General features: G+C 73.1%; 110 protein-coding genes, 8 tRNA genes and 1 other RNA gene (2 of these 119 cut by a window edge). 73 read left to right on the forward strand and 46 right to left on the reverse strand.

The genetic code is table 11. The features are described 5' to 3' along the window. The 3 genes in view from purL to purS are tightly spaced (each overlapping or abutting the next) and all read right to left on the reverse strand, a layout consistent with a single transcriptional unit that may run on beyond the window. Positions 1-1858 carry the 5' portion of a phosphoribosylformylglycinamidine synthase subunit PurL gene (gene purL / locus ACF1ED_RS28835; protein WP_391765338.1) on the reverse strand. 392 nt of this gene lie to the left of the window's left edge, so the window shows 1858 of its 2250 coding nt (coding positions 1-1858); the start codon lies at positions 1856-1858; its stop codon lies beyond the left edge, outside the window. Next, the gene (gene purQ / locus ACF1ED_RS28840) at positions 1858-2538 is read right to left on the reverse strand and encodes a phosphoribosylformylglycinamidine synthase subunit PurQ (protein WP_391765340.1); all 681 of its coding nucleotides are present in this window, start codon (positions 2536-2538) and stop codon (positions 1858-1860) included. The genes purL and purQ overlap by 1 nt, the downstream gene beginning before the upstream one ends. Further along, positions 2535-2780: a phosphoribosylformylglycinamidine synthase subunit PurS gene (purS, locus tag ACF1ED_RS28845; RefSeq protein WP_015035032.1), complete on the reverse strand. Its 246-nt coding sequence runs from the start codon at positions 2778-2780 to the stop codon at positions 2535-2537. The genes purQ and purS overlap by 4 nt, the downstream gene beginning before the upstream one ends. Positions 2781-3145: 365 nt before the next feature. Here purS and ACF1ED_RS28850 point away from each other — a divergent pair, with 365 nt between their 5' ends. From ACF1ED_RS28850 to ACF1ED_RS28885, 8 genes are all read left to right on the forward strand, one after another. Next, positions 3146-3487: an Lsr2 family protein gene (locus tag ACF1ED_RS28850; RefSeq protein WP_391765342.1), complete on the forward strand. Its 342-nt coding sequence runs from the start codon at positions 3146-3148 to the stop codon at positions 3485-3487. A gap of 156 nt (positions 3488-3643) precedes the next feature. Further along, positions 3644-3715: transfer RNA gene (locus ACF1ED_RS28855), tRNA-Gly, on the forward strand. Between the two features lie 81 nt (positions 3716-3796). Continuing rightward, a tRNA-Gly gene (locus ACF1ED_RS28860) sits at positions 3797-3869 on the forward strand. A gap of 153 nt (positions 3870-4022) precedes the next feature. Further along, on the forward strand, positions 4023-4973 hold the full coding sequence (locus ACF1ED_RS28865) for an ABC transporter ATP-binding protein (RefSeq protein ID WP_391765344.1): 951 nt from the start codon (positions 4023-4025) through the stop codon (positions 4971-4973). Then, positions 4970-5767, forward strand: coding sequence for an ABC transporter permease (locus ACF1ED_RS28870; RefSeq protein WP_391765346.1), 798 nt, complete (start codon positions 4970-4972; stop codon positions 5765-5767). Before ACF1ED_RS28865 ends, ACF1ED_RS28870 begins: the two co-directional genes overlap by 4 nt. 28 nt (positions 5768-5795) lie before the next feature. Further along, positions 5796-7064, forward strand: a complete 1269-nt coding sequence (locus tag ACF1ED_RS28875) for a sensor histidine kinase (RefSeq protein WP_391765348.1) — start codon at positions 5796-5798, stop codon at positions 7062-7064. Beyond that, the gene (locus ACF1ED_RS28880; protein ID WP_351106095.1) at positions 7061-7675 is read left to right on the forward strand and encodes a response regulator transcription factor; all 615 of its coding nucleotides are present in this window, start codon (positions 7061-7063) and stop codon (positions 7673-7675) included. Before ACF1ED_RS28875 ends, ACF1ED_RS28880 begins: the two co-directional genes overlap by 4 nt. Before the next feature lie 22 nt (positions 7676-7697). Then, a tRNA-Gly gene (locus tag ACF1ED_RS28885) sits at positions 7698-7770 on the forward strand. 106 nt (positions 7771-7876) lie between these two features. Here the strand turns inward: ACF1ED_RS28885 and ACF1ED_RS28890 are convergent. From ACF1ED_RS28890 to ffs, 6 genes are all read right to left on the reverse strand, one after another. Then, positions 7877-8785 (reverse strand): phosphoribosylaminoimidazolesuccinocarboxamide synthase, encoded by a 909-nt coding sequence (locus ACF1ED_RS28890; protein ID WP_391765350.1) that lies wholly within the window; start codon positions 8783-8785, stop codon positions 7877-7879. Positions 8786-8869: 84 nt separating this feature from the next. Then, entirely contained in the window at positions 8870-10330 is a 1461-nt protein-coding gene (locus ACF1ED_RS28895) for a N,N-dimethylformamidase beta subunit family domain-containing protein (RefSeq protein ID WP_391765352.1), read from the reverse strand. Positions 10331-10564: 234 nt separating this feature from the next. Continuing rightward, the gene (locus ACF1ED_RS28900; protein WP_391765354.1) at positions 10565-12415 is read right to left on the reverse strand and encodes a hypothetical protein; all 1851 of its coding nucleotides are present in this window, start codon (positions 12413-12415) and stop codon (positions 10565-10567) included. A gap of 251 nt (positions 12416-12666) precedes the next feature. Continuing rightward, positions 12667-13917, reverse strand: coding sequence for a phosphoribosylamine--glycine ligase (gene purD / locus ACF1ED_RS28905; protein WP_391765356.1), 1251 nt, complete (start codon positions 13915-13917; stop codon positions 12667-12669). A 61-nt stretch (positions 13918-13978) separates the two neighbouring features. Further along, a complete protein-coding gene (locus ACF1ED_RS28910) occupies positions 13979-16081 on the reverse strand; it encodes a DNA polymerase III subunit gamma and tau (RefSeq protein WP_391765358.1) in 2103 nt (700 codons plus the stop codon). 68 nt (positions 16082-16149) lie between these two features. Further along, an RNA gene (gene ffs / locus ACF1ED_RS28915) (signal recognition particle sRNA small type) lies at positions 16150-16248 on the reverse strand. Between the two features lie 108 nt (positions 16249-16356). On the opposite strand from ffs, the gene ACF1ED_RS28920 reads away from it, so the two are divergent. From ACF1ED_RS28920 to ACF1ED_RS28940, 5 genes are all read left to right on the forward strand, one after another. Then, positions 16357-16441 (forward strand) — tRNA-Ser (locus tag ACF1ED_RS28920). A gap of 900 nt (positions 16442-17341) precedes the next feature. Further along, positions 17342-17758, forward strand: a complete 417-nt coding sequence (locus tag ACF1ED_RS28925; RefSeq protein WP_391765360.1) for a hypothetical protein — start codon at positions 17342-17344, stop codon at positions 17756-17758. A gap of 64 nt (positions 17759-17822) precedes the next feature. Continuing rightward, entirely contained in the window at positions 17823-18497 is a 675-nt protein-coding gene (locus tag ACF1ED_RS28930) for an ABC transporter ATP-binding protein (protein ID WP_391765361.1), read from the forward strand. Beyond that, positions 18494-20746: an FtsX-like permease family protein gene (locus ACF1ED_RS28935; RefSeq protein WP_391765363.1), complete on the forward strand. Its 2253-nt coding sequence runs from the start codon at positions 18494-18496 to the stop codon at positions 20744-20746. Before ACF1ED_RS28930 ends, ACF1ED_RS28935 begins: the two co-directional genes overlap by 4 nt. 87 nt (positions 20747-20833) lie before the next feature. Then, the gene (locus ACF1ED_RS28940; RefSeq protein ID WP_391765365.1) at positions 20834-21043 is read left to right on the forward strand and encodes a DUF4287 domain-containing protein; all 210 of its coding nucleotides are present in this window, start codon (positions 20834-20836) and stop codon (positions 21041-21043) included. Between the two features lie 20 nt (positions 21044-21063). On the opposite strand, the gene ACF1ED_RS28945 is transcribed toward ACF1ED_RS28940, so the two are convergent. After that, positions 21064-21537, reverse strand: a complete 474-nt coding sequence (locus tag ACF1ED_RS28945) for a carboxymuconolactone decarboxylase family protein (protein ID WP_391765367.1) — start codon at positions 21535-21537, stop codon at positions 21064-21066. Positions 21538-21663: 126 nt separating this feature from the next. Between ACF1ED_RS28945 and ACF1ED_RS28950 the strand changes: the two genes are divergently transcribed. From ACF1ED_RS28950 to ACF1ED_RS28960, 3 genes are all read left to right on the forward strand, one after another. Next, on the forward strand, positions 21664-22575 hold the full coding sequence (locus ACF1ED_RS28950) for an alpha/beta fold hydrolase (RefSeq protein WP_391765369.1): 912 nt from the start codon (positions 21664-21666) through the stop codon (positions 22573-22575). A gap of 10 nt (positions 22576-22585) precedes the next feature. Further along, positions 22586-23650 (forward strand): aldo/keto reductase, encoded by a 1065-nt coding sequence (locus tag ACF1ED_RS28955; RefSeq protein ID WP_391765371.1) that lies wholly within the window; start codon positions 22586-22588, stop codon positions 23648-23650. Positions 23651-23822: 172 nt separating this feature from the next. Next, positions 23823-24032: a hypothetical protein gene (locus ACF1ED_RS28960; RefSeq protein WP_391765373.1), complete on the forward strand. Its 210-nt coding sequence runs from the start codon at positions 23823-23825 to the stop codon at positions 24030-24032. A 16-nt stretch (positions 24033-24048) separates the two neighbouring features. On the opposite strand, the gene ACF1ED_RS28965 is transcribed toward ACF1ED_RS28960, so the two are convergent. Beyond that, positions 24049-24675, reverse strand: coding sequence for a MarC family protein (locus tag ACF1ED_RS28965; protein WP_391765375.1), 627 nt, complete (start codon positions 24673-24675; stop codon positions 24049-24051). A gap of 141 nt (positions 24676-24816) precedes the next feature. Here ACF1ED_RS28965 and ACF1ED_RS28970 point away from each other — a divergent pair, with 141 nt between their 5' ends. Together ACF1ED_RS28970 and ACF1ED_RS28975 are read left to right on the forward strand one after the other, a co-directional pair. Beyond that, a complete protein-coding gene (locus tag ACF1ED_RS28970; protein WP_391765377.1) occupies positions 24817-25233 on the forward strand; it encodes a YciI family protein in 417 nt (138 codons plus the stop codon). A gap of 206 nt (positions 25234-25439) precedes the next feature. Continuing rightward, positions 25440-25727 (forward strand): metal-sensitive transcriptional regulator, encoded by a 288-nt coding sequence (locus ACF1ED_RS28975; protein WP_391765379.1) that lies wholly within the window; start codon positions 25440-25442, stop codon positions 25725-25727. A 76-nt stretch (positions 25728-25803) separates the two neighbouring features. On the opposite strand, the gene wrbA is transcribed toward ACF1ED_RS28975, so the two are convergent. Then, positions 25804-26412: an NAD(P)H:quinone oxidoreductase gene (gene wrbA / locus ACF1ED_RS28980; protein ID WP_043224792.1), complete on the reverse strand. Its 609-nt coding sequence runs from the start codon at positions 26410-26412 to the stop codon at positions 25804-25806. Between the two features lie 157 nt (positions 26413-26569). Between wrbA and ACF1ED_RS28985 the strand changes: the two genes are divergently transcribed. The 6 genes from ACF1ED_RS28985 (at position 26570) to ACF1ED_RS29010 (ending at position 32224) form a co-directional block, all read left to right on the forward strand. Beyond that, positions 26570-27235, forward strand: coding sequence for a TetR/AcrR family transcriptional regulator (locus ACF1ED_RS28985; RefSeq protein ID WP_391765381.1), 666 nt, complete (start codon positions 26570-26572; stop codon positions 27233-27235). Positions 27236-27538: 303 nt separating this feature from the next. Further along, entirely contained in the window at positions 27539-28114 is a 576-nt protein-coding gene (locus ACF1ED_RS28990) for an RBBP9/YdeN family alpha/beta hydrolase (RefSeq protein WP_391765383.1), read from the forward strand. A gap of 10 nt (positions 28115-28124) precedes the next feature. Continuing rightward, a complete protein-coding gene (gene pip, locus ACF1ED_RS28995; protein WP_391765385.1) occupies positions 28125-29060 on the forward strand; it encodes a prolyl aminopeptidase in 936 nt (311 codons plus the stop codon). A gap of 299 nt (positions 29061-29359) precedes the next feature. Continuing rightward, positions 29360-30913 carry a M28 family metallopeptidase gene (locus tag ACF1ED_RS29000; RefSeq protein WP_391765387.1) on the forward strand — a complete coding sequence of 518 codons (1554 nt, stop codon included), beginning with the start codon at positions 29360-29362 and terminating at the stop codon, positions 30911-30913. A gap of 269 nt (positions 30914-31182) precedes the next feature. Then, a complete protein-coding gene (locus ACF1ED_RS29005) occupies positions 31183-31479 on the forward strand; it encodes a type II toxin-antitoxin system VapB family antitoxin (protein WP_003999914.1) in 297 nt (98 codons plus the stop codon). A 115-nt stretch (positions 31480-31594) separates the two neighbouring features. Continuing rightward, positions 31595-32224, forward strand: a complete 630-nt coding sequence (locus ACF1ED_RS29010) for a LytR C-terminal domain-containing protein (protein WP_391765389.1) — start codon at positions 31595-31597, stop codon at positions 32222-32224. 103 nt (positions 32225-32327) lie between these two features. On the opposite strand, the gene upp is transcribed toward ACF1ED_RS29010, so the two are convergent. Next, positions 32328-32963, reverse strand: coding sequence for a uracil phosphoribosyltransferase (gene upp, locus ACF1ED_RS29015; protein ID WP_388875008.1), 636 nt, complete (start codon positions 32961-32963; stop codon positions 32328-32330). Between the two features lie 132 nt (positions 32964-33095). Here upp and ACF1ED_RS29020 point away from each other — a divergent pair, with 132 nt between their 5' ends. From ACF1ED_RS29020 to ACF1ED_RS29060, 9 genes are all read left to right on the forward strand, one after another. Then, positions 33096-33314, forward strand: coding sequence for a hypothetical protein (locus ACF1ED_RS29020; protein WP_391765391.1), 219 nt, complete (start codon positions 33096-33098; stop codon positions 33312-33314). A gap of 198 nt (positions 33315-33512) precedes the next feature. Beyond that, the gene (locus tag ACF1ED_RS29025; protein ID WP_391765393.1) at positions 33513-34067 is read left to right on the forward strand and encodes a hypothetical protein; all 555 of its coding nucleotides are present in this window, start codon (positions 33513-33515) and stop codon (positions 34065-34067) included. A 23-nt stretch (positions 34068-34090) separates the two neighbouring features. Then, entirely contained in the window at positions 34091-34543 is a 453-nt protein-coding gene (gene tadA, locus ACF1ED_RS29030) for a tRNA adenosine(34) deaminase TadA (protein WP_391765395.1), read from the forward strand. A gap of 66 nt (positions 34544-34609) precedes the next feature. Beyond that, positions 34610-34697, forward strand: a tRNA-Ser gene (locus ACF1ED_RS29035). Positions 34698-35143: 446 nt separating this feature from the next. Continuing rightward, positions 35144-35308: a hypothetical protein gene (locus ACF1ED_RS29040; RefSeq protein WP_189949201.1), complete on the forward strand. Its 165-nt coding sequence runs from the start codon at positions 35144-35146 to the stop codon at positions 35306-35308. Between the two features lie 9 nt (positions 35309-35317). After that, positions 35318-35611, forward strand: coding sequence for a Dabb family protein (locus ACF1ED_RS29045; RefSeq protein ID WP_351842658.1), 294 nt, complete (start codon positions 35318-35320; stop codon positions 35609-35611). 243 nt (positions 35612-35854) lie between these two features. After that, a complete protein-coding gene (locus tag ACF1ED_RS29050) occupies positions 35855-36697 on the forward strand; it encodes an RNA polymerase sigma factor SigF (protein WP_391765397.1) in 843 nt (280 codons plus the stop codon). A 236-nt stretch (positions 36698-36933) separates the two neighbouring features. Next, positions 36934-37860, forward strand: coding sequence for an RNA polymerase sigma factor SigF (locus ACF1ED_RS29055; RefSeq protein ID WP_391765399.1), 927 nt, complete (start codon positions 36934-36936; stop codon positions 37858-37860). A gap of 83 nt (positions 37861-37943) precedes the next feature. Next, positions 37944-38816: a hypothetical protein gene (locus ACF1ED_RS29060; protein ID WP_391765401.1), complete on the forward strand. Its 873-nt coding sequence runs from the start codon at positions 37944-37946 to the stop codon at positions 38814-38816. Here ACF1ED_RS29060 and ACF1ED_RS29065 read toward each other — a convergent pair. Then, the gene (locus ACF1ED_RS29065; protein WP_391765403.1) at positions 38803-39750 is read right to left on the reverse strand and encodes an oxidoreductase; all 948 of its coding nucleotides are present in this window, start codon (positions 39748-39750) and stop codon (positions 38803-38805) included. The genes ACF1ED_RS29060 and ACF1ED_RS29065 overlap by 14 nt on opposite strands. 189 nt (positions 39751-39939) lie before the next feature. On the opposite strand from ACF1ED_RS29065, the gene ACF1ED_RS29070 reads away from it, so the two are divergent. Then, positions 39940-40545 carry a TetR family transcriptional regulator gene (locus ACF1ED_RS29070; RefSeq protein WP_391765610.1) on the forward strand — a complete coding sequence of 202 codons (606 nt, stop codon included), beginning with the start codon at positions 39940-39942 and terminating at the stop codon, positions 40543-40545. A gap of 114 nt (positions 40546-40659) precedes the next feature. Here the strand turns inward: ACF1ED_RS29070 and ACF1ED_RS29075 are convergent, their stop codons facing one another. Then, a complete protein-coding gene (locus ACF1ED_RS29075; protein WP_391765405.1) occupies positions 40660-40887 on the reverse strand; it encodes a hypothetical protein in 228 nt (75 codons plus the stop codon). Positions 40888-41029: 142 nt separating this feature from the next. Here ACF1ED_RS29075 and ACF1ED_RS29080 point away from each other — a divergent pair, with 142 nt between their 5' ends. Together ACF1ED_RS29080 and ACF1ED_RS29085 are read left to right on the forward strand one after the other, a co-directional pair. Further along, on the forward strand, positions 41030-41509 hold the full coding sequence (locus ACF1ED_RS29080; RefSeq protein ID WP_391765407.1) for a MarR family winged helix-turn-helix transcriptional regulator: 480 nt from the start codon (positions 41030-41032) through the stop codon (positions 41507-41509). Between the two features lie 30 nt (positions 41510-41539). Then, positions 41540-43129, forward strand: a complete 1590-nt coding sequence (locus ACF1ED_RS29085; protein WP_391765409.1) for an MDR family MFS transporter — start codon at positions 41540-41542, stop codon at positions 43127-43129. Between the two features lie 81 nt (positions 43130-43210). On the opposite strand, the gene ACF1ED_RS29090 is transcribed toward ACF1ED_RS29085, so the two are convergent. The 14 genes from ACF1ED_RS29090 to ACF1ED_RS29155 form a co-directional block, all read right to left on the reverse strand. Next, entirely contained in the window at positions 43211-44002 is a 792-nt protein-coding gene (locus ACF1ED_RS29090) for a TetR/AcrR family transcriptional regulator (protein WP_391765411.1), read from the reverse strand. Between the two features lie 34 nt (positions 44003-44036). Beyond that, a complete protein-coding gene (locus ACF1ED_RS29095) occupies positions 44037-45560 on the reverse strand; it encodes an MFS transporter (protein WP_391765413.1) in 1524 nt (507 codons plus the stop codon). 86 nt (positions 45561-45646) lie between these two features. Then, positions 45647-47842 (reverse strand): ArnT family glycosyltransferase, encoded by a 2196-nt coding sequence (locus ACF1ED_RS29100; protein WP_391765415.1) that lies wholly within the window; start codon positions 47840-47842, stop codon positions 45647-45649. Beyond that, positions 47839-49122 carry a glycosyltransferase gene (locus tag ACF1ED_RS29105; protein ID WP_391765417.1) on the reverse strand — a complete coding sequence of 428 codons (1284 nt, stop codon included), beginning with the start codon at positions 49120-49122 and terminating at the stop codon, positions 47839-47841. Before ACF1ED_RS29105 ends, ACF1ED_RS29100 begins: the two co-directional genes overlap by 4 nt. Before the next feature lie 26 nt (positions 49123-49148). Further along, complete coding sequence (locus tag ACF1ED_RS29110) at positions 49149-50735, reverse strand: sensor histidine kinase (protein ID WP_391765419.1); 1587 nt, start codon at positions 50733-50735, stop codon at positions 49149-49151. 6 nt (positions 50736-50741) lie between these two features. Continuing rightward, a complete protein-coding gene (locus ACF1ED_RS29115; protein ID WP_043224826.1) occupies positions 50742-51497 on the reverse strand; it encodes a response regulator transcription factor in 756 nt (251 codons plus the stop codon). Positions 51498-51578: 81 nt separating this feature from the next. Beyond that, positions 51579-52529, reverse strand: a complete 951-nt coding sequence (locus ACF1ED_RS29120; protein ID WP_391765421.1) for an amidohydrolase family protein — start codon at positions 52527-52529, stop codon at positions 51579-51581. Beyond that, the gene (locus ACF1ED_RS29125; RefSeq protein ID WP_391765423.1) at positions 52516-52851 is read right to left on the reverse strand and encodes an antibiotic biosynthesis monooxygenase family protein; all 336 of its coding nucleotides are present in this window, start codon (positions 52849-52851) and stop codon (positions 52516-52518) included. The genes ACF1ED_RS29120 and ACF1ED_RS29125 overlap by 14 nt, the downstream gene beginning before the upstream one ends. A gap of 70 nt (positions 52852-52921) precedes the next feature. After that, positions 52922-53743 (reverse strand): DUF2797 domain-containing protein, encoded by an 822-nt coding sequence (locus ACF1ED_RS29130; protein WP_391765425.1) that lies wholly within the window; start codon positions 53741-53743, stop codon positions 52922-52924. An 89-nt stretch (positions 53744-53832) separates the two neighbouring features. Then, positions 53833-54654, reverse strand: coding sequence for a BRO family protein (locus ACF1ED_RS29135; protein ID WP_391765427.1), 822 nt, complete (start codon positions 54652-54654; stop codon positions 53833-53835). Positions 54655-54780: 126 nt separating this feature from the next. Continuing rightward, positions 54781-55146: a PH domain-containing protein gene (locus ACF1ED_RS29140; RefSeq protein ID WP_043224835.1), complete on the reverse strand. Its 366-nt coding sequence runs from the start codon at positions 55144-55146 to the stop codon at positions 54781-54783. Positions 55147-55236: 90 nt separating this feature from the next. After that, a complete protein-coding gene (locus ACF1ED_RS29145; RefSeq protein WP_391765429.1) occupies positions 55237-57369 on the reverse strand; it encodes a hypothetical protein in 2133 nt (710 codons plus the stop codon). Positions 57370-57505: 136 nt separating this feature from the next. Continuing rightward, positions 57506-57578 (reverse strand) — tRNA-Arg (locus ACF1ED_RS29150). A gap of 316 nt (positions 57579-57894) precedes the next feature. Beyond that, positions 57895-57985 (reverse strand) — tRNA-Ser (locus ACF1ED_RS29155). A gap of 369 nt (positions 57986-58354) precedes the next feature. On the opposite strand from ACF1ED_RS29155, the gene ACF1ED_RS29160 reads away from it, so the two are divergent. Together ACF1ED_RS29160 and ACF1ED_RS29165 are read left to right on the forward strand one after the other, a co-directional pair. Continuing rightward, positions 58355-58798, forward strand: coding sequence for an SSI family serine proteinase inhibitor (locus ACF1ED_RS29160; protein WP_391765431.1), 444 nt, complete (start codon positions 58355-58357; stop codon positions 58796-58798). Positions 58799-58948: 150 nt separating this feature from the next. After that, positions 58949-62980 (forward strand): PAS domain-containing protein, encoded by a 4032-nt coding sequence (locus tag ACF1ED_RS29165; protein WP_391765433.1) that lies wholly within the window; start codon positions 58949-58951, stop codon positions 62978-62980. A gap of 120 nt (positions 62981-63100) precedes the next feature. Here the strand turns inward: ACF1ED_RS29165 and ACF1ED_RS29170 are convergent, their stop codons facing one another. The 9 genes from ACF1ED_RS29170 to ACF1ED_RS29210 all read right to left on the reverse strand — a co-directional run bounded on the left by ACF1ED_RS29170 (position 63101) and on the right by ACF1ED_RS29210 (position 72744). After that, positions 63101-64753 (reverse strand): long-chain fatty acid--CoA ligase, encoded by a 1653-nt coding sequence (locus ACF1ED_RS29170; protein WP_391765434.1) that lies wholly within the window; start codon positions 64751-64753, stop codon positions 63101-63103. Positions 64754-65062: 309 nt separating this feature from the next. After that, on the reverse strand, positions 65063-65674 hold the full coding sequence (locus ACF1ED_RS29175) for a SigE family RNA polymerase sigma factor (RefSeq protein ID WP_391765436.1): 612 nt from the start codon (positions 65672-65674) through the stop codon (positions 65063-65065). Positions 65675-65929: 255 nt separating this feature from the next. Beyond that, positions 65930-67096 carry a lipid-transfer protein gene (locus tag ACF1ED_RS29180; protein WP_391765438.1) on the reverse strand — a complete coding sequence of 389 codons (1167 nt, stop codon included), beginning with the start codon at positions 67094-67096 and terminating at the stop codon, positions 65930-65932. Then, complete coding sequence (locus tag ACF1ED_RS29185) at positions 67093-67509, reverse strand: MaoC/PaaZ C-terminal domain-containing protein (protein ID WP_391765612.1); 417 nt, start codon at positions 67507-67509, stop codon at positions 67093-67095. Before ACF1ED_RS29185 ends, ACF1ED_RS29180 begins: the two co-directional genes overlap by 4 nt. 5 nt (positions 67510-67514) lie before the next feature. Further along, positions 67515-68621 (reverse strand): acyl-CoA dehydrogenase family protein, encoded by a 1107-nt coding sequence (locus ACF1ED_RS29190; RefSeq protein WP_391765440.1) that lies wholly within the window; start codon positions 68619-68621, stop codon positions 67515-67517. A 1-nt stretch (position 68622) separates the two neighbouring features. Further along, positions 68623-69954 (reverse strand): OB-fold domain-containing protein, encoded by a 1332-nt coding sequence (locus tag ACF1ED_RS29195; RefSeq protein WP_391765442.1) that lies wholly within the window; start codon positions 69952-69954, stop codon positions 68623-68625. Next, entirely contained in the window at positions 69951-71117 is a 1167-nt protein-coding gene (locus ACF1ED_RS29200) for an acyl-CoA dehydrogenase family protein (RefSeq protein WP_391765444.1), read from the reverse strand. The genes ACF1ED_RS29195 and ACF1ED_RS29200 overlap by 4 nt, the downstream gene beginning before the upstream one ends. 315 nt (positions 71118-71432) lie before the next feature. Then, the gene (locus tag ACF1ED_RS29205; protein ID WP_189949252.1) at positions 71433-71738 is read right to left on the reverse strand and encodes a hypothetical protein; all 306 of its coding nucleotides are present in this window, start codon (positions 71736-71738) and stop codon (positions 71433-71435) included. A gap of 481 nt (positions 71739-72219) precedes the next feature. After that, on the reverse strand, positions 72220-72744 hold the full coding sequence (locus ACF1ED_RS29210; protein WP_391765446.1) for an O-acetyl-ADP-ribose deacetylase: 525 nt from the start codon (positions 72742-72744) through the stop codon (positions 72220-72222). A gap of 434 nt (positions 72745-73178) precedes the next feature. Here ACF1ED_RS29210 and ACF1ED_RS29215 point away from each other — a divergent pair, with 434 nt between their 5' ends. After that, on the forward strand, positions 73179-74753 hold the full coding sequence (locus tag ACF1ED_RS29215) for a hypothetical protein (protein ID WP_391765448.1): 1575 nt from the start codon (positions 73179-73181) through the stop codon (positions 74751-74753). Between the two features lie 265 nt (positions 74754-75018). Here ACF1ED_RS29215 and ACF1ED_RS29220 read toward each other — a convergent pair whose 3' ends face one another. Next, positions 75019-75300, reverse strand: coding sequence for a hypothetical protein (locus ACF1ED_RS29220; RefSeq protein WP_391765450.1), 282 nt, complete (start codon positions 75298-75300; stop codon positions 75019-75021). 135 nt (positions 75301-75435) lie between these two features. Here ACF1ED_RS29220 and ACF1ED_RS29225 point away from each other — a divergent pair, with 135 nt between their 5' ends. After that, positions 75436-76212, forward strand: a complete 777-nt coding sequence (locus ACF1ED_RS29225) for an NUDIX domain-containing protein (protein ID WP_391765452.1) — start codon at positions 75436-75438, stop codon at positions 76210-76212. Here ACF1ED_RS29225 and ACF1ED_RS29230 read toward each other — a convergent pair. Further along, complete coding sequence (locus tag ACF1ED_RS29230; protein ID WP_391765454.1) at positions 76196-77266, reverse strand: XRE family transcriptional regulator; 1071 nt, start codon at positions 77264-77266, stop codon at positions 76196-76198. The two genes, ACF1ED_RS29225 and ACF1ED_RS29230, sit on opposite strands and share 17 nt — an antisense overlap. 695 nt (positions 77267-77961) lie before the next feature. On the opposite strand from ACF1ED_RS29230, the gene ACF1ED_RS29235 reads away from it, so the two are divergent. The 16 genes from ACF1ED_RS29235 (at position 77962) to ACF1ED_RS29310 (ending at position 87760) form a co-directional block, all read left to right on the forward strand. Further along, positions 77962-78228: a DUF6284 family protein gene (locus tag ACF1ED_RS29235; protein WP_391765456.1), complete on the forward strand. Its 267-nt coding sequence runs from the start codon at positions 77962-77964 to the stop codon at positions 78226-78228. Next, positions 78225-78827: a hypothetical protein gene (locus tag ACF1ED_RS29240; RefSeq protein ID WP_391765457.1), complete on the forward strand. Its 603-nt coding sequence runs from the start codon at positions 78225-78227 to the stop codon at positions 78825-78827. The genes ACF1ED_RS29235 and ACF1ED_RS29240 overlap by 4 nt, the downstream gene beginning before the upstream one ends. Beyond that, entirely contained in the window at positions 78824-79108 is a 285-nt protein-coding gene (locus ACF1ED_RS29245; RefSeq protein ID WP_391765459.1) for a hypothetical protein, read from the forward strand. The genes ACF1ED_RS29240 and ACF1ED_RS29245 overlap by 4 nt, the downstream gene beginning before the upstream one ends. Then, the gene (locus ACF1ED_RS29250) at positions 79105-80244 is read left to right on the forward strand and encodes a conjugal transfer protein (RefSeq protein ID WP_391765461.1); all 1140 of its coding nucleotides are present in this window, start codon (positions 79105-79107) and stop codon (positions 80242-80244) included. Before ACF1ED_RS29245 ends, ACF1ED_RS29250 begins: the two co-directional genes overlap by 4 nt. Further along, on the forward strand, positions 80241-80576 hold the full coding sequence (locus ACF1ED_RS29255) for an RRQRL motif-containing zinc-binding protein (RefSeq protein ID WP_391765463.1): 336 nt from the start codon (positions 80241-80243) through the stop codon (positions 80574-80576). Before ACF1ED_RS29250 ends, ACF1ED_RS29255 begins: the two co-directional genes overlap by 4 nt. Next, on the forward strand, positions 80573-80866 hold the full coding sequence (locus tag ACF1ED_RS29260) for a hypothetical protein (protein WP_391765465.1): 294 nt from the start codon (positions 80573-80575) through the stop codon (positions 80864-80866). Before ACF1ED_RS29255 ends, ACF1ED_RS29260 begins: the two co-directional genes overlap by 4 nt. A 14-nt stretch (positions 80867-80880) precedes the next feature. Further along, a complete protein-coding gene (locus tag ACF1ED_RS29265; protein WP_391765467.1) occupies positions 80881-81273 on the forward strand; it encodes a DUF3307 domain-containing protein in 393 nt (130 codons plus the stop codon). A gap of 19 nt (positions 81274-81292) precedes the next feature. After that, positions 81293-81511, forward strand: a complete 219-nt coding sequence (locus ACF1ED_RS29270; protein ID WP_391765468.1) for a hypothetical protein — start codon at positions 81293-81295, stop codon at positions 81509-81511. Between the two features lie 14 nt (positions 81512-81525). Further along, a complete protein-coding gene (locus ACF1ED_RS29275) occupies positions 81526-81909 on the forward strand; it encodes a DUF6251 family protein (protein ID WP_391765470.1) in 384 nt (127 codons plus the stop codon). Then, positions 81906-82103: a hypothetical protein gene (locus ACF1ED_RS29280; protein WP_391765472.1), complete on the forward strand. Its 198-nt coding sequence runs from the start codon at positions 81906-81908 to the stop codon at positions 82101-82103. The genes ACF1ED_RS29275 and ACF1ED_RS29280 overlap by 4 nt, the downstream gene beginning before the upstream one ends. Positions 82104-82185: 82 nt before the next feature. Continuing rightward, entirely contained in the window at positions 82186-82392 is a 207-nt protein-coding gene (locus ACF1ED_RS29285; protein WP_391765474.1) for a DUF6257 family protein, read from the forward strand. Positions 82393-82487: 95 nt separating this feature from the next. Beyond that, complete coding sequence (locus ACF1ED_RS29290; protein WP_391765476.1) at positions 82488-84566, forward strand: cell division protein FtsK; 2079 nt, start codon at positions 82488-82490, stop codon at positions 84564-84566. 150 nt (positions 84567-84716) lie between these two features. Further along, the gene (locus tag ACF1ED_RS29295) at positions 84717-84962 is read left to right on the forward strand and encodes a hypothetical protein (protein WP_391765478.1); all 246 of its coding nucleotides are present in this window, start codon (positions 84717-84719) and stop codon (positions 84960-84962) included. Positions 84963-85116: 154 nt separating this feature from the next. Then, positions 85117-85305 carry a hypothetical protein gene (locus ACF1ED_RS29300; RefSeq protein ID WP_391765479.1) on the forward strand — a complete coding sequence of 63 codons (189 nt, stop codon included), beginning with the start codon at positions 85117-85119 and terminating at the stop codon, positions 85303-85305. Between the two features lie 161 nt (positions 85306-85466). Then, positions 85467-86282 (forward strand): DNA primase, encoded by an 816-nt coding sequence (locus tag ACF1ED_RS29305; RefSeq protein WP_391765614.1) that lies wholly within the window; start codon positions 85467-85469, stop codon positions 86280-86282. 2 nt (positions 86283-86284) lie between these two features. After that, positions 86285-87760 carry an ATP-binding protein gene (locus ACF1ED_RS29310; RefSeq protein ID WP_391765481.1) on the forward strand — a complete coding sequence of 492 codons (1476 nt, stop codon included), beginning with the start codon at positions 86285-86287 and terminating at the stop codon, positions 87758-87760. Between the two features lie 19 nt (positions 87761-87779). On the opposite strand, the gene ACF1ED_RS29315 is transcribed toward ACF1ED_RS29310, so the two are convergent. Further along, the gene (locus tag ACF1ED_RS29315; protein ID WP_391765483.1) at positions 87780-88043 is read right to left on the reverse strand and encodes a hypothetical protein; all 264 of its coding nucleotides are present in this window, start codon (positions 88041-88043) and stop codon (positions 87780-87782) included. A 578-nt stretch (positions 88044-88621) separates the two neighbouring features. Here ACF1ED_RS29315 and ACF1ED_RS29320 point away from each other — a divergent pair. Beyond that, positions 88622-88810: a helix-turn-helix transcriptional regulator gene (locus ACF1ED_RS29320; RefSeq protein ID WP_391765485.1), complete on the forward strand. Its 189-nt coding sequence runs from the start codon at positions 88622-88624 to the stop codon at positions 88808-88810. Between the two features lie 58 nt (positions 88811-88868). Beyond that, positions 88869-90251 (forward strand): tyrosine-type recombinase/integrase, encoded by a 1383-nt coding sequence (locus tag ACF1ED_RS29325; protein WP_391765487.1) that lies wholly within the window; start codon positions 88869-88871, stop codon positions 90249-90251. Positions 90252-90396: 145 nt separating this feature from the next. On the opposite strand, the gene ACF1ED_RS29330 is transcribed toward ACF1ED_RS29325, so the two are convergent. Continuing rightward, a tRNA-Ser gene (locus ACF1ED_RS29330) sits at positions 90397-90481 on the reverse strand. A gap of 160 nt (positions 90482-90641) precedes the next feature. Here ACF1ED_RS29330 and ACF1ED_RS29335 point away from each other — a divergent pair. Beyond that, complete coding sequence (locus ACF1ED_RS29335; protein ID WP_391765489.1) at positions 90642-91490, forward strand: MHYT domain-containing protein; 849 nt, start codon at positions 90642-90644, stop codon at positions 91488-91490. A 168-nt stretch (positions 91491-91658) separates the two neighbouring features. On the opposite strand, the gene ACF1ED_RS29340 is transcribed toward ACF1ED_RS29335, so the two are convergent. Then, the gene (locus tag ACF1ED_RS29340; RefSeq protein ID WP_391765491.1) at positions 91659-93143 is read right to left on the reverse strand and encodes a S1C family serine protease; all 1485 of its coding nucleotides are present in this window, start codon (positions 93141-93143) and stop codon (positions 91659-91661) included. Between the two features lie 187 nt (positions 93144-93330). Here ACF1ED_RS29340 and ACF1ED_RS29345 point away from each other — a divergent pair, with 187 nt between their 5' ends. The 3 genes from ACF1ED_RS29345 to ACF1ED_RS29355 all read left to right on the forward strand — a co-directional run bounded on the left by ACF1ED_RS29345 (position 93331) and on the right by ACF1ED_RS29355 (position 96195). Further along, on the forward strand, positions 93331-94170 hold the full coding sequence (locus ACF1ED_RS29345) for a glycerophosphodiester phosphodiesterase (protein ID WP_391765492.1): 840 nt from the start codon (positions 93331-93333) through the stop codon (positions 94168-94170). Positions 94171-94248: 78 nt separating this feature from the next. Beyond that, entirely contained in the window at positions 94249-94851 is a 603-nt protein-coding gene (locus ACF1ED_RS29350; RefSeq protein WP_391765494.1) for an ATP-binding protein, read from the forward strand. Positions 94852-95217: 366 nt separating this feature from the next. Beyond that, on the forward strand, positions 95218-96195 hold the full coding sequence (locus ACF1ED_RS29355) for a DUF5926 family protein (protein WP_391765495.1): 978 nt from the start codon (positions 95218-95220) through the stop codon (positions 96193-96195). Between the two features lie 218 nt (positions 96196-96413). Here the strand turns inward: ACF1ED_RS29355 and ACF1ED_RS29360 are convergent, their stop codons facing one another. Together ACF1ED_RS29360 and ACF1ED_RS29365 are read right to left on the reverse strand one after the other, a co-directional pair. Continuing rightward, complete coding sequence (locus ACF1ED_RS29360) at positions 96414-97142, reverse strand: hypothetical protein (protein ID WP_391765497.1); 729 nt, start codon at positions 97140-97142, stop codon at positions 96414-96416. Positions 97143-97334: 192 nt separating this feature from the next. Further along, positions 97335-98150: a bifunctional DNA primase/polymerase gene (locus ACF1ED_RS29365; protein ID WP_391765499.1), complete on the reverse strand. Its 816-nt coding sequence runs from the start codon at positions 98148-98150 to the stop codon at positions 97335-97337. A 492-nt stretch (positions 98151-98642) separates the two neighbouring features. Between ACF1ED_RS29365 and ACF1ED_RS29370 the strand changes: the two genes are divergently transcribed. Both ACF1ED_RS29370 and ACF1ED_RS29375 read left to right on the forward strand, forming a co-directional pair. Next, positions 98643-100133, forward strand: coding sequence for a PP2C family protein-serine/threonine phosphatase (locus ACF1ED_RS29370; protein ID WP_391765501.1), 1491 nt, complete (start codon positions 98643-98645; stop codon positions 100131-100133). 104 nt (positions 100134-100237) lie between these two features. After that, on the forward strand, positions 100238-101695 hold the full coding sequence (locus tag ACF1ED_RS29375) for an aminopeptidase P family protein (RefSeq protein WP_391765503.1): 1458 nt from the start codon (positions 100238-100240) through the stop codon (positions 101693-101695). Between the two features lie 46 nt (positions 101696-101741). On the opposite strand, the gene ACF1ED_RS29380 is transcribed toward ACF1ED_RS29375, so the two are convergent. Then, the gene (locus ACF1ED_RS29380) at positions 101742-102191 is read right to left on the reverse strand and encodes an ATP-binding protein (RefSeq protein WP_391765505.1); all 450 of its coding nucleotides are present in this window, start codon (positions 102189-102191) and stop codon (positions 101742-101744) included. Between the two features lie 204 nt (positions 102192-102395). Here ACF1ED_RS29380 and ACF1ED_RS29385 point away from each other — a divergent pair, with 204 nt between their 5' ends. The 9 genes from ACF1ED_RS29385 to ACF1ED_RS29425 form a co-directional block, all read left to right on the forward strand. Continuing rightward, positions 102396-103178, forward strand: coding sequence for a hypothetical protein (locus tag ACF1ED_RS29385; RefSeq protein WP_391765507.1), 783 nt, complete (start codon positions 102396-102398; stop codon positions 103176-103178). Between the two features lie 145 nt (positions 103179-103323). Further along, a complete protein-coding gene (locus ACF1ED_RS29390) occupies positions 103324-104079 on the forward strand; it encodes a YcnI family protein (RefSeq protein ID WP_391765509.1) in 756 nt (251 codons plus the stop codon). 92 nt (positions 104080-104171) lie between these two features. Further along, positions 104172-104903: an SCO family protein gene (locus ACF1ED_RS29395; protein WP_391765511.1), complete on the forward strand. Its 732-nt coding sequence runs from the start codon at positions 104172-104174 to the stop codon at positions 104901-104903. After that, positions 104900-105352: a copper chaperone PCu(A)C gene (locus ACF1ED_RS29400; RefSeq protein WP_391765513.1), complete on the forward strand. Its 453-nt coding sequence runs from the start codon at positions 104900-104902 to the stop codon at positions 105350-105352. The genes ACF1ED_RS29395 and ACF1ED_RS29400 overlap by 4 nt, the downstream gene beginning before the upstream one ends. 21 nt (positions 105353-105373) lie before the next feature. After that, positions 105374-107368: a copper resistance protein CopC gene (locus ACF1ED_RS29405; protein WP_391765515.1), complete on the forward strand. Its 1995-nt coding sequence runs from the start codon at positions 105374-105376 to the stop codon at positions 107366-107368. Continuing rightward, on the forward strand, positions 107369-108703 hold the full coding sequence (efeB, locus tag ACF1ED_RS29410) for an iron uptake transporter deferrochelatase/peroxidase subunit (protein ID WP_391765517.1): 1335 nt from the start codon (positions 107369-107371) through the stop codon (positions 108701-108703). A gap of 90 nt (positions 108704-108793) precedes the next feature. After that, positions 108794-109729, forward strand: a complete 936-nt coding sequence (gene pheA, locus ACF1ED_RS29415) for a prephenate dehydratase (protein WP_391765519.1) — start codon at positions 108794-108796, stop codon at positions 109727-109729. 466 nt (positions 109730-110195) lie between these two features. Next, positions 110196-111485 (forward strand): serine--tRNA ligase, encoded by a 1290-nt coding sequence (gene serS, locus ACF1ED_RS29420; protein ID WP_391765521.1) that lies wholly within the window; start codon positions 110196-110198, stop codon positions 111483-111485. Next, a protein-coding gene (locus ACF1ED_RS29425; RefSeq protein WP_391765523.1) for an HAD family hydrolase crosses the window boundary here: on the forward strand, positions 111482-112097 show its 5' portion. The gene runs 191 nt beyond the window's last position; only the first 616 of its 807 coding nucleotides appear in the window; the start codon lies at positions 111482-111484; the stop codon falls past the right edge of the window. Before serS ends, ACF1ED_RS29425 begins: the two co-directional genes overlap by 4 nt.

Here is a 112097-nt window from a genome sequence, read left to right on the forward strand (position 1 = left end):
CGGCCGGCGGCATGCCGCCGAGGTGCTGGTGGATCACCTCGGACCAGGCCGAGCCGCCGAACTCCTCCTTGGTGTCGCCGAGCAGGTAGAGGAGCTGGCCCTCTTCCGCGAAGGCGATCGGGGTGCGGCGGTTGACGTCGTCGATCACACCGAGGACGGCCACGACGGGCGTCGGGTGGATGGCGACCTCACCGGTCTGGTTGTAGAGCGAGACGTTGCCGCCGGTGACCGGGGTGCCCAGCTGGAAGCAGCCGTCGGCGAGGCCGCGGGTGGCCTCGGCGAACTGCCACATGACGGCCGGGTCCTCGGGCGAACCGAAGTTCAGGCAGTCCGAGATGGCGAGCGGCTTGGCGCCGGAGGCGGCGACGTTGCGGTACGCCTCCGCGAGCGCGAGCTGCGCGCCGGTGTACGGGTCGAGCTTGGCGTACCGGCCGTTGCCGTCGGTCGCCATGGCCACGCCGAGGTTGGTCTCCTCGTCGATGCGGACCATGCCGGCGTCCTCGGGCTGCGCCAGGACCGTGTTGCCCTGCACGAAGCGGTCGTACTGGTCCGTGATCCAGGACTTCGAGGCCTGGTTCGGGGACGAGACGAGCTTCAGGACCTGGTCCTTCAGCTCGGCGCCGTTCCGCGGCCGGGGCAGCTTGCCGGCGTCGTCGGCCTGGAGCGCGTCCTGCCACTCCGGGCGGGCGTACGGCCGGTGGTAGGTCGGGCCCTCGTGGGCGACGGAGCGCGGCGGCACGTCGACGATCTGCTCGCCGTGCCAGAAGATCTCCAGGCGCTCGCCCTCGGTGACCTCACCGATGACGACCGCGATGACGTCCCACTTCTCGCAGATCTCCAGGAAGCGGTCGACGTGCTGCGGCTCGACGATCGCGCACATGCGCTCCTGCGACTCGCTCATGAGGATCTCCTCGGGAGAGAGCGTGGCGTCGCGCAGGTGGACCTTCTCCAGGTCGACCCGCATGCCGCCGGAGCCGGCCGAGGCCAGCTCGGAGGTGGCGCAGGAGAGCCCGGCGCCGCCGAGGTCCTGGATGCCCGCGACGAGCTTCTCCTGGAAGATCTCCAGGGTGCACTCGATGAGGAGCTTCTCCTGGAACGGGTCGCCGACCTGGACCGCGGGGCGCTTGGTCGGCTTGGTGTCGTCGAAGGTCTCGGACGCGAGGACCGAGACGCCGCCGATGCCGTCGCCGCCGGTGCGGGCGCCGTACAGGATGACCTTGTTGCCGGGGCCGGAGGCCTTGGCGAGGTGGATGTCCTCGTGCTTCATCACGCCGATGCAGCCGGCGTTGACCAGGGGGTTGCCCTGGTAGCAGGAGTCGAAGACGACCTCGCCGCCGATGTTCGGCAGGCCCAGGCAGTTGCCGTAGCCGCCGATGCCGGCGACGACACCGGGCAGCACGCGCTTGGTGTCGGGGTGGTCGGCCGCGCCGAAGCGCAGCGGGTCGACGACCGCGACCGGGCGGGCGCCCATGGCGAGGATGTCGCGGACGATGCCGCCCACGCCGGTGGCCGCGCCCTGGTAGGGCTCGATGTACGAGGGGTGGTTGTGCGACTCGACCTTGAAGGTGACCGCGTACCCCTGGCCCACGTCGACGACGCCGGCGTTCTCGCCGATGCCGACGAGCATGGCGTCGTTCTCCGGGGTCTTCTCGCCGAACTGCTTCAGGTGGACCTTGCTGCTCTTGTAGGAGCAGTGCTCGGACCACATGACGGAGTACATGGCGAGCTCGGCGCCGGTGGGACGGCGGCCGAGGATCTCGCGGATGCGCGCGTACTCGTCCTCCTTGAGGCCGAGCTCCTTCCAGGGCTGCTCGCTGTCCGGCGTCTCGCTCGCGTGCTTGACGGTGTCGAGGCTCATCAGGCGTTGACCAGCTTCTTGAGGATCGAGGTGAAGAAACCGAGGCCGTCCGTCTTGCCGGTGCCGACCAGCGGCTCGACGGCGTGCTCGGGGTGCGGCATGAGGCCGACCACGTTGCCTGCGGCGTTGGTGATGCCCGCGATGTCGCGGAGCGAGCCGTTGGGGTTCACGTCCAGGTAGCGGAAGGCCACCCGCCCCTCGGCCTCCAGCTCGTCGAGCACGCGCTCGTCGGCGACGTACCGGCCGTCCATGTTCTTGAGCGGGACCTCGATCTCCTGGCCCCGGACGTAGTCCGAGGTCCAGGCGGTCTCCGCGTTCTCCACCCGCAGCTTCTGGTCGCGGCAGATGAAGTGGAGGTGGTTGTTGCGGAGCATCGCGCCCGGCAGCAGATGGGCCTCGGTGAGGATCTGGAAGCCGTTGCAGATGCCGAGGACCGGCATGCCGGCCTTCGCCTGCTCGATGATGGTCTCCATCACCGGCGAGAAGCGCGAGATGGCGCCCGCCCGCAGGTAGTCGCCGTAGGAGAAGCCGCCGGCGAGGACCACGGCGTCGACCTGCTTGAGGTCCTTGTCGCGGTGCCACAGCGAGACCGGCTCGGCGCCCGCGAGGCGGGCGGCGCGCAGCGCGTCCTGGTCGTCGAGCGTGCCGGGGAAGGTGACGACGCCGATGCGAGCGGTCACGACTCGACCTTCACGACGAAGTCTTCGATCACGGTGTTGGCAAGGAAGGTTTCGGCCATCTCATGGATGCGGGCGAGGGCGGCGTCGTCGACCGGCCCCTCCACCTCCAGCTCGAAGCGCTTCCCCTGACGGACGTCGGCGATCCCGGCGAACCCGAGGCGGGGCAGTGCACGCTGCACCGCCTGTCCCTGGGGGTCGAGGATCTCCGGCTTGAGCATGACGTCGACTACGACGCGTGCCACTGGCACTCCCGGTGGTGTGTTGCGTGGGCGGTTCCCTCAGCGTACCTGCCTCCAAATTCTACGCGGGTAGAGATCTGAAGGATCCTACAAATACCCAGGCCGGAAGGCACCCCCGGCGATGATCCACCCCAAACCCCCTACACCCCGCCGCACATGAAATGCGAGTGAAATATTGCGCCGCCGATTGCCCCGGGACACGCTGAGACAATTGACAGGGCTTCACAATGCGACGCCCATCGCTGTACAAAGGAATCCAGAGGAAAACAGCATTGTCCCTGGGCAGCCAGAGGCCTGGTGTCACCGCACGTCAGAGGCGTACCCATAGCCCTTGACAGGTGGCGGGCCACAGGAAAGGACCGATATCCGTGGCGCAGCGAGTGGTGGTCACCCTCTCCGACGACATCGACGGCGGAGAAGCGGCGGAAACGGTCGCGTTCGGTCTCGACGGGAAGATGTACGAGATCGACCTGAATGCTGCCAATGCAAAGAAACTCCGCAAGGCCCTCGCGCCCTACCTGGCGGCCGGGCGGAAGCAGACCGGCAAGGCGGCGGCCGGTGTGACCGGAGCCACCGTCGCGTACAAGCACACCGCCCTCGCCCCCGACCCGGCGGCGGTCCGCGCCTGGGCCCAGTCCAACAAGATGGACGTGCCCGCCCGGGGGCGCATCCCCAAGCGGGTCTACGAGGCCTTCCGCGAGGCGAGCTGACGGCGGGCCGGCCACGGGCGGACCGGCGGGACGGCCGGCCGGAGGAGGGCGGGCGGAAGAGGTCCGCGGAGCGGATTTGCGTTCCACCCCCCTTGATCGGCTAGAGTCTGGATCACGCCGAAGGGCAAGGCCGAAAAGCCGGGCCCCACGCAGCGTGCGGGTGTAGTTCAGTAGTAGAACATCCCCCTTCCAGGGGGAAGGCGCAGTGTGCGATCCCTGTCACCCGCTCTGCATCACGGTTACCGACCACTCCGGTGGATCAGGTAGAGTGGTGCTCGCACCGCCCGGTGAAAGCCGGTCGGGAGCAATGCGGACGTGGCTCAGTTGGTAGAGCATCACCTTGCCAAGGTGAGGGTCGCGAGTTCGAATCTCGTCGTCCGCTCAGGGAGAAGGCCCCGGTTCATCGAACCGGGGCCTTCGTCGTTTCCCCCTTCGCTTCCCTCCCCGCCCCTCCCGCCACCGTCATGACATTTGTCAGTACGGGTGATGACACCGCGCACTGCCCGCCCCTCCCCGCGGACGGCAGGCTGGGGCCATGACAGCAGAAGCCCTGACACCGGCCATCGAGGCCACCGACCTGAGCCGCAGCTACGACGGCGGCTTCGAGGCGGTGCGCGGCATCTCCCTCTCCGTGCCCCGGGGCGAGATCTTCGCCCTCCTCGGCACCAACGGCGCCGGCAAGACCTCCACCGTCGAACTCCTGGAGGGCCTCGCCGCCCCGACCGGCGGCACCGCCCGCGTCCTCGGCCACGACCCGTACCGGGAGCGCTCGGCCGTCCGCCCGCGCATCGGCGTGATGCTCCAGGAGGGCGGCTTCCCCTCCGACCTGACGGTGGCCGAGACCGTACGCATGTGGGCCGGCGTCACCAGCGGCGCCCGGCCCGCCGGCGAGGCGCTCGGCGCGGTCGGCCTCACCGGCCGCGAGAAGGTGCGGATCAAGCAGCTGTCCGGCGGCGAGCGCCGCCGCCTCGACCTCGCCTGCGCCCTCCTCGGCCGCCCCGAGGTCCTCTTCCTCGACGAGCCCACCACCGGACTGGACGCCGAGGGCCGCCGCGACACCTGGGAGCTCGTCCGCTCCCTCCGCGAGCAGGGCACCACCGTCCTCCTCACCACGCACTACCTGGAGGAGGCCGAGTCGCTCGCCGACCGGCTCGCGATCATGCACAAGGGCCGGATCGTGCTCTCCGGCACCCCCGCCGAGGTCACCGCCGCCCAGCCCGCCCGGATCCGCTTCGCGCTCCCCGCCGGGGTGCCCGCCGCCCGGCTGCCGCTCGGGCTGAAGGCCGCCGAGGACGGCGACCGGATCGAGATCCGCACCCACGCCCTCCAGGAGGACCTCACCGAACTCCTCGGCTGGGCCCGCGACCAGGGCGTCCGCCTCGACGGGCTCGACGCCCGCTCCGCCTCCCTCGAAGAGGCCTTCCTCGACATCGCCTCCCGCACGGAGTCCACCCCGGCCGGCCCGAAGGAGACCGCGACCCGATGAGTACGCCCGCCACGACCGGCACCGGCCGGCCCTCCACCACCCTCACCCGGCTCGCCGCCCTCGGCCGGGCCGAGCTGACCCTCCTCGGCCGCAACCGCAACAACCTCTTCATCGCGGCCGCCATGCCGCTGCTGATGATCGTCCTGCTGCGGTCCTCGCTCAAGGGCGTCGACGAGGCCACCCTCGGCATCTCCCTCGGCGCCGCCACCCTCATCGGCGGCACCGGCATGGTCCTGCTGCTCGTCGTCTACATGAGCCTCACCTCCAGCCTCGTCGCCCGCCGCGAGGAGCTCGTCCTCAAGCGGCTGCGCACCGGCGAGGCCACCGACACCGAGATCCTCGCCGGCGCCGCGCTGCCCGCCACCGCCATCGCCCTCACCCAGGCCGCGATCCTCACCGTCGGCGGCTTCACCCTCCTCGGCGCCGACGCCCCCGCCCGCCCCGACCTGCTCGTCCTCGGCCTCGCCGCCGCGATCGCGCTGCTCGCCGGGCTCGCCGCCGTCACCACCTCGATCACCCGCACCGTCGAGAGCGCCGGCCTCACCACCCTGCCGCTCTTCCTCGTCTCCTCCTTCGGCTCCGGCCTCTTCGTCCCCCGCGACGCCCTGCCCGGCCTCGCCGCCGACCTCGCCCAGCTCCTCCCGCTCAGCGGCGTCATGGAGTTCGTCCGGGCCGGCTGGCTCGGCACCGCCCACGCGGGCAGCCTGCTCACCGCCGCGCTCAATACAGTGGCCTGGGGCGTCCTGACGGGGTGGGCGGTCCGCCGCTGGTTCCGCTGGGAGCCCCGGCGCTAGGGCGGGACCGGAGGGGAGACGGGACGGGATGTCCGCGATGACGGGATGGTGGTCACGGCGCAGCGCCGCCGGGAAGGTCGAGCTGTACACCCGCTGGACCTTCCACCTCATGGCCCCGGTCGAACTGGCCGCGCTCGCCGGCCCCCCGCTGGGCGCCGACGGGGGGCGGAGCGGGATCGGCACGGGTCTGGCGATCGGCCTGATCCTGTGGGTCCTGGCCCACTCCGCGCTCTGCTGGACGGTCTCCTCCCGCGCCCTCGACCACACCGCCGGCCGGCGGGCGCGCCCCGTCCGGCTCGCCGTCGTCCTCGCCGCCGCCACCGTCCTCGGCGACCTCGCCGTCGTAGGGCTGTGGGCGGGCGGTGCCCTGTCCGACGACTCGGTCACCGCGAGCATGCTCATCGTCACCTCGGTCTTCACCGCCGGCGCGCTCGTCCTCTGCCTGGACCGGGTGCGGCACATGGCGTACGCGGTCACCGGCACCGCCCTCGCCGCCGCACTGCCCGTGACCGCCTCCGGCCACGTGCCGGAAGGGCTGATCACCCTGGCCGGCGTCCTCGTCGGCGGCGGTGGCTACGCCGCCGCCTGCGGCTTCTCCTCCTGGCTGCTCGGGGTCGTCCAGGAGCTGGAGCGCTCCCGCGACCTCAAGGCCCGGCTGGCCGTCGCCGAGGAGCGGCTCCGCTTCGGCCGCGACCTGCACGACGTCATGGGCCGCAACCTCTCGGTGATCGCCCTCAAGAGCGAGCTGGCCGTCCAGCTCACCCGGCGCGGCCGCCCCGAGGGCGTGGACCAGATGGTCGAGGTGCAGCGGATCGCCCAGGAGTCCCAGCGGGAGGTCCGGGAGGTCGTCCGCGGCTACCGGGAGGCCGATCTCCGGGTCGAGCTGGAGGGCGCCCGCGGGGTCCTCGACGCCGCCGGCATCGACTGCGCCGTCGACGCCCCGGTCCTCGACCTGCCCGCCGGGGTGCAGTCCGCGCTCGGCTGGGTGGTCCGCGAGACCACCACCAACGTGCTGCGGCACGGCGACGCCCGGCGCTGCGCGATCACCCTGCGCGCCGAGGGCGGGGAGGCCGTGCTGACCGTGGAGAACGACGGGGCGGTGGTACGGGACGGGGCCGGCGCCCCCGGCCGGACCGGCTCCGGCCTCGCCGGGCTGCGGGAACGGCTCGGCGCGGTGCACGGCACCCTGGAGGCGGGCCCGGCGGACCCGCGCTCCTTCCTCGTCACCGCCCGGGTACCGCTGCCCGGACCGGCCGCCCCGCACCCCGCACACCAGGAGAAGGAGACGGTCGCGTGACCGAGCCCGTACGCGTCCTGCTCGCCGACGACGAGCATCTGATCCGGGGCGCGCTGGCCGCCCTGCTCGCCCTGGAGGACGACCTGGTCGTCGTCGCGGAGGCCGCGACCGGGCCCGAGGCGCTCGCCATGGCCCGCGCCCACCGGCCCGACGTCGCCGTCCTCGACCTCCAGATGCCAGGGGCAGACGGTGTGACGGTTGCCACATCGATCCGGGACGAACTCCCGGACTGCCGCACGATGATCGTGACCAGCCACGGCCGCCCCGGCCACCTCAAGCGGGCCCTCGCGGCGGGCGTCCGGGGCTTCGCGCCGAAGACCGTCAGCGCCCAGCGGCTGGCCGAGCTGATCCGTACCGTCCACGCCGGAAACCGTTACGTGGACCCGGAGTTGGCGGCCGACGCGATCGCCGCCGGGGACTCGCCGCTGACCGCCCGCGAGGCCGAGGTGCTCGAACTCGCCGCCGACGGGGCCCCCGTCGCGGAGATCGCCCGGCGGGCCGCGCTCTCCCCCGGCACGGTCCGCAACTACCTCTCCTCGGCCGCCGCGAAGGTCGGGGCGGAGAACCGTCACGCGGCGGTGCGTCTCGCGCGCTCCAAAGGTTGGGTATAGTTAGCAGCGCGCTACGGCGCATGCGGACGTGGCTCAGTTGGTAGAGCATCACCTTGCCAAGGTGAGGGTCGCGAGTTCGAATCTCGTCGTCCGCTCAGCGTGAAGGCCCCGGTTCATCGAACCGGGGCCTTCGTCGTGTGCGCGGGCACGACGGCGGAAGCGCCGTACGGGCCCCGGGAAGGGACCCGTACGGCCGCTCCGTCAGAAGCTGTCGGACCAGGACTTGCCGGTCAGCAGCTCGTACGCCTCCAGGTACTTGGCGCGGGTGGCGTCCACGATCTCTCCCGGGAGGGCCGGCGGCGGCTGCTCGCCCTTCCGGTCCCAGCCGGAGGCCGGGGAGGTCAGCCAGTCCCGGACGAACTGCTTGTCGTACGAGGGCTGGGCGCGGCCCGGCTGCCACTGGTCGGCCGGCCAGAAGCGGGAGGAGTCCGGGGTCAGCACCTCGTCGGCGAGGACCAGGGTCCCGCCCTCGAAGCCGAACTCGAACTTGGTGTCGGCGAGGATGATGCCCCGCTCGCGGGCGATGTCCCGGGCCCGGCCGTAGACGGCGAGGGTGGTCTGGCGCAGCAGGGCGGCGGTCTCGGCGCCGACCTGGCGGGCGACCTCCTCGTACGACACGTTCTCGTCGTGGTCGCCGACGGCGGCCTTGGTCGCCGGGGTGAAGATCGGCGCGGGCAGCTCGGAGCCGTCGGACAGCCCCTCGGGGAGCGCGAGGCCGCAGACCGTGCGGGACTCGTCGTACTCGACCAGGCCGGAGCCGGTGAGGTAGCCGCGGGCGACGCACTCGACCGGGACCATGTCCAGGGACTTGCAGATCAGGGTGCGGCCCGCCCAGTCGGCGGGGGCGCCCTCCGGCAGCTCGGTGGAGAGCACGTGGTGCGGGACCAGGTCGGCGAGCTGGTCGAACCACCACAGGGAGAGCTGGGTGAGGACGCGGCCCTTGTCCGGGATCTCGGTGGGCAGCACCCAGTCGTACGCGGACATGCGGTCGCTCGCCACCATGACGAGCTCGCCGGCCCCGTTCCGGTACAGGTCGCGCACCTTGCCCGTGTGCAGGTGGGTCAGGCCCGGAACCTCGACGGGCTCGGGCTTTTCTACGAATCCGGACACGGTTCCTCCGCGTAGGTTGATCCAGGAACGGTCCGATTCTCTCGTACGCGCGACCGGGCCCGCCGACCGGGGCGGCTCGCCCGGTCAGTCCCTCTTACAGATCCGGTCGAGGAGGTTGGCGGTGGCGCGCTGGACGCGGGCGTCGACATGGCCCGGCCGGTCCAGCGCCGGCGACCAGGCGAAGGTGCCGGCGGCGAAGACCCAGGCCCCGGAGGGCGCCCGGTAGAGGCTGGTCTCCTGGTGCCGCAGCACCCCGTCGCCGTCCCGGTAGGGCGAGTGGGCGAGCAGGATGCGGCTGTCGTGGTCGGGGAGCGGGGTGCGCGGGAAGTAGCGGTCCGCCTCTCCGGCGACCAGGCCGGGGAGCTCGTCGCCGTCGCCCGCGCCGGTCGCCTCCCAGAGCCAGTGCCCGGCGTTCCGCACGACGAGCGGGTGCGGTTCGGGCACCCGGCCCGCGTACTGGATGCCGAGGAGCTGCTGCTCGGGGCGGTCGACCTCGCGCCAGAGGGCGGGGCGGCCCGGGCCGCGGCGCTTGCGGCAGGTGAGCAGCCGGTCCGGCACGCCGGACGGCGAGGGACCCAACTCCACCTGCCAGTACATGGTGTTGGCGGAGAGGAAGACCAGCGAGGTGCCCTGGTCGCGGGCGCGCTCGGCGGCCTTGCGCATGGGGGCCGACCAGTACTCGTCGTGGCCGGGGAAGACCAGGCCCCGGTAGCGGGTGGGGTCGACCCGGCCCGCGTGCAGGTCGCGGGTCTCCGCGTAGGCGAGGTCGTAGCCGTACCGCTCCGCCCAGCGGATGAAGTCGTAGGCGTGGCCGACGTGCAGGGGCAGGCCCGCGCCCGCGTACGGCCGGTCGAAGGAGACGGTGGTCGCCGCCTCCTCCTCGCCGAGCAGCCGGCCCTCCTCGTCCCACGCGTGGTAGAGGCTGGCGCCGGTGCGCCCGTCCTCCGGGTAGAGGTTGTACGCCTGCCAGGTCACGTCCGGGAGGACCAGGAGGAGGTCCGCCGGGTGGGCGTCGCGGACCGTGAAGGGGATGTGGGAGCGGTAGCCGTCGGCGGTCGTGAGGACGGCCACGTACGCGCCGAGCGACCAGTAGCCGGGCACCTGGAGCCGCCAGGACTGCCACCAGTGGTGGCAGGAGACCGTGCGGTCGGCGGTCAGCGGGGCGGGCTGGACGATCCCGGAGAGCCGCGGGCTCGTGGTGATCTTCGCGGCGCCGGCCCCGCCGTAGTGACCGATCCGGTAGACGTCGACCGAGAACGGCTGCGGCGGGTCCACCGTGACGTGGAAGTCGATCGACTCGCCGGGCGCCACGGCCCCGCCGGAGGCGAAGCCCTTGATCTGGCGGCGCACGTCGTCGGCGGTGCGGGGGCCGCCGGCGCGGCCGGCGGCCAGGGTCTCGTCCGCGTACCAGGGGACCATCTGCCCCGTGTCGTCGAAGTAGTTCTCCGATCCGCGCAGCCAGGGCAGCGGGCCCTGGCCGAAGGGATCGGAGACCGCGTGCGCGAGCGCACCCGACTCCCAGCGCCTGATCTGCTCCGCCCCCATGGCCGCGCCCCTCCTTCGACTCCCCCGGTCAGTGCCGCCGGCTCCTGCCCGCGGATGGTGCCCTTGTCAGTGCCGGTCTCCAGCACATCACATAACGCACGCGGTCCGTCACCGTTCGTCGTGAATCGACGAAGATGGAACACGACCCTCCGGTACGGCCGTTCGCCGGGCCCGCCGGAGACCCGCCGGACCGGACCCCGGCCGGACCGGGCCGGGCCGGGCCCCGGTGCGGCGTCAGAGCAGGCGGACGGGCTTCTCGGGGCGCACGCCGGTGGTGCCGAGCCAGGCGCGCAGCGGGGCCGGGTCGCCCTCCTCGACCAGGGCGAGCACGCGCGGCCCGAGGTCGGCGGCCCGCTCGCCGTCGACGAGCAGCGCGGGGCCGTCGAGCCAGTCCAGGCCGGGCGCGGCGCCGGTGGTGTCGACGGCGGCGCAGCAGACCAGCGCGGTCACGTGGTCGGCGAGCAGGTCCCGGCCGGTACGGGGCGGGAGCAGCGGGGCGAGCGGCCAGGGGCCGTCGGGGCCCGTGAACCCGGCGGCACCGGTCGCGGCGCCGGACGCGGCCCGCGCCTCGCGCTCGGCGTCCTCGCGGACCACCTGGGCGCTGAGGGCGGCGGCGAGGACGTCCGCGGCGGGGTTGCGGACCTCGTCGTCGTTCTCGTCCTCGTCCTCGAACCCGGCTCCGGCCTCCGCTTCGGGCCCCGCGCCGGCTCCCTCACCGTCCCCTTCACGCCCTCCTCCACCGTCCCTCTCCTCGGCTCCGGGCGGTACGACGGGGAGGTCGTCGTCCTCCGCCCGCGCGGGGGCCGCGGCCGCGCCGTCCCGGGGGACCGTCAGGTGGGCGAGGAGGCGGGCGAGGGTCGGGGCCCCGGGGCCGCCGGCCGCCGGCAGGCGGTCGAGGACGTCGTGGAGGCGGGCCGCGTCGGCGCGCCACTTCCGGTCGACGACCTCCTCCGGGTAGCGGCTCCACTCGACCGGCGCCCAGTCCGGGCCGGCCTCGGCGGGTCCGCCGTGGAAGAGCCGGGCGGCGAGCAGGGAGGCCGCCTCGTCCACGGCCCCCGGCTCCTCCAGGAGGTCGCAGGCCGGGCGCTCGCCGAGGCGGGAGGCGAAGCCCTCCGCGAGCCGGTCGCGGCGGGACAGTTCGGTCAGGGCGGAGACGACGCCCGCGTCGAGCCGGGACGGCCAGCGGCCCATCCGCCAGGCGGGCAGCGCGACCCGGGTGAGGAGCCGGTCCCAGCCCGCGTAGGCGAGGCCGACCTGCTCCTGGGCGACGGTCCGGGTCCCCTGGTCGACGGCCTGGGCCCGCTCGGACCCGGCGGCGGCGACCCCGCGCTCCATCTCGGCGGCGTGCGTGCCGCAGGCCCGCAGCAGCAGCCGGGCCACCCGCCCGACGCCCCGGGCGCCGAGCCGGCGCAGCGGGCCGAGACCGGGCTCGTCCGGGACGGCGACGGCCGCGTCGAGCCCGCGCACGAAGCGGCGGGCGGCGGCTATGTCGGGGTCGGCGGCCGGGCCGGTGCCGGCGACGACCGGGGCGAGGACCGCCCGCAGCTCGGCGACCCTCATCCACCACAGGAACGGGGAGCCTATGACGAGGACGGGACCGCCGGCGGCGGGGACGGCCGCCCGCCCGTGCGCCGGGTGGGAGCGGTCCTCCAGCCAGCTGTCGCAGTCCGGGGTCAGGGCTATCGCGGAGGGCGCGGGCACGTCGAGCCGGTCGGCCAGGTCCCGCACCAGGCGGTGGAGGTCGGGGGCGGCGGTCTCGGTGAGCTCCACCGTCGGCGTCACGGCCGGGCGGGCCCGGGCGACGACGAGGGCGACGGCCGCGGAGGCGAGCAGGACGAGGACCGCGAGGACGGTCGTGATCCAGCGGGCGGTGGCCCATCCCGTACCCGTGAAGTGGCCGGTGACCTCGCCCGCGTACAGCACGACGGCGACGGCGGCGGGGAGGATGGCGGCGCCGAGCGCCCGTCCGCGGACGCGCAGGACGGCCAGGGCGCGGGAGCGCGCGGCCCGCACGCCCCACTGCTCGCCGAGGCCGCTGTCGCTGCCGCCGTTTCCGAAGCCGCTGCCGGACACGCCGTACCTCACCCCCTCTCCCCGTCCTGGACGGGACTACCCGTGGTGGTGTTGCTCACTCCCCCACTGTGGCACCCGTCACCGACATCGCAATGCCGGTGGGCCAAGTGCCGGAACGCCTGCGCCGCACCCTAGTTGGGGCTCCGGCGGCAGTCATCCAGATGGCCGAGCCGTCACTCGATCGAATGGCTTTGGGTAAAGGTGGTGCCGGTGGCGCGGCCGTGCGCTTGACTGCGCGGCCGCGCCCGTGCTGCCGTTCCGGGTCAGGCCCCGGCGGCCTTGAGCGCGATGTCCGTACGGTGCTGGGAACCGTCAAGGCGGATGCGGCCGACTGCCGCGTAGGCGCGGTCGCGGGCCTGGGTCAGGTCCGAACCGGTGGCGGTGACGGAGAGGACCCGTCCGCCGGCGCTCACGATCGCCCCGCCGTCCCGCTTCGTGCCCGCGTGCAGCACGTACGCGTGCGGCGCGTCCTGCTCCGCGACCTCGGCGAGGCCCTCGATGGGGTCACCGGTGCGCGGGGTGTCCGGGTAGTTGTGGGAGGCGACGACCACGGTGACGGCGGCCTCGTCGCGCCAGGCCAGCGGGGCCTGGTCGGCGAGGGTGCCGTTGGCGGAGTGCAGCAGCACGCCCGCGAGCGGGGTCTTCAGGCGGGCGAGGACGACCTGCGTCTCGGGGTCGCCGAAGCGGGCGTTGAACTCGATGACCCGCACGCCGCGGCTGGTGAGCGCGAGACCGGCGTAGAGGAGGCCGGAGAAGGGGGTGCCGCGGCGGCGCAGCTCGTCGACGGTCGGCTGGAGGACGGTCTCCAGGACCTCGTCGACCAGCTTCGGGTCGGCCCACGGCAGCGGCGAGTAGGCGCCCATGCCGCCGGTGTTGGGGCCCTCGTCGCCGTCGAGCGCGCGCTTGAAGTCCTGCGCGGGCTGGAGCGGGAGGACGGTGTCGCCGTCGCAGATCGCGAAGAGGGAGACCTCGGGGCCGTCCAGGTACTCCTCGATGACCACGCGGTCGCAGGCGAGGGCGTGGGCGCGGGCCGCCTCGATGTCGCCGGTGACGACGACGCCCTTGCCGGCCGCGAGGCCGTCGTCCTTGACGACGTACGGCGCGCCGAAGGCGTCGAGGGCCTCGTCGATCTCGGCGGGGGTGGTGCAGACGTAGCTGCGGGCGGTCGGCACGCCGGCGCCGGCCATGACGTCCTTGGCGAACGCCTTGGAGCCCTCCAGCCGCGCGGCCTCCGCGGAGGGGCCGAAGACCGGGATCCCGACGGCGCGGACGGCGTCGGCGACACCGGCGACGAGCGGCGCCTCCGGGCCGACGACGACCAGGTCGGCGCCGAGCTCGGTGGCGAGCGCGGCGACCGCGCCGCCGTCCAGCTGGTCGACGGGGTGCAGCTCGGCGACCTCGGCGATTCCGGCGTTGCCGGGCGCGCAGTGCAGAGCGGTGACGTCGGGATCGAGGGAGAGAGAGCGGCACAGGGCGTGTTCGCGGGCGCCGCCGCCGATGACGAGGACCTTCACGCCAGCCAGGGTAGCCCGCCGGACGGGAGGGTCCTTGTGCGGGCCACCGAGCGAGACGGTCCTAGTCGTTCGTGTATTCCTCCACAACGGTGGCGCCGAGCTCGCGCACGATCAGCTCGTGCCCGGAGAGCGCCGACTCCACGAGGTCCGGATCGTCCTCCTCCGGGATGTCGTCCTCGGGCGCCACGGGCTGCGGCTGGACCTGCCGCGGCGGCTGCTGCGACTCCTGTCGCGGCTGCTGCGCGGGGGCGGGCGCCGGAGCGGACGCCTGGGCGGCGGACGGGGCCTGTACGGAGGCGGGCGCGGGCGCGGACATGGGCGCGGGCGCCGGGGCGGGAGCGGGCGCGACGGGGGGCCGGCCGCCGCCCCCGAAGCCGCCGCCCCCGGAGAAGTTCCCGGCAGCGGGCGGGGGCGCGGAGCCGCCCGACGGGTCGACGATCGCCTCGACCTTCCAGTGCACGTTGAACTGCTCGGCGAGCGCGGCCTTGAGGACGTCCTCGCTGCCGCTGCTCGCGAAGTTGTCCCGCGCGCCGGCGTTGAGGAAGCCGAGCTGGAGGGTGGTGCCGTCGAAGCCGGCCACCTGCGCGTTCTGACTCAGCAGGATCCAGGTGAAGCGGCGCCGGTTCTTGACCGCCTCCAGGATCGACGGCCACATGTTCCGCACCTGGGCGGCGCCGGCCGCCATGTCCCCGGCCGGAGCCTGCGCGGCGGGCTGCGCCGGGGCCGGAGCCGGCGCCTGCGGCTGTACGGGAGCGGGCGCGGGCGCGGCGGTCGGCCAGCCGCCGGGGCGGGCGGCCCCGGGCCAGGCACCGGGCCGCGCGGCGTCCTGCTGGGGCTGCTGCGGCTGGACCGGTGGCTGGGGCTGGGGCTGCACGGGGGCGGACGCGGGCGGGGGCGGCGGGGCCAGCGGCGTATGGGCCTCGGGCCCGGGGACGTACCCCATCGGCGGCCCGGCGGGCGGCGCCGGCGTGAAGACGGCGGCAGCGGCGGCCGGCGGCGCGGCGGCGGCCCCGCGCTCCAGGCGGTCGAGGCGCGCGAGCAGCGAGCGCTCGTCGTCGAAGGCGGCGGGCAGCAGCACGCGCGCGCAGATCAGCTCCAGCTGGAGGCGCGGCGAGGTCGCGCCGCGCATCTCGGTCAGCCCCTCGTTGACGAGGTCGGCGGCGCGGCTCAGCTCGGCGGCGCCGAACACGGACGCCTGCGCCTGCATGCGCTCCACCACGTCGGCGGGCGCGTCGATGAGCCCCTTCTCCGCGGCGTCGGGCACGGCGGCCAGGATCACGAGGTCGCGCAGCCGCTCCAGCAGGTCGGCGACGAACCGCCGGGGGTCGTTCCCTCCCTCGATGATCCGGTCGACGACCTCGAAGGCGGCGGCGCCGTCGCCCGAGGCGAAGGCGTCCACGACGGAGTCGAGCAGCGAGCTGTCCGTATAACCGAGGAGCGAGGTCGCCATGGCGTACGTCACACCCGCCTCGCCGGCGCCGGCGAGGAGCTGGTCCATCACGGACATCGAGTCACGCACGGACCCGGCACCCGCGCGCACGACGAGCGGCAGCACGCCCTCGTCGACGGGGATCCCCTCCCGCCCGCACACGTCGCCGAGGTAGTCCCGCAGCGTCCCCGGCGGCACCAGCCGGAAGGGATAGTGGTGGGTCCGCGAGCGGATGGTCCCGATGACCTTCTCGGGCTCGGTCGTGGCGAAGATGAACTTGAGGTGCTCGGGCGGCTCCTCGACCACCTTCAGCAGGGCGTTGAAGCCCGCCGGGGTGACCATGTGGGCCTCGTCGATGATGTAGATCTTGTACCGGCTGGACGCGGGCCCGAAGAACGCCTTCTCCCGCAGGTCACGGGCGTCGTCCACACCACCGTGCGAGGCGGCGTCGATCTCGATGACGTCGATCGAACCCGGCCCGTTGCGAGCCAGGTCCCGGCAGGACTGGCACTCGCCGCAGGGCGTCGGCGTCGGCCCCTGCTCACAGTTCAGACACCGCGCCAGGATCCGCGCGCTGGTCGTCTTGCCACAGCCGCGCGGTCCGCTGAACAGGTACGCGTGATTGACCCGGTTGTTCCGCAGGGCCTGCTGCAACGGGTCGGTGACATGCTCCTGCCCGATGACCTCGGCGAAGGACTCGGGGCGGTAGCGGCGGTACAGCGCGAGAGACGACACGCATACGAGGTTATAGGCGCTCACCGACAACCCGGGAAAACCCGCGCACCCCGCGGCCCGCCCCCGGAAACGCAAGCGCCCCCCACGCACCCGCCAGAGCCGACCTACCCTTGCTGCCTTCCGGCCCTGGGGGAGTTCAGTCAGATAGCGCCGCGTGAGGGGCTCCGCCCAGCCTACCCGATCCGAACCCCACCTCCGCACCCCCTCCGCTCCCCGTCCCCCACCTCGTGGATCACGTTCGCGAGCACCCTCCGCGGTCATGTAATGTTCTCCACGGAGGATTCGCCTAGAGGCCTAGGGCGCACGCTTGGAAAGCGTGTTGGGGGCAACCCCTCACGAGTTCGAATCTCGTATCCTCCGCAGCCGCCCGTACAGGCGGAACGAAGGCCCCGGACGCGAAAGCGACCGGGGCCTTCGTCGTGCTCCGGTCGCGGTCCTGGGCCGGGTCGCGGTCCGGGCCCGGTCTCGGCCCCCTTCACCTCCGGTATCCGTGACACCCGGGGAGCTCGCCTCCAGGTGGCGAACCTTTCCGCGCACCGCCTGCGGCCCCGGGGGCGCGCCGTCCCTGGGCTGCGCACGGGTCCGGCCTCGGCGTTTGTCGTTCGACGGTGCTCGCCTTGCCGCAGCTCCCGCCTTGCCGTGCCTCCAAGTGGCCGAGTTCCTGGCCTCCTCGGGGCGCTCGTGACGCGTGATGCCCTGGCAGCGACCTTGGGAGCGACCGCGTCCGCCGACGCTCAGGACCTCGACACCGCGCCGGAAGCCCTGGTCCATCACACGCCGGTCCGGCCCCGGAGTGACCTCCGAGTTCATCTCGCTCGGGGCTCCCCAGGCCGATTCCCGGGCGGTCGAGTGATGGGCACTGGCCCGAGGCCCGCCGTTCCAGACCCGGCACGGATACGGGCCGGCCAGCGCGCCCGCCGAAGCGGCGGCCGGTTCGGCGAAGTGAATACCACGGGCCGGTCGGTCCCAGCCGTCCCGCCGGTCGCCGCCGCACCCCCGGTCACTTCCCCCGGGCATATCACCCCTACGGGTCCCGCCCCGCTCCCCGCTCACGCCCGGCACCTCTGAACTGGGCTTTCGCCTCGCCAGGCGACTGGGCGACCGGATCCAGCGGGGCATCGAAGAGATTCTTTTTCGACGTTCCGTTCACCGGATCGGGGGGTGATCGGACGGGAGTTACGTTCCTGCTGCAACCAATCCGTAGCCGTGTCGATACGTTCTGTGACGGCCGGTCGGCTCTTAAACGAACAGGAGCAATTCATGCGGAAGTTGCGGAAGTCGATGACTGCGGCGGTCGTCGCGGGGCTGTTCTTCGGTGGGGCGGGGGTCGCGGTCGCGGACTCCTGGCACGAATTGGAGATGCGCTCGACCGGCGTGCTCTTCAAGGGCAAGCACAAGTGGGAGCCCAAGTTCGTGCACCGTGGGGGATTCCACATCAAGGGCAAGCTGCAGGACATCAGCTCGAACGACGGTCACAACGTCTACCTGCGTGGACGTGTCGAGGCGTACGACTGGACCCGAGTCAAGGGGGTCCAGAAGCGGTCCGTCGCCGTCGACCACGTCTTCTTCGATGGCGCGGTCCTCGAAACCGGCAAGGCGTGGGTCCAGGCGTGCCGGGACCGCGGCTCACTGAGGCCGGACAACTGCTCTCCGGTGCGATCGTTCAAGCGCCGCTGACCTTCGTCCACCAAGGGGAGCCGCAACCCAGCGGCTCCCCTTCCCTTTGAGGAGTGCCCGCATCATGGACGTAATCCTCCGCGCCGACGGCGTGGACTTCTTCTACGGCGAGCAACATGCGGTTCGCAAAGCGGACTTCAGTCTGGCGCGAGGCGAAGTGGCCGCCATCATGGGGGCCAGCGGCTCCGGAAAGTCCTCCCTGCTGTACTGCCTTGCCGGTGTCCTCCCACCCGCCAACGGCACGGTGACCTTCGACGGAGTACAGCTGTCGTCCTTGCCCGATGCCGAGTTGAGCGCGTTACGGCGGGAGCGGATCGGCTTCGTCTTCCAGTACGGAGAGCTGCTTCCCGAGCTGACCGTCGAAGAGAATGCGGCCCTCCCCCTGCGTCTGGCGGGCGTCGCCAAGGATCGCGCGAACGCTGCGGCCGGCCGTGTTCTCGGCAGGCTGGGGATGGGCGATCTGCTGCGTCGCAGGGCTTCGAACCTCTCCGGCGGCCAGAGCCAGCGGGTCGCCGTCGCACGGGCCCTCGCCCACCAACCGGACGTGGTGTTCGCCGACGAACCGACCGGCGCTCTCGACAGCGCCAATGCCTCCGCCGTCCTCGACCAGTTCCTGCACCTCGCACGAGACCAGGACACCGCAGTGGTCATCGTGACGCACGACCCTGACGTGGCCGCCCGGGCGGACGCCCAGTACACGATGGCGGACGGCGTCCTCACGCAGCGGGTGCCGGTGTGAACCCCTTTCTGTTCGGACTGCGCCTGCTGTGGCGCACCGGGCCCCGGGGCCGTATGCGCTTCCTCCTGATGTCTGCTGGAGCGGGGCTCGGGGTGGCCTGTCTCGCGGCCGTGCTGACGGTTCCCACGATCCTCGCCGCGCATGACGCCCGGACCGCAGCTCGCGATCCCCGGCCCGCCAAGCACGGCAGCGTCGTCTACCAGGAATTCCTCGACCCATACGGATCACGACCGCTCCAGCGGGTGTTTCTGGCCCGCACGGGGCCGGGCCCGGCCCCGCGTCCTCCGGGTCTCACAGCGCTGCCCGGTCCAGGAGAGGCCGTCGTCTCACCGGCGCTGAACAAGATCCTGAAGGACCATCCCGAGACCGCCGGCCTCGTGCCGGGCCGCGTGACCGGCCTCGTCACGCCGGAGGGCCTCAGCGGACCGGACGACCTCTACGGCTATGTCGGCACCACACCAGACCAGCTCTCCGAGCCCCTGCCACTCGGCAGTTTCGGCTCCAGGTACGCCAACGGGGTCATCGACCCCGAGACATTGGGCATTCTCCAGTTCACCCTCGGTTGCATCGTGTTGCTGCCCCTCGCGGTCTTCCTCTCCGTCTGCGCGCGCCTCTCCGGAGAATCGCGGGCTCGGCGGCTGGCGGCACTGCGGTTGGTAGGTCTCAGCGTCAAAGACACCCTGCGGGTCAATGGCGCGGAGAGCGTCGCGGCGGCGTTCCTCGGGGCGGTGTTCGGGCTCATCGCGTACCTCGGGGTCAACGAGGTCATGGCGCGGGTCGGACTTCCCGGGCTGCGGTGGTATCCGGCGGACGGGCGGCCCGAGTGGTCGACCGTGGCGGTGTGCCTGGTCGGGTGCCCCGCACTCGCGTGGGCCGTCGGGCTGTTCAGTGCCCGGCGGGCCGCGCTCTCGCCGATCTCGGTGCGCCGGACCGCGGAGCACAAGCCGCCGCGAGGGCTGGGGGCGCTGCTGTTGGTTCCGGGACTGGGGGTGATCTGCGGCTACTGCGTGATGAGTGTGATGGGACGGGATCCGTCCGGTGGTTCCGCCAGTTCCACCCTGATCCCGTCCGCCGTGCTGCTGACCGGTGCGGGACTCGTCCTCGGTTTGCCGCCCGTCACGGCTTGGCTGGCCCGCCGGCTCGCCGGAGTCGCCAGGTCCTTGCCCGTGGTCCTGGCCATGCGGCGTACGGAGGTGGACCCCGGATCCTCGCTCCGGGTCGTCACCGGGCTCGTGCTGTTGGTGTTCGGCGCCTCGCTCACGCAGGGCGTGCTGATCGAACTGGACCAGGTGAGTCGACGCACGGCCCCGCTGCAGGAATACGCCATCGGCCTGAACGACCTCACTTCCGCACAGCAGAAAGAGCTGGAACAGCTGCCCGACGTGCGCGCCCACTTCGTCTCGTACGACTCCTGGAGCCCACCGGGGGAGGCTTACACGGACTCTCTCGAACTGGTCGTGGGCACCTGTGAACAGCTCGCCGCGACCGTCGTCTCGATGCGCGGCTGCGTAGACGGCAAGATCATGCGACTGCGCGACGAGAACACCCCGTACGAGGACGATGCGCAGCCGGGAGAACGCTTCCCGTTCGCCCTGCAGGACGGGCGGAAGACCAGCCTCACCGTCCCCGAAGCGCACATCGTCATGCAGGCTCACCAGCCTTCCGTACTCGGGTCGGGGGCCCTGTTCGCCCCTCCCTCCCTCGTGCCCGCCGGACTGGCCTCCCGTGCCGGAACTCTGACCTTGGTGTCCGGATCCGATGCCGCGACCGTTCGGACCATGCTCGACGGGGTGGGAGCGGTGGCGCCGACTGCGGTAGTCGATCCCGTCGGGATCGTCGTACAGGCATTGGCGCAGCTGACCGTCATTCGGAGTCTGCTGGTCGTGGGGATGGTGCTCGGGCTGGTCGTGGGGGTGGCGGCGTTTGTTGTTTCTGTGGCGGATCGGGCTTTGGAGCGGCGGGGGCAGGTGGCCGCGCTGGGGTTGTTGGGGGCTCGGGCGGGGACGTTGCGGGGGGTGCAGGTGGTGCAGGTGGTGGTGCCGTTGGGGGTGGGGCTGGGTGGGGCCGTGGTGGCGGGGTGGCTGGCCGAGGCCAGTTATCTGATCACCGGGGGCGGGGCCGTGCACTGGGACTGGGAGGGGTTGCCGGTGCTGGTGGGGAGTGCGGTGGGGGTGCTGGTGGTGGCGGGGATCGCTTCCGTGCCGATGGTGCGGCGGCACGTGGATCCGGAGCACATTCGGCGGGATTGAGAGGGGGCGGGGCGGCGGCGATGAGTTTCGGGGCGGCCGGGGGTCTTCTACCGTGCGTACCGTTGCCGCGTCGTCCTGGAGGTCATCGTGTCCACCGTTCCCAAGGGTCCCGCCAGTTACTTTCCGGCGATCGAGAAGAAGTACGGGCGGCCCGTGTCCGAGTGGTTCGACCTCGTCCGTTCTTCGCCGCTCGACAAGCACATGGAGCTCGTCGGCTGGCTGAAGGGCGAGTACGGGCTCGGGCACGGGCACGCGAACGCGCTCGTGGCGGCCGTCCGGGCCGAGGACGGCCGGTAGGCGGTCAGGCGGTCAGGCGGTCAGGCGAACTGGCCCGGGACGTAGTCGCCGGCCGGCTGCTGGGTCATGACGTTGAGGCGGTTGAAGGCGTTGATGAGCGCGATGAGGGAGACCAGCGCGGCGAGCTGCTCCTCGTCGTAGTGCTTGGCGGCGTTCGCCCAGGCCTCGTCGGTGACGCCGGTGTGGTGGTCGGCGAGGCGGGTGCCCTGCTCGGCGAGTTCGAGGGCGGCGCGCTCCGCCTCCGTGTAGACCTTGGCCTCGCGCCAGGCGGACACCAGGTGGAGGCGGAGGGCGGTCTCGCCGGCCGCGGCGGCGTCCTTGGTGTGCATGTCGAGGCAGAAACCGCAGCCGTTGATCTGGCTCGCGCGGATCTTCACCAGTTCCTGGGTGCTGTGCGGGAGGACCGCGTCCGGGATGCCGAAGCCGGCCGAGGCGAGGTGCTTGATGACCTTGGCGGCGACGGGGCTGGCGAAGAGGCTGAGACGGGCGTCCATGGGGGTTCCTCCGTGGGTGGGGTGCGGGCCCGGAGCGTTTCCGGGGGTCCCGGGGTTCTCCGTGCGCTTTCAATGGGTTGACGGAGGGCGGCGGGCGGTTGTGACAGGGAGGGGGCGGGAGTGAGTGTGAGCTACGTCACTCGGGAGTTCGTGCGGGCGGGAGTGGTCCTGTCGCTGCGCGACTGGGGCGGGGGAAGGGGAGGGGGAGGGGGAGGGGGAGGGGGAGGGGACGGGTGGGGGTTCGGGGTGCTGTTGCTGCACGGGCTCGCCGGGCACTGTGGGGAGTGGGACGGGCTCGCCCGGGCGCTGCGGGGGGACGGGTACCGGGTGCTCGCCCTCGACCAGCGCGGGCACGGGGGGAGCGAGCGGGTGCCGGGGGACGTCTCCCGGGCCGCGTACGTGGACGACGTGCTGGGGGTCGTGGAGGAGTTCGGGAGCTCCGGGCGGCGGCCCTTCGTGCTCGTCGGGCAGTCCTACGGCGGGCACGCCGCGCTGCTCGCCGCCGCGCGGCGGGATCCCCGGGTCGCCGGGGCCGTCCTGGTCGAGGCCGGGCCCGCCGGGTCCACGCCCGAGGACGTGGCGGGGGTCGCCGGGTGGCTGAGGGGGTGGCCGGTGCCCTTCGCGAGCCGGGAGGCGGCCGTCTCGTACTTCGGGGGCGGGGGCGTCGGCGAGGGGTGGGCCGACGGGCTCGACGAGCGGGACGGCGGGTGGTGGCCGCGGTTCGACGCCGAGGTCCTCGCCGCCTCCCTCGCCGAGAACGCCGTCCGCTCCTGGTGGGAGGAGTGGGACGCCGTCGACGTGCCGCTCCTCGCGGTCCTCGGGCAGCACGGCATCATCGACGCGGAGCAGTGGGACGGGATGGCGCGGCGGCAGCCGGGGCTGCGCGGCGTCTGCCTGCCGGGGGCCGGGCACGACGTGCACCTGGAGCGGCCGGCGGAGGTGTACGGGGCCGTGGCGGCGTTCCTGCGGGAGGTCGGCGGCGGGCTGCCGGACCCGGCCGGTGCGGGGGCTTGCCTTGGAGTCCGCTCCAGGCCCTAGGGTGCGGCGCATGCGCTATCGGATACTCGGCGGGACCGGGATCGAAGTCAGCACCTACTGCCTCGGCACCATGATGTTCGGCGCGGTCGGCAACCCCGACCACCAGGACGCCGTACGGATCATCCACTCCGCCCTCGACCGGGGCGTCAACTTCGTCGACACCGCCGACATGTACTCGGCGGGCGAGTCCGAGGAGATCGTCGGGAAGGCGCTGCGCGATCCGCGCCGCCGGGACGAGACCGTGCTCGCGAGCAAGGTGTACTTCCCCGTCGGCGGGGACGGGCCCGCGCGGGGCGGGCTGTCCCGGCGGTGGATCGTCCGGGCCGTCGAGGCCAGTCTGGCGCGGCTCGGGACCGACTGGATCGACCTCTACCAGGTCCACCGGCCCGACCACCGGACCGACATCGAGGAGACCCTGGACGCGCTGGGGGACCTCGTCTCCCAGGGGAAGATCCGGGCCTTCGGGTGCTCCACCTTCCCCGCCGAGCGGATCGTCGAGGCGCACGCGGTCGCCGAGCGGCGCGGGCTGCGCCGCTTCCGTACCGAGCAGCCGCCGTACTCGCTGCTCGCGCGCGGGGTGGAGACCGCCGTGCTGCCGGTGGCGCAGCGGTACGGGATGGGCGTGCTGACGTGGGCGCCGCTCGCCTCCGGCTATCTGTCGGGGGCGTACCGGAAGGGGCGCGGGGTCGACCTGACGCGCGGGCGGGCGGCGATCACCCCGCACCGCTTCGACCCGGCCCTCCCCGAGAACGCGGCGAAGCTCGACGCCGTCGAGGAACTCGCCCTGCTCGCCGAGGAGATCGGCTGCTCGCTGCCCGAACTCGCCGTCGCCTTCGCCGCCGCGCACCTCGCGGTCACCTCGGTGATCCTCGGACCGCGGACGGGCGAGCAGCTGGACGGGCTGCTGAAGGGCGCCTCGCTCGTCCTGGACGACGACGTGCTCGACCGCATCGACGCGATCGTGCCGCCGGGTACGGACCTCTACCGGGCCGACGGCGTCTGGCGGCCGCCGTCGCTCACCGAACCGGCGCTGCGGAGGCGGCCGTTGGGGGAGCGGGCCGCCGCCGGATCCTGAGGGACGGGGGTGAGGGCGGGGGCGGGACCGGGCGGGGGCGGGACGGGGCGGGGCTGGGCGGGGCTGGGCTGGGCGGAACGGATAGGTGGGCTGCCGTCCGGGCCGGCCGGATCAAGCACGGGCCGGGTCGGATCGGGCCGGGCCGCGCCGGGTCGGCTCAGGCGGGGGCGGAATGCTCCGTGGCCACCGCCGCGAGGAGGGCCAGGCGGTCGGCCGTGTCCGTGCCGGCGGCGGGGTCGGCGAACCAGTGGTGGGGAACAGCCGGGAGCCGGCGGCGGCGATCGGCGGCAGCTCGTACGCGGAGACCGACGCGGGGCGCGTGGTGTTCTTCGAGGAGGAGGACGGGTTCGTGCGGACGGTGCCGGACTTCACGGACGCGTGAGGCGTCCGCGACCCGGCTAGTACCGGCCCACGCCCGGTACGCCCAGGTCCGAGAGGCCGTCGAGGACGAGGTCCACGCCGACCGCGGCGAGCAGCAGGCCGAGGAGCCGGCCGAGGAGTTCGATGGTGGCGTGGTGGGTGCGGCGCAGGATCCGGGCGAGCAGCAGGACGCAGAGGAGGTCGAGCGCGATGACCGCCATGTAGGCGCCGACGACGGTGGAGCGCCATCCGAGCGAGGTGCGGGCGGCGCCCTCGATGAGCAGGGCGGTCATGGCGAGGGGGCTGACGACGTACGGCATGAGGAGTTCGCGGACGCCGCTGACGGTGTCGGGCGAGTCGTCGTGCGGGCCGTCGGAGCCCAGGTGCATGCCGAGGACGAGGCCGACGGCGTAGATGAAGAAGATGACGCCGCCCGCGAGCTGGAGGGCGGGGGTGCTGATGTGGAAGAGGTCGAGCAGCCAGGGGGCGGTGCCGCCGGTGACGATGCCGACGACGACCGCCGCGCCGGAGGAGAGCAGGGCGATGGTGCGGAGCTGCCGGGCCGGGTGGGCCTGGGCGAGGCCGGCGAAGGAGAGGAGCACCTTCGGCGGTCCGATGACGGAGAAGAACGTGATGAACGCGGCGGAGAAGGTGAAGGACTGCACAGCGGACATCATGGGGCGGTCGGGTGATTCCGGACGGATTTCGGGATTCCGTCCGCGCGGTGTCGAGATCCGGGGGCCGGTTCCGACCCACCTTCGAGAGAGGTTCACACGACACGCACGGACGGACGTACGGAGGACACCATGAAGTACCTCGTGATGGTCCAGGGCTCGCACGCCGACTACGAGGCGATGTCCGGGCGCGGCTCGGCGCAGAGCCCGGCCTGGGACAAGGAGTCCCTGACGGCGATGTTCGACTTCATGAGCACGCTCAACAAGGAGCTGCTGGAGAGCGGCGAGATGCTCGACGGGCAGGGCCTGGCCGACCCGGGCGAGACCCGGCACGTCTCGCTGGACGCCGCGGGCAGCCCGGTCGTGACGGACGGCCCGTACGCCGAGACAAAGGAGGTCCTGGCCGGCTACTGGGTCCTGGAGTGCGAGAGCCTCGACCGGGTGACGGAGATCGCCGCCCGCGTGGCCCGCTGCCCCCAGCCCGCGGGCGCCCCGGAGTACCCGGTCGTCATCCGCCGCATCGACGAGCAGGGGCCGGCGCAGGACTGAGACGGCCGCTCCGCCGGGCCCCGGGCCGCCGCTCCGCCGGGCTCCGGCCGCCCCTCCGCCGGGTCCCGGGTCGGGGGGCGCCGGGTCGGCGGGTCGGCGGGTCGGCGGGTCGGCGGGAATGGTTTCGGTGGGTGTCATCCTTGGGATGGACGGATCCCCGTGGTGGGGGTCGGGCTGCCCCCTGGGGTATCTGCTGAGGAGTGGTTGTGGAACTCGATCTCGCGGGCGCGGAGCTCAAGGCCGTGCTGAACCGGCTGCGCCGGGCGCAGGGCCAGATCTCCGGCGTGATCCGGATGATCGAGGAGGGGCGCGACTGCGAGGAGGTCGTGACCCAGCTGGCCGCCGCCTCGCGGGCGCTGGACCGGGCCGGGTTCGCGATCATCGCGACGGGGCTCCAGCAGTGCCTGACGGAGATGGAGAGCGGCGAGCGGGGCGGCGAGGATCCGGACAAGATGCGGGCCCGGCTGGAGAAGCTGTTCCTGTCGCTGGCCTGATCCAGGGCGGCGGAACGTGGGCGCGCCCCGGCGGAGGACCTCCGCCGGGGCGCGCCCTTCGTCCGTCCGTACCGGGTCAGTCGACCGGGAGGCCCTTCAGGCGCTTGGCGATCGTCGTGAGGCGGGTGCCCTGGTAGCGGGCGGCGGCCAGGACGTTCTCGGCGGGGGCGCCGTTGGCGGCGGGGTGGGCGGTGCCGTACGGGTTGCCGCCGGCCGCGTAGACGGCGGGGTCCGTGAAGCCGGGCGAGACGATGACCGAGCCCCAGTGGTGGAAGGTGTTGTAGAGCGCGAGCAGCGTGGACTCGTTGCCGCCGTGGAGGTTGTGGGCGCTGGTGAAGGCGGTGGCGGGCTTGTCCGCCATGACGCCGCGCTGCCACAGGCCGCCGGTGGTGTCGACGTACTGCTTGAGCTGGGCCGCCACGTTGCCGAAGCGGGTCGGCGAGCCGAGCGCGTACGCGTCCGCCCACTCCAGGTCGTCGAGGGTGGCGAGCTCGACCCCGGCGGTGGCGTCGACGTGGGCGCGCCAGGCCGGGTTGGCGTCGATCGCGGCGTCCGGGGCCAGCTCGGGCACCCGGCGCAGGCGCACCTCGGCGCCGGCCTTCTCGGCGCCCTCGGCGACGGCCTGGGCGAGCTGGTGCACGGCACCGGTGGACGAGTAGTAGACGACGGCGACCTTGACGGACATGACGGGCTCCTCGCTGCGGACCGACTCAAACGGATTGGTTTCCGTTAAGCTTCGCCGAGCCTAAACGGATAGCAATCCGGATGGCAACCGGGGCGGGTATGCTCGAAGGGCGGGGACACCGACGACCGGGGGCGCGACGAAGGGCAGGAACGGGCCGATGAGCACGAGAACACCGGGCACGCCGGGGGCCGACGACGGACCCGCGCAGCTGCTCACCGTGCTGCCGGCCGCGCCCGGCACCGGCCCGGGCGGCGGCGGCCCCGTCACCGAGCGCGCCGACGCCGCCCGCAACCGGCGCAGGATCCTCGACGCGGCCGCCCGGATCGTCGCCGAGAAGGGCCCCGACGCCGTCACCATGAACCAGGTCGCCCACGCCAGCGGGATCGGCGTCGGCACCGTCTACCGCCGCTTCGGCGACGTCTCCCAGCTGCTGTGGGCGCTCCTCGACGACCGCGAGCGCCAGTTCCAGGAGGCGTACATGAGCGGCCCGCCGCCGCTCGGCCCCGGCGCCCCCGCCGGAGAACGGCTCGACGCCTTCCTCGACGCGCTCGTCGACCGGGTCGCCGAACAGCGCGCCATCCTGCTCGCCGCGCACTCCGCCGCGCCCCGCGCCCGCTACCACAGCGGCGCCTACCAGCTCATGCACACGCACGTGACGATGCTGCTGTCCCGGCTCCGGCCGGGCTCCGACTCCGCCCTGCTCGCCCACCTCCTCCTGGGCCCCTTCTCCCCCGACCTCATGCACCACCTCACGGTGGAGCAGGCGCTGCCCGCCGAGCGGGTCAAGGCGGGCGTACGGCAGCTGCTCGCGCTCCGGGCGTAGCGGGGGAACCCGGGCCCGAGGGCGGCGGTGCGGCCCGGGGGCTGTGGCGTAACCGGGGACTGTGGCGCAGCGGGAGCTGTGACGTGACCTGGGGCGGCGACGCAGCGGGGGCTGTGACGTAACCGAGGACGGCGACGCAGCCCCAGGACGGCGCGCAGCCGGGAGCAACGACGCAGCCCGGGGAGGGCGGCGCACCCCCAGGACGGCGGTGTAACCGGGAGTAACGGCGCAGCCGGGGCGGCGGCGTGTCCACGCTTCGGAATCCTCTGGACCGGGCCTCCCGCCACCGCTCACGATCACCGCATGACCACCGCGCCGAAGACCTTCCTCATCCTCCACGGCTTCCAGAACCACCGCTCCGCGGGCCACTGGCAGCACTGGCTCGCCGGCGAGCTGCGCGCCCGCGGGCACGAGGTCCGCTACCCGCAGCTGCCCGAGCCGGACGCGCCCGTCCTCGACGACTGGCTGGCGGCCCTGGAGAAGCACGGCGAGCGGCCGGAGGAGGGCGAGTTCGTCGTCCTCGCGCACAGCCTGTCCGTACTGCTCTGGCTGCGCGCGGGCGCGCGCCGGCCCGAGGCCGACCGGGTGCTGCTCGTCGCCCCGCCCTCCCCCGCCGTCACCGCCTCCATCCCCGAGATCGCCGCCTTCGCCGAGGGCCTCGACCTCACCGAGGAGGGCGTGTCGGCCCGGCTCGTGTACGGGGACGGGGACGCGTACTGCCCCGAGGGCGCCGACCTGCACTACGGCACCCCGCTCGGCCTCGGCCTGGACCTCGTCGCGGGGGGCGGCCACCTCAACCCCGACAGCGGCTTCGGGCCCTGGCCCGCCGTCCTGCGCTGGTGCGAAAACCCGGAGACCCGGATCACCGGCGCCGAGTAACGTCGGGCGGATGCGCCCCCAGACCAGCCCGTACGACACCGGCCTGCTCGACGTCGGCGACGGCAACCGCGTCCACTACGAGGTCCACGGCAACCCGGACGGCAAGCCCGCGCTCGTCGTGCACGGCGGGCCGGGCTCCGGGTCCTCCCCCGGTTCCTCCCGGCTCTTCGACCCGGAGAAGTACCGGATCGTCCTGTTCGACCAGCGCGGCTGCGGGCGCTCCCTGCCGCACGCGAGCGACCCCGCCGCCGACCTCTCCGTGAACACCACCGCCCACCTGGTGGCCGACATGGAGCGGCTCCGCCTCCACCTGGGCATCGACCGCTGGCTGCTGTACGGCGGCTCCTGGGGCTCGACGCTGATCCTGGCGTACGCGCAGGCGCACCCGGAGCGGGTGAGCGAGATCGTCATCGCCTCCGTCACCACCACCCGCCGCTCCGAGACGGCCTGGCTGTACGAGGGCGTCGGCCGCTTCTTCCCCGAGGCGCACGAGCGGTTCCGGGCCGGCGCCGGCCACGCGGAGGACCTGGTGGGGGCCTACGCGGCCCGGATGAACCACCCGGACCGGGCCGTCCGGGAGCGGGCGGCGGCCGACTGGTGCGCCTGGGAGGACGCCGTCCTGTCGATGGAGGGCATGGGGACCCCGTACACCGACCGCGTCGACGACGCCCGGCTCGGCTTCGTCCGGATCTGCTCCCACTACTTCGCGCACGGCGCCTTCCTGGAGGAGGGCGCGCTGATCAGGGACGCGCACCGGCTCGCCGGCGTCCCCGGCGTGCTGGTCCACGGCCGGCTCGACATGGGCGGGCCCCTCACCACCGCCTGGGAGCTGGCCCGCGCCTGGCCGGACGCCGAGCTGCACGTGGTCGAGCGGGCGGGCCACCTCGGCGGCGGGGAGACCCGCCGGCTGGTCGTGGAGGCCCTGGAGCGCTTCGCGGACAGCTGACTCCACCGGCCCCACCGGGCGGCCCCGCGCCCGCGGCGGGATCATCGAAGCATGAGCCCCGAGAGCACCCGGAGCGCACGGAACGCCCGGAACGCGCGGCGCGCACGGCGAGGAGCGCGGTTACCGGGAGGCCGCCGTCAGGGCCGCGAAAGCCGCCAAGAACGGCAAATCATCCGGGAACTGAGAATTCCGGATGTCAATCCTGTTCAAGGTGACATGAATTGCGCCGAACGTGTTCACAGAACACCCTCAGGATGGCTAACTTCCCCTCAACCTCGTCCCCATCGGGAAGGACTTCTGTGAACGCAACACAGCGTCGTGCCGCGGCCATCCTCGCCGCGGCGGCCCTCGCCACCCCCCTGGTCCTCGCCTCCCCGGCCACCGCCGTCAAGGACCCCGCCGCCGCCCCCGCGCGGGACGCCGCGAAGCTGGCGAAGAAGCTGGTCCGCGAGACCACCGGCAAGGACGCCTTCAAGCACCTGCAGAAGTTCCAGGCGATAGCCGACTCGGCCGGCGGTCACCGCGCGGCCGGCAGCCTCGGGCACGACGCCTCGGCCGCGTACGTGTACACGCAGCTCAAGAAGGCCGGCTACGACGTCTCGTACGAGAAGTTCGACTTCATCTACACCGAGACCCTCGCCGAGAAGGCGTCCGTCCTCGGCTCCGCGCCCCGAGCGATCGACATCAAGGCGATGACGTACACCAAGTCCACCCCGGTCGGCGGCCTCACCGCCGCCCTGGCCGCCGTCCCGGTCGACGCCGACGGCACCACGGGCTGCGAGCCGGGCGACTTCGCCGCCGGCGCCTTCACCGGCAAGATCGCCCTGATCAAGCGCGGCGGCTGCAGCTTCGCGATCAAGCAGGAGAACGCCGGCGCGGCCGGCGCCGTGGGCGCGATCGTCTACAACAACGTCGAGGGCGCCCTCTCCGGCACCCTGGGCGACCCGGCCGCCGGGAAGATCCCCACCGGCGGCGTCACCCAGGCCGAGGGCGAGAAGCTCGCCGCGGACCTCGCCGGCGGGCCGGTGAACCTCTCCTTCGAGATCCGCCAGCTCCAGGAGAAGCGCACCACCAACAACGTCATCGCGGAGACCAGGGGCGGCAACGCCGCCAACACCGTGATGCTCGGCTCGCACCTCGACTCCGTCACCGCGGGCCCCGGCATCAACGACAACGGCTCCGGCTCCGCCGGTCTCCTCCAGACCGCCCTGGAGCTCGCCGGGTCGAAGGAGAAGGTCCGCAACAAGGTCCGCTTCGCCTGGTGGTCCGCGGAGGAGAACGGCCTCCTCGGCTCCGAGCACTACGTCGCCAACCTGACGGAGCTCGACAAGAAGGAGATCAAGCTCTACCTCAACTTCGACATGATCGCCTCGCCGAACTATGGCCTGTTCGTGTACGACGGCGACAACTCCGACAACGTCGGCGAGGGCGCGGGCCCGGAGGGCTCCGCACAGCTGGAGCGCGACATCACCGACTTCATGGACAGGCGCGGACTGCCGCACGAGGGCACCGACTTCACCGGCCGCTCCGACTACGGCCCGTTCATCGAGGTCGGCATCCCCTCCGGCGGCACCTTCACCGGCGCCGAGGGCATCAAGACCGCCGCGCAGGCCGCCAAGTTCGGCGGTGAGGCCGGGGTCGCCTACGACGTGAACTACCACGCCGAGGGCGACGACATCACGAACGTCAACATGACCGCCTTCGACGCCAACATCGACGTCATCGCCAACGCCGTGGGCACCTACGCCCACGACATCTCCTCGCTCCGCAAGCCCGTCGTCTCGGTCCCGACCGAGGGCGACGCGGGCAGCGGCGGCGGCCTGCACGACGACCACCACGAGGTCACCGAGTAGGAGGCGCCGGCGGCGGGCCGCCTTGAGGACCGAGCGGCCGGCCTCCCGGCCGGGCCGGGTGCCGGTCGACCGCACCGGCCCGGACGTCCCGCCGCCGACGACCTGTCCGACGGGCGAGGGTCCCTCCCGAGGGGCCCTCGCCCGCGTCGTCCCCGCCGCTCCGGCTCCCTGAAGCGACACCCCAATGTCGCCTATGTCATGGTCTGTACCAGCATCCCATCGGCTCCGCGTGGCTGCGCCGGGAGCCGCTCGCCCGGTAGGCTTTCCGTGTGATCTTCAAGCGCATCGGAAACGGCAGGCCGTATCCCGACCACGGCCGGGAAAGCACCCGCCAGTGGGCGGACGTCGCGCCGCGCCCGGTCCGCCTCGACCAGCTCGTCACCACCAAGGGCCAGCTGGACCTGGAGACCCTGCTCGCCGAGGACTCCACCTTCTACGGCGACCTCTTCGCGCACGTCGTGAAGTGGCAGGGCGACCTGTACCTCGAGGACGGACTGCACCGCGCCGTCCGCGCGGCCCTCCAGCAGCGCCAGGTGCTCCACGCGCGCGTGCTGGAACTGGACTGACGCCTCCCCGGAGGGCGCCGCGTGCTGATCCTTTCGGGGGCAGTTCGCGCCCATCCGGCCGCGATCACATGATCATCAAGTAGGCATCGCGGACGGGCGGCATTACGCTGCGCCCATGAGCATGCTCACTCCCCCAGGCATGGGCGGAAAGTACCGCATCACGGGGGATGTCTACCCGCGCATGCGCCGTCCCCACCGCCGGCGCAGGATCGTCCTGGCCTCCGCCGCCGCCGTGGTCGTGCTCGGCGCGGCCGGCTGGGGCACGCTCCAGCTCGTGGACGTCTTCTCCGGTGGCGACGACACCAAGAAGACCGTCGCCGGCAAGCAGGCCGACTGCAAGCCCGTGCCCACGCCGAGCGCCACCGCGGCCGCCAAGCCGCCGAAGCCCGCCCAGGTCACGGTGAACGTCTACAACGCGACCCCGCGCAAGGGGCTCGCCAAGGCCACCGCCGACGAGCTGAAGAAACGCGGCTTCGCCATCGGCAAGATCGGGAACGCGCCCGCCGCCTACGACAAGAAGGTCCCCGGCGCCGGCCTGCTGCTCGGCGCCCCGGCCGCCGCCAAGGGCTCCTTCGCCGTCCTCGGCACCCAGCTCGCGGGCGCCACGACGAAGGTCGACGCCCGCACCACGGCGGACGTCGACCTGATCATCGGTACGGCCTTCAAGGCCCTGTCGCCCAAGGCGACGGCGGACGCGGCGCTGGTGGCCCTCAACAAGCCCAAGCCGGCACCGACCCGCTGCTGAGCCCACCGGCCGGCCCGGCCGCGCCGGGTCGGCCGCGCGGGTCCGGACCGGCGCCGGGCCGGACTGCCGCCGGACCCGGGAAGCGGGTCCGGCTCGGCGGGTCCTACTCGGCGGTGCCGTACATGCGGTCGCCGGCGTCGCCGAGGCCCGGGACGATGTAGCCGTGCTCGTTGAGCCGCTCGTCGACCGAGGCCGTCACGACCGTCACCGGCGTGCCCGCGAGCTCGCGCTCCATGACCTCGACGCCCTCCGGGGCGGCCAGCAGCACCACGGCCGTCACGTCGTCCGCGCCGCGCCGGATCAGCTCCTGGATCGCCGCGACCAGCGTGCCGCCGGTCGCCAGCATCGGGTCGAGCACGTACACCTGGCGGCCGGACAGGTCCTCCGGCATCCGGGTGGCGTACGTCGACGCCTCCAGCGTCTCCTCGTTGCGGATCATGCCCAGGAAGCCGACCTCGGCCGTCGGGAGCAGCCGCACCATGCCGTCCAGCATGCCGAGCCCGGCGCGCAGGATCGGGACCACCAGCGGACGCGGGTACGACAGCTTCACGCCGGTCGTCGGCGTCACGGGGGTCTCGATGTCGACCCGCTCGGTCCGCACGTCCCTGGTCGCCTCGTAGGCGAGCAGGGTGACCAGCTCGTCGGCGAGCCGGCGGAAGGTCGGGGAGTCCGTGCGCTTGTCGCGCAGGGTGGTGAGCTTGTGGGCGACCAGCGGGTGATCGACGACGTGGAGACGCATGCCCCCACAGTAGCCCGCCCGCACCGGGCACCGGCCCGGCGCACGGGCGGCGCCCGCCCACCACTGGCATGGAACCGCGCGGCTGCGGCAAGGTGGGGAGCACAGGGACCCAGCGATGGGGTGGTGTGGCCGATGCCCGACCCGAAGAACACCTCCGGCCGGGCGCCGGAGAAACAGCCGGAGACCGGCACGAAGACCGGCACGGAGACCGACGCGGAGCGCCGCAGGCGCCGCGCCCAGTTCCTCCGCGAGCTCGGCGAGGCCAAGGCGCTGCGCGACCGGGTCCAGCCCCGGCGCGCCCGGGCGGCCCGGATGAGACAGGCGATGCGCATGCGCACCTTCCGTTGGTGAGCACCCCGCCCACGACCGGTGCGCCCCCTCCGTGCGCCGGGGTCGTACGCCCACCCGAACGCGGTGTGGTTCAGACTGATGCACGACGCAAGAGCCGAAGACCTCTCCTGAAGCCGTCGTTTCTGTCACGATGCCGATTGGGCGGGGCTCAGGAGCGCGCCGCCGGATCATCACACCTCTGATCAGTGGGAGAGTCAGGTGTACTTCGCCGCACTGCTCGCGCGCACCGAAGACGGGTGGGAAGCGAGCGATACGGAGCTCGACGACGTGGAGACGCTGGCGGACCTGGCCGATCTGGCCCGTGAGGCGGCGGCCGACGAGGGGGAGACCGTCCTCGTCTACATCGAGCAGGAGGACGCGTGGTTCGGCGTCGTCCGCGTCGACGGAGAGGACGACCCCCGGGTCTACGTCTCCCACGCGGCGGCCGCGGCCCGCTCCTCGTACGGGGAGATCCTCACCTCGGAACTGCTCGGCGACGACGACCCGGACAGCGAGCTCGACGAGCTCGACAAGCTCGCGGACCTGGACGGCACCGAGGACGGCGAGCCGGAGCACGCCGCCGGCGAGGACCGCGACGAGGCCGACGCCTCCGCCGGCAGCGCCGGCATCGCACCGGCCGGCCCGCTCGGCGACGGCCGGATCCTCGCCGACCTCGGCATGCCGGAGCGGGCCCTGCTCGGACTGACCGAGGACGCCCTCGGGGAGATCGCCGACGCCATCGGCGCCTCCGACATCCTGGAGGCCGTCCGCTAGTGCACTCCGCGGTACCCGGCCCCGTGCCGGAATCCTGGCGGGACGCCATGCGCCTCGCCCTCGCCGAGGCCGCCGCGGCCGTGCCGGCCGGTGACGTACCGGTCGGCGCGGTCGTGCTCTCGCCGTCCGGCGAGGTCCTCTCCCGCGGCCGCAACGAGCGGGAGGCGACCGGCGATCCGACCGCCCACGCCGAGGTCCTGGCGCTGCGCCGGGCCGCCGCCGCCACCGGCGAGTGGCGGCTGACCGGCTGCACCCTCGTGGTGACCCTGGAGCCCTGCGTGATGTGCGCGGGCGCGCTGGTCCAGTCCCGCGTCGAACGCGTCGTCTACGGCGCCGACGACGAGAAGGCGGGCGCCGCCGGCTCCCTCTGGGACCTCGTCCGCGACCAGCGCCTCAACCACCGCCCGGAGGTCGTCCGCGGCGTCCTCGGCGAGGAGTGCGCGAAGCAGCTCACGGCCTTCTTCCGCACCCGCTGACCTGCGACGCACCCCACCGGGGATACGGATTTCATCGCGGAGCGACTTTGGGCTAAGCTCTCTCTCGGTAGCGTGTCCGAGCGGCCGAAGGAGCTCGCCTCGAAAGCGAGTGTGGGGAAACTCACCGAGGGTTCAAATCCCTCCGCTACCGCCACTACGAAGGGCCCGACGCGAAAGCGCCGGGCCCTTCGGCGTTCCCGCGTCCCCCCCCGGACCCGGGGTGCGGACACGGCGAAGGGCCCCGGTCGCACCACCGGGGCCCTTCACGTCCTGCTCGCGCCCGCGCGCGTCCCGCCCTTGAGTGAGGACGGGGGGAGCGGCATCGGGGGGACAAGCCGCTCCCCCCGATGAGAACCGGTCCGGCAAGCCCTGCGCCGCAGTCAGGGGGGAAGCTCGCGGCGCGGGCCCCGCAGTGCGGGCCGGTTCCATGCGCCCCGCGGATTCCTGCCAGATCCGCCGGGCTCGACATCCATCCTGCTCCCCCTTCACCCTTCCGGGGGACGGCGAAAGACCCCGAACGCCGGGCCCTTGGTCCATAAAGGCTCGGTTAGAGTGGGCCACCGCCGAGGCGGGGTGACAGTACGGGGAGGGGTGGGGCTGGTGTCCCAGGCGAGGAAGGTCGCGGTGTACGCGTTCGGGGTCTTCATCCTGTACGCGATCATCACGGCCCCGGACCGCTCCGCGGAGCTGGTCCAGATAGGGTTCGAGGGCCTTTCCAGCGCCGCCAAGGGTGTCGGCGAGTTCATGACCGAACTCATCAACTAGGAGCCCTCCGTGATCCGCCATCTGGTCCTCTTCAAGCTCAACGAGGGCGTCGAGCGCGACGAGCCCCGCGTCGTCGCCGGCGTCGAGGCGTTCCGCGCGCTCGGCGGGCAGATTCCCGAGCTGCGGTTCTGGGAGTGCGACTGGAACGTGTCGGACCGGCCGATCGCCTACGACTTCGCGATCAACTCGGCCGTGGAGGACCTGGACGCGCTCCAGCGCTACCTCGACCACCCCGCGCACCAGGCCGGGGTGGGGCTGTGGCGCGAGTTCTCCACCTGGGTGATCGCGGACTACCCCTTCTAGTCCCCTCGCCCTCCCGCGACTCCGAGACCCCCCGCCGTACGGGCGGGGGGTCTCGCGCGTTTCGGCCTTCCGCGCCTCTGGCCTCCGCTTTTTCGTCCACCATGCCTTCAACACGTGGTTATGCGGTGCTTGCACACAGTGGACATGTCTTGTGATGCTATGACCGCTTTTGATGGATGAATTGACTGTTTGCCCGTAGTTGACCCAGTAGCCAGCTACACCAGCCAAAGGGGTGGCGTGAACGTGCCGGCCAGTACAGCACCTCAGGTCCCGCCCCAGCACGAGGGAGCCGGAGCCGCGGACACCCCGCGCCCCCGGAGCAGCCGCGGCGCAGACACCAGGGCGCTCACCCAGGTGCTCTTCGGACAGCTCAAGAACCTGGAGCCGGGCAGCCCCGACCACGACCGGGTGCGGGGGGCGCTGATCGAGGCCAACCTGCCGCTCGTGCGGTACGCGGCGGCCCGCTTCCGCTCGCGCAACGAGCCGATGGAGGACGTCGTCCAGGTCGGCACCATCGGCCTGATCAACGCGATCGACCGCTTCGACCCGGAGCGCGGCGTGCAGTTCCCGACCTTCGCCATGCCCACCGTGGTCGGCGAGATCAAGCGGTACTTCCGGGACAACGTCCGCACGGTGCACGTGCCGCGCCGGCTGCACGAGCTGTGGGTGCAGGTGAACGGCGCCACCGAGGACCTGACGACCGCTCACGGACGCTCCCCCACCACCGCCGAGATCGCCGAGCGGCTGCGGATCGGCGAGGACGAGGTGCTCGCCTGCATCGAGGCCGGACGGTCGTACCACGCCACCTCCCTGGAAGCGGCGCAGGAGGGCGACGGGCTGCCCGGACTGCTCGACCGGCTCGGTTACGAGGACCCGGCACTGGCCGGCGTCGAGCACCGCGACCTGGTCCGGCACCTGCTCGTCCAGCTCCCCGAGCGGGAGCAGCGGATCCTGATGCTGCGCTACTACAGCAACTTGACCCAGTCTCAGATCAGCCAGGAGCTCGGCGTCTCGCAGATGCACGTGTCAAGGCTCCTCGCCCGGAGCTTCGCCCGGCTGAGATCCGCAAACAGGATCGAGGCGTAACCGGAACGGGTAGACCGGTTCGGAGCAGTTCGGCGCCGCCCCAAATGCCGTACACCCCTTGTTTCCTGCGGATATGCGCCCACTCCTTGTCGACAAGTCACTACAGCGTGTTGCCGACATGTGACATTCTGCTGGGGACGCGTTTGCCGCAGCCCCACGGCCGGTATTCAGGTGGAAGCTGCGTTCCTCCGATGGTCGCGGCCCACCGCGACCGTCCGCGACCTCTAGGGGGTGGCATGTCCGCAGATCAGGGCAGCTCGAAGGTGCTCACGCTCACGCCCGTTCCGGTCCTCGTGCCCGAGCCCGTTCCCACGCAGACGACGGCGACGACCGCCGCCGAGAGCGGGGCGCTGCCGGCCCCGCCGCCGCCCGTCGTCGCCCCGGAAGCGCTCGACACCCGCACCCTCTCCCGCTCCCTGTTCCTGAGGCTGCGCGCGCTCGACACCGAGGGCGCCGCGGCCGACAGCCCGGAGCGGACCTACGTCCGCGACACCCTGATCGAGCTGAACCTCCCGCTCGTGCGGTACGCGGCGGCCCGCTTCCGCTCGCGCAACGAGCCGATGGAGGACATCGTCCAGGTCGGCACCATCGGCCTGATCAAGGCGATCGACCGCTTCGACTGCGAACGGGGCGTGGAGTTCCCGACGTTCGCGATGCCGACGGTCGTCGGCGAGATCAAGCGCTTCTTCCGCGACACCTCGTGGTCGGTGCGGGTGCCGCGCCGGCTCCAGGAGCTGCGGCTCGCCCTCACCAAGGCCAGCGACGAGCTCGCCCAGAAGCTCGACCGCTCGCCGACCGTGCCCGAACTCGCCGCCGTGCTCGGGGTGTCGGAGGAGGACGTCGTCGACGGCCTCGCGGTCGGCAACGCGTACACCGCCTCCTCGCTCGACTCGCCCTCCCCGGAGGACGACGGCGGCGAGGGCTCCCTCGCGGATCGCCTCGGCTACGAGGACACCGCCCTGGAGGGCGTCGAGTACCGCGAGTCCCTGAAGCCCCTGCTCGCCAAACTCCCGCCCCGGGAGCGGCAGATCATCATGCTCCGCTTCTTCGCGAACATGACCCAGTCGCAGATCGGCGAGGAGGTCGGCATCTCGCAGATGCACGTCTCCCGCCTCCTCACCCGCACGCTCGCCCAGCTCCGCGAGGGCCTGATCGCGGACTGAGTCCCCGCGGCCGGGCCCTCCGGCTTCCGCCGACTTCCGCAAAGCCGACTCCTGTTGACGCGCCGTCAGTCACACTGGGGCGCATGAGGCGCAGGAAGCAACCGGTACTCGTGGCGGTGGCGCTCTGCCTCGGCGGAGCGCTCACCGCGTGCGGAGGCGGAGGAGACGGCGAGGGGTTCACGGCGGTCGGCGCCGGTCCCTCGCCCGGCGGCGCGGTCGCCCCCTCGGGCGCGGTCACCCTGGTCCCGCTGGAGAGCCCCACGGCGAGCGGCACCACCTCCAGCACCTCCTCCCCGCCCCCGGGGTCCCCGGAACCGCCGGGCGCTTCGCCCTCCCCCTCCGCCGGTGCGGGGGCGGGCGGGGACTCCGCCCCGGGCCCCGGTTCCGCCACGCGGCCGGGTGCGGGGGCCGGGGCCGGCACGGGCTCCTCCGGCTCCGGTACGGGCTCCTCCGGGCCCTCCGGCTCCGATGCGGCGCCCGGCGGCGGTTCCGGAGGGCGTACGGAACCGGGGGCACCGCCCGGGGGCTCCTCCGGCGGCGGCCCGTCGTCCGGCGCGACCACGGCGCCGCCCCGCACCCCCGACGCCACCCCCGCGCCCCGGCCCACCACCACGGCGCCCCGGCCGTCCTCGCCGGCGCCCGCGCCCGGGCCGGCCGTGCTCACGGTCTCCGCGCCGGTCACCGCGGACGGCGACGCGCGCTGGTGCGAGCGGGTCACGGTGACCTTCCGGAACACCGGCGGCTCCCCCGCGACCTCCGGCACCGCGACCTTCGCCACGCACGTCATCGGCGCGCTCGGCCTCGACTGGGGCACGGTCACCACCACCCAGCCGCTGCCGGTCCCGATCGCCGCCGGGGCGGCGCGGAAGCAGACGTACACGGTGTGCGTGGAGTCCTGGCGGGTGCCGCTCGGCATGCGCGTCGACACCCGCGAGGTGACCGCTAGCTGGCGGTGAGCCCGTACCGCACCCCCGTCAGCTCCTCGGAGAGGTCCCAGAGGCGGCGGCCCGCCTCCGGGTCGGCCGCCGCGGCCGAGGGCTTCACCCGGGTCGGGGAGCCGCGGAGTTCGCCGAGGCCGTCCGGGCCGATGAAGTCCCCGCCGGCCGCCTCCGGGGCGGTCGCCGCGTACAGCTGGGGCAGGGCTCCGCGCTCCGGGCGCTGGGCGAGCAGCGGGTTGCCGATCCGGCCGTAGAAGAAGCGGGCGAGACCGGTGACGTCGCGGGTCTGGAGGGCGGTCGCGGTGTAGCCGGGGTGGGCGAGGACGCTGCGGACCGGGCTGCCGGCGGCGGAGAGCCGGCGGTGCAGCTCGTGGCCGAAGACGGCGTTGGCGAGCTTCGAGCGGTTGTAGAAGGCCATCGGGGCGTAGCCGCGCTCGCCCGTGAGGGCGGCGGGGTCGTCGAGGCGGAGGTCGCCCCGCCGGTGCACCAGCGAGCTGACCGTGACGACCCGGCCGCCGGCCGGCAGGCGGTCGAGGAGCAGGCCGGTGAGGGCGAAGTGGCCGAGGTGGTTGGCGGCGAACTGCAGCTCGTGGCCCTGGGCGCTGAGCGTGCGGGGCGGGCCCATCACGCCCGCGTTGTTGACGAGGACGTCCAGCCGCGGGTGGTCGGCGCGCAGTCCCCCGGCGAAGGCGCGCACCGAGTCGAGGTCGGCGAGGTCGATCCGGCGGACGGTCAGGAGGTCCGGGGCGATCCCCTCGGCGGTGAGACCGGCGACGGCCCGGTGCCCCCTCGCCTCGTCCCGTACGGCGAGGACCACCCGGCCGCCCCGCCGGGCGAGGGCGCGGGTGGTCGCGAGGCCGAGGCCGCCGGTGGCTCCGGTGACGACGTGGACCCGGCCGGTGAGGTCGGGGATGACGTCGGCGGTCCACTGCTGCATACGCGTACGACTCATGCGACACACATTGACGTCTATGTCACTCGGTGTCAAACATGTCGAGGGGTGCCATTGGTGCCACCGCGTTAGCATCGACCCGTGAGCACCGACCCCGCGCCCGCCGCGCCCGCCCCCGTGCCCGCCGCACCCGGTCCCGCGCCCGCGCCCGCCGCACCCGGTCCCCCGTCCGCACCCGCCCCCCGTGCCATGACGCTCGCCCAGCGCAAGAGGGAGCTGGTCGCGACCGAGCTGACCGAGACCGCGCTCCAGCTCTTCGCGCACAAGGGCTTCGAGGCGGCGACGGTCGACGAGATCGCGACCGCCGTCGGCGTCTCCAAGCGGACCTTCTTCCGGTACTTCGCGTCCAAGGAGGACGTCGTCGTCCAGTTCCTGGCCGGAATGGGCGCCGACATGCGGGCGGAGCTGGCCGCCCGGCCGGCCGGCGAGCCGCCCTCGGCCGCGCTGCTGCACGCCGTCTCCGTGCCGCTCGCCGCCTGCGGCGACCACGCCGAGCGCACCCTGCCCGTCGTCCGGCTGATCCTGCGGACGCCCGCGCTGCTCGCCCGCTTCCTGGAGCACGAGGCCGGCTGGCGCGAGGAGCTGGCCGGGGAGCTGGCCGCCCGGCTCGGCCTCGACCCGGCGGACTCGCTCTACCCGCGGCTCGCGGCGGGCATGGCGCTCACCGCCTTCGACACGGTGCTGCGGCGCTGGAGCGAGGACGCGGGGGGCGCCGGCGGGGGCGGGGACGCCGACCCGCTCGTCCTGATCGTGCGGGCCTTCGCCCAGCTGGCCCCGGCCCTGGACGCCGGATAGCCGTACGGCCCGCCCCGTGCGTGCGGGGGCGCGGCCGTCTCCCCGTAGGGGCAAACGGAGAAGGGGCCGGATCCGACGGGATCCGGCCCCTTCCGGGGTCCTGGGGAGCGGGGGTCAGAACGCGGCGAGCCAGACGACCCCCGCCACAACGACGATCGCGGCGATCACGCCGGCGATCACGCCGACGCGCGGACCGCCCGAGGCGGCCGTCGCCTGCTGGGGAGCGCGCTGCGGGGTGCCCTCGTCGACGAAGGCGCGGAACATCTGGGTGCTGCCGGCGGGGTCGTAGCCCTCGGGGCCCTGGGCGCCCTGGCCGTACGGTGCTTGCGGGTTGTGTGCCATGTGCCAGGACCCTAGCGAAACCGGGGCGAGGGGCCCAAGCTCCGGGTCCCGGCCTCCTCCAGGCCTCCCCCCCACCTCCCCTTTGCCGATTCTTTAGCGCCGTTTGACCGATTTAGTTTGCCTGGAGCAACCATCCATCTCTATGGTTGCCCTAAGCAACAAGTTGGAAGGGGTCCCCGTGGAGCCGAGCAACCGCTACGAGGACCTCGCCCGCGCCATCAGCGCGTTCGGCGCCGTGAAGCGCGGGATCGCCCGCGTCCTGCCGGGCGACTGCCAGGGCGGCGCCGCCGCCGTGCTCGCCCTGCTCAAGCACCACGGTGACATGCGGACGAGCCGCCTGGCCGAGCTCATGGCCGTGGACATGTCGGTGTGCAGCCGCCACGTGGCGCACACCGCCTCCCGCGGCTGGGTCGACCGGCTGCCCGACCCCGCCGACGGCCGCTCCCGCATCCTGCGGCTGAGCCCCGAGGGCTTCGCGATGCTCACCGAACTCGACCGCCGGGTGACGGAAGCCTTCACCCACCACCTCGCGGAGTGGTCCGACGACGACGTCGCACTGCTCACCACCCTGCTCGCCCGACTCCGCGACTCCTTCGGGGACTGCCGGGCCACCCACGCCTGAACTCGCTCGAAACCAGAGGAATCCCACTTCATGGCTACGACCACACCCGACACCGGTGTGCGGGGCGCCCCGGCCGGTGCCGGAGACTCCGCCGCTCCGATGACGCACCGTCAGATCATGGAGGCGCTCTCCGGGCTGCTGCTCGGCATGTTCGTCGCCATCCTGTCCTCGACGATCGTCTCCAACGCCCTCCCCCAGATCATCACCGACCTGGAGGGCGGCCAGTCCGCCTACACCTGGGTCGTCACCGCGACACTGCTCTCGATGACCGCCACCACCCCGCTCTGGGGCAAGCTGGCCGACCTCTTCTCCAAGAAGCTGCTCATCCAGATAGCCCTGACGATCTACGTCGCGGGCTCGATCGTGGCGGGCCTCTCCCAGTCCACCGGCATGCTCATCGCCTGCCGCGTGGTCCAGGGCATCGGCGTCGGCGGCCTCACCGCCCTCTCCCAGATCATCCTCGCCGCGATGATCGCCCCCCGTGAGCGCGGGCGCTACAGCGGCTACCTCGGCGCGGTCTTCGCCGTCGCCACCGTCGGCGGCCCGCTGCTCGGCGGCGTCATCACCGACACCGAGTGGCTCGGCTGGCGCTGGTGCTTCTACGTCGGCGTGCCCTTCGCGATCATCGCCCTGATCGTCCTGCAGAAGACCCTCAAGCTCCCCGTCGTGAAGCGCGAGGTCAAGGTCGACTGGGCCGGCGCCCTCTTCATCAGCGCCGCCGTCTCCCTGCTGCTCGTCTGGGTCACCTTCGCCGGTGACAAGTACGACTGGATGTCCTGGCAGACGGCCGCCATGGTCGGCGGTTCGATCCTGCTCGGCGCGGTCTTCGTGCTCGTCGAGTCCAAGGCCTCCGAGCCGATCATCCCGCTGCGCCTCTTCCGCAACCGGACCATCACGCTCGCCTCGCTCGCCTCGCTCTTCGTCGGCGTCGCGATGTTCGCCGGCACGGTCTTCTTCAGCCAGTACTTCCAGCTGGCCCGCAACGAGTCGCCGACCATGTCCGGCGTCCTCACCATCCCGATGATCGCCGGCCTCTTCGTCTCCTCGACGGCCTCCGGCCTGATCATCACCAAGACCGGCCGCTGGAAGGCGTGGCTGATCAGCGGCGGCGCGCTCGCCACCGCGGGCCTCGGCCTCCTCGGCACCCTGCGGTACGACACCCCGTACTGGCACATCGCGATCTTCATGGCGGTGCTCGGCCTGGGCATCGGCATGATGATGCAGAACCTGGTGCTCTGCACGCAGAACCAGGTGGCCCCCGCCGACCTCGGCTCCGCCTCCTCCGTCGTCACCTTCTTCCGCTCCCTCGGCGGCGCGATCGGCGTCTCGGCGCTCGGCGCGGTCATGGCCCACCGGGTCACCGACTACGTCAAGGAGGGCATGGCGGAGCTCGGCCCGAAGGCCGCGGCGGCGATGGGCCAGGGCGGCACCGGCGGCGCCATCCCCGACATGGACAAGCTGCCCGCCCCGATCCGCACGGTGATGGAGAGCGCGTACGGCCACGGCGTCGGCGACGTCTTCCTCTACGCGGCGCCCTTCGCGCTGCTCGCCTTCCTGGTGACGCTCTTCATCAAGGAGGTCGCGCTGAAGAGCAGCACCGCCACGGCGGAGGACGCCTAGAAAGACTCCCGGCCGCGCTTCGAGCGGAGGCGCGGCCGGGGTGGAAACGGAGCGGCGGGCAGGGGACGGCCCGCCGCTCCGTCATGTCTTCCCGGTTTCCCCGGCCTCCCCGCCCTCCCGGGCGACCATCGCCTCGATCCCGGCGATCATGATGTCCAGGGCGAAGGCGAAGTCCCGGTCCCAGATGGCGGTGACGGAGCCGTGCGAGGCCCTCTCCTCCAGGAGGTCCTCCATCGGCTTGAGGGTCTCCATGAAGGCGGGGTCGTCCCGGAACGCCTTGATCGACTCGCCGTAGAAGTCGTCCGCGTCCATCCCGGCCTCGACCGCCCGCCGCCCGAACTGCGACTCGATGGTCCCGTAGCCGTACACGAACTGGAAGACGGCGGACATCGCGCTCGGCTGACGGCTCACCGGCAGCCCGGTGTCCCGGATCGTCTCCTGGATCTTCCCGCCGACGGCGATCGCGTGCGGCCCGATGTTCAGGTACTGGCCCGCGCACGGCGACATCCACGGGTGGCGGACGAGCATCCGCCGGTAGTGCAGGGACAGCGTCCGCAGGCGCTCCCGCCAGTCGGCCCCGGCGGCGACCGCGTCCAGGTCGATCTCCGCGTACACGGTGTCGATCGCGTACTCGATGATGTCGTCCTTGGTGTCCACGTACCAGTACAGGGACATCGCGGTGACGCCGAGCTCGGCCGCCAGCCGGCGCATCGACAGCTTGCCGAGCCCGTCCCGGTCGAGCATCCGGACGGAGGCCGCCACGATCCGCTCCCGGTCGAGCCCGGCCGGGCCGCCGCCGCTGCGGGCGGCCCGCCGCTCCAGCCAGACGCTGGAGCCCGCCGGGTTCTTCTCCCGGTCCGCAGCCTTGACCATGCGGTTCCTCCGTCCGTCGGCGCTCGTGACCATGCTAGGCAGCGACGACCGGCTCGGCCGCCGCAGACTGCTCCACCCGCTCCGCCCGCTTCAGCAGGAAGGCGGCGAGCAGGCCGCCGACGAGGACGGCGACCGCGCCGACCAGCTGGCTGGTCTGCAGCCCGGAGGCGAAGGCGTCGGAGATCCGCGCCCGCTCGGCCTCGTCGCCGGCCGCCGCGAGGGCCGCGGGGAGCGAGGCCGCGGTGACGGTGACGAGGGCGGCGAAGCGGGCGTTGAGGACGGCGCCGAGGACGGCGACGCCGAGGCCGTTGCCGAACTCGGCGAGGGTGCCGTTGACGCCCGCGCCGACGCCCGCCTTCTCCGGCGGGATCGCGCTCATGATCGCGTTCGCCATGGCCGGGTTGGAGACCGCGAGGCCGGTGCCCATGAGGACCAGGCCGAGCAGCATGCCCCAGTACGTGCCCTCCGAGCCGCCGCCGACCAGGGCGATCGAGGCGAGACCGGCCGCGACCAGCGTCATGCCGACCGTCACGGTCAGCGGGGTGCCCAGCTTCATCACGATCCGCGGGCCGATGCCGCTGAGGTTGAGGAGGACGACGGTCAGCGCGAGCGGCGCCATCCGCAGACCCGCCTCCAGCGGCTCGTACCCGAGCACGAACTGGAGGTGCTGGGTGAGCAGGAACATCGAGCCGCCCATCCCGAACATCACGAGGATCGCGCCGGCGACCGCGCCCACGAACTTCTGGTTGCGGAAGAAGTGCATGTCGAGCATCGGGTACGGGGTCCGCAGCTCCCACAGCGCGAACGCGGCGAGCACCACGACGCCGATCGCGGCCGGGACCAGCACCTCGGTGGAGGTCCAGCCGTGCTCCGGGCCGGTGATGATCGCGTACACGGCGGCGGTCATGCCGATGGTGGAGAGCAGCGCGCCCATCAGGTCGGGGCGGTCGCCCTGCGGGTTCTTCGACTCGGGGACCAGCTTGAGGACGGCGACCAGGCCGATCACGGCCACCGGGATGTTGATCAGGAAGATCATCCCCCACCAGAAGTGGTCGAGGATCACACCGCCGATCAGCGGTCCCGCGGCGAAGCCGAGCGAGCTGACGGTGGCCCAGAGGGCGATGGCCTTCACGCGCTCGGAGTCGTCGAAGATCTGCATGACGACGGCGAGCGTGGTGGTCATCAGGAGCGCGCCGCCGACTCCCATGCCCGCCCGGGCGGCGATCAGCTGCCCGGTGGAGCCGGCCAGACCGGCGGCGAGCGAGCCGAGGCCGAAGAGCCCGAGGCCGAGGGCGAGCAGCTTCTTGCGGCCGTAGCGGTCGGCGGCGTTGCCGGCGGAGAGGAGGAGGCCGGACTGGACGAGCGAGTAGGCGTTGATCATCCACTGGATGTCGCTGGTGGAGGCGTGCAGCTCGGTGGTCAGCGAGGGGATGGCGACGCTGAGGACGGTGTTGTCGAGGAGCACGGTGAGCTGGGCGAGGCAGATGACGCCGAGGATCAGCCAGCGCTGCGGGTGGCCGCCGGCGGCCTGCGGCGCGGCCGTGGGCGTGGCCGTCATGGAAACTCCTTATACGGTGTACGAGGCTAGGTCTCGTACACCGTATAGGAGGTCTCTTACGCTGTATAGGGATTTTCTGGTGGCGGCTACTTCCCGCTGGTCAGGTCGTAGAAGGTGGTGGTGCCGACGGTGGTGGAGGTGAAGTTCTCCTGGACCCAGGTGCTGATCTCGGAGCTGCTGCCGCCGCCGGGGCCGCCCATGCCGCCACCGCCATCGCCATCGCCACCGCCACCGCCACCGCTTCCGATGAAGTAGTGGATCTTCCCGTCGGCGACGTACCGCTTGAACTGGGCGAGGGTCGGGGACGGGTCGCTGCCGTTGAAGCCGCCGATCGCCATCACCGGCTTCTCGGTGGCGAGCTGGTAGCCGGCCGCGTTCTGGGCACCGATCGTGGCGGCGGCCCAGGTGTACGCGTCGGCGTCCTGGAGCAGCTTCGCCTTCGCCTCCGTACCGACTTCGGAGCCGTTGAGCAGACCGCCCATGCCGCCACCACCGCCCATGCCGCCGCGCTCCCCGAAGCCGGGCGTCCGGCCGGTGGGGGCCTGGCCGTTCTGGCCGGTGGGGGGCTGCATCGGGCCGCCTTGGGACTGGCCACCCTGGGTTTGGCCGTTCGGGGCCTGGCCGTTCGGGGCCTGGCCGCCGCCCGGGAAGCCGTTGGGGAGCCGCGTCCCGTTGGGAGGCTGCGCGCCGCCGTTCCGGCCGCCGTCACCCCCGTCCATGGGCGGGCCGCCGCCGCCCGGTCCCCGGCCGCCGAAGCCGGCGCCCGAGGGGCCCGCCGTGACGATGGAGCCCTGGTGGCCGGTGGAGAGCGTCTCCAGGGTGTACGCGAACGGGCCCGCGAGTCCCGCCGCCAGGCCGAGGCCCGCCGCGGCGAGGCCGAGGCGCCGGTCGGCTCGGCCCGCGACGAGCAGGCCCGGCGCGGCCACCGCACCCGCCACGAGCACGGTCCAGCGCAGCCAGGGGAGGTACTCCGGCGTCCGGCCGAGCAGCGTCCAGCCCCACCAGGCGGTCACGCCGGCCGCGACCGCGAGCCCCGCCGAGGCGGCGAACCCCGTCCGCTCCTCCCACAGCACCGCCGTGCCCATGCCGATCAGGGCGGCGAGGTACGGCGCCAGGGCCACCGTGTAGTACTCGTGGAAGATGCCGGCCATGAAGCTGAAGACGCCCAGCGTCATCAGCAGCGCCCCGCCCCACACCAGGAACGCGGCCCTGGCCGTGTCCGTGCGCGGCGCCCGCCACGTGACGACGAGTCCGGCGAGGAGCAGGAGCAGCGCGGCCGGGAGCAGCCAGGAGATCTGGCCGCCGATGGAGTCGTTGAACATGCGCAGCGCCCCGGTCTCGCCCCAGCCGCCGCCCTGTCCCCCGCCGCCGCCCCCGCCGACGCTGCCGACCTCGTTGCCGTTGATCCGGCCGAGGCCGTTGTAGCCGAAGGTCAGCTCCAGGAAGCTGTTGTCCTGCGAGCCGCCGATGTACGGCCGCGAGGCCGCCGGCCAGAGCTCGACGAGCGCCACCCACCAGCCGCCGGAGACGGTCAGCGCCAGCCCGGCGAGGCCCAGCTGCCCGAACCGCCTCAGCGGCCGGACCGGGGCGCACACCGCGTACACGAGGGCGAGCGGCGGCAGGATCAGGAAGGCCTGGAGCGTCTTCGTCAGGAACCCGAAGCCGAACGCGACCCCCGCCACGACCAGCCACTTCGTGGAGCCCTCGGCCCGCTCCAGGGCCCTCAGCACGCCGTACGCGGCCACGGTCATGAGCAGCGCGAGCAGCGCGTCCGGGTTGTTGAAGCGGAACATCAGCGCGGCGACCGGGGTCAGCGCGAGCACCCCGCCCGCGATCAGACCGGCGCCCGCCCCGAAGCGGCGGCGGACGGCCGCGTACAGCACGGCGACCGTGGCCGTCCCCATCAGCACCTCCGGCAGCAGGATCTGCCAGGAGCCGAGGCCGAAGAGCCGGACGGAGAGCGCCATCGGCCAGAGCGCGGCCGGCGGCTTGTCGACGGTGATGGCGCCGGCCGCGTCGAGCGAGCCGAAGAAGAAGGCCTTCCAGCTCTCGCCGCCGGCCTGGACGGCCGCCGAGTAGAAGGAGTTGGCGTAGCCGGAGGCGCTCAGGTTCCAGAGGTAGAGCGCGGTGGTGACGGCGAGCAGGCCGAGGAAGGCGGGGCGCGCCCAGGGGGCGTCGTCGGGGCGGCCGCGCCACAGCCGGGCGAGTCGGCCGGTCCCGGCAGGGGGCGCGGCGTGCGCCCCGGTCGCGGCCGGGATCGCGGGCGGATTCGGTGCGGTCATCGGTCGGCCCCCGTGGGGTGTCGGCGGTCCGGGAAGACCCAGAGCCGGAAGAGCAGGAAGCGCAGGACGGTCGCGGCGAGGTTGGCGACGACCAGCACCGCGAGTTCGGTGGAGTGCGCGGGATCGCCGGTGGCCGCGCCGAGCGCGGCGAGCGAGCCGCTGGTCAGGGCGAGGCCGATGGCGAAGACCACGAGCCCCTGCGCCTGGTGGCGGACGGCCCGGTCGCGGCCGCGGACGCCGAAGGTGAGCCGGCGGTTGGCGGCCGTGTTGGCGACGGCGGAGACGAGGAGGGCGGCGGCGTTGGCGATCTGGGCGCCCGCGCCCTGCCGGAAGAGGGAGTAGAGGGCGAGGTAGAGGAGCGTGGAGAGCACGCCGACCACGCAGAAGCCGACCAGCTGGCGGGCGAGTCCGCCGGGGACGCCGGAGAGGTCCCGGTCGCGCGGGTCGTCGCCGAAGGGCCGGGCGAGCCGGTCCAGCGGCAGCGAGCCGGTCGCGAGCGCCCGTCCGACCCGCCATACGCCCTTCAGGTCGTCGGTGGCGGTCTTCACGATGTGCACGGTCGAGTCGGGGTCGTCGACCCAGTCGACCGGCACCTCGTGGATCCGCAGCCCGGCCCGCTCCGCGAGCACGAGCATCTCGGTGTCGAAGAACCAGCCGGTGTCCTCGACCATCGGCAGCAGCCGCTCGGCGACATCCCGCCGGATCGCCTTGAAGCCGCACTGCGCGTCGGAGAAGCGGGCGGCGAGCGAACCGCGCAGGATCAGGTTGTAGGCGCGGGAGACGAACTCCCGCTTGGGCCCGCGCACCACCCGCGAGGAGCGGGCGAGCCGGGAGCCGATGGCCAGGTCGGAGTGGCCGGAGATCAGCGGCGCGACCAGCGGGAGCAGCGCGTTGAGGTCGGTGGACAGGTCCACGTCCATGTAGGCGAGGACGGGGGCGTCGGAGGCCGACCACACGGTCCGCAGCGCCCGGCCGCGCCCCTTCTGTTCGAGGCGCACGGACCGCACCTCGGGCACCTCGGCCGCGAGGGCGGCGGCGATGCCGGGCGTGGCGTCGGTGGAGGCGTTGTCGGCGACGGTGACGCGGAAGCCGTACGGGAAGGTGCGCTTCAGGTGCGCGTGGAGCCGGCGGACGCACGGCTCCAGGTCCTTCTCCTCGTTGTAGACGGGGATCACCACGTCCAGAACGGGCCGGCCCGCTTCGCTCACCGGCAGGTGCTCCCGGGCGGGGAGGGTGCCGGGGGCCTGCGTCGCGGGCCCCGCGAGGGTGTGGGTTCGCATGTCCACGACCCTCGCCGGGCCCGCTGTCACGGCTGTGTGATCAGCCTGTGCTCCGCCTGTGAGTGCGGTCCGGGGGCTTTCGGATCCGCCTGTGAGCGCGGTCCCGGGGCCTTCGGATCCGCCGTCCCGGCCGGGAGGCGGACGGCGAAGACGGTCCGTCCGGGGACGGATTCGACGGTCACCTCGCCGCCGTGGGCGGCGACGACGGCCCGCACGATGGCGAGGCCGAGCCCGGTGGAGCCGGCCTGCCGGGAGCGGGAGGCGTCGCCGCGGGCGAAGCGCTCGAAGACGGCGGGCAGCAGCTCGGGCGGGATGCCGGGCCCGTCGTCCCGGACCTCGACGACGACGGCCGCGCCCTCGGCCCGCACGCGCGCGGTGACGGTGGTCCCGGGCGGGGTGTGGGTGCGGGCGTTGGCCAGCAGGTTGAGCAGCACCTGCTGGAGCCGGGCGGCGTCGCCGCGGACGGCCGGCGACCCGGCCTCCCCGGGCAGTTCGAGGCGCCAGTGGTGGTCGGGCCCGGCGGCGCGGGCGTCGCCGACGGCGTCCACGACCAGGGGGACGAGGTCGGTCTCCTCGTCCGAGAGGGGGCGTCCGGCGTCGAGCCGGGCGAGCAGGAGGAGGTCCTCGACCAGACCGGTCATGCGGGTGGCCTCGGACTCGATCCGGCCGAGCGCGTGCCGGGTGTCGGGCCCGCACTCCTCCCGGCCGCGGCGGGTGAGTTCGGCGTAGCCGCGGATGGAGGCGAGGGGGGTGCGCAGTTCGTGGCTGGCGTCGGCGACGAACCGCCGGACCCGGGTCTCGCTCTGCTGGCGGGCGTCGAGGGCCGCGTGCACGTGGTCGAGCATCCGGTTGAGCGCGGCGCCGACCTGCCCGACCTCGGTCCGCGGATCGGCCTCGGCCTCCGGGACCCGCTGGTGGAGCGCGACCTCGCCGCTGTGCAGCGGCAGCCGGGCGACCTGGGAGGCGGTGGCGGCGACCCGGCGCAGCGGCCGGAGCGCGATCCGCACGAGCACCGTCCCGGCGAGCGAGGCGGCGGCGAGCGAGGCGCCGGTGAGGCTGAGTTCGACGAGGACGAGGGTGGAGAGGGCGTTCTCGACCTCGGTGAGCGGGATGCCGGCGAGGAAGGTGCCGTGGACGCCCTCGGCGTACACGACGCGGTACGGACCGAGGCCGCCGGGCAGTTCGACGGTGTGCGCCCGGCCGTCGCGGGGCACGCCGGCGAGCGCGTCCTCCTGCGCCGCGTCCAGTTCCTCGACGGGGAAGCGGGGCCCGTCGCCGGTGCCGCTGCCGGCGACCTCCGTCGAGTACCCCGCCTCGGTGACCTTCCCGCCGTCCACGACGGCGCCGAGGGTGCCGATCGGGGAGCCCGGCGTGCCGAGGAAGGCGAGGGGTTCGCGGTCCCGGCCCGGGTCCGGCCCGAAGGGCACGGCCGGCGGCCCGGCGGCCCGCTGGGCGAGCGCCGTCAGCTGCTCGTCGGCCCGGTCGTAGAGGTAGGAGCGGTACGCGATGGTGGTGATGGTGCCGATGACGGCCGCGACGACCGCGATCAGCGCGACGGCGGAGACCACCAGCCGCGTCCGCAGGGACCAGGGCCGCCGGGTGCGCAGGCGCATGAGGGGCTACTCCCCCGGCTTGATGAGGTAACCGGCCCCCCGCCGGGTGTGGATCATCGGCGCGCGTCCGGCGTCGATCTTCCGGCGCAGGTAGGAGATGTAGAGCTCGACGACGTTGGCCTGGCCGCCGAAGTCGTACGACCAGACCCGGTCGAGGATCTGCGCCTTGCTCAGCACCCGGCGCGGGTTGCGCATGAGGTAGCGCAGCAGCTCGAACTCGGTCGCGGTGAGGTGGATCGAGTCGCCGCCCCGGGTGACCTCGTGGCTGTCCTCGTCGAGGGTGAGGTCGCCGACCGCGAGCACGGACTCGCTGCGGGCCTGCGCGGCTCCGGAGCGCCGGATCAGGCCGCGCAGCCGGGCGACGACCTCCTCCAGGCTGAACGGCTTGGTGACGTAGTCGTCGCCGCCGGCGGTGAGTCCCGCGATCCGGTCCTCGACGGCGTCCTTCGCCGTCAGGAAGAGGACCGGCACCTCGGGCAGCTCGCGCCGGATCGAGCCGAGCAGGCTGAGCCCGTCGACGTCCGGGAGCATGATGTCCAGGATGACGACGTCGGGCCGGAACTCGCGCACGGCCCGCAGGGCACCGGCCCCGTCGCCGGCGCTGCGGACCTGCCAGCCCTCGTAGCGCAGGGCCATCGAGAGCAGTTCGGAGAGGGACGCCTCGTCGTCCACGACGAGGACGCGGACGGCGGTGCCGTCGGCACGGAGCAGATCGGCGCGGGTGCCGCGGCGGGCTGAAGTGCTGCGAGTGGTGACGGTCATGGCTCCACGCTCGCCGCCGCCGCTGAGATCGCCCTTTCGCTTTCCTGTGAATTCCCTGAGAAAGCCGCGGCCTCCTCCGGGTCAGGGTTTCACGTGAAACATCGCGGCTCCGTTGTCGTGGAGGACCGCCCGGAGCCAGTCGTCGCCGAGCCCGAGCCGTTCGAGGGCGTGGAGCTGGTGGACGTACGGGTACGGGATGTTCGGGAAGTCGGAGCCGAGCAGGACCCGGTCCTGGAGGCCGGCGAGCCGCCCCAGCGCGTCGGGCGGGAAGGGCGCCAGCCGCTCGCTGAAGTCGGTGAACGCCATGGTGGTGTCCAGCCGCACGCCCTCGTACCGCTCCGCGAGCCCGAGGAAGTCCTCGTACTCCGGCATGCCCATGTGCGCCACGACCAGCCGCAGCCGCGGGTACCGGGCCAGCAGCGCCCCGACCGGTCCGGGACCGGTGAAGGCGCCGGGCGCGGGCCCGGAACCGCAGTGGATGACGACCGGCGTCCCCCTCTCGGCCAGCAGCCCCCACACCTCGTCGAGCAGCGGGTCGTTCGGGTCGAAGCCGCCGACCTGGAGGTGCACCTTGAAGACCCGGGCCCCGGCGTCGAGGGCCTGCCGCACGTAGGCGGCGGCCTCCGGCTCGGGGAAGAGGGTCGCGGTGTGCAGGCAGCCGGGCGTCCGCGCGGCGAAGTCCGCGGCCCAGGCGTTGAGCCAGGCGCCCATTCCGGGCTTGTGCGGGTAGAGCATCGAGGTGAAGGCGAGCACCCCGAAGCCGCGCAGCAGCTCGACACGCCGGTCCTCCTCCTCGCGGTAGGTGATGGGCCAGGGCTGTCCGGTCAGCGGCCCGACGGCGTCGAAGTACGCCCAGACCTTGTCGAGGACGTTCTTCGGCATGAAGTGGGTGTGCACGTCGACAAGCCCGGGCAGCCCGAGCCGCGCGGTCAGCTCCCGGACGAGCGCCGCCTCGCTCCCCGGCTCCTGGTCGAACTCCGCCTCCCGGCCGCTCTCCGTCTCCCGGGCGGTGGTGGTCTCACTCCCGCTCATAGCCGTAACTCCGCTCGACCTTCCCGATGTGGACGCTGTACGCCTCGTACCAGTGGTCCCGCCCGTACTTCTTCGCCGCCGCGTGCGCGGTGTCCAGGCGCCAGGTGTCGAGCGCCTCCAGGTCACGGAAGTAGGCCACGGTGATGCCGATGCCGCCGGGCGTGCGGGCGGACTCGTACCCGAGGAAGCCGGGCACGCCGGCGACCCGCTCGCGCAGCTCGGCGGCCGTCTCGGCGTACCCCTCGGGGGCGTCGGGCCGCAGGGAGGTGAACACGGCGGTGTAGTAGGGCGGTTCCAGCCCGGAGACCAGCTTCTGCGTCATGCGATCACCCTCGCCGGGCGGGCCGGGCGCTGTCCACGGCCGCCGGTCAAAGGGATCCAAGACTTTACGATCAGAACAGTCCGTCCTGGCCGGCGCCGTCCCCGAGGGGTGCGCGGCCCACCGGCACGCTCCAGGCGTCGTCCTCCCCGCCCCGCTCCAGCCCCCACCCGCCGAGCAGCCGCCCGTCGAGCACGAGGTGGCGCCCGCCGGGGGCGAGCAGGTGCAGATCGGGCCCGGCGGCGGCGAGCACCCGCCCGGTGACGACCCCGCCGTCCACGAGCTCGGCGACCGTCCCGTCGAGCGCGGGCAGCTCCCCGAGGCCGAAGGCGTCCCCGTGGTCGTGCGCCGCGAACGGCAGCGCCTCCAGCGTCTCGCCCCACCCCCCGACGCCCAGCGCCCGCCCGTACAGCTCCTCGATCTCCGCGGCCCGGGCGCCGGTGTCCGGGAGGGCGGCCCGCAGCGCCCGCTTCCGGTCGTACGGCACCCGGTCGGGCACGCCGAGCGCCTGCCGCAGCACCTCCTCCGTCCGCCGGGCGGCCATCAGCGGTCCGCGTCCGAGCCAGCAGAAGGCGACGGCGCCCTGTTCGAGGAGGCGCGCGGACCCCCGGTGCTCGCCGGTGATGCCGACCTTGACGGTGCCGGGCCCGAACCAGGCGAGGTACACGCGGTAGGGCCGGGGGTCGTCGGCGAAGGTGTCGGCGGCCACGGAGCGGGCCCGGTCGAGCCGGGCGCACTCGGGGCAGAGCCCGCCGGTGGACCGTCCGGGCACGGCGGCGGCGACGGGGCAGCCGCTCCCCCGCGCCCCCGCGCAGACCCGTCCTCCCACGGCCCGGAAGACGAGCCCCCGCCCGTACGCGACGGGGCTCGTGCGTCCGCCCCACCACCGCAGCACGGCTGATCCCCCGCGCCATCCGACGCCGCCACTCCGCCACACGGCCGGTCACCTCCCGCGTCCCTGTCCCGCCGCTCCCATCCTCCCCCTCAGGGCAGGACGTAGATCCGGGTGCCGTCCGGGCAGGGGTCGCCGACCTCGCGCATGCAGCCCCGCTCGATGAGCAGCCGGACGCAGTCGCGGACGCGCTCGCCGGAGAGCCCGGTGCGGCGGGTGACGTCCTGGGGCCGGCAGCGGACCCCGCCGCGGACGAGGGCGGGGGCGAGGAAGCTGGCGACGGCCCGCATGTCGCCGCTGATCTCCCAGGACTCGACGAGCTCCCGCGCGCTGAGCCGGGGCGGGCCCTCGGCGCCCCGCTGCCGGGGGACGGCGAAGGACCGCTCAAGGGAGTCGGCGACCCTTGAGAGGCTGTGCCGCGTCTCGCGCAGCAGCTCCGCGTAGTCGGCGAGGTCGGCGGCGCCCTCGTCGAACCGTCCTTCCAGCCGGACCAGGACGTCGACGAGTTCGGGCGGCAGCACGGACCCGCCGTGCGCCGGCGCCGGTTCGAGGCCGTAGCCGCCGTGCCGCTGCACCTCGGCCACCAGCTCGCCCACCCAGGCCCGGAACGGCCCGGCCTCGGGCGAGCGGCAGGCGGTGACGAGCTGCACGAGCCCGGGGAGGCTCACCATGCGCGCGGTGCCGCGGATGCCGCTGCGCGCGAGTATGTCCGGACTCGGGGCCAGCTCACGGGCCGGCGCGAGGCACCAGGCGGGCAGCGCCACGCTCCGCAGCGCCTCGCGCGGTCCCGCGTACCCCAGCCTCCGGGCCACGTCCACGACGGGGAACCAGTGCGCCCCGTCGACGGCGGTCAGCCGCCTCAACCGGCCTCCCGCGGCGGCCCGTACGAAGTCATCGATGTCGATCGCGTCCAACGATGATCACCTCCACCCGCACGCTAGGCCGAAGGCATATTCAACTGACATGCAAATCAGATGGGTTCACCCGAAAGTGGAAGGCCCCGGGCAAACCCGGGGCCTCCGTACGAGTCTCGCCGTGCGTCAGCGGGCGACGAACTGCGTGAGGATCGCCTGCACCTCGTAGATGTCCACGCCCTTGGTGAACGTCTTGGTGACGGGCAGCTGCTGACCCGAGATCCAGATCTTCAGCTCGGCGTCGAGGTCGAAGGTGCCGGCCGTCTCGACGGCGAAGTGCGTGATGCTCCGGTACGGGATCGAGTGGTACTCGACCTTCTTGCCGGTGATGCCCTGCTTGTCGACCAGCACGAGCCGCCGGTCCGTGAAGAAGATGACGTCGCGGATCAGCAGGTACGCGGCGTGCACCTGCTCCCCCTGCCCGAGCAGCCGCGCGTAGTCCTGCTGCGCCTGCGCCGGATCGATCGCGTGCGCGTTGCCGAAGAGCGCCATGCCCTTACCCCCCACTTTCAGACAAAAAATACGATCATCAGAACCTAACCCCACCTGCCCCGCCCCTGGCAACGCCCGCCGGGGAAAAGGTCAGAAGACCGACTTGTACGTGGTGGAGTCCCCGTTCACGGGCACCTTGGAGGCGGCCGCGAAGGGCGTGCTCGTGTTGCCGAGGCCGTAGTGGATCGCGGAGCCGGCGGGCCCCGTGGCGAAGAGATCGGCCACGCCCCTGCTGTTCAGCCCGGCCGGGGCGACGTGGGTGTACTTCTGCCAGCCGCCGCCGACCTTGCGGCGGGCGGTGAAGGTGCCGTCGCCCTTGCCGAGGTACATCCAGAGGACGCCGTCCCTGTCGCGGGCGAGGAGGTCCCCGCCGGTGGCTCCGGCGACGTTCCCGGGCGCGACGAGGAGGTTGTACTGCTGCCAGCCGCCGCCGATCCTCTTGCGCGCGTCGAAGGGCCGGGTGGCGGAGCCGGTCGAGGTGTAGAGCCACAGGACTCCGGAGGTGTCGGTGGCCAGAAGGTCGCCGCGCCCGTCGCCGTCGAGGTCCGACCCGCCGACGATCTTGTTGTAGACCTGCCAGCCGCCGCCGACCTTGGTGCGCGGCACCAGCTTCCCCTGCTCGCTCCGGTGCAGCCACAGCACGCCGTCCCGGTCCCGCCCGACGATGTCGTCGGCCGCGCCGCCGGCCGCGTTCCCGGGCGAGGCCATCAGCGTGTACGTGTTCCACCCGGTGCCGAGCGTCGTCGGGGTGGTCGCGCCCAGCACCGGCCGGCAGCCCTCCTCCCAGCAGTCGTAGTCCCGCCCCAACGCCTGGAGCTGGGAGACCTCGTAGGAGGACAGCTTCCCGGCGGCGTCGCGGACGAGCACGTCCGCGACGCCGTTGTCGGTGAAGTCCCGCTGCCTGGTGCCGCGGACCACGGTGAGCGCGCCGCTGCGGGTGACCGAGGTCCCGAAGACGCTCTCCGTCGTCATCTTCCAGGTGTGGGCGCCGTTGGGGGCCCCGAAGTACTTCTCGGAGAGGCCGTCCCAGGCCACGTGGGCCTCGAACTCGTCCGGTGCCCACCAGGATCTGAGGGTCGTCTTCCGGCCGGTGGCGGTGTGGGTGAGCTCGACCGTCAGGCTCACGTCCCGGTGGTTGAACCCCCAGCTCATCTCCTGGCGGGGCTCGCGGTCGAAGTCCACCACGGTCGGCACGGTCTCGCTCTTCACCGTGAGGTCGAGCCGCTCGCCGGTGTCGGCGACCTTCCGCACGTCCGGCTTCCCGTCCGCGCCGACGGAGACCCTGAACAGCCCGACGCCGTCGGCGAGCGTGCCGCCGTGCACGAGGGCCGTGCCGTCGCCCCCGACGACGACCTGCCGCGCGGAGTCCAGGGCGTAGACGGTCTCGCCGCCGCCGAGCGGGCTCAGCCCGAAGCCGTCGCCCACGGTCATCCACCCGCCCGGCAGGAGGAGCCCCCAGGACGACCACCGCACGGGAGCTCCCCCACTCCGGTCGGCCACCATCGTCGAGTCCGGGCCCGGCCGCCAGGCGACGTACTCCGCCGAGACCTGTGCGGTGTCGGTGTGGGAGTGCACGTCGTAGGTGGCGGTGACGGCGCCCGTGGCGACGTCGACCACCGAGAGCCTGTCCTTCAGGAACTCCGTGCCGGCGGTCTGCACCGCGAACGCGCCGGGAGCGGTGGAGTACACGTGCCGGACGGCGCCCGCCGGCAGACCGCCGACGGCCCGGTCGACGACGTCGCCGCCGGGGGCGCGGCTGACGAGGTGGACGCCGTCGGCGCCGTCGCGCATGACGAGCGTCGACCCGTTGACCCCGCGCAGCTCGTACGCGCTGTCGATGACGACGGGTTCGGCATCGACGCCCCGGGCCAGGTCGTGGACGAAGTACCGCATGCCCTCGTTCCACACGAGGACGTCGCTCTGCGCCGAGGCCCGGTAGGCCCCCGCTCCCTTCCGCGGCAGCGGGGTCTCCACCCCGTCGGCGTACCGCGTCCAGTAGTGGGTGTCCCCGACGGTGGACAGGAAGCCGGTGGGCCCGGAGGAGACGAGCCGCGCGTCGGCCCGGAACGGTACGACGACACCGTCCGCGGCCTCCGCCGCGACCTCCGCCCCGGGTGCGGCCACCGCGGCCCCGGGCAGGGCGAGCCCGCCCGCGACGGCGGTGGAGGCGACCGCGACGGCGACGGCGCCGAGCCGGAGACGGGACGACCAGGGGCGTGTCACGACAGGTTCCTCCTCGAAGGACCACGGCGAATGCGACGGATTCCGCCACGCCCTCAAGACCGAGGAGCCCCCCGGAAGGTTGTACGCCCCCGGCAACGCAAGAGGCCCGGACTCTCGTCCGGGCCTCTCATCTATGTGCACTCGGCAGGATTCGAACCTGCAACCTTCTGATCCGTAGTCAGATGCTCTATCCGTTAAGCTACGAGTGCTTGTTTTTAGTTCTTGTCTCCGTTTCCCGGCCCTTTCGGCCCGCTGTCCCGGCGACAGGAAGAACATTACATGAGTCCCGGCGTCATGTGAAATCCGATTAGCTCACCCCATCTGACCTGCGGAAACGTCGCCGGAGGGGTCGCCGGCCGGCAGGGTGGAGCGGGGGGTTCCAGCGGGCGGAACGGGGCTGGAGGGGCCGGAAGAGACCGGGGTCACAGGTGAGTCGGCCGGGTGGTGCCCCCCTGGCAAGAGGGCGGGGGAGAACGGTCCGGGAACGGCGGAAGCCCCGGCCGTGGGGCCGGGGCTTCCTGAGGGCGGAGGCGGAGGGATTTGAACCCTCGATGGGCGGTAAAACCCAAACCGCATTAGCAGTGCGGCGCCATAGACCGGACTAGGCGACGCCTCCTCGCACCCCGCGCATGCGCGGAAGGTGCGTGCAGATGATGACACAGGCGAGCCTGGTGTCACCAATCGCTTTCACCGTACTAGGCGGGCGGGGCCCAGGGCAAAGCCCTCGGCGCGCCCCGGGGCGCCTCCCGCACCGGCACCGGCACGACACCGCGACCGGCACCGCGACCCGTGCCGTGGCCGGTGCCGTGACCCGTGCCGTGACCCGTGCCGTGGCCGGTGCCGCCCCCGCCCGGCGCACCCCGGTTGCGCAACGCCCGCGGGGCCGGAGCGTTAGAGGGGTGGTGGGGTGCCCCGCCCGTGACGCCCCGCCGATTCCCGTACCGCCCGATCCCCCTGCCCGTACGCACGCACCCGGAGTCCCTCCATGGCACTGCGCCGTCTCGTTCTCGCCGCCGCCCTCGCCGCCGGGCTCGCCGGCACCGCCGCCGGTGCCGCCTCGGCCGTGCCGCTGCCGCCGCTGCCGCTGCTCTCGCCGCCCGACTCGCTGACGGTGACCGTCACCGGCAGCGGGAACCCGGCCGCCGAGGGGAGCTGGAAGCTGACCTGTGACGACCGTCCGCAGGGCGACCATCCGGCGGCCGGGCGGGCCTGCGAGCGCCTGGAGGGCTTCGCGCGCGCCGGGGAGGACCCCTTCGCGCCGGTGCCGGCGGACGCGCTGTGCGCGCAGGTGTACGGCGGCCCGGTGACCGCCCAGGTGACGGGCACCTGGCAGGGGCGGCGGATCGACGCCCGTTTCTCCCGCGCGAACGGCTGCGAGATCGCTCGCTGGGAGAACGTGGAACCACTCCTTCCGAGCGTCCGGAGCTGAGGACCGGGGGCGCCGTTAGACTCCCTCAGTGACAGGGCCGCCGCCCGAGGGGCAAGATGGGGCCGGCCCGCCGTCACGGCACATGCCGGACGGCGCACACCGCGGGCACGGCCCGCAGGCAATTGCAGGCGTCAGGGAGGAAGCGTCGTCGTGAGCAGCAGGCCATCCCGAGGCGCTGCTCGCCTCGCAGCCATACTCGATGCCCTCCCCGACGGCCTCGTGCTCGTCAACTGCAACGGCACGGTCGTCAACGCCAACACCATCGCGCTCGGCATGTTCGAGACCCCCGGCACCGCGCTCGTCGGGCGCGGGCTGCTCGATCTGCTGCCGTCCTTCGACTCGCGCCTGATCCCCGGCTCGATGCGCCGCCCCGACCCGGCGGACGAGCGCGGCCGGACCACGCCGACCCGGATGATCGCCCGCCGCACGGACGGCGGCGAGTTCCCGGTGGAGGTGACCAGCGCGAGCCTGGAGGACGGGCGCGAGGCGTACGACTCGTACAGCAGCTACACCGGCGACGAGCTGCTGATGCTCGTCGTCCGCGACCTCACCGGCACCCTCGACACCGAGGCCGAGCTGGCCCGCTCGCAGCGGCAGACCGAGATGATCCTGCGGGCCGCCTCCGAGGGCGTCGTCGGCACGGACACCGACGGCCGGGTCGTCCTGGTGAACCCCGCCTTCGCGCAGATCCTCGGCTACCGGGCCGGCGAGCTCGGCGGCGCCGAGCTGCACCCGCTGATCCTCGCCAAGCGCGCCGACGGCACGCCGTTCCCGTACGAGGAGTCCCCCCTCGCCGACACCCTCAAGTCCGGCCGCAAGCACCGGGTGCGCGGCCAGGTGCTGTGGTCGAAGGCCGGCGACCGCGTGCCGGTCGACCTGACGACCGCTCCGGTGCGGGACGGGGACCAGCTCGTCGGCGCCGTCATGACCTTCACCGACCGCAGGCCGCACCAGGAGCTGGTCGAGAAGCACGCCGCCGAGCTGGCCGACCTGGCCGAGCGGCACGCCGCCGAGCGCGAGGCGCAGGCGGAGAAGTACGCGGCGCTCGCCTCCCGGCACGCCCAGCTGACCGCCGTACTGGCCGACTCGCTGCGCGGTCCCCTGGAGGAGCTGCGCGCCGAGCTGGGTTCGCTGGCGGCCGACGACGGCGTGCAGCTGTGGCCCGAGGCCAACCAGGTGCTGCACCACCTGGTCGCCGGGTACGCCCGGATGACCGCGCTCGTCGACAACGTCCTCGGCTACCAGCGGCTGGACGCGGGCGAGGAGGAGCTGGACCGGAAGGTCGCGCTGCTCGACGGGATCGTGACCGGCGGCATCGACGCGGCCGTGGAGCTGATCGGCCCGGGCCGCGCGCAGTTCGCCGTGCACGCGCCGCCGATCGAGGCCGAGGTCGACGCCGGCCGGCTGACGACCGCGCTCGCCCACCTCGTCGCGGACGTGGCCGGGGTCGACGCCACCGGCAAGACCCGCGCCTCGGCGCAGGGCGTGGCCACCCCCGCCGACTCGACGATCGTGGTCGCGGCGGCGCAGCGCGGCGAGGTCGTCCGCATCGAGGTCCGCGGTCCGTACGCGGGCGGCGACCCGGTCCACGGGCCCATCGTGCGCGGCATCGTGACGGCGCACGGCGGTGTCGTGCAGACCCACGAGGTGCCGGGGACGAGCGGCGGCGCGTACGTCCTGGAGGTGCCGATCGGGGCGGGGCGGGGAACCGTTCCCGCAGCGGAGCGGAAGCCCGCGGCGCAGGAGCCCGAGTCCGGTCCGGAGACCGGGGCGGAGACCGGGGCTGCCGAGCCGGAGACCGCTCGGGGCATCGCGCCGAAGGCCGCGCCGGGGCCGGAGGAGGCTCCGGCAGGTGGCGTACCCGCGCTGCCCGCTCAGGCTTCCGGTCCCGCGCAGGATTCCGGTGACGGCGGGACCGCGGGCGGTTCCGGGCGGCGCCGGGCCCGGCGCGGGTCCACCGACGCGTTCCTGGAGAGCCCGGTCTCCCCGGAGGGCGGCGCCGGGGCCGTCGCCGTGCCGGCCACGGGCGGCGGACGCCGCCGCGCCCGTACGGAGGAGGCCGCGGGCCCCGCCGAACTGATCCCCGCCCAGCAGTCCACGGGCGCCGGGCCGACCGGACGCCGCCGGGGCCGCCCCGCAGAGGGCGCCGTGGTGACCGCCGCCGAGGGCGCGCAGGAGCGGCCCGCGCTCGGCGCCGCCGTGCCGCCGCAGGGCGTTCCCGTCGAGCCGGCCGGTGCTCCCGCGCTGGCCCCGGCGCTGCCGACCGCGCCGCAGGGGGCGCTGGCCGTGGCCTCCCTGGAGGGTCCCGAGGCCGCCGAGCGGCCGACCGGACGCCGCCGGCGCGCGCTCGCCGCCGCGCAGGAGCGGGCCGCCGCCGCGGAGGCGGGTCCCCGGACGCCGTTCGCGCTGCCGCCGGCCGAGGCCGACCGCGAGGAGCCGGAGGCCGTACGGGACGGGGCCGGGGCCGGGACCGACGACCACCAGCAGCAGCACGGGCCCGTCCGGGACGTGCCCGCCGGCCACACTCCCCCGCAGCCGCATCCCCTTCCGGCCGCGCCGGCCGCACCGGCCGCACCGGTCACGGAGGTCCCGGCGGCCACTGCGGGCCCGGGGGCCACCGCGGTCCCCCCGGCCGCCTCGGTCCCCCCGGCCACTGCGGTCCCCCCGACCACTGCGGTCCCGCCCGCCGGTCTGGCACCGGCTGCCGGGCCCGCACCGGCTGCCGGGCCCGCACCGGCTGCCGGGCCCGCACCGGCTGCCGGGCCCGTACCGGCTGCCGGGCCCGTACCGGTTGCCGGGCCCGTGCCGCCCCACGCCGTACCGCCGGTCGCGCCGTCGGCCGTACCGCCGGCCGTACCGCCGGTCGCGCCGTCGGCCGTACCGCCGGTCGGTCCGGCGGCCACGCCCACGCACGACACCGGCGTCGGTACCGGCAACGGCACCGGTTCCGTCCCGCTGCCCCCCGAGCTTCCGATGCCGACCCCGGCACCGAGGCCGACCCCGGCCCCGGCCCCGAGGCCCCTGCCGGGCCCCGTCCCGCCCGCGGCGCCGCTGCCGAAGGACTCCACGCAGGGGCGGGCGTTCAGCGTGCGCACGCTCGGGCAGGGCGTGCCCTTCGCGCCGCCGGCGCAGGCCGGGACGCCCGTGGCCGCGTCGTCGAACGGCTCGGGCCGGCGCCGCAAGCTCGCGACGCCGCCGGAGCTCGACCCTCCGGCCCCGGTCCCGGCCCCGGCCGCGGGCCAGGCCCCTGCTCAGCTCCCCGCCGCCGCACCCGCGTCCGCGTCCGTACCGGAGCCGGTCGGGCTGCCGCACGCCGCCGGGTCCGAGGGGCGGGGGCGCGCGTACGCGATAGGGGCGCCCGCCGAGGGGTCCGCCGAGGGGCCCGAGCCGCTCGACGGTCCCGGCGGCGCGGTCGAGGTCGTCAACCGGCCCGCGCCGCTGCCCGTCGACGACGAACTGCCCCCGGAGCCGCTCGACAACCCGCGCCGGCTGCTCGTCTGGCCCGCGCCCGACGTCTCCACCCAGCAGGCGCTGAGCGACCGCGGCTACCGGCCGGTGATCGTGCACTCCCGCGAGGAGGTCGACGCGCAGATCGCCGCCTTCCCGGCCGCGCTCTTCGTCGACCCGCTGACCGGGCCCATCACCCGGACCGCGCTCCAGTCGCTGCGCCAGGCGGCCGTCGCCGCCGAGGTGCCGGTGCTGCTCGCGGCCGGGCTCGGGCAGGCGGGCCGGGAGGAGGCGTACGGCGCCGATCCCGCCGTCCTGCTCAAGGCGCTCGCCCCGCGCGACAGCGAGCAGCACCCCTCCCGGGTGCTGGTCATCGAGGAGAACGAGCACATCGCGGACGCCCTCGCCGCCACCCTGGAGCGGCGCGGGATGCAGGTCGTGCGCGCCGCCACGGACACCGAGGCGGTGGCGCTGGCCGGCGAGACCCGGCCGAACCTGGTGGTCATGGACCTCATGCAGGTGCGCCGCCGGCGGGCCGGGATCATCGACTGGCTGCGGGCGAACGGGCAGCTCAACCGCACCCCGCTGGTCGTCTACACCTCGACCGACCTCGACGCCGGGAAGCTGCCCGAGCTGTCCTCCGGCGAGACGGTCCTCTTCCTGGCCGAGCGCTCCAACAGCGCCGAGGTCCAGGCCCGGATCGTCGACCTGCTGGCGAAGATAGGCACCAACTGAGGAGAGGGGGAGGGCCCTTTCGGCGTCCTCCCCCTCTTCCCGGCACCGGCTCAGTCCTGTTCAGACCGGACCAGACCGGACCAGACCGGACCAGACCGGCTCGAGCTGGCCCGGGCCGGCTTACAGCTGGGTGACGTCCAGCTCGCCCTCCGCGTACTGCCTGCGGATGACCTTCTTGTCGAACTTGCCGACGCTGGTCTTCGGGACGGCGGGCACGATCGCCCAGCGCTCCGGCAGCTGCCACTTGGCGATGCCGCCCTCGGTGGCGAGGAAGTCCCGCAGGGTCGCGTAGTCGGCGGTCTCGCCCTCCTTGAGGACGACGGTCGCGAGCGGGCGCTCGCCCCACTTCTCGTCGGGGACCGCGACGACGGCGGCCTCGGCGACGGCCGGGTGGGCCATGATCGCGTTCTCCAGCTCGACGCTGGAGATCCACTCGCCGCCGGACTTGATGACGTCCTTGGCGCGGTCGGTGAGGGTGAGGAAGCCGTCGGGGCTGATCACGCCGACGTCACCGGTCTTCAGCCAGCCGTCCTCGCTGAACTTGTCCTCGGGGCGGATCGGGTCGGCGCCCACGCCACCGAAGTACGCGCCGGCGATCCAGGTGCCGCGCACCTCCAGCTCGCCGGCCGACTCGCCGTCCCAGGGCAGGTGGTCGCCGCCGGGGCCGACGAGGCGGGCCTCGACTCCGGCGGGGAACCGTCCCTGCGTGACGCGGTACGGCCACTCCTCCTCCGGGGTCAGCCCGGCCGGCGGATTCGCCATCGTGCCGAGCGGGGAGGTCTCCGTCATGCCCCAGGCGTGACAGAGGCGGACGCCGAGCCTGTCGTACGCCTCCATGAGGGAGGGCGGGCAGGCGGCGCCGCCGATGGTGACCTGCTTCATGGAGGAGAGGTCGCGCGGGTTGGCGGTGACCTCGGCGAGCAGGCCCTGCCAGATGGTGGGGACGGCGGCGGCGTGGCTCGGCTTCTCGCGCTCGATCATCTCGGCGAGCGGGGCGGGCTGGAGGAAACGGTCCGGCATGAGCATGTTGATGCCGGTCATGAAGGTGGCGTGCGGCAGGCCCCAGGCGTTGACGTGGAACTGGGGGACGACGACCAGGGTCGTGTCCTTGTCCGTGAGGCCCATCGACTCGGCCATGTTCACCTGCATGGAGTGCAGGTAGATCGAGCGGTGGGAGTAGACGACGCCCTTCGGGTCGCCGGTGGTGCCGGAGGTGTAGCACATGGCGGCGGCCGTGCGCTCGTCCAGCTCGGGCCAGTCGTAGGTGGTCGGACGGCCGGCGATCAGCTCCTCGTACTCGTGGACGCGCGGGGCGGCGCCCTCCAGGAGCGAGCGGTCGCCGGGACCTGCGACGACGACGTGCTCGACCGTCGGCAGGTGCGGCAGGAGCGGGGCGAGCAGGGGGAGCAGCGAACCGTTGACGAGGACGACCCGGTCGGCGGCGTGGTTGACGATGAAGACCAGCTGCTCGGGGGGAAGCCGCAGGTTGAGGGTGTGCAGGACGGCGCCCATGGACGGCAGCGCGAAGTACGCCTCGACGTGCTCCGCGTTGTTCCACATCAGCGTCGCCGTCGCCTCGCCCGGCCGGACTCCCAGCTCGTCGCGGAGCGCGTTGGCCAGCTGGGCGGCGCGGTCGCCGATCTCCGCGTAGGTGCGGCGCTGCGGCTCCGGCTCACCGGTCCAGGTCGTGACGGTGGACCCGCCGTGGACCCGCCGGCCGTGCTCGAGGATGCGGCTGATGGTGAGCTGTACGTCCTGCATGGTGCTGTACACGGGGCGTCCTCCCGGTGGGCGCTACGTGGCAGTAAGGATGTGCAGATTCTGCGCACGTACCGAGCGGTATGTCACTACCCGGGAGTACCGAAATTGCCAGTGATCACTGGCAGATGCCAAGGGCACACCGAGGGCGACGGGCCGGACGTCCCTGGTCCGGGGGCGGTTCGCGGGTGATCCGCGGGCGGTTCGCGGGCGGTTCGCGGGTGATCCACGGGTGACGGGCTCGCCGGTCCGAGGCCCGTGGGCCGGTCGTGGGCCGGTCCGTGGGCCGGTCCGTGGTCGGGTGACGGGCCCGCCGGGCGGGGCTCAGGCGGCGAGGTCCGCCGTGAGTTCCGGGTCTTCGCGCAGGCGGCCCAGGGCGCGGGAGACCGCGCTCTTCACCGTGCCCACGGAGACCCCGAGCACCTCGGCCGTCTGGGCCTCGCTGAGGTCCTCGTAGTACCGCAGGACGACCATCTGCCGCTGCCGCTCCGGGAGCTTCATCACGGCGCGCCACATGGCGTCGTGCAGGACCTGGCGCTCGGCCGGGTCCGGCTCGCCCGGGCCGGCGGGCTCGGGCAGCTCCTCGCAGACGAACTCCTCGACCTTGCGCTTGCGCCACTGCGAGGTGCGGGTGTTCACCAGCGCCCGGCGCACGTACCCGTCGAGGGCCCGGTGGTCCTCGATCCGCTCCCAGGCCACGAAGGTCTTGGTGAGCGCGGTCTGGAGCAGGTCCTCGGCGTCGCTCGGGTTCGCGGTCAGCGAGCGGGCGGTGCGCAGCAGCAGCGGCTGCCGCGCCTTCACGAACGAGGAGAACGAGGGGTACGCGGACGGGCGCGGGCCCTGGCGCGGGGAGGTGCGCGGGGCCGTGCGCTGTGCGGGCCGGGTGGCGGCCGTCGAGGCACCGGCGCAGACGGGGCCAGTGGGTGGCGGAGTCATGGCTCCACGCTAGGAGCGGCGGGGTGCCGGGCGGATCGGCCCCAGGTCCCGAACCCGGCTCCCCCTCAGGTCGGAGTCCTCGGGGTGGCCCCACCTCCTCTGGGTGGAGCCGCCGTCACCCCGGGGTCAGGGTCGCCCCCGCGTCGGGGTCACCTCGACGTCGGACGTCGGGGTCACCTCGACGTCGGACGTCGGGGTCACCTCGACGTCGGGGTCACCTCGGCGCCGGGGTCACCTCGGCGCCGGGGTCGCGCGTCAGGTGTCCGTGCCCAGGACCAGGCCCGAGGTCGGCACGCCGGTGCCGGCCGTGACCAGGGCCCGGGCCGCGCCGGGTATCTGGTTCACGGAGGTGCCCCGCAGCTGCCGCACCGCCTCGGCGATGCCGTTCATGCCGTGCAGGTAGGCCTCGCCGAGCTGCCCCCCGTGGGTGTTGATCGGCAGCGCGTCCGCCGCGACGAAGTCCCCGCCCTCGCCCGGCCCGCAGAAGCCGAACTCCTCCAGCTGCATGAGCACGAACGGGGTGAAGTGGTCGTAGAGGATGCCCACGTCGATGTCGGACGGGCGGAGTCCCGAGGTCTGCCACAGCTGCCGCGCCACGACCCCCATCTCGGGCAGGCCGCTCAGCCCGTCCCGGTAGAAGCTGGTCATGGCCTCCTGCTTGCGGCCCGCCCCCTGGGCGGCGGCGAGGACGACGGCGGGCGGGCGGCGCAGGTCGCGGGCGCGCTCGGTGGTGGTGACGACGATCGCCTGGCCGCCGTCGGTCTCCTGGCAGCAGTCGAGGAGCCGGAGCGGCTCCGCGATCCAGCGGGAGGCCGCGTGGTCGGCGAGGGTGATCGGCCTGCCGTGGAACCAGGCGGCCGGGTTGGTCGCCGCGTACCGCCGGTCGGTGACGGCGACGTGCCCGAAGACCTCCGGGGTGAGCCCGTGGTCGTGCAGGTAGCGCTGGGCGGCCATGGCGACCCAGGAGGCCGGGGTGAGCAGCCCGAAGGGCAGCTGCCAGCCGAGCGCGGCGCCCTCGGCGGACGGCTCGCGCCGCTGCACGCCCGAACCGAAGCGGCGGCCCGACCGCTCGTTGAAGGCCCGGTAGCAGACGACGACCTCGGCGACGCCCGCCGCGACGGCGAGCGCGGCCTGCTGGACGGTGGCGCAGGCGGCCCCGCCGCCGTAGTGGACGCGGGAGAAGTAGGAGAGCTCGCCGATGCCGGCCGCCTGGGCGACGGTGATCTCGGGGCTGGTGTCCATGGTGAAGGTGACGAGCCCGTCCACGTCCCCCGGGGTGAGCCCGGCGTCGTCGAGCGCGGCGCGCACCGCCTCGACGGCGAGGGAGAGTTCGCTGCGGCCGGAGTCCTTGGAGAACTCGGTCGCGCCGATGCCGGCGACGGCGGCCCGGCCGCCGAGGCCGTCGGGGCGGCGCAGGCTCATCGGGGCACCTCCACGGTGACGGTGCCGGTGACGTGGTGGCCGAGGCCGTTCGCCCCGGCGACGCGGACCAGGGCGAGGGCGGTGCCGTCCGGGCCGTCCGTCACCCCGGTCACGGTGCCGGTCAAGGTCATCGTGTCGCCGGGGTGGTTGGGCGCGCCGAGCCGGATGGCGACCTTGCGGAGCACCGCGCCCGGACCGAAGTGGTCGGTGACGTACCGGCCGACGAGGCCGTTGGTGGTGAGGATGTTCATGAAGACGTCCGGGGAGCCCTTCTCCCGGGCGGCCTCGGCGTCGTGGTGCACGTCCTGGTAGTCGCGGGAGGCGACGGCCCCGGCCACGATCAGGGTGCGGGTCACCGGGATCTCCAGCGGCGGCAGCGCGTCCCCGGTCCGCACCGCGGGCCGGTCCTCCATGGGCTTCACGCCGGCTCTCCCTTCGCGAGCAGGTCGCCTAGTTCGGCGAGGAGTTCGGTGCCGTGACCGAGGTAGGCGTCGAGCTGGCGGCCCCACAGGAAGTGCCGGTGCACGGGGTGGTCGAGGTCGGCGCCCGTGCCTCCGTGGAGGTGCTGGCCGCTGTGCACGACCCGTTTCCCGGCCTCCGAGGCCCACCAGGCGGCGGTCAGCGCCGCCTCCGCGCACTCCAGGCCCGCGTCGGACCGCCAGGCCGCCTCGTAGGCGGTGACCCGGATGGACTCGGTGTCCATGTAGGCGTCCGCCGCCCGCAGTTGCACCGCCTGCCGGGTGGCGAGCGGCCGCCCGAACTGCTCCCGTACGGAGGTGTGCGCGACGGCGCGGGCCAGCGAGCCGGCGCAGACGCCCGCCTGGAGCCCGGCGAAGGCGGTCCGGGCGGCGGCGAGCACGTCCTCGTACGGTCCGGGCCCCTCCTGGTCCCCGAGCCGCTCCGCGGGCGTCCCGTCGAGCACCAGCCGCCCCGCCGACCAGGGCGCGGTCAGCTCGACGGCCTCGACCCCGGCGTCCTCGGCCCGCACCAGCCACAGGGCGCGGTCGGCGTCCGGGACGAGGACGTGGTCGGCGTCCCGCAGCCAGGGCACCCAGGCGACCGCCCCGGTGAGCCGCCCGTCCCGCGCCGTGACCGCACCGGTCGCCGCGACTGTCCCGGCCGTCGCGACCGTCGCCGTCGCCGTCGCCGTGACCGTCGCCGTGACCGTCCCGGTCGCAGGGAAGGCCCCGGTCGCGACGGCCGTGCCCTCGCCCAGCGCCGGCAGGAGGCGGGCGCGCTGCTCCGCGGTGCCGTGCCGGGCGACGGCGAGGATCCCGTACACCCCGGTGGCGGCGAGCGGCACCTGGGCCGTCACCCGGCCCTGCTCCTCCAGGAGGAGGACCAGGCCGAGCAGGCCGATCTCCCCGACGGCGGCGGGCAGTCCGGCGGCGCACAGCGCCTTCCACAGCCCGTCGTCCGTGCCGGTGCCGGCGGCGGCGAGCCGCTCGTGCGTGGAGAGGTCGCCGAGGATCCGGGCGGCCAGCTCCCGCGCGGCCTCCTGCTCCTCGGTGGGCGTGAAGTCCATGTCAGCGCTCCCCTTCCCCGGATCCCGCGGCCGGCCCGTCCTCCACGGCGCGGAAGACGGGCAGCTCCAGCTCCTCGTCGACCCGCTGGAACTCCAGCCGGACCGGCATCCCGATCCGGACCTTGTCGTACGGCACCCCCACCACGTTGCTGATCATCCGGACGCCCTCGGCCAGTTCGATCAGCCCCACCGCGTACGGGGGGTCGAAGGCGGGGAAGGGCGGGTGGTGCATGACCACGTACGAGAAGACCGTGCCCTCGCCGCTCGCCTCGACGGCCTCCCACCCCGCCGCGCCGCAGTCGTTGCACCCCGGCAGCCAGGGGAGCCGGAGGGCGCCGCAGGCCGTGCACCGCTGGATCAGCAGCCGGTGCGCGGCGACGCCCTCCCAGAACCCGGCGTTGTCCCGGTTGATCACCGGCCGGGGCCGGCGGGGCCGCTCGGCGGACGTCGCGGGTGTCCCGGACGTCGCGGGCTCCGTGGACGTCACGGATGTCGCGGGGGTCGCGGTCCTCGCGGTCTTAGCGGGCTCCGTGGACGTCACGGGTGTCGCGGTCTTAGCGGGCTCCGTGGACGTCGCGGACCTCATGGGCGTCGCGGACTCCGTGGACTTCGCGGGCTCCGTGGACCTCATGGGCGTCGCGGACTCCGTGGACTTCGCGGGCTCCGTGGACCTCATGGGCGTCGCGGACTCCGTGGACTTCGCGGGCTCCGTGGACTTCGCGGGGCGCGCGGCGGGGGCGTACTTGAGGATCCGGAAGCGGTGGGTGCCGGCGAGCTCGCCGCCCGCCCGCACGTCCGTCCGGGTGGTCACGAAGTGCCCGGTGCCGAGCCTGGTGGTCTTGCGCGGTGAGACGGACTCGACGACGGCGTCGAAGCTGATCTCGTCCCCGGGCCGGAGCGGCCGCAGGTACTCCTGCTCGCAGTCGGTGGCGACCACCGCGGTGTACCCGGCTCGGTCGAGGAGGCCGAGCAGCTCCCCGTACGCCTCCGAGCGGTCCTGGTGCCCGGAGAGGCCGCCCATCGTCCACGCCTGGAGCATGGCCGGCGGCGCCACCGCGTCCGGCCCCCGGTACGCCGGGTGCGCGTCCCCCATGGCCTCGCACCAGTGGCGGATCATCGGCAGGTTCACCGGGTCCTTCCCCCGCCCCCCGGTGGCCGCGGGCCGCCCCTCGTACGCCTTCAGCCGGTCGTACAGCCCGTCCTGGGCGTCCCGCGCGTCCCGGGCCTCGTGGGCGTTCTGAACACCCTGGCCCTCATGGCCCTCATGGCCCTCATGGCCCTCGCGGCCCTCATGGACGTTCTGGGTGTCGTGCGCCCGCTCCTTCCCGCTCATCGCCGCCCCCTTCCCCGCATGCCGAGCCGCGCCCGCGCGACGATCTCCCGCTGCACCTCGCTCACCCCTCCCCCGAAGGTGTTGATCTGGGCGGCGCGGTTCATGCGCTCCAGCTCGCCGCCGTCCCGCTCCCCCGGCGATCCCGCTCGCACCGTCCCCGCGTCACCCGCGATCTCCTGACATATTCGGTACACCTCCACCGCCGATTCGGTTCCCGCGAACTTCACGCCGCTGGCGTCCCCCGGGGTCAGCCGGCCGGCCCCCGCGTCCCCCACCAGACGCCAGTTGAGCAGGCGTGTAGCCGCCAGCCGGGCATGCGCCTCGGCCGCCCGGATCCGCACCCACGGCTCGTCAACACGACGCCGTCCGGTCACCGGATCAGGTGTACGGGCGCGGTCGAGGGCGGCGGCGAAGAAGCCCTCCGCCTGCATCCCGATCGCGGCCAGCGCGACCCGTTCGTGGTTGAGCTGGTTGGTGATCAGCCCCCATCCGCCGTTCTCCTCTCCGACGAGGTTCCCGGCCGGGACCCGGATGCCGTCGTAATAGGTCGCGGTCGTGGTGAGCCCGCCGACGGTCTCGATCGGGGTCCAGGAGAAGCCCGGGGCGTCGGTGGGGACGAGGAGGATGGAGATCCCCCGGTGCGGGGGCGCCTCCGGGTCGGTGCGGCAGGCGAGCCAGACCCAGTCGGCGTTCTGCGCGTTGGAGGTGAAGATCTTCTGCCCGTCGACGACCCAGGAGTCTCCGTCGCGCACCGCGCGGGTGCGGAGCGAGGCCAGGTCCGTACCGGCCTCGGGCTCGCTGTAACCGATGGCGAAGACGCACTCCCCGCGCAGGATCCGCGGCAGGAAGGCGGCCTTCTGCTCCTCGGTGCCGTACCGCATGAGGGTGGGGCCGACGGTGTTGAGGGTGACCATCGAGACGGGTGCGCCGGCGCGGTATGCCTCGTCGAAGAAGACGAACTGCTCGTCGGAGCCGCGCCCCTGGCCGCCGTACTCCTCCGGCCAGCCGAGGCCCAGGAGCCCGTCGGCGCCGATCCGCCGCAGCAGCCGGCGCTGGGCGGCGCCGTCGGTCGCCGGGGGCGGCCCGTCGGGCATCGTCTCGCGGAAGTACGCGCGGAGTTCGGCACGCAGCCGGAGCTGGCGCTCGGTCGGGGCGAGGTGCACGGGGCGGCCTCCCGGAGGGGACGACGAAGGTTTCTGACTGTCCGTCAGATCCACTCGCCCTGTCAAGGCACCCAGGTGGAAACGGAGGGGCGGCCCGGCGGGCAGGCGTGGTGATCCGGCTGGCAGGCGTGGTGATCCGGCTGGCAGGCGCGGCGGTTCGACTGGCAGGCGTAGCGGTCCGGCCGGCCGGCGAGGCGGCCCGGCGGAACGGCGAGGCGGCCCGCACGCCGGTACCGAAGTACCGCCGCACGGGCCGCCGTTCACACCGCGGTCACACCGCGAGCACACCCCCCTCGGGCCGGGCCCGTGGGATGGTCACCACCACGGGAGGAAGTTGACCGTGTTGTTCGCCTGGGAGATGTGGGTGAACGCCGAGCCGTTCACACTCGCCGTGTTGTTCTGGTTGGAGGCACCGGAGCCGGTCGCCACCTGCTGCGTGGTGGTGGAGTTGCCGTTGTTGTCGCCACCCACGCCGCTGCCGATGATCGTGGCGACGCTCGTGTTCGATCCGTCGTCCGCGAAACCGCCGTTGTCGGCCTGCGCCACCCCGCCGAAGAGGGCGGCGGCGAGCGGCAGGGCGACGACGGCGGCGGCGATGCGGGCGGTACGGATGCTTGCCATGTCTGTTCCTCCGGGAACTGAAGCCAGTCTGCTGTGCACGGAATGATTCGGTGGTGAAGGAAGGCCGAGAACTCCGGCCCTGACCAGGGAAGTTGGCCTACCGCCCCGGTCGTTTTCTGCTCGACGTCGCGAATCCAGAGTTGCCCACCGAATCCCCGGCGAACCACCCCGGAGCGGCTCATTCCCCCGCAAGCGTGAGGACAAGCCGATAAACCCTTCGTAGCCGAGAAAGGCCCAGCTCAGCCCGGCCCCACGGCCCCAGGCCCCATAGATCCCTTACCCCCCAAGAGAGGAAGCGTTCCGTCACCCCGCCCCAAAACCGGACGACCCGCCTCCGCCAGCCCCCACAACCCCCCGAACACAAAGCCGCCCTTTCGAGCTAGAACTCGAAAGGGCGACAGGACGGCAGGACGGCAGGACGGCAGAGCAACAGGACGACCGGACACCCGGGTGCCGGAGCCTCAGGGGCGAAAGCTCCGGATCAGCCGCCGTCACCGCCGCCCACCGCCGCCTCGAAGGCCGCGTACGCGGTCGCGTCGAAGAGCACGAACCGCACCTCCCCGACCTCCGTCCGCGCCGCCCGCACGGTCTCGACCGCGATCCGCGCCCCGTCGTCGATCGGCCAGCCGTAGACGCCCGTGGAGACGGCCGGGAAGGCGACCGTACGGGCCCCCAACTCGTCCGCCACCCGCAGGGACTCGCGGTAGCAGGAGGCCAACAGGTCCGACCGGTCCTCGCTCGCCGACCAGACCGGGCCCACGGTGTGGATCACGTGGCGGGCCGGCAGCCGTCCGGCCGTGGTCGCGACCGCCTGACCGGTCCGCAGCCCCTTGCCGTAGTGCGAGCGGCGCAGGTCCCGGCAGGCGGCGAGGATCTCCGGCCCGCCCTTGCGGTGGATGGCCCCGTCGACCCCGCCGCCCCCGAGCAGGGACGAGTTCGCGGCGTTGACCACCGCGTCCACCGCCTCGGCGGTGATGTCCCCCCGCACCAGCACGATCCGGACCACGACACCCTCCTCAGCCCCTGGGGCTCCCTGCCTCCCGGCCTTCCGGCCTTCCGTCTCCTCAATCCTCCCGTCGCCCCAGCGAAAGGAGGAAGCGCTTTTACCCCACTCCGCCGCCCCGCGGGCCACGGACCGGGGCCCGGAACGGCCCGTACACGGCGCAATGCATACCTACGAGCCGGTACCGAGGAAGCGATGTCACACGTACGAGTGGGTGTTCCGGCCTGCGCGACCACCCCCGGAACCACCGCCTCCGCACCCGACATCCATGGGTCCCCGACGGGCACGGGGAGCGAAATGGCCGGTCCAACAGGTGTTTCACCCTGAAGCGGAAGGAGAAAAGCGCGTGTCTAACCTCGCACCCGCGCCTAAATTATCCAGAATTTCACCTACTGCCCCAGTTGAAACCACGACGTCTCGTCGCCTAGGAGCGTGTCATGCAGATTCGCAGGTGGCTCCCGGACCAGCCCACCCTCATCGGCCGCCACGACTGGCCGGACGAGGGAGACGAGGGAACCCATCTGCGGCTGCGGGCCGGTTCCATCGTCGTGCTGGACCGGCGCGCGTGGCGGGTCCTGGAGGTCACCGGTTACCCCAACGACCACTGGCCCGAGGCCTATGAGAAGGCCTGGCGCGACCACATGGAGCTGTGGTGGCACGCCAACGAACTGCGGAGGGTCAACAACCAGTCGGTCAAACCGGCTTCGGACCGCGGCAACTTCTACAAGCGCCCGGTGGTCCTCGTCCTGCGCGACGAGAACCTCCCCCGCTCCGCGCCGAAGCACTGGTGCGCCCCCGCCAGCCTGGGCTGGCAGGTCCTTCCCGAGCACTACGCGGTCTGCCGGGCCTGCGGCGAACTGCCGCCCTGCCACCACGGGGAGTACAGCCCCGAGGCCGGTCCCCGCGTCCCCGAACAGAGCGGCGGGATCCCGCTCATCGTGCCCGAGGGCTGCTGCATGGGGTGCGCCGAGCTGATCAAGCCGCGCATGCGGACCGTGCGCTTCCCCGGCCCCAACCTCTGGTACCCGGACCTGGGCGACGACACCGCGGTCTTCCACTCCCGGTCCGCCTGCGAGGACCAGGTGGCGCTCTACCGGGCGCAGTGGCAGGCCAAGTACCCCCAGCCCGCCGTCCACCCGCCCACCCCGGCCTTCCCCGGCTTCGACCACTTCTTCCTGCCCCAGCCCCGCCACGACGCCGGCCCGGCCTCCGCCCTGGCCCCCAGCCACGGCCACGACCTCGCCCACAGCCACGGCCAGGGCCACGACCTCGGCCACAACCAGGGCCACAACCACGACCACGCGCCGGCACAGGGCCAGGTCCAGGGCCAGAGCCAGAGCCAGAGCCCCTCACACGCCCACGGCCAGAGCACCTCCCCCGCTCACGGCCAGAACCCCTCCCCCACCCACACTCCGGGCACCGCCCCCACCCACGCGCCGGGCGCCTCCTCCACCCGCACTCCGGGCCCCTCACACGCCCATGGCCAGGGCCTCGTGCCGGTGCACGGCCAAGGACTCGTGGCGGAGCACGGGCAGGGCGCCGTGGCGGCGCACTCCCCGGAGGAGGCCCGCTCCTCCCTGGTCACCGGCTCCGGTGCCTTCTCGCCCGCCTTCGAGGACTACCGGCCGGAGCCCGACCCGTACCCCTCGGCGCCACACCCGGCCCACCAGGCCGCCCACTCCGCACAAGCCCCCCAGGCCGCCCACTCCGCCCACTCCGCGCAGGCCGGCCCGCCCGCGCCCGCCGCCGGCCCGGCCCCCGCTCCGGCCCCCGCCCCCACGGCCACCCCGATGGCCGCCCCCATGGCCGCTCCGGCGACTGCCCCGATGGCCGCCCCGGATGCCATGCCCGTCGTCCGGGCCGCGGAGGAGCTGAGCCGTTCCCTCACCTCCCCGCCGGTCTTCCACAACGCGGAGCAGGCGGCCCGGGTGATCGAGGAACTCACCGCCGCGGTCCGCAACATCGCGCTCTGCCTGAACAGCCCGCAGGCCCGCAGCCACCCCCTCTCCTGAGGCGCCGGGCCGCCGTAAAACCGAGAGCCCCCGCCCGGTCTCGCCGGGCGGGGGCTCTCGCGCACCGCGGTGGGTGTGGGATTTGAACCCACGGTGACTCGCGCCACGACGGTTTTCAAGACCGACCGGCGGACAGCGCTCGTACGCCATCTGACCTGCATCTTCCCCACGCCGAGGGCGCAGTGTCGAGATCCTGGCCCACACATGGCCCGTGAGACCCCTGCGAGAGGCCATAGCAGTGCCCCCGGCGACCGCTTGCCGAGCCTCAGCCTGCTGCCAGTCCCCAAGCGGTCGCCACCAACCCCCAGCCGCCAACCAGCACGAAGACTCCGCCGAGAAGCCGCTGGAAATCATATGAGGCGAGGAAACCCGGCTGTCGGCTCCTCTGACGCTCGTGCAGCCGCCCCGGGACACCATGGAAGTTCGTCACCAGAGCGAGCCCCAACAACACGAGGACAGCACACAGCGGCAGTGCCAGCCACGGCGACGCCACGTCACGACTGGCCATCGTGACTCCACCCTCGTACAACTCCACGCCAAGCTTCATGCGGCCATCGTCCCAGCCATGGACCCCGTCAGGGAAAAGATGTTCGGAAGAGAGGTTCCTGTGGCCGAGTCATCCGTTCTGCTCCCCGGATACGCTGGCTGTCACCAGCCGACGATCCGGGAGTGTGCGCCGAGGATGGGACCCAAGACGCAGAGGGTCTACGAGACGATCCGTTCATGGATCGAGTCGGGGCGCTTCGGCCCCGGCGACAAGCTGCCGTCCGAGCGGGCGCTGAGCGCCGAGCTGGAGATCGGCCGTACCGCACTGCGTCAGGTGCTCGCCCGTCTGTCGAACGAACACTTCATCAAGGCACACGACCGCAGCTCCTACCGCGTCCTCGGCGGCGAGAGCGTCCCGACGCCGGCGGAGATGGAGCCGTGGAAGATCCACGGCTCTCGCCACGTCTACGAGAACCGGTGGGTGAACCTGGACCTGGTCGACGTCGAGCCGCCCGGAGTCGACCGCTTCGAACATCACGTCGTCCGGCTCTTCCGCGTTGCGGTCACGGCTGTGCTCGATGACCAGGACCGCGTGCTCATGCTGTGGCGGTACCGCTTCGTGCCGCAGCAGTGGGGCTGGGAGCTGCCCGGCGGAATCGTGGACGCGGGCGAAGACGCGGCCACCACGGCGGCCCGCGAGACCGAGGAGGAGACGGGCTGGCGCCCTGGCCCCGTCGAGCACGTCGTGAGCTACCAGCCGATGATCGGGATGGTCGACTCGCCGCACGAGATCTTCGTGGCCCATGGCGCGGAGAAGGTCGGCGAGCCGACTGACGCCGAGGAGGCCGGGGAGATCGCCTGGATCCCCCTCGACGACATCCCGCGCCTGATGTCCGAGGGCAAGCTCATGGGCTCCGGCACGCTCGTCGCCCTACTCCACATCCTCGCGTCCCGCTCTAGAGGCGCCCGGTAAGAAGCTCCACCCGCCGGCGGTACCGCACGGACCCCGTGCGGTTCGCCAGCAACCGGGCTTTCTGGAGATGCGTCCGCGCTTCGTCCAGCTCGCCGCGGGCGAGGTGCGCCTGGGAGAGGTCGCAGTGAATCCCAGAGTTCGCGCGGACGAAGGTCTCATCCGCGCTGCGGAGCGACGCGTACAGCTCCTCCATCGCTGAGGCGTCACCGAGCTTGGCAAGGACGTTCCCGCGCCACCTCGACAGGTGGCCGGTGTTGAGAAAGATGCTCAGCATGTCGGCGTCACGGACTTCGCCGTCGTCCGGGAGAAGCGCGGTTGCACGCTCAAGGGCGGCCCGCGCGGCCGATTCCATCTCCGGGCCGCCGACGGCGGCACACAGCTCTGCCTCTGCTGCCGCAAGCCATGCTCTGAGACGGGGAGACTGGCGCTCGGTGTGGGCGCGCTGCGCGTCGCGTACCAGCTCGACAGCCAGCTGCGGCCGACCGGCGTCCGCGAGTACGTACGCCTGCTCTCCCATGGCGTGCGCGAGGTACAGCGGGGACTCGGCATCCTGTGCCGCCTTCTTGGCGAGCTCGTACCGTCGCCATGCCCGATCCACGGCGCCGGCGTCCAACGCCTGCCAGGCGGCGAGGGTGGATGCTCCCGCGAGGGCAGTGGCGATGGGCCGTCGCGCCCCCGGCAGCACGGCGAAGGTCAGCGCTTCCTCCATCGCCGCCAGGTGGCCGTTCATCTGGTCGACGAGGCCGGTCGCACCCATCTGCCGATCCATGGTCCGCAGTAGCTCGGTCTGGGCCAGGAACGCCGGGACCATGGACTGACTCAGACTGCCGGCCGCATCGATCCGGCTCAGCAGGTCCGCGTAGCCGTCCGCCTGCGGCTCGGGGGTCTCGTCCTCGCCGCGCAGCTCGACGTCTGTGGCACCCAGGAGCGGCCGCAGGATCGCGGCGTAGCGATCCGTGATGGTGCGGCGCCCGTTCTCCCACTCCGACACGTAGGTCTTGAGACTGGCTGCCGAGGCGATGTCCAGCAGCCGCTGCTCCGCGAATCGCCGCATCTCGTGAATCAGTCGGTCTTGCGACCACCCTCGCGCGGTCCGGATCGCCTTTAACCCCTTAGCCACGCCGCCTCCGTAAAGCCGCAGGTGAGAGCTGGTTAACACCCTTGAGGTTAACCCCAGTTGGCTACCGAGGGGCCCTACTTGAGCCGTTCTCTGGAGGAGCACACCGACACGCAACCCGAACCAGGGGTTGCATCTGGTGCGCACCAGATGCCAATCTGTTGGTGCGCACCAGATGGGCCGCGAAGGCCCTGACGGCGTGTGCTCAAGGCGGGGACGCTGCAATCCCGCTGAAGGCCAGGGGACAGGGCTTCGGCCCGACTGGCGAGGTGGCCCGGTGACCGCGAGCAACGGCCGGAGAGTGGGGACACGGTCCCCTTTGCAGTGATCCATCCCTGTTTTCCGAGGTCGAGGAGGTCCCAATGTTCCGACGAAGACCCTGGGCGCCGCCCCGCTGGACCGGCGGGGCCGGCCATGCCCACCGCGTCACCTGACTACCGCGGCCGCTTCGGCTGCGGCCGGTTGCCTCCCCCGCCCGTCCGGCCCCCGTTCGCGGGGCCGCTGGACGGGCGGGGTCGAGGGGAGCCGGAGGAAGTCCCCCTGGTTCTGACGGCGAGAGGCCCCGGTGCGGGAACACCGGGGCCTCGGTTCGAGCCGTCCCTACCCCTTATCTACGAAGGGAGCACGACCCAATGAAGTCCATCGCTGCACTTCAGGCCGTTGTTACGGCCGCCCCGTTCGACGGTGAGCCGTCGGACGCGGAGCTGGACGCGATCGAGCGGGAGATGCCGCTGATCGTGGCGGAGATCGACCTGCTCGACGTGGAGATCTGGATGCTGGACCGCCCCTCCACGGTGCTGGACGAGCGGCGGATCCGCCGGGCCCGTAACCGGGTCCTGGACGAGCGCCGCAACCTGACGAACCGCGCCGGCGTGGCGCAGGCGGGCGGTGCCGCATGATGACCACCGCTCCCGCTCCTGAGGTGCTGCTCGACCACCGGGGCAACCCGCGGGCGACCATCGAGATGGGCCTCAGCTACGAGCAGGCCCGACTCGGCTCGGCCTTCCACGAGGCCGGGCACGCGGTGGTCGCCATGGCCTACGGCGTGCACGTGGTCTCCAGCGAGGTCATCGCCTGGCTCCCGGAGCCGGGCCGGTACGCCGTCACCGGGTACACGGCCTACGAGTTCCGTCCGAGCATGCCGTGGCAGTTCGCCGCGCAGTGCGCGGCCGGCACGCTCGCCGAGGTCCAGTACCTGATGGTCCACGGTCTGTGGACGCCCGACCGGGCCGTGTCCTGCGCCGCCGTTCACGACCGTGAGCAGGCCATCGACCTGCTCGCCGAGAACGGCTTCCGTCTCGATCGCGACCGCGTGCCGGCGGGCGGGAAGTCGTGGGGGCAGGTGCGGGGTATGGCTCGGCGCCGGGTCGGGCTGCTGTGGCGGGAGATCCGCACCGTGGCCCACGCCATGAACGAGAACACCAAGCTCACCGGCGAGCAGATCGCCGCCATGACCGGCCTGGCCAACGCCCCCATGCAGGTGGGGGGTGCGGCATGAGCGAGTCCGACACGCTCCCGGCCGACGTCGTGGACCTGTTGACGGCGGTGGTGGAGGCCCTGGACCTCCCGATCCCGTCGATCGAGACCGCCGACGAGCGCAAGCACTACCGGCTGCTCGAAGACCGCACGATGCACGCCCGAATCGCTCTGCAGTGCCTGCTGCGTCACCGCGACCACCCGGACCTGCCCGACGACACGGCCTACATCCGCCGCTGCACGGCCGAGCACCCGATCACCTACACCCCCTACGACTCCGCCCGGACGGAGGATGAGGGGTGAGCGCCACCGAGCGCAGGAAGCTGGGCACGCTCCAGCGGGTGGTGCTGGGGGCGGCGTTCGTGCCGATGCTGGTCACGGGCGGCGCCGGCGGGTACGGCACCTACACCAACCTCACCGCCGCCTACGGCTCCGGCACCGCCGTCGGAGCTGTCGCGGCCGGCGAGGGCGCCACCGGCGTCCTGGCGATCGTGCTGCTGGGGCTGACGCTGCTGGGGCAATCCTCGCCGCGGGTGATCCGGGCGGGGCTGTGGGCTCTTCCCGCGGCCGCCGCCGCGATGTCGGCCACGGCCGCGAAGAGCCCGGGCGAGATGGTCATTTACGCCCTCACCCCGATGGGCATGACCGCCTCGGCGGAGGGGGCGGCGTTCCTGGCGAGGCGGATCGTGGTCTACCGCGACGGCCGCGACGCCGAGGCCGAGGCCCACGCCGCCGATCTGGTGCAGGCGATCGCCTACCAGCGGGCGATGTCCGAGCGGCACCCCAACCCCAAGGTCCGCAAGAAGGCGGAACTGGAGTACTGGAAGCTCGGCAAGAAGGTCGGCGCCGGGGACATCGTTCTGGGCACCCGGCTGGTCGACGCCCAGCGCGAGAAGGTCACCGCCGGCGCCCATGCCGCCCTCGCCGACATGTTCGGGGCGACCATCGTCGCCCCGAACATCACTGGACCGGTCGAGCCGGAGCGGGCGGTCACGGTGGAGCTGGAGGTAGACCGGTCCACCCGACTGATCGACTCCACGAATGCGGAGGAATCGGAATGGACCGGCACGGAACGGTCTACCTCTGACCAGCCGCTTCCCGCCCTCGCCCCCGCCCCGTCCGACCCCGGCCCGGCGGGCGAGGAAGAGTCCACCCCGCCCGCTGCGGTCGAGTCGACCGGTCGAGTGGCCATGCGGGTCGTGGCCGCCGAGCAGTCCGCTCCGGTCGCACGGGTCACCCGCCGGGTCCCGGACGCGGCCAAGGCACCCGTGCCGCGCCGTACGCGAGATGAACTGCTCTCTGAGGCACGGCAGTTGACCGAGTCGTGGCCGGTGGAGCACCTGACGGCGGACCGGATCCGGCGGGCGGTGCGTACGTCGCCTGAGAAGGGCCGGTGGCTGCGCGAGATCCTGCGGGCCGAGCGGGGTGAGGCCGCGTGAGCGCGCTGCCGGTCTATCGGTGGCGGCTCGCGCCTGAGGGGCTTGCGACGTTCCGGCAGCTTCGGGCGATGGGGTTGCGGCCGGGCGGTGCCCCGGTCGTGGCCCAGCTCGAACGCCCCCGCCGCCGGCGCGGCCCCCTCGTCGCCTACCTCTACCGCGTCGACACCGCCCGCCCCGTGCGGCCGATGACGCCCGCCCGCTGGGCGGCCCTCGCCGCGGCGAACGCGGCCCGGCGGATGTGCCCGGAGTGCGGGCGGGACGCCGGATACCGCATCCCCGCCTCGCTCGGCATGTGCACCCCCTGCGCCTACCCCGACACGACGGCCGCGTGAGCGGCACCCAGGAGACCGGCATGCGCCCCGTCATCCTTCACTCCCTCGTCCACACCACCGACCGGCCCGGCATCCGCCACTGGGGCCCGGAACGCATCACCGCCGCCATGGCACGCAAATGCCTGCGCATGGGCCACCGGGTCGCCGACGCGGTGACCGTCTACGAGACCACCGACCGCGACGGCAACCCCGTTCGTGTCGTCCACGTCCACCACGGGCCGCGCCGCTGGTCCCGCGTGCTGTTCGTGACCGACATCTACGAGATCCCCGCCGCCCTCACCGACATCTGACCAGGGAGAACACCGTGTTTGCGACCGTGTTCGTGCTGCTCTACGTCGGTCACCTGCTGGCCGACTACCCCTTCCAGACCGACCACCAGGCCGCCCACAAAGCCGAGGGCGGCGCCGCTGGGTGGCGGGCCAACCTCACCCACGCCGCCACCCACATGGCCGCCTGCGGTCTCGCCCTCGCGGCCGGGGCCGCCGTCCTCGGCGTCACCGTGTCCCTGCCGGCCGCCCTGGCCGCGCTGGTGTGGATCGGCGGGACGCACGCCTTCATCGACCGCCGCTGGCCCGTGCGCTGGTGGATGACCCGCATGCGCCAGACCTCATGGGCCGCTCACGGCGGTGCCGCGCACGTCGACCAGAGCGCCCACATCCTCGCCCTCGCGCTGGCCGCCCTCGCGCTGGCCGCCTGAACCGCCGGAAGGACACCCCATGACCGTCACCGCGTCCACCGAGGTCACGTACCACTTCGTCCTCACCCTCCAGACCGACGACGGGAGCACCGTCACCGACGACGGCACCATCCCGGTCCAGCCCGGCACCCACACCCGTGCCCAGGTCCTCAACGCCGTACGGGCCGGCATGCTCCAGCGCTTCGGCCTGACCGGCTGCTCCGTCCTGTTCTTCTCCCTGGCACCCGACCAGCTCTGAAAGGAGCCCGCACCGTGAGCAACCTCCCCGAGCCCGCCCCGATCGTCCGGCTCCCCGACGGCACCTACACCTACGCCGACCACCTCCCCACCCCCCTCCAGCCGGGTCCGGCGCCGCAGGTCATCCAGCACATCCACCACGCCCCGCCGGACCGGACGGTGCAGCGGGTCGCGCTCGGCTCCGGCATCGGCGCCGGCACCGTCGCGGCCGGCGTCTACTTCGGCCCCCTGCTCGTCGGGGCTCTCACGGCGATCGCGGCGAATCTGGCGCTGCTCGCGTTCCTCGCGGCCGTCCTGGTCTGGGGCGTCCACACCGTCGTCAAGTCCGTCGGCGGCCCCGACGGGCAGCAGGCCGCGAAGGCCATCGGCAAGGCCCGCCGGGCCCGGAAGGGGAAGTGACCGTGTTCCGAGGCGGACAGAAGGTTCTGATCGTCGCCTGCGAGGACGACTCCCGCGCCGTCGGCAAGACCGGCCGTGTCCTGGACGAGGTCCCCCCGGGCCCGCTCACCGACGGCCGGTGGACTGTCGACCGCATCAGCATCTGGATCGCCCCGGTGCTGTGCCACGCCCACGAACTGCGTGCCATCGACTGACGGCTGCCCGCCCACCCCCAACCGAGCTGGTCGGGGGTGGAAGGGGAGCCGGGACAGCCCCGGCACCGGAAGGGACCTGATCGTGGCCGGCAAGAAGAACGACGCGTACGACCCGAACCACCCGCCGCTGACCCTCGGCGAGGGCGTGAAGTTCGGCTGGTACATCGCCCGCATGGCCAAGCGCGGCATCGCGAGCGAGACCGTCTACCAGGGCGACCTGGAGAAGAAGGTCGACCGCCTCCTCGACCGCGCCCGCGAGCGCGCCGAGAAGAACGCGAAGAAGAAGTAGCTGTGCCCCGGGGCGGCCGACAGCCTCCAAGCATCACCGGCCGCCCCGGGCCCATCTCCCCTCCCACTCTTTCGAGCAGCAGGAGAACCCCCAGCATGACCGAGACGCCCACGTCCGCGCACCTGCGGCCCGTACCCGACATAGACCGTGACGACGAACTCCCCGCCGTGCCGGTCGCGGTGGACAACCCCAACCTGCCCGACCCGAAGGTCACCATCGAGAAGCGCAAGCCGGTCCTCGCGGGGTGGCTGACCAACCGCCGCGACTTCCTCGCCACCGCCCGCCACGCGGGCGCGAACGTTGGCTACGCCGCGCTCTACCACGGTGTCCGCGTCCCCGTGTACGCCGGACGGCTCGCGCTGATGTCGCCGCGGGGAGCGTGCCGGTTCATCGCCTCGACCAACCGGTGGGTGTGGGACCGGGAGGCCGCGCCGCTGCGGGACTACGCGGTGCGGACCGAGGACGTCGAGGAGTACATGCGGCTGGCCCGGCTGCGGTCTGGGCGGATCCGGCTGCGCGGTCTGGTCACCCTGGTGGCCCTCGTGTTCGGCGCCGGGTTCGCGCTCTGGCTGTACGTCGTCGCCCCGGTCTACCTGTTCGTGTTCGCGGCCGGCGGGGTGCTGCTGCTGGGCACGGCAGGGCAGCAGCCCGACGCCCCGGTGGTCGGCCCGGCGGTGCTGAAGACCGAAATCCAGAAGCTCACCGGGTCGATCGTGCTGCGGGGCCTGGACTCGATCGGCAACGCGAAGATCTCCGCCGCCATCAAGAAGGGCGGCGACATGAACGGCCTGCGGTTCACCAGCGAGATCGTCCGCGACGGGCCCGGCTACCGCGCCGACCTCGACCTGCCCTACGGCGTGACGCCCGAGGACATCATGGAGGCCCGCAAGCCCCTGGCCTCCGGCCTGCGCCGCAAGGTCGGCTGTGTGTGGCCCTCACCCGATCCGACCGAGCACGAGGGACGGCTCGTGCTGTGGGTCGGGGACAAGCCGATGAACGAGACCACCAAGCCCGCCTGGCCGCTGCTGAAGACCGGCACGGTGGACCTGTTCAAGCCGGTGGTGTTCGGCAACGACCAGCGGATGCGGGACGTGACGGTCACGCTCATGTTCGCGGCCGTCGTCGTCGGCTCCGTGCCCCGCATGGGCAAGACGTTCCTGATGCGGCTGCTGCTGCTCATCGCCGCCCTCGACCCGCGCGCGGAGATCCACGCGTACGACTTCAAGGGCACCGGCGACTTCGGCGCCCTGGAGCCGGTCTGCCACCGCTACCGCGCCGGCGAGGAGGACGACGACATCGGCTACGTCGTCGAGTCCCTGCGCGAGCTGAAGGAGGAGCTGCGGCGCCGGGCGAAGGTCATCAAGTCCCTGCCGCGCTCGCGCTGCCCGGAGTCGAAGGTCACCCCGGCCCTCGCCGACGACAAATCCCTCGGCCTGCACCCGATCGTCGTCGGGTTCGACGAGTGCCAGGTGCCCTTCGAGCACGCCGAGCACGGGGCGGAGATCGAAGCGATCTGCACCGACCTAGTCAAGCGCGGGCCCGCGCTCGGGATCGTGACCCTGTTCGGCACCCAGCGCCCCGACGCGAAGTCCCTGCCCACCGGCATCTCCGCCAACGCGATCCTGAGGTTCTGCCTGAAGGTCATGGGGCAGCCCGCCAACGACATGGTGCTGGGCACCTCGATGTACAAGTCCGGGTACCGGGCCACGATGTTCTCCCGCTCCGACCGCGGCATCTGCTGGATGGCCGGCGAGGGCGACGACCCCCGCATCGTCGCCTCCGCGTTCGTGGACGCGGTCGCCGCCGAGCAGGTCGTCACCCGGGCCCGCAAGGCCCGTGAGGAGTACGGCAACGTCACCGGCCACGCCATCGGCAAGGGCCCCGACAAGACCGTCAGCACCGACATCCTCGCCGACGTCCTCGACGTCATCGCCGAGGGCGAGAAGGCCGTGTGGTGCGAGCGGATCGCCACCCGCCTCGCCGGCCTCCGCCCCGACACGTACGCCGGGTGGAAGGGCGAGAACGTCACCGCCGCCCTCAAGCCCCACGGCATCAAGCCCGGCCAGGTCTGGGGCACCACCGACGACGGCAAGGGCGCCAACCGGCGCGGCATCGACCGCACCGACATCACCACCGCCATCACACGCCGTAACAGCCAGCGGACCGCCGCCTGACCCCAGCACCACCGCTAGACCTAGCAGCGCCCGCCGCTAGGTCTAGCACCCGCGCTAGCACCCCAAAGGGGTCCTGACCTGCCCACTAGCGTCTAGCAGTCCACCTGCGAAAACCCCTGGAAACCGCCCCATCGACGGGATGGAGACCCCATGACGGCCCTCGCTAGTCTCGCCGCCTTGCTCACCCTCGCCGGTTACGCACTGTTGTGTGCGGCCTCGCCGTTCGGGACCTGCCGCAAGTGCCGGGGCCTGGGCGGCAAGGTCGTCCTCGACCGCAAGGGACGCCCCAAGCGGGCCAAGCCCTGCCGCCGCTGCAAGGGCCAGGGCAAGCGGCTCCGCGTCGGCCGGCGTCTGCACAACCACAGCCGTGCCATCCACCGCGCCGGCACCCGTTGAACGTCTTGGGACCGGTGGCCGCCCGCCTGTCGGCAGACCCCCGAAGGTAGGCCCTCGCCAGCACGACCACCGGTCCATGTCCCCGAGCTTGCGAGCACCCGGGGCCCGCGCAGCCTACCCACCCACCACACCTTGCGATCAAGGGAGTTCCGGCATGGCCGTCACCGTCTCGCTCGTCGTGCTCTTCGGACTCGTCCTGTTCTTCCTCCTCCGCGCCGGAAACCTCGGCTACGGCTCCGCGTTCACCGCCGCCATGTTCGGCTTCTTCCTCGCCTCCACCGGCGCCGCGAAGCCCATCAACCACCTCACCGCCACCTTCGTGGACGCCCTCTCCAACCTCTGACCCACCCCAAACAAGAAGGGCGGCCCCCGTCTCGCCAAAGCCGGGGCCGCCCTGTTCCAGACCGCTACCAACGAACTGGAGACACCCAGCATGACCCATGCGAACCAGATCCGACGAGACCGCACGGTGGTGGCCGCGTGAACAGCCTCGCCATCAACGCCATGGCCCTCGCCGACGGCGCCCTGCCCGTTCTCCCCCTCGGGGCCGACAAGCGCCCTCTCGGAAACTGCCCGGACTGCGCCGACCTCGCCTGCGGCGGCCGGCCGAACATGAAGACCCCCGGCCCGTGCGTCTGCCCGTGGCCGTGCCACGGCTGGGCCGCCGCCACCACCAACCCCCGCGTCCTCGCCTCCCGCCAGTGGGGCCTGGCCTGGCGGCGGGCACGGGCCATCGGCTACCACCCCGGCGGCGCCCGGGTCACCGTCGTCGACCTCGACAACACCGCCGCCGTCGACTGGGCCCGCGCCACCCTCCCGCCCACCACGACCGTGCCCACCACCCGCGGGGAGCACTGGATCTACTCCGGCACCGTCCGGTCCGTGAACGCCGTCCGGCCCGGCGTCGACATCAAGTCCCTCATGTCCTACGCCCGCTGGCTCGGCCCCGGCGAGGGCGCCATGGCGGATGTCCCCGCCGCCGTGCACGCGCTGGTCGAGAAGAAGCCCGCCGTCGTCCGGCCGGTGCCCGGCGCTGTCGCCGTGCCCGCCCCGGCCGGGGGTGGACAGTGCCGTCACCGCTCCCCGGCCTACCTGGAGCGCGGGATCGCCATGGCGGAGCAGCGGATCACCGACGCGGCGAGCGGGGTGCACGCGACGGTGTACGCCACGTTCCTGGCGGTGCTGTCCGCGCACGGCCGGTGCGGCTGCCTCACCGAGGCCCACATGGCCCGTCTGTTCACCGCCGCGCAGGCCAAGGGCGAGTCCCCCCGGCACTGCACGGACGCCTGGGTCAACGCCACCACGGCACTGGGGATCTGACCATGTCCGAGGACGAGAAGAACCCGGCCCGCGAGGTCATCACCGACTACGCCCAGGCCCACTTCCGGTACTTCCGCACCGTCGACGGCACCGTCTACGCCCAGCGCAACGGCCACCCCGTCGCCCGCCCGATCCGCTCCCAGGGCACGACCGGCAGCCACCGGCAGGAACTCATGGTCGGCCTGTTCCGCGACGGGCACGGCGTCTTCAACGGAACCGCCTTGAAGGAGGCACTCGACTTGATCGAAGCACTCGCGCTCACCGAGGACGTCCAGCCCGTCCACATCCGCGTCGCCCCCGGATTCGACGGCGCCACCTGGCTCGACCTCGGCCGCGACGACGGCCAGTCCGTCCGCATCCACCCCACCGGCTGGGACATCCTCACCCCCGACCCCCGCGAGGTCTGCTGGCGCCGCACCCAGCTCACCGGCGAACTCCCGCTGCCCGTCAAGGACACGAACGGCAAGGGCGTCGACGCGTTGATGCGGCTGTGCAACTTCTCCGACGCCCGCGCCGAGTCCCTGGCCCTCGCGTGGCTGGTCGGCTGCCTGGGCCCCGACGTCCCGGTACCCGCCCCGTTCCTCACCGGCCCCCAGGGCGCCGGGAAGTCCACCGCCGGGAAGATGCTCGTGCGGATCATCGAGGGCATGAGCGGCGACCTCCGACGGGCCCCGAAGGACGAGGAGAACCTGATCACCGCCGTCGCCGCCGGGTGGGTCACCGGCCTGGACAACCTCTCCCACCTCGGCCCCGACCTGTCCGACCTGATGTGCTGCATCGTCACCGGCGCTGAGAACATCAAGCGCGCCCTGTTCACCGACGGCGACGTCGTCCGCGCCCGCTACCGCCGGCCGATGCTGCTGACCGGCATCGACGTCGGCGTCATCCGCCCCGACCTCGCCGAACGCCTCCTCCCCCTCCGCCTGGAGCGCCCCCGGGTGCGGCGGACGGAGGCGGAGTTGTGGGCGGAGTTCGCCCAGTCCCTGCCGGTGATCCTCGGGTCCGTCCTCGACCTCGCCGTCGAGGTCCGCGCCGCCCAGGCCGACATCCCGACCGACCTGCGCATGGCCGACTTCGCCCACCTGTGCGCGCAGCTCGACACCGCCCGAAACTTCGGCGCCCTGGACGCCTACCGGGCCAGCCTGGACGACCTCAACGACGACGTCATCGAGGGCGACCTCCTCGCCCAGACCGTCCTCAAGCACGCCGCCGGCATCGAGCCCGGCACCGACGTCCGCATGACGTCCGCCGAGTGGCTGCACGGCCTGACCCAGCTCTACACCGGCGAGGGGGAGTTCCGGCCCCTGCCCAAGGGCTGGCCCACCACCGGCAAAGTCCTCTCCGACCGTCTCAAGCGCCTCCAGCCCGTCCTCGCCGCCCGCGGCGTCCTCATCGACTGGGGCCGCACCAAAACCGCCCGCTACATCGAGATGACCCGCCCCAAGCCCACGCAGGACGAACAGCAGGAACTGCACTGAGCCGCGCCCCGTACCGGAGCTACGACAGGCGGAACCCACCGAGCTGGTAATCGAGGTCAGCCTTGAACTCCAGCCGAGGGACCGCGGCTCGCATGGCCGCGTAGCGCTCAGGCGCGACCGGATACACGGCGGTGGCGAGGAGTTCGTCTTCCCCTCGCTCCGGAAAGAGCGTGCTGAGGCTCAGGATCTCGTCTCTCGTCAGAGCGGTGACATGGGCCGCGACCTCGTCACCGTCCCACCCGATGAGTTCCCAGCCCAAGTCTTCAACATCGTGATCGAGCATGCTGCTCACACTACGAGCAGGCCCCAGTGACGCCTACAGCGATATCCACAGGGGCCCGGCCGCCCACGGAAGGGCCGCGGCCCACCCCGGCCCCGGTTCGGCTCACCGCACAGGCAAGAGGAGCACCCCCGGCCCATCGGCGGCGGGTGCTCCTCTTGCTCTTCGGCGGCTTGCCGCCGCCCAAGGGGCGTGCCGCTTCGCGGCTCCCCATTCACGCCTGAAGGCGCGCACAACAACAGAACACAGGCCCCACTTTTTCCTAAGTAGGAAGACCCTGCGTCACCTGCGTCACCACGCCCCCGAAAACCTGGCCTGACCTGCGCCAACGAGGGTGACGCAGAGCCTGAATCTCTGCGTCACCCTTCGTCACCTGCGTCACTTCATGACGGACAGCTGCGTCACCGATGACGCAGCCCGTCACCGTCTGCGTCACCGAAACCCGCAGGTCAACGCACCGAGTGACGCTGATGACGCGATGACGCAGAAATCCTCACCTCGGACACACACGCCTGCTGCCCGCTCTGGCACCGGCCCATCTCTTGCCAGTCCCGAGCGGCCTTCACGACCTAAGGAGTCGCATGGCACGTCAGCCGATGCTCAAACTCCCCGAAGTACTGGCGGAGCTCCACATGAGCCGCGCCGCCTTCTACCGGATGCGCGCCCGCGGCGATGGCCCGCGTCTGCTCAAGCTCCCGAACGGTCAGCTCCGCGTTCGTCGTTCGGACCTCGACTCCTGGCTGTCCCAGTGCGAGGAAGCCGCCGCCTGACCCGTCCCGCAACGAGGGGGCCCGCCGCTGGTGGGCCCCCTCGCCTATCTGGAGAGACATGCTCACGTACGACGTGGAATTCTGGTCCATCCGCCAGCGCAACCGCCCGAAGCCGTTCGAGCTGCGGTGGCGGGTCGGTGAACGCAAGCACTCCAAGAGCTACAAGCTCAAGCCGCAGGCTGAGGGCCGCCTGAACGAGCTGATGTCCGCTCTGCGCAAACGGGAGCAGTTCGACGAGGAGACCGGCCTCCCGGTTTCCGAGCTTGAGGTGCTGACCACGCCCACCTGGTACGAGCACGCCACCGCGTACGTGCTCATGAAGTGGCCGAAGGCGGCGGCAAAGCACCGCGCGAGCATCGCCGAGACGCTGGCCACCATCACGCCAGTGTTCGCGTCCAGCTCGCGAGGGGCCCCGAAGCCCCCTGTGCTGCGGAAGGCGCTCTACGGCTGGGCCTTCCGCGCGGTACGGGACGAGGAGGGGACCTTGCGGCTGCGGCACCAAGTCGAAGAACCGCCGGCCGACGTCGCCGCCGCGCTCGCCTGGATCGCCGAGCACACGTACAAGATGACGGAGGTCGCCCGGTCAGACCGGCTGCGGACCGCCCTGAACGCCATCTCCGTGAAGCTCGACGGGAACCCCGCCGCCGACAACACGGTGAACCGCAAGCGCATGGTGCTGAGCAACGTGCTGCGGTACGCCGTCGAGCGAGCGATCCTGCCCGCGAACCCCCTGGGCAGGGTGGACTGGACGGCCCCGACGACGGACGACGAAGTCGACTTCCGGTACGTCCCCAACCCGAAGCAGGCCGCCGCCCTTATCGAAGCCGTGCGGCAGATCAGCGACAGGGGCGAGCATCTGGCCGCGTTCTTCGGGTGCCTCTACTACGCCGCCATGCGCCCCTCGGAGATCGCGGCCCTACGGGATGCGGACTGCACGCTGCCGGAGTCCGGATGGGGCGAGCTGGTCCTCGCTGGAAGCCGCCCCGAGGTCGGCTCCGGCTGGACGGACGACGGGAAGTCGTACGACGAGCGGGGCCTGAAGCGGCGAGCACGGAAAGCCACCCGTCCCGTGCCGATCCCCCCGGTGCTCACGGCGATGCTCCGCGAGCACCGAGACCGGTACGGGGTGGCGGCGGACGGCACGCTGTTCCGGGCCGCCGAGGGCGGACGGGTCAACTCAACGGAGTACTGCGCGCTGTGGGACGCGGCCCGGCTCAAAGCCCTCTCGGCGAGGGAGGCGGAGACGCCCCTCGCCGACGTGCCGTACTCCCTCCGCCATGCCGGGGTGTCCCTCTGGATCAACTCCGGCGTGGACCCGGTGGAGGTCGCCCGGCGGGCCGGCCACAGCCTCACGGTCCTCTTCCGGTTCTACGCCAAGATCCTGCGGGGTCAGCAGGACAAGGCGAACGCCCTCATCGAGCAGGGGCTCAACGGCGGCTGAGGAGCCGATCCTGGCCCACGTCTGGCCCACACGCGCTGGTCAGGACCGGGATACGGGCGAATCAGGGTGAGACAAGGTGCACGCAGAGGGCGGGCCCCGGGATCCGGGACCCGCCCTCTGACCAGTCTCTTCTCTGACCTGCAAGCGGTGGGTGTGGGATTTGAACCCACGGTGACTCGCGCCACGACGGTTTTCAAGACCGTTCCCTTAGGCCGCTCGGGCAACCCACCTGCGCTCCCGCCCGCTTGGGGCGGAGCGGCTACAGCGTACCGGGTGGGGAGAGGAGGAGGGGGCCGGGAGGCGGCGGGCGCCGCGAGACCGGCCGGATCAGCGGACTAGAGTCCCTTCACATCATCTCCACATTTCTTGAGAAGAACAGAGGGACGCACGGTGCAGGGCACGATCGACGGGTTCAGTTACGGCATGGTCACGCCCCTCGTGGGCTATGTGATGGCCTGCCTGGGCAGCGCGCTGGGGCTGCGCTGCACCGTGCGGTCGCTCGCGACCGGGCGGGCCCGGAAGCCCGGGTGGCTGGCGCTCGGCGCCACGTCGATCGGGTGCGGGATCTGGACGATGCACTTCATCGCGATGCTCGGCTTCGAGGTGGGCGAGACGGCCATCTCGTACGACGGCGGGCTGACCTTCCTCAGCCTGCTCGTCGCGGTGCTCGTCGTCGGCGCCGGCGTCTTCACCGTGGGCTACCGCGGCGCGCGGCCGGTCCCGCTGCTCACCGCCGGCGTCTTCACCGGACTCGGCGTCGCCGGGATGCACTACCTGGGCATGGCCGCCATGCGCATGGACGGCTCCCTCACCTACGCGCCCGGCGTCGTCGCGCTCTCCGTCCTCATCGCCGTCGTCGCCGCGACCGCCGCCCTCTGGGCCGCCGTCTCCGTCCGCGGCTTCCTCGCCAGCCTCGGGGCGAGCGTCATCATGGGCATCGCCGTGACCGGCATGCACTACACCGGGATGGCCGCCGTGGGCGTCCGGGTCGCCCATGACGCCCACGCCGCCTCGGGCGAGGGCTCCTCGGCCGTCGACGTGCTGCCGCTGCTCGTCGGCCCGCTGATCTTCCTGGTCCTGGCCGCCGCCGTGGTGATGCTCGACCCGATGCTCATCATGGGCGACGAAGAGTCCGCCGCCGGGCCCGCCCGGCGCATCGACATCGGCGACATCCAGACCGGCCTGAACGCCGACAACAACTGGGGCGTCACCAGCGGGAGCCCGGGGCGCGAGCTCTAGGCCGCCGCGCGGACCGACGGAGACGGCGCCGGGGGTGCTCCCCCGGCGCCGTTCCACGTTCCCGACCGCGTGTCCCCGGACCGCGTGTCCCCTCCCGCACGTCCCCTCCCGCGCGTCTCGGGACCTCGTGCCCCACGCCCGCGCGTCCCCACGCGCGCGTGGGGACGGTCAGCTGTCGCCGGTGCGCTCGCCGAGGACGACCGTCGTCGTCGCCTTCTTGCCGTCGCGCTCGTAGGTGATCTTCACCGAGTCGCCCGGCTTGTGGGTCCAGATCTCGCTGATGAGGGACGGGCCGCTGTCGATCGGGTGGTCCCCGAAGGCCGTGATCACGTCGCCGGGCCGCAGGCCCGCCTTGGCCGCGGGGCCGCTCGGGGTGACCGCCGCCGTGCCGCCCGCGCCCTGTTCGGCGATCCTCGCGCCCTCGCCCTGGTCGTTCATGTTCACGGTCGCGCCGATCACCGGGTAGACCGGCTTGCCGGTCTTGATCAGCTGCTCGGCCACCGCCTTCGCCTGGTTGACCGGGATCGCGAAGCCGAGGCCGATGGAGCCCGCCTGAGACTGGCCGTAGCCGCCGCCGGTGGACTGGATCGCCGAGTTGATGCCGATGACCGCGCCGGCCGCGTCGAGCAGCGGGCCGCCCGAGTTGCCCGGGTTGATCGACGCGTCCGTCTGCAGGGCGCTCATGTACGAGTTGCTGCCGCCGCCGTCGCCCGAGGCCACCGGGCGGTTCTTGGCGCTGATGATGCCGGTCGTCACCGTGTTGGAGAGGCCGAAGGGCGCGCCGATCGCGATCGTCGAATCGCCGACCGCCACCTTGTCCGAGTCGCCCAGGGGCAGCGGCTTCAGCCCCTTCGGGGCCTCCTTCAGCTTGATCACGGCCACGTCGTAGCCCTCGGCCCGGCCGACGACCTCGGCGTCGTACGTCCTGCCGTCCGAGAAGGTCGCGGAGAGGGTGCCGCCCTCCGCCGCCGACGCCACCACGTGGTTGTTGGTGACGATGTGGCCCTCCTGGTCGTAGACGAAGCCGGTACCGGTGCCGCCCTCGCCCTGGGTGCCGCCCGACTTGGCCTGGATGGTGACCACGCTCGGCAGCGCCTTCGCGGCGACCGCCGCGACCGTGCCCGGCTCCCTCTTGAAGGAGGCGGGCGCCTCGCCCGAGACGACCGTCGTCGACTCCGGGCCCCGGTCCTCGCGCTGGGCGGCCCAGTAGCCGATGCCACCGCCGATGCCGCCGGCGACGAGCGCCGCCACCAGGACCGCCGCGACGAGACCGCCGCCGCGCTTGCGCGGGGCCGCGGGGAGGGCCGGGACCGGCTCGCCCCAGGCCGGCACGGCCGGAGGCGCCGGAGGCCAGCCACCGGCCCCGGCGGCCGCCACGGCGGGCGCCGGGGCGTGCGCGGGCGCCGAAGCGGGCGCCTGCGCGACGGTGGCCGGGTCGGGAGCGGGCGCGGCGGACGGAGCCTGCGCCGGCGGTACGGAGGGGGCCGGCGGCTGGACCGGCGGCTGGATCTGCGTCGGGGCCTCCGGCGCGGGCGCCCCGGCCTGCTGCGGCGCCGGCGCGGCGGGGGGCGTGGCGGGGACGGGCGGCGTGGCGGGGGCGGACGGGGCCGTCGGGTCCGCCGGAACCTCGGTGCCCTCGTTCTCGGTGCTCACAGCTCGCTCTCCTCGTTCACAGCGCGGGGACGGTGATACTCGCTCCAGGGTGCTGGACACAGCTTTTCCCACCCGGCGTCAGGCCGCGGTAAGGCGGAGCTGTGCGTCCGCACCCCCTTCTTTATAACCGGGCAGAACGGACAGGTCTGGTGTGCCCGCCCCGCCCCGCCAATGGCACCATGACGCGGTGACCCACGCACGGCAGCAACCGCACCCCGGCCCCGTCCAGGTCGTCGCCCACCGAGGGGCTTCGGAGGACGCGCCGGAACACACCCTGGCCGCCTATGTGAAGGCCATCGAGGACGGCGCCGACGCCCTGGAGTGCGACGTACGGCTCACGGCCGACGGCCACCTCGTCTGCGTCCACGACCGTCGCGTCGACCGTACCTCGAACGGCCGCGGGGCCGTCTCCACCCTCGAACTCGCCCACCTCTCCTCGCTGGACTTCGGCGCCTGGAAGCGGTTCAAGGAGCGCGAGGACTCCGGCGAGCCGGGGGAGAGCCCGGACTGGGGCGATCCCGAGTACACCTCCGTCCTCACCCTGGAACGGCTCCTGGAGCTCGTCTCCGACGCCGGGCGGCGGGTCGAGCTCGCCATCGAGACCAAGCACCCCACCCGCTGGGCGGGCCAGGTCGAGGACCGGCTCCTCGCGCTCCTGAAGCGTTTCGGCCTGCACGCGCCCGTGGCGGCCGAGGAGTCCCCGGTCCGGGTCATGAGCTTCTCGGCCCGCTCGCTGCAAAGGATCTCGACCGCCGCGCCGACGCTCCCGACCGTCTCCCTCACCCAGTTCGTCACCCCCCGGCTGCGCGACGGGCGCCTGCCCGCGGGCGCGCGCGTGGCGGGGCCCTCCATCCGGATCGTCCGTCATCATCCAGCCGTCATCCTGCGGCTCCAGAAGGCCGGTCACCAGGTCCACGTCTGGACGGTGGACGATCCGGAGGACGTCGAGCTCTGCCTGCGGCTCGGGGTCGACGCGATCATCACCAACCGTCCCAAGCAGGTCCTGGAGCACATCGGCCGCTCCTGAGCCACGGGCCCGGGCGCCCCGCCGGGGGCGGTCGGGGGGAGCACACCGGCGCGTTCGGCGCGTACGCGATCGTCACTTGTGCTCCACCCCACCCGGAACAGGCGGTTTCCGGTCGCGGTCCCCGGGGCATCCACACGGTGGCGTGGGGCGAAGGAGGTCTCGGGGGTGGCGTTGGTGGTGGCACAGAAGGTGCCCACGTCGTCGAGCATGGCCGTACCCCATGGCCCTGCGGGCGTGGGGGAAGCGCGACACCGGATGCGGGACGAGCTGTACCGCGGCGGGGTGTCGGAATCGGTCGTCGACGACGCGGTCCTGATCCTGTCCGAACTGCTCAGCAACGCCTGCCGGCACGGCAGGCCGCTGGGCCGGGGCGACCGGGGCGAGGGCGACGTGCTGGCGGCCTGGCGGCTGGATCCGTCGGGCGGACTGATGGTCGAGGTGACGGACGGAGGCGGTCCCACGAGACCCGCCCCGTCCACGCCCTCGGTCACGGCACGCGGCGGACGCGGACTCCACATCATCGGTGCCCTGGCCCAGGACTGGGGCGTGCGCGACAGCGCGACGGGCGAGGTCACCGTCTGGGTGCGCGTGACGGAGGGCCACCGCCGCGAGGACTTCGCGGCCCGGGTCGGCTCCGGCTCCGGATTCGACCTCCTCGACGCGTACGACGACCTGGACTGACGACTCCGAGGGCCCGCCCCCGAACGCCCGTCCTTAGGACCCGTCGCGAGCGCCCGTCCCGAGGTCCCGTCCCGAGCCGCCCGTCCCGAGCCGCCCGTCCCGAGGAAGCGCTTCGACGGACGGTCCCGGGGAGGGCGCGGACGGCCGGCCCCGGAAGACGGGCCCAGGAGACGGCCCCGCCGGTCGGTCGGCCCCCGGCCGGTCCGGCCCGTACGGCTCCGGCTCCGGGTCCGGCGCCCGCGCCGCCGGAGCCGTACCGACGCGCACCGCGCCATCGGGTGGTCGTGGCACGGCTGAGCTCCCGGGGCCGCGCGGACGGCTAGGCTCGCGCCCGACACAGCACCGCGATCGGGAGAAAGCCACACCATGGCCAAGAAGCGCCCCCAGACGAAGGCCGCCAAGAGCGGCCAGGCACAGGTCACGAACGGGGAGATCCCGGTCGTCGGCGCGCGCGAGCCGTGCCCGTGCGGTTCGGGCCGCCGCTACAAGGCGTGCCACGGCCGGGCCGCCGCGCACGCCGCGACCGAGCACGTCCAGCGCCCCTTCGAGGGCCTGACCGGCGAGTGCGACCTGGTCGCGCTGCGCGAGCTGGTGCCCGCCGCCACCGTGCCGCTCACCCTCAAGGGCGGCCTGCCCGAGGGCGTGCCGTCGGTGACGCTCGCGACGGTCCTGCCGATGGCCTGGCCCGCGCTCCGCCGCGACGACGGCTCCGTCCTGCTCGCCCTGCAGAACGACGGCACTTCCGGCGACCTCGCCCGCGACCTCGCCGACACGCTCCAGCGCGCGCTGGAGACCGAGCCGGGCAACCCGGTGCCGCCGCGCCGCGTCGACCCGGAGGGCCCGCGCCTGCAGGACCTGCTCGACGCGGACGCCGCCTTCGTGCCCGAGGTCCACACCGGCTTCGAGTTCTGGATCCCGCAGTCGGCGGACGGCGCCGACCCCGAGGTCGCCGCCTCCCTGGAGCGGGCCAACGCCGCCGCCATCCCGACGGTGAAGCTGGCCTCGGTCGACGCCGCCTACTGGTGCGAGACCCCGGAGAAGAACCACCTGCGCTGGGTCATGCCGCACCCGGAGGAGAAGCTCCTCGACGCGCTCGCCCGCCTGCACGTCGCCGGCACCACCTCGCTCGGCCCGGACACCCGTCTCGTCGGCTCCTTCCGCGCCCACGGCCTGATGGTGCCGGTGTGGGACCTGCCGTCGGCGATGACGGCCGAGGAGTGCGAGAAGCCCGCCGCCGAGTTCGCCGAGCGGCTGGCGGAGGCGCTCGGCGTCGACACCCCGCTCACCGCCGAGGAGCGCCGGGCGCGCGGCGGCCTCACGAACCGTCAGGTCACTCTCAGCTGATACCCCAGGTGGTATCGGTGACTGACAGACCGACCAGTCGGTGACTTCCGCCACAGCGGAACCTACGGAGCGGTAATTCCCTGTCCGAATAACCGAGATCGAATTTGCGAACAGCAGATCTCTTGTTACCGTTCTGGAAGCCCGGTCGCTGGTGCATCCCCCGTCGCCAGCGACCGGGCGTTTCCATGCCCGCCCCGCCTTCGCGCCGGGGCCGCTTCTCAACTCGCTTCGTCGTCGGCCGTGTTGCTGCCCGAGCGGAGCAACAGCGGCGCATCGCCGCCCTCGTCGCTCCCCGCGAATTCCGCCACGGCCGTATACGAGGTCGCCGCTCCCGTCCCCGGTTCCCCCGGCGTCTCACAGGTATCCGGCTCATCCCGCGCGGACACCGCGCAGCGCACCTGGACCGTCCGCCCTCCGGGCGCCATGAGGGTCAGAATCGCGTCGATCTCCCGGCCGGTGGCATTGCGGTAATAGGTGCGCGCCCAGACGTCCGGTCCCTCGGAGAGGACACAGGTCTGCGCCTCGACGCCCTCGGGCGAGGCGACTTCGGGACCGCAGCGGCTGATCCGCTCGGGCGCCCCGGCGGAAGCCGCGGCGGCCTTCCCGCGTGCCGGCGCCGCCGGGGAGGACGGGGCGCTCCCGGGCGCACGGGCCTCCCGGTCGAGCCCCAGGTCACCGATCAGCTCCCCCACCGGTCCGCCCTCGCCGCCGCCCGGACCACCGCCGCCCTGACCCTCGGCGCCCGGGCCGTCGGCGTCCGGAGCACCGACGGCCGGAGTGCCGGCGCCCGGACCGCCGGGCTTCGCGTCGGCCGATGCCGGGGGCGCCGCCTTCGGCGGGGTCTCGGCGCCGTCGCCCGCCTTGGCGGCCAGGGGCACCAGGACGGCGATCGCGACGGCGGTGCCGAGACCGGCCATGCGGAGGTGCGCCGGGCTCAGCCGACTCATGCGACCCACCTGCTCTGTTCGGGAGACGATCGAGGACGGTGGGGCGAACCTACCGGCGCCGGACGGGCGCCCGGCGGGCCGCGCGCCCGATTCCCGTACGCGTCGGCCCGGGACACACCCGTTCGGGTGAACGGGGGCGGGCGGCGGGCTCACCCGGCACGCGCGCGTGGACCCTTCCGTACCGGGGCCGGCTCAGTACGCGAGCCGGCTCCCGCCGCCCGGCGTGGCCGTGCTCGCCGCGACCAGGGCGTCGACGACGGCCTCCACGTCCGGCAGCCACGGGCGGGCGGAGCCCGCGAGCGGAGCCCGCTCCCAGCGGACCTGTCCGGTGCCCGCCGTGGACGGCGGCAGCAACAGATAGCCGCCCTCTCCATGGAAGCGCAGCGAGCTGGGCACGCTGTCCTTCGCGTACAGCAGCTCGCCGAGCCGTTCGAGGCCGTACGGGGCGACCAGGATCGACCAGCGGGTCGGCGTCGCCACCACCGGGCCGAGCCGCATGCCCATCGCGTCGAGGTCCCGCAGGGCGCGCGCTCCCGCGAGGGCCGGGAGGCTCACCGCGCACGGGGCGCGCCCGCCGGTGGCCAGCAGGACCGGGGCGTCCGGGCGCCGGGTCCACCACCAGCGGATCATCCGCTCGTCGGTGGTGGCGGCCAGGAGACCGGGATCGAAGGGGTGGGCGCCGGGGACCACGCAGCCGGCGTCGGGGCAGGCGCACACCGGTCCGTCGCCGCCGGTCCGGGTCCCGCCTCCGGGCCCCCCGGCCGCGCCGCCGGCGCCGGGCTTCCGCGCGCGGCCCGCACCGGACCGCTCCGCGCCGCCGGCTCCGGTCCCGGACCGCAGGCCGCCACGGCCGGAGGTCTCCGCCGTGCCGGCGGCCTCCGCCAGGCCCACTCCCGGCAGGACGGGCCAGTCCCACCCGACCGCGAAGGCGACCGCCGCTTCCTGTCGTGCGGTCCTCGCCTTGCGCCGGAACCGGAGCCTGCGTCGCCTTCCGAGGATCTCGCGCATGAGCGCTCGTTCCTTTCCGTTGAACGCCGAATCCACATCACACCATGTGCGTATCTCTTCACCGTGCGTATCAGCGCGTACAGCGTCGGCGGTGCGTCGCCCCGCTCGGAGCGGGGCCGGCCGGAACGGGGCCGGGTCACAGTCAGGTCGAAGCCGGTTCAGAACACGATCCCCGCCACGCGGGGACGGGCCGCGGCCTGCGGCACGTACGACGCCGGGGTTCCGCTTCTCGATCCCGGGGCGCTGTCAACTGCCCCTGCCTGTCATCGATTACGTACCCCACACGCTCAGGATGACGCGCTTTCAAACGACGCCAGTCGACCGCAAATGGTGCACACCGGGGGCAATTTTCAGCCAACTTCAAGCCCACTTCAATCCCTGTGCACGACCTCCTGGAACGCCTCCCGGACACCACAAGTCCCACGGGGACAATGCTGGACATCGCTCCTCGGGTGCGTGTACATGTGGAGACATCGAGCGGTGCTCTATGACATGGGGGTTTGCGATGCCATGGCGACAAACGCACCGGTCGGAAAGCCGACCGAGATGACTTCCCCACACCTGCCGAAGCACCTTGCGAAAGTGGCCGGAATCGACTCCACGGTTCCCGCTCCACAGCACACTAAGGCGCCCCTCGCGGGCGTCCCCGCCGCCGCGGCACCGGCCGACGCGGCCCCCGCGCCCGGCGCGCTGATCACGGACCGCCTCGCCGGCTGGGTCTCCGACCTCACCACCCTCCACGAATTCACCGAGCGGCTCATCAGGACCGCCACCCTCGACGACGCCCTCCACGAAGTCCTCGCCGCGGGAGCCGCCCTCGTGGGAGCCCGCCGCGGCATGGCCGTCCTCGAACCCGCCGACGGCCTCGGCCCCACCACCACCGTCGGCCTCGGCCTCGCCCACGCCGACCTCGGCACCATCGAGACCGTCCCCCGCGGCGCCACCAGCTACGGCCGTCTCCTCGACGGGCTCCCCGACCCGGCGGACCCGCGCGGCCCCGCCCGCGTCCCCGACCCCATCGCCATCCCCGACGTGCGCACCGAGGAGGGCCTCGACCCCCGCCACCGCGAGGTCGCCGCCCGGCTCGGCTACGCCGCCAGCTACGCCCTCCCCCTCGCCACCGAGGAGGCCGGCCGGATCGGCGCCGGCGTCTGGCTCTACGACGAACCGGCCGCGCCCACCGACCGCCAGCGCCACCTCGTCGGCCTCTACGGCCGCTTCGCCACCGAGCACCTCGCCCGCCTCCTCCAGGTCGAGCGGGCCCGCGTCCAGGTCTCCACCGTCGCCGAGGAGCTGCTCCCGAGCCGGCTCCCCCGCGTCCCCGGGGTCCGGCTCGCCGCCCGCCACCGCACCGGCCCCCGGGGCGGCGGCGACTGGTACGACGCGCTCCCGCTGCCCGAGGGCGCCCTCGGGCTCTCCGTCGGCTCCGTCTCCGGCACCGGGCCGAGCGCGCTGGCCGCGATGGGCCGGCTGCGCGCCTCGCTGCGGGCGTACGCGGTGATGGAGGGCGAGGATCCGGTCGCCGTCCTCTCCGACCTGGAGCTGCTGCTCCGGCTCACCGAGCCGGCCCGCTCGGCCACCGCCCTCTTCGCCCACGTCGAACCCGCCCGCCGCCGGCTCGTCCTGGCCGGCGCCGGGCACGCCCCGCCGCTGCTCATCGGCAAGCGCCGCACCGAGTACGTGGAGACCTCGCTCTCCGCCCCGCTCGGGATGCTCTCCTGCTGGGAGGCGCCCAGCGTGGAGCTGGAGGTCGCGCCTGGAGAAACGGTGCTGCTCTACACGGACGGGCTGCTGCGGCGTACCGGCGACCCCGTCGACCGGGCCTTCGCCCGGCTCCACGCGGCCGCCGCGAGCGTGCCCCGGGCGGACCGGGACGACCCGGGCGCCGTCGCCGACCACGTGCTGCGGACCGTGCTCCCGGACGGGCTCGGCCCCGCCCCCGAGGGCGAGGACGTGGTGCTCCTCGCCGCCCGCTTCGACTGAGCGCGCGGGTGACCAGGCGGTAACGGGTCTTCCGGCCCTGGGCCCCCTTCCGCACGACCGTACGATGGAGGGGGTTCAGTGTCGTACCAAGAGGAGGCAGACCCGTGGCCGAAGAGCTCACTCCGGAGACCCCGGACGAGGCCGAAGAGCCGATCAAGCAGCGGAAGAACGGCCTGTACCAGGGCGTGTCCGACGAGCTCGCCGAGAACATGAAGTCCGGCTGGGCCGACACGGAGCTGACCGGCCTCGCGCCGATCCCGCAGGCCGCCGAGACCGCCGCGCGCCGCGCCGCGCTCTCCGCCCGCTTCCCGGGCGAGCGCCTGGTGATCCCGGCCGGAAACCTGAAGACCCGGTCGAACGACACCGAGTACAGCTTCCGCGCCTCCACCGAGTACGCGTACCTGACCGGCGACCAGACGCACGACGGCGTCCTCGTCCTGGAGCCGACCGGGGCCGGGCACGACGCCACGATCTACCTGCTCCCGCGCTCGGACCGCGAGAACGGCGAGTTCTGGCTCGACGGCATGGGCGAGCTGTGGGTCGGCCGCCGCCACTCCCTCGCCGAGGCGGAGCAGCTGCTCGGCGTCCCGGCGAAGGACGTGCGCGAGCTGGCCGCCGCGCTCACCGAGGCCACCGGCCCGGTCCGCGCCGTGCGCGGCCACGACGCCGGCATCGAGGCCGCCCTCGCCGACAAGGTCACCGCCGAGCGCGACGAAGAGCTGCGCGTGTACCTCTCCGAGGCCCGGCTGATCAAGGACTCCTTCGAGATCGCCGAGCTGGAGAAGGCCTGCGCCTCCACCGCCCGCGGCTTCGAGGACGTCGTGAAGGTCCTCGACAAGGCCGAGGCCACCAGCGAGCGCTACATCGAGGGCACCTTCTTCCTCCGCGCCCGCGTCGAGGGCAACGACGTCGGCTACGGCTCCATCTGCGCCGCCGGCCCGCACGCCTGCACCCTCCACTGGGTCCGCAACGACGGCGCCGTCCGCTCCGGCGACCTGCTCCTGCTCGACGCCGGCGTCGAGACCACCGAGCTGTACACCGCCGACGTCACCCGCACCCTGCCGATCAACGGCCGGTACACGGAGATCCAGCGCAAGATCTACGACGCCGTGTACGAAGCGCAGGAGGCGGGCATCGCCGCGGTGAAGCCCGGCGCCGCCTACCGCGACTTCCACGACGCCGCCCAGCGCGTGCTCGCGGAGAAGCTCGTGGAGTGGGGCCTCGTCGAGGGCCCGGCCGAGCGCGTCCTGGAGCTGGGCCTCCAGCGCCGCTGGACCCTGCACGGCACCGGCCACATGCTCGGCATGGACGTCCACGACTGCGCCGCCGCGCGCACCGAGGCGTACGTCGACACCACGCTGGAGCCGGGCATGTGCCTGACCGTCGAGCCGGGGCTCTACTTCCAGGCCGACGACCTGACCGTGCCGGAGGAGTACCGCGGCATCGGCGTCCGGATCGAGGACGACATCCTCGTCACCGAGGACGGCAACCGGAACCTGTCGGACCAGCTGCCGCGCCGCTCCGACGAGGTCGAGGCGTGGATGGCGGCCCTGAAGGGCTGACGGCCGCGTGCGGGCCCCGTCCGGTGACCACCGGGCGGGGCCTTCCTCATGCCATCAGCAGGGACGGGCTGTCCTTCCACTTGAGGATCTTGTCGAAGCTGACCACCGCGCCGCCCCGGCCCGAACGGCCGAAGTGGACGTGGTCGGAGAGCTCCTCGATCAGGCGGAGGCCGCGGCCGTCCTCGGCGTCCGGACGGGCCGCCGGGGCGGGCGCCGCCGGCCCGCCGGGGAAGCCGGGACCGGCGTCCGTCACCTCGATGCGGCAGGTCTCGCCGTCGAGGAAGGCCGTCACCCGGTACGCCTCGGAGCCCCGGCCCGCGACCGGGCCGCCCCCGTGCTCGACCGCGTTGGCACACGCCTCGGTGAGGGCCACCGACAGGTCGTAGGACACCTCGGGATCGACCCCGGCCGTCTCCATGGTGCCGAGGAAGAGGCGCCGGGCGAGCGGCACGCTCGCGGCCTCGCGCCGCAGATGGAGTGACCACCAGATGCTCATGCTCCAGCCTCCCGGCAGCGGCTCGACATACCCCTAGCTATTGCCGCCGGCGGCGGTCCGTAAGCGCGCGGAAGCGTCAAGAGCGCCCGTTCGGCGGATGCGAGGGGCCTCGGACCCGGTGTATGTCCGCCCTAACACCCCCAAGAACGACCTTGCGGACCTGCCTCATGGAGGCGGGCGCCCTGGTGCGATGATGGGGCCGCCATGTCTGCCCCCGCGCTCGCTCCACGGCTGCTGAGGGCCGCGGTGTTCACCGCGGTCTGCGTCGTGCTGTCCGCGCTGGGACACGCGCTCGCCGCCTGTGCGGGCATCGCCCTGTGGACCCTCCTCGCCGGACTCCTCGGCGTCTTCGGGGTCACGGTCCTGCTCACCGGGCGCGAGCGCTCCCTCGGCTTCGTCGTCGCCGCCCTCACCGGCGGACAGCTCGGCCTCCACCTGCTCTTCGGCCTCGGCCAGCGGCAGCTCGCCCTGAGCGCCCAGGCCGACGACGCGCTCGTACGGATGGCCGCCAAGCTCGTCTGCGGGGCGGGCGCCGCCTCCCTCACCCCCGGCGACGCCGCCGGGATCCTCAGCCGCGCCGGCATCGACCCGGCCGCCGCCGCGCACGCCCACGCGGGCATGCACGCGGCCGGTGCGGCGCCCGGCGACGCGCTGCTGCCGAGCCTGCCGATGCTCCTCGGGCACCTGCTCGCCGCCCTGGTGGCCGGCTGGCTGCTGCGCCGGGGCGACCTCGCCCTGGTCCGGCTCGCCGGACTCTCCGAACAGCGGGCGGCCGAAATCGCCGAGGGCAGCCTGGTGCGCGCCCTGCGCACCGCGCTCCAGCTCGTCCGGGCCCTGCTCGCCGGCCTGGCGGCGCTGGCCCCGGCCGGTCCGCGCGGCCGGACCCGCACCGCCTTCGACTCCTCGCCGCCGCCGGTGGCGGGGGCACTCCAGCACACGGTGATCCGCCGCGGCCCGCCGGCCGCCGCCTGCGTCCTCGCAGCCTGACGCGGTCCGCTCCACGGGGAGCGGGACCGCGCCCGTCCGCGCCCGTCCGCCCGGCTCCGCCCGTGGCTCCGGGGCGCAGGACCGGACCGCCTTCCCTCTCCGGGGTCCCTCCGCGGACCCCCTCACCGAGCCGGAGTGTCTCTCCATGAACCTGTCCCGCGTCGCCCTCGCCGCCGGCACCGCCGCCGCCTCCGTCGTGCTCCTCTCGGGCACGGCCTTCGCCCACGTGAGCGTGCAGCCGCAGGGCGAGGCCGCCCAGGGCGGCTACGCGACCGTGAACGTCAAGGTCCCGAACGAGCGCGACAACGCCTCCACCGTGAAGCTGGAGGTCAACTTCCCGCTGGACCACCCGCTCGCCTCCGTCATGCCGCAGCCCGTCCCGGGCTGGAAGGCCGAGGTCACCAAGACCAAGCTGGACAAGCCGCTGACGCTGCACGGCAAGCAGATCAACGAGGCCGTCTCCAAGGTCACCTGGACCGCGGACGGCTCGAAGATCGGCCCCGGCCAGTTCCAGCAGTTCCCGCTCTCCCTCGGCCGGCTGCCGGAGGACACCGACCAGCTCGTCCTCAAGGCCGTCCAGACGTACGACAACGACGAGGTCGTGCGCTGGATCGAGGAGCAGAAGGGCTCCGAGGAGCCCCAGAACCCGGCCCCCGTCCTGAAGCTCTCGCCCGCGGGCGAGGACCACCACGGCGGCGCCGCCACCTCCGCCGCGCCCACCGCCTCCGCCTCCGGCGACGCGAAGGCCGGTCACGGAGCCGACGGCGACCACGCCACCACCGAGACCGCCTCGGCCTCCTCCACCGACACCATGGCCCGCGTCCTCGGCGTCGTCGGCATCCTCGTCGGCCTCGCCGGCGTCGCCTTCGGCGTCCTCGCCGGCCGCCGCCGCTCGGCCTGACGGCCCCTCCCGCCCGGCACGCCGGCACCCCCGGCGTGCCGGCACCCCCGGCACGTCCAGCACGTCCAGCACTCCGAAAGACAGTCACCGCAATGTCCACAGAGAAGACGTCCCCGTCGCAGAGCGGCGGGGACGGCACCACCGGCCGCCCCGGGCGGCGCACCCCGCTGATCGTGGCCGCCGTCGCGATCGTCGCCGCCCTCGGCATCGTCGCCGCGGTCGGCCTCGGCGACGACACGAAGGACACCGCGTCCTCCGGCGTCGCCCAGATCGAGGGCGTCACCGAGAAGACCCGGGCCGCCACCGTCCTGGACCGACCCTTCACCAAGCCCGACCTCGTCCTCACCGACACCAAGGGCGAGCGCTACGACCTGCGCGAGCGCACCAAGGGCAAGGCGACGCTCATCTACTTCGGCTACACCAACTGCCCCGACGTGTGCCCGCTGACGATGAGCAACATCGCCATCGCCAAGAAGCAGCTCCCAAAGGCCGACCAGGACAAGATCCAGGTCGTCTTCGTCACCACCGACCCCGAGCGGGACACGGCCGCCTCGCTGGCCAAGTGGCTGCCGGGCTTCGGCGACGCGTCCTTCACCGGGCTCACCGGCGACTTCTCGGCGATCCAGGCGGGCGCCCGCTCGATCGGCATCGGCATCGACCCGCCGAAGAAGGAGAAGGACGGCACCGTCGTCTCCATGCACGGCGCCCAGGTCGTCGCCTTCTCCCCCACCACCGACCAGGGCTACGTCCTGTACGGGGAGGACGCCACCGTCGACGACTACGCCAAGGATCTGCCGAAGATCATCAAGGGGGAGAACCCGTGACCCGCCGCACCACCGCCCTGTCCGCCGCCGTGGCGCTCGCCGCCGCGCTCGCGCTCACCGGGTGCTCGTCCGACGGCGGGAAGCCCGAGCTGAAGGTCAGCGGCGCGTACATGCCCCAGCCCGTGATGGACATGGCCGGCGGCTTCCTCACCATCGAGAACACCGGTGACACCGCCGACAGGCTCACCTCGGTCACCAGCCCGCTCTCGGACGACGTCACCATGCACGAGACGAAGAACCAGAAGATGCAGATGGTGAAGGCCTTCGACGTCCCCGCGAACGGGGAGCTGAAGCTGTCCCGGGGCGGCAACCACCTCATGTTCATGGAACTGAAGAAGAAGCCGAAGCAGGGCGAGAAGGTCAGCGTCGAGCTGCACTTCGAGAAGGCCGACCCGATCACGGTCGAGCTGCCCGTCGAGGCCACCAACCACAACCCGCAGCAGCACTGAGCTCGTTGACGGAGTGAAACTGTGACGACACCCACCGCCCCGCGCCTCGGCACCGCCCTGTCCCGGCTGCTCGTTCTCGCGGCCGCGCTCCTGGGCGTGCTCCTCGCCGGCGCCGCCCCCGCCTCCGCGCACGCGGCGCTGACCGGGAGCGACCCGCAGGACGGGGCGGTGGTCGCTACCGCCCCCAAGGAGGTCGGCCTCACCTTCTCGGAGCAGGTCGCGATGAGCCCCGACTCGATCCGGGTCCTCGACCCCTCGGGCCGGCGCGCCGACACCGGCGAGATCATCGACCTGTGCAGCGGCGCCGTCGTCAAGTACGGCGTGGCCCTGCGGGCCGGCCTGCCGGACGGCACCTACACCGTCGCCTGGCAGACCGTCTCCGCCGACAGCCACCCCATCGCCGGGGCCTTCACCTTCTCCATCGGCGCCCCCTCCGCCACCTCGGTCGCGCTGCCCGACCAGGCGGCCGGCGGCGGGGTCGTCGGCGCCCTCTACGGGATCGCGCGCTACCTGTCGTACGCGGGCTTCGCCGTCCTCGTCGGCGGCGGCGCCTTCGTGCTGCTGTGCTGGCCGCGCGGGGCGAGCGTGCGGCCCGTGCAGCAGACCGTCGTCCGGGGCTGGCTGGTCCTCACCGGCGCCACCCTGCTCATGCTGCTGCTGCGCGGTCCGTACACCGGCTCCGGCAAGCTCGCCGACGTCTTCGACCTGGGCGGGCTCCAGGCCGTGCTCCAGACCAAGACCGGGGCGGCGCTCACCTCCCGGCTGCTGCTGCTCGGGGCGGCCGCGCTCTTCGTCGCCGTCCTCTTCGGCGCGTACGCCCGGCGCACCGACCCCAAGGAGCGCAAGGACCTCGTCTTCGGTCTGGGCCTCGGCGGCACCGTGGTCGCCGTGGGCATCGCCGGCACCTGGGCGCTGGCCGAGCACGCCTCCACCGGCATCCAGCCCGGCATCGCGATGCCGGTCGACGTCCTGCACCTCCTGGCGGTCGCCGCCTGGCTCGGCGGGCTCACCACCCTGCTGGTCGCCCTCTACCGGGCGCCCTCCGTGGAGCGCGCGGCGGTCGAGCGCTTCTCCCGGGTCGCCTTCGTCTCGGTCGCCGTCCTGGCCGCCACCGGCCTCTACCAGTCCTGGCGCCAGGTCGGCTCCTGGTCCGCCCTCACCGGCACCCGGTACGGACAGCTGCTCCTGGTGAAGATCGGCCTGATGGCCGTGCTCGTCGGCATCGCCTGGATATCCCGCCGCTGGACCCGCCGCCTGGCGGACCGGACCCCGGCGCTTCCGGAGCCGGAACCGGAACCGCGAGGTGAGACGGATCCGGAGCCGGAGGGCGAGGAAGAGGGCCCTGAGGACGAGGGCCCTGGGGACGAGGGCCTTGAGGACGAGGGCCCTGAGAGCGACGCCGCCGAGGAGGAGGCCCCCCAGGAGGCGACCGACCCCGAGCGGGCCGCCCAGCTCGCGCGGCAGCGGGCCGCCGTGGCCACCGCCCGGCAGAAGAAGGCGCGGGACGCGGATCCCGAGCGGACCGGGCTGCGCCGCTCGGTGCTGACCGAGGCCGCCGTCGCCGTCGTCCTGCTCGCCGTGACCACCGTCCTCACCTCCACCGAGCCCGGCCGCACCGAGGAGGAGGCCGCCCGGACCGGCGGGACGACGGCCGGCTCGACCGCGGTGCCCGACCGTCCGGTGGACTTCCGGCTCCCCTTCGACACCGGCGGCGTGGACGGCGAGGGCGTCGTACGGCTCAGCCTCGACCCCGGCCGCACCGGCGCCAACGCCCTTCACCTCTTCGTGGAGCGCCCCAACGGCAAGCCGCTGGACGTCCCCGAGATCAAGGTGAACCTCACCCTGGAGGAGAAGGGCGTCGGCCCGCTGCCCGTCGCCCCCGACCGGATCCAGACCGGACACTGGAGCGCGAGCGGCGTCCAGCTCCCGCTGCCCGGCGAATGGCGGATCCAGGTGACGGTCCGTACCTCCGAGATCGACCAGACCACCATCGAGAAGAACGTCAAGATCGGCTGAATGCCCGTGAGCAACCCCGTGACCGGCCCCGCGTTCGACGGCGCCTCCGCCCCCGGAGCCGCCTCCGCCTCCGACAGCGGCCACCTCGACATCTCCCGGCGCCGGCTGCTCGGCACGGTCGGCGCGGCGGGCGCGGCCGGCCTGGTGATCGGCGCCGCCGGCGGTGCCGGGATCGCGGCGGCCGTCTCGGACGACGGCTCCGCGACGACCGGAGCCGGCGGCTCCCGCGCCCTCGCCTCGGTGGGGGCCACCGAGGTGATGTTTCACGGGAAACATCAGCCGGGGATCACCACCCCGCTCCAGGCCCGCGGCCATCTCGTCGCCTTCGACCTCGCGCCGGGCGCCGGGCGCAAGGAGGCCGCCGCGCTGCTGCGCCGCTGGTCGGCGACGGCGCGCACGCTGATGGCCGGGGAGGTCCCGTCGGGGGACACCGGGATCGCGCTGGACGCGGGCCCGTCGTCCCTCACGGTCACCTTCGGCTTCGGACGCACCTTCTTCGACCGGACCGGCCTGGCCGCCCGGCGCCCGGCGCAGCTCGACCCGCTGCCCGCCTTCTCCTCCGACGCGGTCGACCCGAAGCGCTCGGAGGGCGACCTGTGGGTGCAGATCGGGGCGGACGACGCCCTGGTCGCCTTCCACGCGCTGCGCGCGCTGCAGAAGGAGGCCGGGGACGCGGCCCGGGTGCGCTGGCAGATGAACGGCTTCAACCGTTCCGCCGGGGCGACCGCCCGCCCGATGACGGCCCGGAACCTGATGGGCCAGGTCGACGGCACCAACAACCCGAAGACCACCGACCCCGACTTCGACCGGCGGATCTTCGTCCCCTCCGGGGCGACCGGCGCGCAGGACTGGATGGCGGGCGGCTCCTACGCGGTCGTCCGGCGGATCCGGATGCTCCTGGACGACTGGGAGGGGCTGTCGCGGGAGAAGCAGGAGCGGGTCATCGGCCGCCGCAAGGCGGACGGGGCCCCGCTGTCCGGCGGTTCGGAGACCACCCCGCTGGACCTGGACAAGAGGGGCCCGAACGGGAAGCTCGCCATCCCCGACAACGCCCACGCCCGGATCTCCGCCCCCGAACAGAACGGCGGCGCGGCGATGCTGCGCCGGCCCTTCTCCTTCCACGACGGGATCGGCGCGGACGGCACCCCGGACGCGGGGCTCCTCTTCGTCTGCTGGCAGGCCGACCCGCTGCGGGGCTTCGTGCCGGTGCAGCGCAAGCTCGACCGGGGCGACGCGCTGTCGGCGTTCATCCGGCACGAGTCCAGCGGGCTCTTCGCCGCGCCGGGCGGAGCCGCCGAGGGCGAGTACGTCGGCCAGCGGCTGCTGGAGGGCTGAGACCCGCCGGCCGCCGGCGGCCGGCGCCCGCCGGGGGCCGACGGCCGGGACGGGGAGGGCGGGGGCTCCGGTCCGCATTAGGGTGACGGTATGTCCGCCACCCGGTACACCTACCTCGGCCCCGAAGGCACGTTCACGGAGGCCGCGCTGCGGAGCCTGCCCGAGGCGGCCACGCGGGAGCTCGTCCCCATGGTCTCCGTCCCGGCCGCGCTCGACGCCGTACGGAACGGGGAGGCGGCCGCCGCGCTCGTCCCGATCGAGAACTCGGTCGAGGGCGGTGTGACGGCGACCCTCGACGAGCTGGCCTCGGGCGAGCCGCTGATGATCTACCGCGAGGTGCTGCTGCCGATCGCCTTCGCGCTGCTGGTGCGCCCCGGGACCGCGCTGTCGGACGTCAAGACGGTGACGGGCCATCCGGTGGCCCAGCCGCAGGTGCGCAACTGGCTGCGCAAGCACCTCCCGGAGGCGGTGTGGGAGTCGGCGGCGTCCAACGCGGACGGCGCCCGGCTGGTGCGGGAGGGGCGGTTCGACGCGGCCTTCGCGGGTGAGTTCGCGGCGGCGACGTACGGCCTGGAGGCACTGGTCAAGGAGATCCACGACGCGGAGAACGCGGAGACGCGTTTCGTGCTCGTGGGCCGGCCGGCCCGGCCCGCGGCGCCGACCGGCGCGGACAAGACCTCGGTGGTGCTGTGGCTGGGTGACGATCATCCGGGTGCCCTTCTGGAACTCCTCCAGGAGTTCGCGGTGCGTGGGGTGAACCTGATGCTGATCCAGTCCCGGCCGACCGGGGCGGGGATCGGTAACTACTGCTTCGCGGTGGACGCCGAGGGCCATGTCTCGGACCGGCGGGTCGGCGAGGCCCTGATGGGCCTGAAGCGGATCTGTCCGCAGGTGCGCTTCCTCGGCTCGTATCCGCGGGCGGGCGCGTCCCGTGCGGATGTCAGACCGCTGCGGCGGGGGACCTCGGACGAGGAGTTCACGGCTGCCTCCGACTGGCTGGCGAGGGCCCAGGACGGCAGGGCCTGACCGCGATACTGACCGAGCGGCGCGGTTCGTGCGTTCGGTCGTCCACAGGCAGGCTTCATTAGTCCTACCTGCATACTTTTCGGTTTCCCACATCAGTTATCCACAGGCTTGGCGTGCAGGCTGGGGACAAGTCGACAGCCGCCCCCGACAAGGTCGACAAATCACCCTCGTCACCCCTCGCGCGCATGCACTCCATCCACAGGCCCTACCAGGGCGTACGTCAGAACGGCCCCGCACCACTCACTCTTCAGGGCGATCGATTCCCCTCGAAATGAGTGCGTGAATGGCGTTTGGTCACGCAATTCGGAGGCGACGACTCCGGAATCCACAGAACTTCCTCACACCCTGTGGATAACTCGGGGCCGTGGAATTCCCCAGCCATCCACAAAACCCTCAATTCGGGCATATCAACACGCCCCCTCATATCCGGTGGGGTCGCGCGAGCGCACACCGGTAGCCTGGTGGGGTGATTGACCTTCGCCTGCTCCGTGAGGACCCCGACCGTGTTCGCGCCTCCCAGCGCGCCCGTGGAGAGGACGTCGACCTCGTCGACGCCCTGCTCTCCGCCGATGAGCGGCGCAGGTCGTCCGGCGTCCGCTTCGACGAGCTCCGCTCCGAGCAGAAGTCGCTCGGCAAGCTGATCCCCAAGGCCACTCCGGAGGAGCGCGCCGAGCTCCTCCAGCGGGCCGAGCAGCTCAAGACCGACGTGAAGGCCGCCGAGGCCGAGCAGAACGAGGCCGACGAGACGGCCCGCGCGCTCCTCCTCCGGCTCGGCAACATCGTCCACACGGACGTGCCGGTCGGCGGCGAGGAGGACTTCGTCGTCCTCGAGACGCACGGCACCATCCGCGACTTCGCCGCCGAGGGCTTCGAGCCCAAGGACCACCTGGAGCTGGGCGAGGCGCTCGGCGCCATCGACGTCGAGCGGGGCGCCAAGGTCTCCGGCTCGCGCTTCTACTACCTGACCGGCGTCGGCGCCCTCCTGGAGCTCGCACTGGTCAACGCGGCCATCGCGCAGGCCACCGAGGCCGGCTTCATCCCGATGCTCACCCCCGCGCTGGTCCGCCCGCGCGCCATGGAGGGCACCGGCTTCCTCGGCCAGGCCGCGGAGAACGTGTACCACCTGGAGAAGGACGACTACTACCTGGTCGGCACCTCCGAGGTCCCGCTCGCCGCGTACCACATGGACGAGATCATCGACGCCGACAAGCTGCCGCTGCGGTACGCGGGCTTCTCGCCCTGCTTCCGCCGCGAGGCCGGCACGTACGGCAAGGACACCCGCGGCATCTTCCGCGTGCACCAGTTCGACAAGGTCGAGATGTTCTCGTACGTCGCGCCCGAGGACGCGGAGAACGAGCACAAGCGGCTCCTCGACTGGGAGAAGCAGTGGCTCACCTCCCTGGAGCTGCCCTTCCAGGTGATCGACGTCGCCACCGGCGACCTCGGCGCCTCGGCCTCCCGCAAGTTCGACTGCGAGGCCTGGATCCCCACCCAGGGCAAGTACCGCGAGCTGACCTCGGCGTCCAACTGCGACAGCTTCCAGGCCCGCCGCCTCTCGGTCCGCATGCGCGAGGAGCAGGGCGGCAAGAAGACCGTCCAGCCGCTCGCCACGCTGAACGGCACGCTGTGCGCCGTCCCGCGCACGATCGTCGCCATCCTGGAGAACCACCAGCTCGCCGACGGTTCGGTGCGCGTCCCGGAGATCCTCCGGCCGTACCTGGGCGGGCGCGAGGTCCTGGAGCCGATCGCCAAGTGAGCGCCTTCCCCTACCGCTTGGTCGCGACGGACCTCGACGGCACGCTGCTGCGGGCCGACGAGTCCGTCTCGGACCGCACCCGGGAGGCGCTCGCCGCGGCGACGGCGGCCGGCGCCGCGCACATCGTCGTCACCGGCCGGGCGGTGCCCTGGACCCGGCACATCCTCGACGGCCTCGGCTACGAGGGCATCGCGGTGTGCGGCCAGGGCGCGCAGGTCTACCACGCCGGCGAGCACCGGCTGCTGACCTCCCTCACCCTGGACCGGCAGCTCGCCGGGCTCGCCCTGTCCAAGATCGAGGCGGAGGTCGGCCCGCTGGCGATCGCCGCGAGCCGGGACGGTCTGGAGGGCGAGGTCCTGATCGGCCCCGGCTACCGGGCGCAGGAGGGCCCGCTGCCGTACGTGCCCTACGAGGACCCGGCCGAGGTGTGGGCGGCGCCGCTCACCAAGCTCTACATCCAGCACCCGGCGATGACCGACGACGAGCTGACCGCCGTCGCGCGCGCCACCGTGGGCGGCCTGGTCGACGTGGTCATGGCGGGCCCGGGGATCGTGGAGATCCTGCCGCTCGGCCTGAGCAAGGCGACCGGCCTCTCGCTGGCGGCGCGCCGGC

The organism is Streptomyces sp. NPDC014656, assembly GCF_043084305.1.
GTDB lineage: Bacteria > Actinomycetota > Actinomycetes > Streptomycetales > Streptomycetaceae > Streptomyces.

Coding starts and splice junctions, on each gene's coding strand:
- ACF1ED_RS28865 (WP_391765344.1), top strand. CDS start 4,023: ATGACAGCAGAAGCCCTGACACCGGCCATCGAGGCCACCGACCTGAGC.
- ACF1ED_RS28870 (WP_391765346.1), top strand. CDS start 4,970: ATGAGTACGCCCGCCACGACCGGCACCGGCCGGCCCTCCACCACCCTC.
- ACF1ED_RS28875 (WP_391765348.1), top strand. CDS start 5,796: ATGTCCGCGATGACGGGATGGTGGTCACGGCGCAGCGCCGCCGGGAAG.
- ACF1ED_RS28895 (WP_391765352.1), bottom strand. CDS start 10,330: ATGGGGGCGGAGCAGATCAGGCGCTGGGAGTCGGGTGCGCTCGCGCAC.
- ACF1ED_RS28925 (WP_391765360.1), top strand. CDS start 17,342: ATGCGGAAGTTGCGGAAGTCGATGACTGCGGCGGTCGTCGCGGGGCTG.
- ACF1ED_RS28930 (WP_391765361.1), top strand. CDS start 17,823: ATGGACGTAATCCTCCGCGCCGACGGCGTGGACTTCTTCTACGGCGAG.
- ACF1ED_RS28945 (WP_391765367.1), bottom strand. CDS start 21,537: ATGGACGCCCGTCTCAGCCTCTTCGCCAGCCCCGTCGCCGCCAAGGTC.
- ACF1ED_RS28955 (WP_391765371.1), top strand. CDS start 22,586: ATGCGCTATCGGATACTCGGCGGGACCGGGATCGAAGTCAGCACCTAC.
- ACF1ED_RS28960 (WP_391765373.1), top strand. CDS start 23,823: ATGCTCCGTGGCCACCGCCGCGAGGAGGGCCAGGCGGTCGGCCGTGTC.
- ACF1ED_RS28970 (WP_391765377.1), top strand. CDS start 24,817: ATGAAGTACCTCGTGATGGTCCAGGGCTCGCACGCCGACTACGAGGCG.
- wrbA (WP_043224792.1), bottom strand. CDS start 26,412: ATGTCCGTCAAGGTCGCCGTCGTCTACTACTCGTCCACCGGTGCCGTG.
- ACF1ED_RS28985 (WP_391765381.1), top strand. CDS start 26,570: ATGAGCACGAGAACACCGGGCACGCCGGGGGCCGACGACGGACCCGCG.
- ACF1ED_RS28990 (WP_391765383.1), top strand. CDS start 27,539: ATGACCACCGCGCCGAAGACCTTCCTCATCCTCCACGGCTTCCAGAAC.
- pip (WP_391765385.1), top strand. CDS start 28,125: ATGCGCCCCCAGACCAGCCCGTACGACACCGGCCTGCTCGACGTCGGC.
- ACF1ED_RS29010 (WP_391765389.1), top strand. CDS start 31,595: ATGAGCATGCTCACTCCCCCAGGCATGGGCGGAAAGTACCGCATCACG.
- upp (WP_388875008.1), bottom strand. CDS start 32,963: ATGCGTCTCCACGTCGTCGATCACCCGCTGGTCGCCCACAAGCTCACC.
- ACF1ED_RS29020 (WP_391765391.1), top strand. CDS start 33,096: ATGCCCGACCCGAAGAACACCTCCGGCCGGGCGCCGGAGAAACAGCCG.
- ACF1ED_RS29055 (WP_391765399.1), top strand. CDS start 36,934: ATGTCCGCAGATCAGGGCAGCTCGAAGGTGCTCACGCTCACGCCCGTT.
- ACF1ED_RS29060 (WP_391765401.1), top strand. CDS start 37,944: ATGAGGCGCAGGAAGCAACCGGTACTCGTGGCGGTGGCGCTCTGCCTC.
- ACF1ED_RS29065 (WP_391765403.1), bottom strand. CDS start 39,750: ATGAGTCGTACGCGTATGCAGCAGTGGACCGCCGACGTCATCCCCGAC.
- ACF1ED_RS29070 (WP_391765610.1), top strand. CDS start 39,940: ATGACGCTCGCCCAGCGCAAGAGGGAGCTGGTCGCGACCGAGCTGACC.
- ACF1ED_RS29075 (WP_391765405.1), bottom strand. CDS start 40,887: ATGGCACACAACCCGCAAGCACCGTACGGCCAGGGCGCCCAGGGCCCC.
- ACF1ED_RS29080 (WP_391765407.1), top strand. CDS start 41,030: ATGGTTGCCCTAAGCAACAAGTTGGAAGGGGTCCCCGTGGAGCCGAGC.
- ACF1ED_RS29085 (WP_391765409.1), top strand. CDS start 41,540: ATGGCTACGACCACACCCGACACCGGTGTGCGGGGCGCCCCGGCCGGT.
- ACF1ED_RS29090 (WP_391765411.1), bottom strand. CDS start 44,002: ATGGTCAAGGCTGCGGACCGGGAGAAGAACCCGGCGGGCTCCAGCGTC.
- ACF1ED_RS29095 (WP_391765413.1), bottom strand. CDS start 45,560: ATGACGGCCACGCCCACGGCCGCGCCGCAGGCCGCCGGCGGCCACCCG.
- ACF1ED_RS29100 (WP_391765415.1), bottom strand. CDS start 47,842: ATGACCGCACCGAATCCGCCCGCGATCCCGGCCGCGACCGGGGCGCAC.
- ACF1ED_RS29105 (WP_391765417.1), bottom strand. CDS start 49,122: ATGCGAACCCACACCCTCGCGGGGCCCGCGACGCAGGCCCCCGGCACC.
- ACF1ED_RS29110 (WP_391765419.1), bottom strand. CDS start 50,735: ATGCGCCTGCGCACCCGGCGGCCCTGGTCCCTGCGGACGCGGCTGGTG.
- ACF1ED_RS29115 (WP_043224826.1), bottom strand. CDS start 51,497: ATGACCGTCACCACTCGCAGCACTTCAGCCCGCCGCGGCACCCGCGCC.
- ACF1ED_RS29120 (WP_391765421.1), bottom strand. CDS start 52,529: ATGAGCGGGAGTGAGACCACCACCGCCCGGGAGACGGAGAGCGGCCGG.
- ACF1ED_RS29125 (WP_391765423.1), bottom strand. CDS start 52,851: ATGACGCAGAAGCTGGTCTCCGGGCTGGAACCGCCCTACTACACCGCC.
- ACF1ED_RS29140 (WP_043224835.1), bottom strand. CDS start 55,146: ATGGCGCTCTTCGGCAACGCGCACGCGATCGATCCGGCGCAGGCGCAG.
- ACF1ED_RS29160 (WP_391765431.1), top strand. CDS start 58,355: ATGGCACTGCGCCGTCTCGTTCTCGCCGCCGCCCTCGCCGCCGGGCTC.
- ACF1ED_RS29175 (WP_391765436.1), bottom strand. CDS start 65,674: ATGACTCCGCCACCCACTGGCCCCGTCTGCGCCGGTGCCTCGACGGCC.
- ACF1ED_RS29180 (WP_391765438.1), bottom strand. CDS start 67,096: ATGAGCCTGCGCCGCCCCGACGGCCTCGGCGGCCGGGCCGCCGTCGCC.
- ACF1ED_RS29185 (WP_391765612.1), bottom strand. CDS start 67,509: ATGGAGGACCGGCCCGCGGTGCGGACCGGGGACGCGCTGCCGCCGCTG.
- ACF1ED_RS29190 (WP_391765440.1), bottom strand. CDS start 68,621: ATGGACTTCACGCCCACCGAGGAGCAGGAGGCCGCGCGGGAGCTGGCC.
- ACF1ED_RS29195 (WP_391765442.1), bottom strand. CDS start 69,954: ATGAGCGGGAAGGAGCGGGCGCACGACACCCAGAACGTCCATGAGGGC.
- ACF1ED_RS29205 (WP_189949252.1), bottom strand. CDS start 71,738: ATGGCAAGCATCCGTACCGCCCGCATCGCCGCCGCCGTCGTCGCCCTG.
- ACF1ED_RS29215 (WP_391765448.1), top strand. CDS start 73,179: ATGCAGATTCGCAGGTGGCTCCCGGACCAGCCCACCCTCATCGGCCGC.
- ACF1ED_RS29220 (WP_391765450.1), bottom strand. CDS start 75,300: ATGAAGCTTGGCGTGGAGTTGTACGAGGGTGGAGTCACGATGGCCAGT.
- ACF1ED_RS29225 (WP_391765452.1), top strand. CDS start 75,436: ATGGGACCCAAGACGCAGAGGGTCTACGAGACGATCCGTTCATGGATC.
- ACF1ED_RS29230 (WP_391765454.1), bottom strand. CDS start 77,266: ATGCGGCGATTCGCGGAGCAGCGGCTGCTGGACATCGCCTCGGCAGCC.
- ACF1ED_RS29235 (WP_391765456.1), top strand. CDS start 77,962: ATGAAGTCCATCGCTGCACTTCAGGCCGTTGTTACGGCCGCCCCGTTC.
- ACF1ED_RS29240 (WP_391765457.1), top strand. CDS start 78,225: ATGATGACCACCGCTCCCGCTCCTGAGGTGCTGCTCGACCACCGGGGC.
- ACF1ED_RS29245 (WP_391765459.1), top strand. CDS start 78,824: ATGAGCGAGTCCGACACGCTCCCGGCCGACGTCGTGGACCTGTTGACG.
- ACF1ED_RS29270 (WP_391765468.1), top strand. CDS start 81,293: ATGACCGTCACCGCGTCCACCGAGGTCACGTACCACTTCGTCCTCACC.
- ACF1ED_RS29290 (WP_391765476.1), top strand. CDS start 82,488: ATGACCGAGACGCCCACGTCCGCGCACCTGCGGCCCGTACCCGACATA.
- ACF1ED_RS29295 (WP_391765478.1), top strand. CDS start 84,717: ATGACGGCCCTCGCTAGTCTCGCCGCCTTGCTCACCCTCGCCGGTTAC.
- ACF1ED_RS29300 (WP_391765479.1), top strand. CDS start 85,117: ATGGCCGTCACCGTCTCGCTCGTCGTGCTCTTCGGACTCGTCCTGTTC.
- ACF1ED_RS29305 (WP_391765614.1), top strand. CDS start 85,467: ATGGCCCTCGCCGACGGCGCCCTGCCCGTTCTCCCCCTCGGGGCCGAC.
- ACF1ED_RS29310 (WP_391765481.1), top strand. CDS start 86,285: ATGTCCGAGGACGAGAAGAACCCGGCCCGCGAGGTCATCACCGACTAC.
- ACF1ED_RS29315 (WP_391765483.1), bottom strand. CDS start 88,043: ATGCTCGATCACGATGTTGAAGACTTGGGCTGGGAACTCATCGGGTGG.
- ACF1ED_RS29320 (WP_391765485.1), top strand. CDS start 88,622: ATGGCACGTCAGCCGATGCTCAAACTCCCCGAAGTACTGGCGGAGCTC.
- ACF1ED_RS29325 (WP_391765487.1), top strand. CDS start 88,869: ATGCTCACGTACGACGTGGAATTCTGGTCCATCCGCCAGCGCAACCGC.
- ACF1ED_RS29355 (WP_391765495.1), top strand. CDS start 95,218: ATGGCCAAGAAGCGCCCCCAGACGAAGGCCGCCAAGAGCGGCCAGGCA.
- ACF1ED_RS29360 (WP_391765497.1), bottom strand. CDS start 97,142: ATGAGTCGGCTGAGCCCGGCGCACCTCCGCATGGCCGGTCTCGGCACC.
- ACF1ED_RS29365 (WP_391765499.1), bottom strand. CDS start 98,150: ATGCGCGAGATCCTCGGAAGGCGACGCAGGCTCCGGTTCCGGCGCAAG.
- ACF1ED_RS29370 (WP_391765501.1), top strand. CDS start 98,643: ATGGGGGTTTGCGATGCCATGGCGACAAACGCACCGGTCGGAAAGCCG.
- ACF1ED_RS29380 (WP_391765505.1), bottom strand. CDS start 102,191: ATGAGCATCTGGTGGTCACTCCATCTGCGGCGCGAGGCCGCGAGCGTG.
- ACF1ED_RS29385 (WP_391765507.1), top strand. CDS start 102,396: ATGTCTGCCCCCGCGCTCGCTCCACGGCTGCTGAGGGCCGCGGTGTTC.
- ACF1ED_RS29390 (WP_391765509.1), top strand. CDS start 103,324: ATGAACCTGTCCCGCGTCGCCCTCGCCGCCGGCACCGCCGCCGCCTCC.
- ACF1ED_RS29395 (WP_391765511.1), top strand. CDS start 104,172: ATGTCCACAGAGAAGACGTCCCCGTCGCAGAGCGGCGGGGACGGCACC.
- efeB (WP_391765517.1), top strand. CDS start 107,369: ATGCCCGTGAGCAACCCCGTGACCGGCCCCGCGTTCGACGGCGCCTCC.
- pheA (WP_391765519.1), top strand. CDS start 108,794: ATGTCCGCCACCCGGTACACCTACCTCGGCCCCGAAGGCACGTTCACG.